100 protein-coding genes and 2 pseudogenes (2 of these 102 only partly in view) are annotated in these 115,343 nt (G+C 41.3%); 83 read left to right on the top strand and 19 right to left on the bottom strand.

Annotated features, from left to right (window positions below; translation table 11 throughout):
* Both ACGLYD_RS14325 and ACGLYD_RS14320 read left to right on the top strand, forming a co-directional pair.
* Positions 1 to 629, top strand: partial view of a fatty acid--CoA ligase family protein gene (locus ACGLYD_RS14325; RefSeq protein WP_354312247.1) — the 3' end only. Its footprint begins 925 nt before the window's first position; 629 of the gene's 1,554 nt are visible here — the last part of the coding sequence; its start codon lies beyond the left edge, outside the window; the stop codon is at positions 627 to 629.
* A 783-nt stretch (positions 630 to 1,412) separates the two neighbouring features.
* On the top strand, positions 1,413 to 1,856 hold the full coding sequence (locus ACGLYD_RS14320; RefSeq protein WP_399633342.1) for a hypothetical protein: 444 nt from the start codon (positions 1,413 to 1,415) through the stop codon (positions 1,854 to 1,856).
* Positions 1,857 to 1,901: 45 nt separating this feature from the next.
* Here the strand turns inward: ACGLYD_RS14320 and ACGLYD_RS14315 are convergent.
* Together ACGLYD_RS14315 and ACGLYD_RS14310 are read right to left on the bottom strand one after the other, a co-directional pair.
* Positions 1,902 to 2,036: pseudogene (locus tag ACGLYD_RS14315) on the bottom strand (hypothetical protein); the annotation flags it as partial.
* Positions 2,037 to 2,261: 225 nt separating this feature from the next.
* A complete protein-coding gene (locus ACGLYD_RS14310; RefSeq protein WP_067212067.1) occupies positions 2,262 to 2,468 on the bottom strand; it encodes a hypothetical protein in 207 nt (68 codons plus the stop codon).
* A gap of 973 nt (positions 2,469 to 3,441) precedes the next feature.
* On the opposite strand from ACGLYD_RS14310, the gene ACGLYD_RS14305 reads away from it, so the two are divergent.
* The gene (locus tag ACGLYD_RS14305) at positions 3,442 to 4,533 is read left to right on the top strand and encodes a CotH kinase family protein (protein WP_399628659.1); all 1,092 of its coding nucleotides are present in this window, start codon (positions 3,442 to 3,444) and stop codon (positions 4,531 to 4,533) included.
* Between the two features lie 575 nt (positions 4,534 to 5,108).
* On the opposite strand, the gene ACGLYD_RS14300 is transcribed toward ACGLYD_RS14305, so the two are convergent.
* Positions 5,109 to 5,990, bottom strand: a complete 882-nt coding sequence (locus tag ACGLYD_RS14300; protein WP_399628657.1) for a LysR family transcriptional regulator — start codon at positions 5,988 to 5,990, stop codon at positions 5,109 to 5,111.
* 106 nt (positions 5,991 to 6,096) lie between these two features.
* On the opposite strand from ACGLYD_RS14300, the gene ACGLYD_RS14295 reads away from it, so the two are divergent.
* The 8 genes from ACGLYD_RS14295 to ACGLYD_RS14260 all read left to right on the top strand — a co-directional run bounded on the left by ACGLYD_RS14295 (position 6,097) and on the right by ACGLYD_RS14260 (position 14,256).
* Entirely contained in the window at positions 6,097 to 7,212 is a 1,116-nt protein-coding gene (locus ACGLYD_RS14295) for a citrate synthase/methylcitrate synthase (RefSeq protein WP_399628654.1), read from the top strand.
* Positions 7,213 to 7,813: 601 nt separating this feature from the next.
* The gene (locus ACGLYD_RS14290; protein ID WP_399628652.1) at positions 7,814 to 9,790 is read left to right on the top strand and encodes a S9 family peptidase; all 1,977 of its coding nucleotides are present in this window, start codon (positions 7,814 to 7,816) and stop codon (positions 9,788 to 9,790) included.
* Between the two features lie 79 nt (positions 9,791 to 9,869).
* Entirely contained in the window at positions 9,870 to 10,352 is a 483-nt protein-coding gene (locus tag ACGLYD_RS14285) for a GNAT family N-acetyltransferase (protein ID WP_399633246.1), read from the top strand.
* Between the two features lie 11 nt (positions 10,353 to 10,363).
* Positions 10,364 to 10,891 (top strand): hypothetical protein, encoded by a 528-nt coding sequence (locus ACGLYD_RS14280; RefSeq protein WP_399628649.1) that lies wholly within the window; start codon positions 10,364 to 10,366, stop codon positions 10,889 to 10,891.
* Between the two features lie 431 nt (positions 10,892 to 11,322).
* Positions 11,323 to 12,054, top strand: coding sequence for an ABC transporter ATP-binding protein (locus tag ACGLYD_RS14275; protein WP_342538896.1), 732 nt, complete (start codon positions 11,323 to 11,325; stop codon positions 12,052 to 12,054).
* Complete coding sequence (locus tag ACGLYD_RS14270) at positions 12,051 to 13,079, top strand: ABC transporter permease (protein ID WP_399628646.1); 1,029 nt, start codon at positions 12,051 to 12,053, stop codon at positions 13,077 to 13,079. Before ACGLYD_RS14275 ends, ACGLYD_RS14270 begins: the two co-directional genes overlap by 4 nt.
* A 30-nt stretch (positions 13,080 to 13,109) precedes the next feature.
* A complete protein-coding gene (locus ACGLYD_RS14265; protein ID WP_399628642.1) occupies positions 13,110 to 13,760 on the top strand; it encodes a TetR/AcrR family transcriptional regulator in 651 nt (216 codons plus the stop codon).
* 193 nt (positions 13,761 to 13,953) lie between these two features.
* On the top strand, positions 13,954 to 14,256 hold the full coding sequence (locus ACGLYD_RS14260) for a late competence development ComFB family protein (RefSeq protein ID WP_399628639.1): 303 nt from the start codon (positions 13,954 to 13,956) through the stop codon (positions 14,254 to 14,256).
* A 100-nt stretch (positions 14,257 to 14,356) separates the two neighbouring features.
* On the opposite strand, the gene ACGLYD_RS14255 is transcribed toward ACGLYD_RS14260, so the two are convergent.
* The gene (locus ACGLYD_RS14255; protein ID WP_342538892.1) at positions 14,357 to 15,133 is read right to left on the bottom strand and encodes an enoyl-CoA hydratase-related protein; all 777 of its coding nucleotides are present in this window, start codon (positions 15,131 to 15,133) and stop codon (positions 14,357 to 14,359) included.
* 241 nt (positions 15,134 to 15,374) lie between these two features.
* Here ACGLYD_RS14255 and ACGLYD_RS14250 point away from each other — a divergent pair, with 241 nt between their 5' ends.
* From ACGLYD_RS14250 to ACGLYD_RS14185, 14 genes are all read left to right on the top strand, one after another.
* Positions 15,375 to 16,628: an EAL and HDOD domain-containing protein gene (locus tag ACGLYD_RS14250; protein WP_399628636.1), complete on the top strand. Its 1,254-nt coding sequence runs from the start codon at positions 15,375 to 15,377 to the stop codon at positions 16,626 to 16,628.
* Between the two features lie 732 nt (positions 16,629 to 17,360).
* Positions 17,361 to 18,209 (top strand): DegV family protein, encoded by an 849-nt coding sequence (locus tag ACGLYD_RS14245; RefSeq protein ID WP_399628633.1) that lies wholly within the window; start codon positions 17,361 to 17,363, stop codon positions 18,207 to 18,209.
* 27 nt (positions 18,210 to 18,236) lie between these two features.
* Positions 18,237 to 19,619: a DEAD/DEAH box helicase gene (locus ACGLYD_RS14240; protein ID WP_399628630.1), complete on the top strand. Its 1,383-nt coding sequence runs from the start codon at positions 18,237 to 18,239 to the stop codon at positions 19,617 to 19,619.
* Entirely contained in the window at positions 19,616 to 20,224 is a 609-nt protein-coding gene (locus ACGLYD_RS14235) for a ComF family protein (RefSeq protein ID WP_399628628.1), read from the top strand. The genes ACGLYD_RS14240 and ACGLYD_RS14235 overlap by 4 nt, the downstream gene beginning before the upstream one ends.
* Before the next feature lie 20 nt (positions 20,225 to 20,244).
* On the top strand, positions 20,245 to 20,661 hold the full coding sequence (locus ACGLYD_RS14230) for a TIGR03826 family flagellar region protein (RefSeq protein ID WP_399628625.1): 417 nt from the start codon (positions 20,245 to 20,247) through the stop codon (positions 20,659 to 20,661).
* A 131-nt stretch (positions 20,662 to 20,792) separates the two neighbouring features.
* Complete coding sequence (flgM, locus tag ACGLYD_RS14225; protein ID WP_399628623.1) at positions 20,793 to 21,056, top strand: flagellar biosynthesis anti-sigma factor FlgM; 264 nt, start codon at positions 20,793 to 20,795, stop codon at positions 21,054 to 21,056.
* Between the two features lie 30 nt (positions 21,057 to 21,086).
* Positions 21,087 to 21,584, top strand: coding sequence for a flagellar protein FlgN (locus tag ACGLYD_RS14220; RefSeq protein WP_399628620.1), 498 nt, complete (start codon positions 21,087 to 21,089; stop codon positions 21,582 to 21,584).
* Positions 21,585 to 21,595: 11 nt separating this feature from the next.
* A complete protein-coding gene (gene flgK / locus ACGLYD_RS14215) occupies positions 21,596 to 23,152 on the top strand; it encodes a flagellar hook-associated protein FlgK (RefSeq protein WP_399628617.1) in 1,557 nt (518 codons plus the stop codon).
* Positions 23,153 to 23,171: 19 nt separating this feature from the next.
* The gene (flgL, locus tag ACGLYD_RS14210; RefSeq protein ID WP_399628615.1) at positions 23,172 to 24,050 is read left to right on the top strand and encodes a flagellar hook-associated protein FlgL; all 879 of its coding nucleotides are present in this window, start codon (positions 23,172 to 23,174) and stop codon (positions 24,048 to 24,050) included.
* A gap of 140 nt (positions 24,051 to 24,190) precedes the next feature.
* Positions 24,191 to 24,745, top strand: a complete 555-nt coding sequence (locus ACGLYD_RS14205) for a DUF6470 family protein (protein ID WP_399628612.1) — start codon at positions 24,191 to 24,193, stop codon at positions 24,743 to 24,745.
* A 124-nt stretch (positions 24,746 to 24,869) separates the two neighbouring features.
* Positions 24,870 to 25,313 carry a flagellar assembly protein FliW gene (fliW, locus tag ACGLYD_RS14200; RefSeq protein ID WP_342538882.1) on the top strand — a complete coding sequence of 148 codons (444 nt, stop codon included), beginning with the start codon at positions 24,870 to 24,872 and terminating at the stop codon, positions 25,311 to 25,313.
* Positions 25,314 to 25,317: 4 nt separating this feature from the next.
* A complete protein-coding gene (gene csrA / locus ACGLYD_RS14195; RefSeq protein WP_399628610.1) occupies positions 25,318 to 25,539 on the top strand; it encodes a carbon storage regulator CsrA in 222 nt (73 codons plus the stop codon).
* Between the two features lie 225 nt (positions 25,540 to 25,764).
* On the top strand, positions 25,765 to 27,612 hold the full coding sequence (locus ACGLYD_RS14190) for a flagellin (protein ID WP_399628607.1): 1,848 nt from the start codon (positions 25,765 to 25,767) through the stop codon (positions 27,610 to 27,612).
* A gap of 630 nt (positions 27,613 to 28,242) precedes the next feature.
* Entirely contained in the window at positions 28,243 to 29,856 is a 1,614-nt protein-coding gene (locus tag ACGLYD_RS14185; protein WP_399628605.1) for a P-loop ATPase, Sll1717 family, read from the top strand.
* Positions 29,857 to 30,222: 366 nt separating this feature from the next.
* On the opposite strand, the gene ACGLYD_RS14180 is transcribed toward ACGLYD_RS14185, so the two are convergent.
* From ACGLYD_RS14180 to ACGLYD_RS14150, 7 genes are all read right to left on the bottom strand, one after another.
* Entirely contained in the window at positions 30,223 to 31,434 is a 1,212-nt protein-coding gene (locus ACGLYD_RS14180; protein ID WP_399628602.1) for an IS4 family transposase, read from the bottom strand.
* Between the two features lie 343 nt (positions 31,435 to 31,777).
* Positions 31,778 to 31,960 carry a conserved phage C-terminal domain-containing protein gene (locus ACGLYD_RS14175; protein WP_399633245.1) on the bottom strand — a complete coding sequence of 61 codons (183 nt, stop codon included), beginning with the start codon at positions 31,958 to 31,960 and terminating at the stop codon, positions 31,778 to 31,780.
* A 148-nt stretch (positions 31,961 to 32,108) separates the two neighbouring features.
* The gene (locus ACGLYD_RS14170; protein WP_399628599.1) at positions 32,109 to 32,897 is read right to left on the bottom strand and encodes a helix-turn-helix domain-containing protein; all 789 of its coding nucleotides are present in this window, start codon (positions 32,895 to 32,897) and stop codon (positions 32,109 to 32,111) included.
* 1,269 nt (positions 32,898 to 34,166) lie between these two features.
* Positions 34,167 to 34,820 carry a hypothetical protein gene (locus tag ACGLYD_RS14165; RefSeq protein WP_399628596.1) on the bottom strand — a complete coding sequence of 218 codons (654 nt, stop codon included), beginning with the start codon at positions 34,818 to 34,820 and terminating at the stop codon, positions 34,167 to 34,169.
* Between the two features lie 221 nt (positions 34,821 to 35,041).
* Positions 35,042 to 35,302 carry a DUF3953 domain-containing protein gene (locus tag ACGLYD_RS14160; RefSeq protein ID WP_399628593.1) on the bottom strand — a complete coding sequence of 87 codons (261 nt, stop codon included), beginning with the start codon at positions 35,300 to 35,302 and terminating at the stop codon, positions 35,042 to 35,044.
* A 578-nt stretch (positions 35,303 to 35,880) separates the two neighbouring features.
* Positions 35,881 to 36,030, bottom strand: coding sequence for a hypothetical protein (locus ACGLYD_RS14155; protein ID WP_399628590.1), 150 nt, complete (start codon positions 36,028 to 36,030; stop codon positions 35,881 to 35,883).
* 420 nt (positions 36,031 to 36,450) lie between these two features.
* Complete coding sequence (locus ACGLYD_RS14150; RefSeq protein ID WP_399628587.1) at positions 36,451 to 37,059, bottom strand: YitT family protein; 609 nt, start codon at positions 37,057 to 37,059, stop codon at positions 36,451 to 36,453.
* Between the two features lie 109 nt (positions 37,060 to 37,168).
* Here ACGLYD_RS14150 and ACGLYD_RS14145 point away from each other — a divergent pair, with 109 nt between their 5' ends.
* From ACGLYD_RS14145 to ACGLYD_RS14105, 9 genes are all read left to right on the top strand, one after another.
* Positions 37,169 to 37,621 carry a MarR family winged helix-turn-helix transcriptional regulator gene (locus ACGLYD_RS14145; RefSeq protein ID WP_187045559.1) on the top strand — a complete coding sequence of 151 codons (453 nt, stop codon included), beginning with the start codon at positions 37,169 to 37,171 and terminating at the stop codon, positions 37,619 to 37,621.
* A gap of 25 nt (positions 37,622 to 37,646) precedes the next feature.
* Positions 37,647 to 38,165: a GNAT family N-acetyltransferase gene (locus tag ACGLYD_RS14140; protein WP_399628584.1), complete on the top strand. Its 519-nt coding sequence runs from the start codon at positions 37,647 to 37,649 to the stop codon at positions 38,163 to 38,165.
* 22 nt (positions 38,166 to 38,187) lie between these two features.
* Positions 38,188 to 38,811, top strand: coding sequence for an FMN-binding negative transcriptional regulator (locus tag ACGLYD_RS14135; RefSeq protein ID WP_399628581.1), 624 nt, complete (start codon positions 38,188 to 38,190; stop codon positions 38,809 to 38,811).
* Between the two features lie 592 nt (positions 38,812 to 39,403).
* A complete protein-coding gene (locus ACGLYD_RS14130; RefSeq protein ID WP_399628578.1) occupies positions 39,404 to 40,213 on the top strand; it encodes an NUDIX domain-containing protein in 810 nt (269 codons plus the stop codon).
* Positions 40,214 to 40,373: 160 nt separating this feature from the next.
* Positions 40,374 to 41,282 carry a hypothetical protein gene (locus tag ACGLYD_RS14125; RefSeq protein ID WP_399628576.1) on the top strand — a complete coding sequence of 303 codons (909 nt, stop codon included), beginning with the start codon at positions 40,374 to 40,376 and terminating at the stop codon, positions 41,280 to 41,282.
* Positions 41,283 to 41,348: 66 nt separating this feature from the next.
* Complete coding sequence (locus ACGLYD_RS14120) at positions 41,349 to 42,815, top strand: nicotinate phosphoribosyltransferase (RefSeq protein WP_399628573.1); 1,467 nt, start codon at positions 41,349 to 41,351, stop codon at positions 42,813 to 42,815.
* Positions 42,816 to 42,922: 107 nt separating this feature from the next.
* The gene (gene nadD / locus ACGLYD_RS14115) at positions 42,923 to 43,558 is read left to right on the top strand and encodes a nicotinate (nicotinamide) nucleotide adenylyltransferase (RefSeq protein ID WP_399633242.1); all 636 of its coding nucleotides are present in this window, start codon (positions 42,923 to 42,925) and stop codon (positions 43,556 to 43,558) included.
* 199 nt (positions 43,559 to 43,757) lie between these two features.
* Positions 43,758 to 43,904, top strand: a complete 147-nt coding sequence (locus tag ACGLYD_RS14110) for a putative holin-like toxin (RefSeq protein ID WP_399628570.1) — start codon at positions 43,758 to 43,760, stop codon at positions 43,902 to 43,904.
* 594 nt (positions 43,905 to 44,498) lie between these two features.
* Entirely contained in the window at positions 44,499 to 44,738 is a 240-nt protein-coding gene (locus tag ACGLYD_RS14105; protein WP_399628568.1) for a hypothetical protein, read from the top strand.
* A gap of 324 nt (positions 44,739 to 45,062) precedes the next feature.
* Here ACGLYD_RS14105 and ACGLYD_RS14100 read toward each other — a convergent pair whose 3' ends face one another.
* Positions 45,063 to 46,028, bottom strand: coding sequence for a S8 family peptidase (locus ACGLYD_RS14100; RefSeq protein ID WP_342538863.1), 966 nt, complete (start codon positions 46,026 to 46,028; stop codon positions 45,063 to 45,065).
* 1,853 nt (positions 46,029 to 47,881) lie between these two features.
* Here ACGLYD_RS14100 and ACGLYD_RS14095 point away from each other — a divergent pair.
* The 18 genes and pseudogenes from ACGLYD_RS14095 to ACGLYD_RS14010 all read left to right on the top strand — a co-directional run bounded on the left by ACGLYD_RS14095 (position 47,882) and on the right by ACGLYD_RS14010 (position 68,140).
* Entirely contained in the window at positions 47,882 to 49,681 is a 1,800-nt protein-coding gene (locus ACGLYD_RS14095) for a DNA/RNA non-specific endonuclease (protein ID WP_399628565.1), read from the top strand.
* A 906-nt stretch (positions 49,682 to 50,587) separates the two neighbouring features.
* Positions 50,588 to 51,379: an IclR family transcriptional regulator gene (locus ACGLYD_RS14090; protein WP_399628564.1), complete on the top strand. Its 792-nt coding sequence runs from the start codon at positions 50,588 to 50,590 to the stop codon at positions 51,377 to 51,379.
* A 40-nt stretch (positions 51,380 to 51,419) separates the two neighbouring features.
* Positions 51,420 to 52,886: an alpha-ketoglutaric semialdehyde dehydrogenase GucD gene (gene gucD, locus ACGLYD_RS14085; RefSeq protein WP_399628561.1), complete on the top strand. Its 1,467-nt coding sequence runs from the start codon at positions 51,420 to 51,422 to the stop codon at positions 52,884 to 52,886.
* Positions 52,887 to 52,931: 45 nt separating this feature from the next.
* The gene (locus ACGLYD_RS14080; RefSeq protein ID WP_399628558.1) at positions 52,932 to 53,843 is read left to right on the top strand and encodes a dihydrodipicolinate synthase family protein; all 912 of its coding nucleotides are present in this window, start codon (positions 52,932 to 52,934) and stop codon (positions 53,841 to 53,843) included.
* Positions 53,840 to 54,790 (top strand): U32 family peptidase, encoded by a 951-nt coding sequence (locus tag ACGLYD_RS14075; RefSeq protein ID WP_399628555.1) that lies wholly within the window; start codon positions 53,840 to 53,842, stop codon positions 54,788 to 54,790. Before ACGLYD_RS14080 ends, ACGLYD_RS14075 begins: the two co-directional genes overlap by 4 nt.
* Positions 54,791 to 54,878: 88 nt before the next feature.
* Positions 54,879 to 55,819 (top strand): annotated as a pseudogene (locus ACGLYD_RS14070) (fumarylacetoacetate hydrolase family protein).
* An 86-nt stretch (positions 55,820 to 55,905) separates the two neighbouring features.
* Complete coding sequence (locus ACGLYD_RS14065) at positions 55,906 to 57,042, top strand: 2-keto-3-deoxygluconate permease (RefSeq protein WP_399628553.1); 1,137 nt, start codon at positions 55,906 to 55,908, stop codon at positions 57,040 to 57,042.
* 51 nt (positions 57,043 to 57,093) lie between these two features.
* A complete protein-coding gene (locus ACGLYD_RS14060; protein ID WP_399628551.1) occupies positions 57,094 to 58,218 on the top strand; it encodes a UxaA family hydrolase in 1,125 nt (374 codons plus the stop codon).
* A 22-nt stretch (positions 58,219 to 58,240) separates the two neighbouring features.
* Entirely contained in the window at positions 58,241 to 58,552 is a 312-nt protein-coding gene (locus ACGLYD_RS14055; protein WP_399628548.1) for a UxaA family hydrolase, read from the top strand.
* Between the two features lie 48 nt (positions 58,553 to 58,600).
* Entirely contained in the window at positions 58,601 to 59,758 is a 1,158-nt protein-coding gene (locus tag ACGLYD_RS14050; protein ID WP_399628545.1) for a UxaA family hydrolase, read from the top strand.
* A 623-nt stretch (positions 59,759 to 60,381) separates the two neighbouring features.
* A complete protein-coding gene (locus ACGLYD_RS14045; protein ID WP_399628543.1) occupies positions 60,382 to 61,065 on the top strand; it encodes a GntR family transcriptional regulator in 684 nt (227 codons plus the stop codon).
* Positions 61,066 to 61,118: 53 nt separating this feature from the next.
* Positions 61,119 to 61,958 carry an acetaldehyde dehydrogenase (acetylating) gene (locus ACGLYD_RS14040; protein WP_399633239.1) on the top strand — a complete coding sequence of 280 codons (840 nt, stop codon included), beginning with the start codon at positions 61,119 to 61,121 and terminating at the stop codon, positions 61,956 to 61,958.
* Positions 61,958 to 62,968 carry a 4-hydroxy-2-oxovalerate aldolase gene (gene dmpG / locus ACGLYD_RS14035; protein WP_399628540.1) on the top strand — a complete coding sequence of 337 codons (1,011 nt, stop codon included), beginning with the start codon at positions 61,958 to 61,960 and terminating at the stop codon, positions 62,966 to 62,968. Before ACGLYD_RS14040 ends, dmpG begins: the two co-directional genes overlap by 1 nt.
* Before the next feature lie 19 nt (positions 62,969 to 62,987).
* Entirely contained in the window at positions 62,988 to 64,022 is a 1,035-nt protein-coding gene (locus ACGLYD_RS14030) for a TRAP transporter substrate-binding protein (RefSeq protein ID WP_399628537.1), read from the top strand.
* A gap of 71 nt (positions 64,023 to 64,093) precedes the next feature.
* Positions 64,094 to 64,579, top strand: coding sequence for a TRAP transporter small permease (locus tag ACGLYD_RS14025; protein WP_399628534.1), 486 nt, complete (start codon positions 64,094 to 64,096; stop codon positions 64,577 to 64,579).
* A complete protein-coding gene (locus tag ACGLYD_RS14020; RefSeq protein ID WP_399628531.1) occupies positions 64,579 to 65,853 on the top strand; it encodes a TRAP transporter large permease in 1,275 nt (424 codons plus the stop codon). The genes ACGLYD_RS14025 and ACGLYD_RS14020 overlap by 1 nt, the downstream gene beginning before the upstream one ends.
* A gap of 22 nt (positions 65,854 to 65,875) precedes the next feature.
* Positions 65,876 to 66,865 carry a C-terminal binding protein gene (locus ACGLYD_RS14015; RefSeq protein WP_399628528.1) on the top strand — a complete coding sequence of 330 codons (990 nt, stop codon included), beginning with the start codon at positions 65,876 to 65,878 and terminating at the stop codon, positions 66,863 to 66,865.
* Positions 66,866 to 66,973: 108 nt separating this feature from the next.
* A complete protein-coding gene (locus ACGLYD_RS14010; RefSeq protein ID WP_399628525.1) occupies positions 66,974 to 68,140 on the top strand; it encodes a pyridoxal phosphate-dependent aminotransferase in 1,167 nt (388 codons plus the stop codon).
* 424 nt (positions 68,141 to 68,564) lie between these two features.
* Here the strand turns inward: ACGLYD_RS14010 and ACGLYD_RS14005 are convergent, their stop codons facing one another.
* Positions 68,565 to 70,556, bottom strand: a complete 1,992-nt coding sequence (locus tag ACGLYD_RS14005) for a methyl-accepting chemotaxis protein (RefSeq protein ID WP_399628523.1) — start codon at positions 70,554 to 70,556, stop codon at positions 68,565 to 68,567.
* Positions 70,557 to 71,033: 477 nt separating this feature from the next.
* On the opposite strand from ACGLYD_RS14005, the gene ACGLYD_RS14000 reads away from it, so the two are divergent.
* Entirely contained in the window at positions 71,034 to 71,456 is a 423-nt protein-coding gene (locus tag ACGLYD_RS14000; protein ID WP_399628520.1) for a MarR family winged helix-turn-helix transcriptional regulator, read from the top strand.
* A 117-nt stretch (positions 71,457 to 71,573) separates the two neighbouring features.
* Positions 71,574 to 72,596, top strand: coding sequence for an NADH:flavin oxidoreductase/NADH oxidase (locus tag ACGLYD_RS13995; protein WP_067211988.1), 1,023 nt, complete (start codon positions 71,574 to 71,576; stop codon positions 72,594 to 72,596).
* 217 nt (positions 72,597 to 72,813) lie between these two features.
* On the opposite strand, the gene ACGLYD_RS13990 is transcribed toward ACGLYD_RS13995, so the two are convergent.
* Positions 72,814 to 74,811 (bottom strand): methyl-accepting chemotaxis protein, encoded by a 1,998-nt coding sequence (locus ACGLYD_RS13990; protein ID WP_399628517.1) that lies wholly within the window; start codon positions 74,809 to 74,811, stop codon positions 72,814 to 72,816.
* A 250-nt stretch (positions 74,812 to 75,061) separates the two neighbouring features.
* On the opposite strand from ACGLYD_RS13990, the gene flaG reads away from it, so the two are divergent.
* From flaG to ACGLYD_RS13895, 19 genes are all read left to right on the top strand, one after another.
* Positions 75,062 to 75,433 carry a flagellar protein FlaG gene (gene flaG, locus ACGLYD_RS13985; RefSeq protein ID WP_354312323.1) on the top strand — a complete coding sequence of 124 codons (372 nt, stop codon included), beginning with the start codon at positions 75,062 to 75,064 and terminating at the stop codon, positions 75,431 to 75,433.
* A gap of 17 nt (positions 75,434 to 75,450) precedes the next feature.
* Positions 75,451 to 76,947 (top strand): flagellar hook-associated protein 2, encoded by a 1,497-nt coding sequence (locus ACGLYD_RS13980; RefSeq protein WP_399628513.1) that lies wholly within the window; start codon positions 75,451 to 75,453, stop codon positions 76,945 to 76,947.
* A 36-nt stretch (positions 76,948 to 76,983) separates the two neighbouring features.
* Positions 76,984 to 77,385 (top strand): flagellar export chaperone FliS, encoded by a 402-nt coding sequence (fliS, locus tag ACGLYD_RS13975; RefSeq protein ID WP_067211979.1) that lies wholly within the window; start codon positions 76,984 to 76,986, stop codon positions 77,383 to 77,385.
* A gap of 29 nt (positions 77,386 to 77,414) precedes the next feature.
* Complete coding sequence (locus ACGLYD_RS13970; RefSeq protein WP_197485335.1) at positions 77,415 to 77,735, top strand: hypothetical protein; 321 nt, start codon at positions 77,415 to 77,417, stop codon at positions 77,733 to 77,735.
* A 157-nt stretch (positions 77,736 to 77,892) separates the two neighbouring features.
* Positions 77,893 to 79,362, top strand: a complete 1,470-nt coding sequence (locus ACGLYD_RS13965) for a methyl-accepting chemotaxis protein (RefSeq protein WP_399628510.1) — start codon at positions 77,893 to 77,895, stop codon at positions 79,360 to 79,362.
* A 425-nt stretch (positions 79,363 to 79,787) separates the two neighbouring features.
* Positions 79,788 to 81,263 (top strand): methyl-accepting chemotaxis protein, encoded by a 1,476-nt coding sequence (locus ACGLYD_RS13960; protein ID WP_399628508.1) that lies wholly within the window; start codon positions 79,788 to 79,790, stop codon positions 81,261 to 81,263.
* A gap of 63 nt (positions 81,264 to 81,326) precedes the next feature.
* Positions 81,327 to 81,722 carry a PilZ domain-containing protein gene (locus ACGLYD_RS13955; protein WP_067211970.1) on the top strand — a complete coding sequence of 132 codons (396 nt, stop codon included), beginning with the start codon at positions 81,327 to 81,329 and terminating at the stop codon, positions 81,720 to 81,722.
* 119 nt (positions 81,723 to 81,841) lie between these two features.
* The gene (gene hpf / locus ACGLYD_RS13950; RefSeq protein WP_067211968.1) at positions 81,842 to 82,408 is read left to right on the top strand and encodes a ribosome hibernation-promoting factor, HPF/YfiA family; all 567 of its coding nucleotides are present in this window, start codon (positions 81,842 to 81,844) and stop codon (positions 82,406 to 82,408) included.
* A 223-nt stretch (positions 82,409 to 82,631) separates the two neighbouring features.
* Entirely contained in the window at positions 82,632 to 85,139 is a 2,508-nt protein-coding gene (gene secA, locus ACGLYD_RS13945) for a preprotein translocase subunit SecA (protein WP_067211966.1), read from the top strand.
* Between the two features lie 38 nt (positions 85,140 to 85,177).
* Positions 85,178 to 86,279 (top strand): peptide chain release factor 2 gene (prfB, locus tag ACGLYD_RS13940; protein ID WP_156476176.1). Its coding sequence is split into 2 segments (ribosomal slippage): positions 85,178 to 85,249 and positions 85,251 to 86,279, totalling 1,101 coding nucleotides; the frame shifts between segments, so codons are not numbered across the junction.
* 326 nt (positions 86,280 to 86,605) lie between these two features.
* Complete coding sequence (gene cccB, locus ACGLYD_RS13935) at positions 86,606 to 86,947, top strand: cytochrome c551 (RefSeq protein WP_067211961.1); 342 nt, start codon at positions 86,606 to 86,608, stop codon at positions 86,945 to 86,947.
* A gap of 944 nt (positions 86,948 to 87,891) precedes the next feature.
* On the top strand, positions 87,892 to 88,575 hold the full coding sequence (gene ftsE / locus ACGLYD_RS13930; protein ID WP_067211958.1) for a cell division ATP-binding protein FtsE: 684 nt from the start codon (positions 87,892 to 87,894) through the stop codon (positions 88,573 to 88,575).
* Positions 88,565 to 89,449 carry a permease-like cell division protein FtsX gene (gene ftsX / locus ACGLYD_RS13925; protein WP_067211956.1) on the top strand — a complete coding sequence of 295 codons (885 nt, stop codon included), beginning with the start codon at positions 88,565 to 88,567 and terminating at the stop codon, positions 89,447 to 89,449. The genes ftsE and ftsX overlap by 11 nt, the downstream gene beginning before the upstream one ends.
* A gap of 34 nt (positions 89,450 to 89,483) precedes the next feature.
* Positions 89,484 to 90,797 (top strand): murein hydrolase activator EnvC family protein, encoded by a 1,314-nt coding sequence (locus ACGLYD_RS13920; protein WP_399628503.1) that lies wholly within the window; start codon positions 89,484 to 89,486, stop codon positions 90,795 to 90,797.
* A 121-nt stretch (positions 90,798 to 90,918) separates the two neighbouring features.
* A complete protein-coding gene (locus tag ACGLYD_RS13915; protein WP_399628501.1) occupies positions 90,919 to 91,566 on the top strand; it encodes a hypothetical protein in 648 nt (215 codons plus the stop codon).
* A complete protein-coding gene (locus ACGLYD_RS13910) occupies positions 91,559 to 92,140 on the top strand; it encodes a redoxin domain-containing protein (protein WP_399628499.1) in 582 nt (193 codons plus the stop codon). Before ACGLYD_RS13915 ends, ACGLYD_RS13910 begins: the two co-directional genes overlap by 8 nt.
* Positions 92,141 to 92,213: 73 nt before the next feature.
* Positions 92,214 to 93,662, top strand: a complete 1,449-nt coding sequence (locus tag ACGLYD_RS13905) for a S41 family peptidase (protein WP_399628496.1) — start codon at positions 92,214 to 92,216, stop codon at positions 93,660 to 93,662.
* A gap of 469 nt (positions 93,663 to 94,131) precedes the next feature.
* The gene (locus ACGLYD_RS13900; protein ID WP_399628494.1) at positions 94,132 to 95,301 is read left to right on the top strand and encodes a PDZ domain-containing protein; all 1,170 of its coding nucleotides are present in this window, start codon (positions 94,132 to 94,134) and stop codon (positions 95,299 to 95,301) included.
* A 38-nt stretch (positions 95,302 to 95,339) separates the two neighbouring features.
* On the top strand, positions 95,340 to 95,591 hold the full coding sequence (locus tag ACGLYD_RS13895; protein WP_067211939.1) for a CsbA family protein: 252 nt from the start codon (positions 95,340 to 95,342) through the stop codon (positions 95,589 to 95,591).
* 91 nt (positions 95,592 to 95,682) lie between these two features.
* On the opposite strand, the gene ACGLYD_RS13890 is transcribed toward ACGLYD_RS13895, so the two are convergent.
* From ACGLYD_RS13890 to ACGLYD_RS13880, 3 genes are read right to left on the bottom strand one after another with little or no spacing between them, the layout of a single operon-like run.
* Entirely contained in the window at positions 95,683 to 95,850 is a 168-nt protein-coding gene (locus ACGLYD_RS13890; RefSeq protein WP_399628491.1) for a hypothetical protein, read from the bottom strand.
* A 34-nt stretch (positions 95,851 to 95,884) separates the two neighbouring features.
* Positions 95,885 to 96,193, bottom strand: a complete 309-nt coding sequence (locus tag ACGLYD_RS13885) for an AzlD domain-containing protein (RefSeq protein WP_067211936.1) — start codon at positions 96,191 to 96,193, stop codon at positions 95,885 to 95,887.
* A complete protein-coding gene (locus ACGLYD_RS13880; protein ID WP_067211933.1) occupies positions 96,193 to 96,918 on the bottom strand; it encodes an AzlC family ABC transporter permease in 726 nt (241 codons plus the stop codon). The genes ACGLYD_RS13885 and ACGLYD_RS13880 overlap by 1 nt, the downstream gene beginning before the upstream one ends.
* Positions 96,919 to 97,075: 157 nt before the next feature.
* Between ACGLYD_RS13880 and ACGLYD_RS13875 the strand changes: the two genes are divergently transcribed.
* The 10 genes from ACGLYD_RS13875 to ACGLYD_RS13830 all read left to right on the top strand — a co-directional run bounded on the left by ACGLYD_RS13875 (position 97,076) and on the right by ACGLYD_RS13830 (position 113,514).
* Positions 97,076 to 97,699, top strand: coding sequence for a TVP38/TMEM64 family protein (locus ACGLYD_RS13875; RefSeq protein WP_342538845.1), 624 nt, complete (start codon positions 97,076 to 97,078; stop codon positions 97,697 to 97,699).
* Between the two features lie 428 nt (positions 97,700 to 98,127).
* Positions 98,128 to 98,937, top strand: a complete 810-nt coding sequence (locus ACGLYD_RS13870) for an alpha/beta hydrolase (protein WP_342538844.1) — start codon at positions 98,128 to 98,130, stop codon at positions 98,935 to 98,937.
* A gap of 20 nt (positions 98,938 to 98,957) precedes the next feature.
* Entirely contained in the window at positions 98,958 to 99,932 is a 975-nt protein-coding gene (locus tag ACGLYD_RS13865; protein WP_342538843.1) for a sensor domain-containing diguanylate cyclase, read from the top strand.
* Positions 99,933 to 100,748: 816 nt separating this feature from the next.
* Entirely contained in the window at positions 100,749 to 104,246 is a 3,498-nt protein-coding gene (addB, locus tag ACGLYD_RS13860; protein ID WP_342538842.1) for a helicase-exonuclease AddAB subunit AddB, read from the top strand.
* A complete protein-coding gene (gene addA, locus ACGLYD_RS13855) occupies positions 104,224 to 107,931 on the top strand; it encodes a helicase-exonuclease AddAB subunit AddA (protein ID WP_342539694.1) in 3,708 nt (1,235 codons plus the stop codon). The genes addB and addA overlap by 23 nt, the downstream gene beginning before the upstream one ends.
* 2 nt (positions 107,932 to 107,933) lie before the next feature.
* Positions 107,934 to 109,130: a DUF418 domain-containing protein gene (locus ACGLYD_RS13850; RefSeq protein WP_342538841.1), complete on the top strand. Its 1,197-nt coding sequence runs from the start codon at positions 107,934 to 107,936 to the stop codon at positions 109,128 to 109,130.
* A 43-nt stretch (positions 109,131 to 109,173) separates the two neighbouring features.
* Positions 109,174 to 110,073 (top strand): fumarylacetoacetate hydrolase family protein, encoded by a 900-nt coding sequence (locus tag ACGLYD_RS13845; protein ID WP_067211921.1) that lies wholly within the window; start codon positions 109,174 to 109,176, stop codon positions 110,071 to 110,073.
* A 73-nt stretch (positions 110,074 to 110,146) separates the two neighbouring features.
* Positions 110,147 to 110,521, top strand: a complete 375-nt coding sequence (locus tag ACGLYD_RS13840; protein ID WP_067211918.1) for a YisL family protein — start codon at positions 110,147 to 110,149, stop codon at positions 110,519 to 110,521.
* Positions 110,522 to 110,575: 54 nt separating this feature from the next.
* Positions 110,576 to 110,707 carry a hypothetical protein gene (locus tag ACGLYD_RS13835; RefSeq protein WP_255428477.1) on the top strand — a complete coding sequence of 44 codons (132 nt, stop codon included), beginning with the start codon at positions 110,576 to 110,578 and terminating at the stop codon, positions 110,705 to 110,707.
* Between the two features lie 1,346 nt (positions 110,708 to 112,053).
* Positions 112,054 to 113,514, top strand: a complete 1,461-nt coding sequence (locus ACGLYD_RS13830; RefSeq protein ID WP_342538840.1) for an alpha-amylase family glycosyl hydrolase — start codon at positions 112,054 to 112,056, stop codon at positions 113,512 to 113,514.
* Positions 113,515 to 113,659: 145 nt separating this feature from the next.
* Here ACGLYD_RS13830 and ACGLYD_RS13825 read toward each other — a convergent pair whose 3' ends face one another.
* Together ACGLYD_RS13825 and ACGLYD_RS13820 are read right to left on the bottom strand one after the other, a co-directional pair.
* Positions 113,660 to 114,985, bottom strand: coding sequence for a CoA-disulfide reductase (locus tag ACGLYD_RS13825; RefSeq protein ID WP_342538839.1), 1,326 nt, complete (start codon positions 114,983 to 114,985; stop codon positions 113,660 to 113,662).
* A gap of 14 nt (positions 114,986 to 114,999) precedes the next feature.
* Positions 115,000 to 115,343, bottom strand: partial view of a DegV family protein gene (locus ACGLYD_RS13820; RefSeq protein ID WP_187045532.1) — the end only. It continues 523 nt past the right edge of the window; the window shows 344 of its 867 coding nt (coding positions 524-867); its start codon lies off the right edge, out of view; it ends in the stop codon at positions 115,000 to 115,002.

Below are 115,343 nucleotides of genomic sequence, written 5' to 3'. Positions count from 1 at the left end.
AATTCAATGTAAGGGTTTCCGAAGGATACGGCTTGTCTGAAGCATCACCTGTTACATGCTTTAATCCGACTGACCGCGAGCGTATTCCAGGTTCAATCGGGACGAATATCATCAATGTCGAAAACAAAGTCGTTGATGAATTGGGCAATGAAGTACCAGATGGGGAAGTCGGCGAATTAATCGTACGCGGACCAAACGTCATGAAAGGCTATTACAAAATGCCTGAAGAAACGGAGTCCGCTATCCGCAATGGCTGGTTGTACACGGGGGACATGGCGAAACGCGACGAAAATGGCTATTTCTACATCGTTGACCGTAAAAAGGATCTTGTTATCGTCGGAGGCTATAACGTTTATCCACGTGAAGTTGAAGAAGTACTATTCGCTCACCGTGACATCATTGAAGCGGCGGTCATTGGCTTACCTGATCCCGATTTTGGTGAAGAGGTCCATGCATTTGTTGTCCTAAAAGAGGGTGTCAAAGAGGACAAAGAAGCATTGATCGCATACTGTGCGGCTCGTTTGGCGAAATATAAGGTACCAAAACAAATCGAGTTTTTAGATGAATTGCCGAAAAACACGACTGGTAAAATATTGAGACGGTCATTGAAAGACCAAGTGAAAATCTAACTAGATAGACCTTTCCGGGTTGTTGACGGGGAGGTCTTTTAGTGGTGAGTAAGGTGTGAAATAAAAAAGGGCTAGTCCCAGCAAGCCGCTCAATTGCGACTTACGGGGTAGCCCATAATCCTTTTAAAATCCGAAGTTACACCCGCAAGAACGGTGCTTGCGGTGGCAATGTTGATGATTAGAATTCCTACACTGGTCACAACCAGTATCAGGTCTCCAAACACGACTTACTCCGGTATGTCTGAATGTGATTGTACACGTATTTTGCGGTCTGTTTTCTGAACAGCATTGCGAATGATTGTGCTGTGGTTTGTGCGAACCACAACCACATCCGCAACCGTTCCCGTGTTTACCGGCATTTTGGTTATTATTCATTGGAAAAGAAGACATACCCTTACCTCCTTTCATCTTGATTAAGAGAAAGAAAGTGGATAACTATTCTTTAATAAGAATCATATCACTGTTATATATATTGAAATAAAGAACTACATTGAATTCGCTACGGCTACCCCTCCCCCTTGTAAGGTAACTTCGCTCAGTTTATATAGATATTCACATATACAGTAACTAATCTTTCCCTCACCTTAAATTATGTGGCTGTCCCACAAATGACAGGGACAAACGTTTATAGTGTAAAAATAAATAACGTTGGAATGTAGACGATAACGAAAATCCCTCTCAATAGAAAGGGGTTTTCGTTACACTTCATTTAGTTGCAAGAATTGCTATGAATGCAAGTGCTAAGGTGATTAATTAGTAGCCACCACAGCAAGGACGCCGCTTTTGGCAAGTCTGCTGTTTTTTACAACAAGGACGTCGCTTTTCGCAAGTCTGCTGTTTTTTGCAGCAAGGACGTTGCTTTTCGCAAGTTTGCCGTTTTTTACAGCAAGTGCGTCGTTTTTCGCAAGTCTGCTGTTTTTTACAGCAAGTGCGTCGTTTTACGCAAGTACGTTTCTTGTCGCAAGTATTGTGTTTCTTCGAGCTAGAACGTTTCTTGTCGCAAGAGCGTCGCTTGTTGCTTGGAAGTATTGGACCAAAGACTGTACGTTTCTTGTCGCAAGTATTATGTTTTTTCCAACAAGAACGGCGCTTACTGCTTGTGCAATGTCTGCTACTTGTGCGGCGCTTACTGCTTGTGCAATGTCTGCTGCTTGTGCGGCGTTTACTACTTGTGCAATGTCTGCTGCTTGTGCGGCGTTTACTGCTTGTGCAATGTCTGCTGCTTGAACAACGTTTACTGCTTGTGCAATGTTTGTTACTTGACGGCTCTTGGAACATAAAGTTGTCTAACCCCAAGCTTACCACCTTATTAATCGCTTTTTGAATGTCATCGTTACTTAAAAATTGAGACACGTTAAACCTCCTTTTTTTTTGTAGATAAAGAATGAAGACTTGCTCATATTCCATTTACGGATTGCCTCAAATCCTTACTCTCCACTTAATGTACGTTTACGTACACTAAGTGTCCGAGACAAACGCACACACTTCGAGAAATAATTAGAAGTGGGCGGGAAGTGAGTCAATTCTTAAAAGATAAGAAAGAAAACCTTTTAAACTTAGATGAGCTTCATAAGTCAAACCAGATAAGTGGAAAAATTCATAGTTTCACTGGAACCATGCCCTGCACTATATTTAGTACTTGTTATTTCTCCTTCTATTTGGTCGCTTGCCGGAATCATGTTGATCCTTGTTAGAAATTGTTTGATTTTGAGAAGTGTTTCTATATCTGTTAGCATTGTTCTGTTTATCACGAGGATCCTGAGACATTAAGTTATCTAACCCTAAGCGATCAGTTCTTTTCTTTACTTTTTGTATTTCATTATCAAAAAATAGCGACATGTCCGCCCTCCTTTTTCGCTTATTGGGAGAAAGTACCACGCAATCCTTCCTCTCTCCTTAAAGTACGCGGTTGTACCAAGAGGGTTAGAGACAAATGCTTGCACTTGAAAAATAATTACTATTATGTTGAACAAATGAATACGGCTTATGTGCTTTACAAGGGCTTTTGGGAAGCCACTGAAAAAGTCCCAATACTTGGAATGAAATAGAAATCCTACGAATATCGCTTCGGCGCTTTGTGGATGCCTCCCGCGATAAGCCGGAAAGAAGACCCCTTGGGAGGGATTGAACTGCATCCCTCCTTAGTCTTATCGCTTCGGCTAACACGAAGTCGCGCCTTCGCTGGATGGTCTATTTGAGAAAGTGCATTTCGTTATCGGGGATGAAATCTGCAACCTGGAGTGCTATAAATCGATCGAATGTGATCAACGAATGTCCCGATGCATGAGGAATAAATTAGAACTCCTACGAATATCGCTTCGACGCTTTGTGGACGCCTCCCGCGATAAGCCAGAAAGAAGACCGCTTTCAGTCTTATCGCTCCGGCTACCACGAAGTCGCGCCTTCGCTAGATGGTCTATTTGAGAAAGCGCATTTCGTTATCGGGGATGAGATCTGCAACCTGGAGTGTGTCTTTCTTGACTATAATTAGCATCAAAAAGTAATCACATTATTATCTCGCCATATACATCTCAAAATCACAGTTCTCTCGATAATGAACACCCTAGCGCAGGCGCGGCAAAGGGGTCGCCGAAGCCGTAAGACTGGATGCGAAGCGCTAATCCAGGCTTGCGGTGAGAGGCATCCCCAAAGCGCCAAGTGTACTACAATCCACATCCCGAATTACAACTCTTTCATTATCGAGAACCACAGCAGATTCAATGGGATTTTTTTAATTCAACATATATGGTTAGAGTAACATCGAGCATTTGAATACATACGTATAGTATAAAAGTGAAGGGATAGAATTCACGTGGATATTGAAATGGAAGTACCTGAGTATCAGCTTTTTATTCACCCTAACTTTGTAAGCGAGCTTCGGAAAGATGTTTGGATGGATGATCCAGTTTCCGCAAAGTTGACGATTAATAAAAAGAAATATGAGATTGATATTGTATATCGTGGTTCCCATATTCGGGAGTTACGAAAGAAATCATATCAGCTCTCATTTTACAAACCGAGCATATATAGAAAGGCAAAAGAATTTCATTTGAATGCGGAATTTAAAGATCCATCATTGTTGAGAAATAAATTGTCTTTTGATTTTTTTAATGAGATTGGCTGCTTATCACCTAAATCTCGTTTCGTTTTTGTGAAACTGAACGGGAAAAATGAGGGGATATATTTAGAAATAGAATCAGTGGATGAATTTTTTCTGGCGAATCGGCAACTACCAGAAGGACCGATCTATTATGCGGTCGATGGGGATGCAAACTTTTCATTAATGAGTAATCTTGATAAAGAAGTAAAGAAATCACTCACGTTAGGCTATGAAAAAAAGTGTGTCACCGAGCAAGGTGATAATCAGTTACAAGAAATGATAGTTAACATCAACACCGTTCCAAGAGAAGAATTTGAGCATGAAATCGTAAAGTATGTGAACGTAGATAAGTATCTACGCTGGCTCGCCGGGGTTATTTTTACCCAAAACTTCGATGGATTTGTTCATAACTATGCACTTTATCGTAATGGGGAGACGGGTTTGTTTGAAGTTATCCCATGGGATTACGATGCGACATGGGGAAGAGATGTCAATGGTGAAAGTATGCGAGAAGACTATTTGAGAATCGAAGGATTTAATACATTAACCGCAAGGATTCTTGATGTGAAAACTTTTCGGATGCAATACAAGAACCTATTAGAAGAGATTTTAAACAGTAAGTTTAATGTGGAGTATATGAAACCTAAAATACAAGCAATGCATAATTTAATAAGGCCATATGTTCTAAAGGATCCTTATGAAAAAGACAATATGGCCGAATTTGATCAAGAACCGGATTTCATATTGACCTATATTGAGGCTAGGGGAAACTATATAAGGAGCCAATTGGACACATTGGATTAGGCGGCAATACGAAAAACCCATTAAATAATGGGAAGCTCTTAGATGGCAATGCTGAACAAGTCGTGAAACGTTTTGGGGGAAGAGGCATCATTGAAGAGCAAGCAAGATTCGTCGATTCAACTGTGGTGGTGAAGAGGAAATTATTATGGTGCGCAGGGAATCAGAGAAGTATTGGAATCAGTGGAGTAAATTTGATAGCAACATAAAAACAGCGGTGTCTTTTCATATGAAAAGCTGTCGCTGTTTTTGTATGCGAATAATGGGTAGCGGTGATAACGGGGTTGATGCCGGTGATAATCGAAGCCATGGCGGTGATAACAGGCCCGATGGCGGTGATAAATGATCCCAAGGCGGTGATAACGATTCGTTAGATATACGATACAATAAAGTAAGTTATGAATTGGCATACTGCGGGGAGGAAATGGGGTGAATTGTTACTCATCAATTTTGCAAGTACACGTGAAAATTTTTAGGAAGATTAAAAAACCTCTATTAAATCTTCACAGAGGACATAACGCCAAATGACCGGCTATATAATTAACCCCTTTCCAACGCGGAGAGGGGTTAATTATTCATTATCTAAAATAATAATTAGAAATCTGATTGATAAATTCCTCTTCAAGCTCTCCTTTCTTTTTCACCAGTATATATGTCGAAACGGTCGGTAATTCGAATAGGTCAAAATGTGGCTGCATAAGTCTACCTTCAATCAGTTCACGCCGGACGATGGAATGAGGAAGGAATGAGATGCCTAATCCTTCCTGGATGAACCGTTTTGCAATGTGCGCCTGTGTGACTTTCATCGTCCGTATGCCAGGAATGCGTTTATTGAGAGTGAAAAGTAAGTCATCCCAATAGACGGGGTGATGATGCGTAAATAAGTAGTTTTTCTGTAGTTCTTCAGAAACGTCAATAGGTGGGCCGCTTTCCTCATCGTATGGATCCGTTGGTATGATGAATAAAATAGGATCTTTGTAAATCAGGATTGATTCAATGTTTTTGAACGTAGCATCGAGTGCTGAAATACCAAGATGCACATCACCATTGTCGACAAGTTGCTCAATCATTTCCGATTCTTCGATGCGAATAGATAGTTCGACTTCGGGATGATGCTCCATGAATGTCCGTAATAAATAAGGTAAGATCGTTTCGGCCATTAACGGTGAAATTGCGATGGTCCAATTGCGGCGATAGCCTTGCGAAAACGCATGCATCCGACTCACACTCGCGTCCGCGTCTTTAGTAAGTCGAACAGCTTCAATATAAAAAAACTTCCCGGCATCGGACAAAGTGACGCGGTTGTTTAGTCTATCAAAAAGTTTGCTACCAAGTTGTTCCTCTAAAAGACGAATATGCACGGTTACGCTTGGTTGGGATAGCATCAATTTCTCGGAAGCTTTACGGAAATTTAAGGTCTCAGCGGCGACAATAAATGTTTTGAGCCATTGATAATCCATTAAGTGACCTCCTTTTGATTAATAATACTAATTGATTTGATGAAAAACATTCAATTTCCATAATTATACCTTCGCCTTATACTAAAGAAAAGAAGGAGGAATAATCATGTTTCAAAAAGGGTTGAAAGATGTTATTGCGGTACACACGAAAATCGCGTCGGTCGATGGAGAAAAAGGGGAATTGCGATATAGGGGTGTTTCTATAGGCGACCTCATAGTGACGCATTCATTTGAAGAAGTGGCTTATTTTATGTGGACTGGCGTATTGCCGGGAGAAAGTGAACTTTGTATATTGAATGAAAAACTGATTGCGGGAAGAGAACTTCCTCTACATGTTGTGAAGATTATTGATGCACTTCCTGCTGATATGCCACTGATGGATGCGATACGGACGGCGGTTTCCGCTTATGGACACCCTGCGTTTAAGGATGAAATAATCGAGGATCAGGCGCTTGTTTTGACAGCGGCACTTCCAGTGATTATTGCGCGCCATTATCGAAATCAACAAGGACAATCAATCGTTGAAGCGGATCCGACTTTATTGCACACAGCGAATTATTTGTGGATGCTAACAGGCGTTATCCCAAATGACGTACAAGTCGAGGCGCTCGAAACGTATTTGAAATTAACGATGGAACACGGATTGAACGCGTCGACTTTTGCAGCACGAGTCACCATTTCGACTGAATCCGATTTGACATCTGCAATCACGTCGGCAATCGGAACGATGAAAGGTCCGTTACATGGAGGCGCGCCATCGGGTGTCATCGATTTGTTGGAGGAGATGGAAACGCTTGGAAATATCCGTCCAGTCATTGAGGCTAAAATGAAACGCGGGGAACGCATCATGGGGTTCGGCCACCGAATTTATAAAACGGAAGATCCTCGGTCAGTTCTTTTGAGAGATAAATGCATCAGTATGTCGGGGGAAGATGACTGGTTGGACTTGGCGACAGCAGCTGAAAAAGAAATCATATCTTTGCTGGAAGAGTATAAGCCGGGCCGGAAATTGTATACGAACGTCGAATATTATGCCGCAGCTATCATGCGTTCAATCGAAATGCCGCCGGAACTGTTCACACCAACGTTTAGTGCAGCGAGAATTGTCGGCTGGACAGCTCATGCCATTGAACAGTTAAGTGACAACACCATCTTCCGACCACAATCGGTGTTTGTAGGCGAAATGGTAGTTTTGGATGAGAGGTTTCATGTGGAGAGATAATTGTGTCGTGACATTTTGGTGTTGCCCTCACAGTTTTGAAGTTAGCCGTGACAGTTTGACGACTTGACCTCACAGTTAGTCGGTTTGCCATGACAGTTCCGCGTTGTCCTTACAGTTTCGAAGTTAGCTGTGACAGTTTGACGATTTGCCCTCTCAGTTAGTCGACTTGCCATGACAGTTCCGCGTTGTCCTCACAGTTTTGAAGTTAGCCGTGACAGTTAGACGATTTGTCCTTACAGTTAGTCGACTTGCCATGACAGTTCCGGATGCCCTCACAGTTTTGAAGTTAGCCGTGACAGTTTGATGACTTGCCCTTACAGTTAGTCGACTTGTCATGACAGTTCCGTGTTGCCCTCACAGTTTCGAAGTTAGCCGTGACAGTTAGACGATTTGTCCTCACAGTTAGTCGACTTGCCATGACGGTTCCGTGTTGCCCTTACAGTTCGTTAGCTTGCCATCACAGTCTCACGACCAGCCCCATAGCTCGACACCAGATCTCCTTCGCCACACAAGGAGATCATTTTTTTATCCCCATGAAAAAAGGGAAACTGTTACGAATGTCGAAATAAGTAGATAGAGAAGAAATAAGGGGGAATTAGCAATGGAAAAACGTAAACTGGAAGTAGCTGACCTATTTAAATTACAGTCTGTGACGGATCCGCAATTAGCGCCGAATGGCAAGGAAGCAGTGTTTGTGAAAACGCATATTGATGAGGAAGACAATAAATATATAGCGAATTTATTTCACGTAGATCTGGAATCGAACGAAGTGACGCAGTGGACGCATGGCAAAGGGGCAATTTCATCACCTGAATGGTCTTCAGATGGGAAAAAAATCGCCTTTTTATCGGACCGGGAAGAGAAGAACCAGTTGTTCATCCTACAGGCAAGAGGTGGGGAAGCACAGAAAGTAACCACATTTGAAAAAGGCGTTTCGGGTTTCCTTTGGTCGCCGTGCGGCAAGAAAATTTGGGTGGACGCAGTCGTGAAAGAAGGCAAGACGTTTACAGATAAAGAAGAAAAGGACGAAAAGAAAAAGCCGCAGCCGTACCGTGCCACGAAAATGAAATACCAGATGGACGGGGCGGGCTTGTTGCCACAAGATACGTACAAACAAATCGGCCTTGTTGACATCGAAACGGGAGAGGTAACGCAGTTCACTGAGGGGAATTTCCAACATGGATTGCAAGCCATATCGCATGATGGAAAGAAATTAATTATCGGCGTCAACCGAAAGGATAATTTGGATTTCGAGTTCCGTCAACCGCTAGTAATTGTCGACGTTGAAACGAAAGAAGAAACGGTTCTTGTCGATGAAGAGGGCTATTTCGGTGGCGCCCAATTTTCATTTGATGACCGTTACATCGCATACGTTGGTTCAGACCGGACATTCGAAAATGCGACGCACAGCACTTTGTACGTCTATGACACGGAAGACGGTATGCGCATGAATTTGACGGAAAGCATCGACGCACCGGTTGGGGATGCAGCAGTTGCGGATCATCAGCAAGGGGCGGGGGCACCGTCAGCAGTTTGGACAAAGGATAACTATCTCTATTTCCAACTGTCGACAATGGGCGATATCCGTCTGTACTTTGCGTCACTCGAAGGCGAGTTATATCCCGCAACACCTGAAAATGAGCATGTATACGGTTATGATATTTCAGCCGACGGCGAGTTTGCTCTCGTTGCAGTCAGCAATGCCATTAATCCGGGAGAGCTATATAAACAGACAATCGCAACCGGGGAACGACAAGCCATCACTTCATTCAACACAACGTATTTGGAGGAAGTTGAACTTGTTGAACCGGAAGCAATCGTCTATAAAGGCGCAACCAATTGGGACGTGCATGGTTGGCTAATGAAACCGGCGGGCTACGTTGAAGGGACTAATTATCCGCTAATCGTCGAAATTCACGGCGGTCCGCACGCAATGTATGCGAATACGTTTTTCCATGAGTTACAGCTATTGGCGGCGCAAGGATACGGGGTCCTCTACGTTAATCCACGCGGAAGCCATGGCTATAGCCAGGAATTCGTAGATGCAGTACGAGGAGATTACGGTGGCGGAGATTATGAAGATATTATGGCTGGCCTTGACTATGTTTGTAAAGAAAATAGCTGGATCGACACGAACCGACTTGGTGTAACAGGTGGGAGCTATGGCGGTTTCATGACGAACTGGATCGTTGGCCATTCTGATCGTTTCAAAGCAGCTGTCACGCAACGTTCGATTTCTAACTGGATCAGTTTCTTTGGCGTATCCGATATTGGTTACTACTTCAGCGATTGGCAAATCGGTGCTGACATGACCGACGTTGACAAGCTGTGGGAACATTCACCGCTGAAATATGCGAAACACGTTGAGACTCCGCTGTTAATTTTACACTCGGAAAAGGATTTCCGTTGCCCGATTGAACAAGCAGAGCAGCTATACATCACATTAAAAAGCATGGGGAAAGAAACGGAATTTGTCCGCTTCCCAGACGCAAATCATAACTTATCGCGCACGGGTACACCGAACCTGCGCATTGCAAGGCTCGATGAGATAACAGGCTGGTTCGCGAAATATCTATAATTGATTCGGAGGAATATGATTGAGTTATACAAATGAGGGCGTAACAATACGTCCAATCCAAGAACAAGATTTACACCGCATGTGGGAACTCAGTTTCAAAGATGAAAACCCTGAATGGAAAAAGTGGGATGCACCCTATTATGAACATCAGACAATGACGTACGAAGCGTTTCTGGAAAGGCGCGATAAAATCGTTGCACAGGACGATTATTGGGGCATCGAAGTGGATGGCGAATTGATCGGCATGGTTAGTTATTACTGGGAACATAAGCCGTCCCTTTGGCTGGAGATGGGGATTGTCATTTATGAACCACAGTATTGGAGCGGCGGCTATGGAACGAAAGCGTTCACGATGTGGATTGATCATTTATTCAATGAAATGCCACTGGTTCGTGTCGGCTATACGACGTGGTCAGGTAATGAGCGTATGATTAAAGTCGGCGAAAAACTGGGCATGACGATGGAAGCGCGGTTGCGGAAAGTGCGTTATTGGAACGGGACTTACTATGATTCGATTCGGATGGGTATTCTCCGCGAAGAATGGGAATCCCGACTTTCATGAGGTGGTCGAAGTTGAAACAGATGGCGGAGGGTTTGCTGTGTGAGTCACTGAAAGGGCGGGTACATTATCAGGCAATCATTCATCGAAAAAGTCATGACCAGACAAGCAGTTTTCGTGTGACATTAGATGGAAAAGAGATTGGCTGGGCATCGGATATTCCATACGCGATGGAACTGAATCGACGCAGTGACGATTTACGGGACGAGCGACAATTAAATCCGTTTCCTTGGCACCTCCATTGGCGGGAATTGGAACAATCTGAAGACTATAAAGCCTATCATCGTGCGTATACGGATACTGAAACGAAAATGATTGCTGACGAAGTTTTCCCGGCATGGGATGTGAAAGAACTATTATTCGATTACGTTCATATGCCGTTTGAAGAAGCGATTGTTCATGAGCATCCGTTTGTCAGAGCGATTAGCTTATTCGATAGGCGGTTTGGAAAGAGAAGACTCGCAGAAATCGATTCTGAAAAGGAAAGCGGATTGGTCAAGGCATTTTACGAAATTCGTATAGAAGCAGATTCAAAAGAATAACTAGATAAGTTGAAATAAAGAATTCCATTGAACCGCTGAGGCTACCCTTGTTAAGGCGCCTTCGCTTAATCTATACACCGGATTCAATACTTCAATTTATACAGGCAGCCATTCCGGAAACTCGGAATGGCTGTTTGTATGTCAGGATTTAGTTAGGGATTTGGGCGTAACGAGAGGGACTTATGATTGTTTATCGAGCTATATGATTGGTTGGGGAGGGGATATGATCGTTAACCGAGCGATATGATTGGTTGGGGAGGGGATATGATCGTTTATCGAGTTATATGATTGGTCGAGGAAGGATATGATCGTTCCACCAAGTCATACAATCATTCAACAAAACAATGTCTGCTTACTCACTTTACAAACTCAAATTCCTCGCATACAATAAAAGTGAGTACTCACTCACTATAGCGAAAGGGGTGTTAAGGATGGAACAACCAAAGACGTGTGTATCGATTCGTCACGTATCAAAAAGCTATAAGAAACACCATGTGTTAGAGGACATTAACTTAGATATTCTCGAAGGGGAAATTTTTGGTCTGCTCGGTCCATCTGGCGCAGGGAAAACGACGTTAGTTAAACAACTAACAGGCTTGGATACACCAACTTCAGGGGAAAGTTATTTATTTCAAACGAAAATGCCTTCATTAAAATTAATTACCAGCATTGGTTACATGGCGCAATCGGATGCGCTGTATGAAGATCTTTCAGCAAAAGAAAACTTGCAATTTTTCTCGTCCTTATATGGCCTGAAAGGTGAAAAACAAACGCGTAGAATAACAGAAGTGATGGAGCTTGTACAACTTTCAGGCGATCTGAAAAAACTAGTTTCCAACTTCTCTGGTGGCATGAAACGCCGGCTTTCATTAGCAATCGCATTACTTCATGAACCAAAAATCTTAATCCTCGATGAGCCGACTGTTGGCATTGATCCCGTTCTACGAAAAAGCATTTGGGAAGCCTTTTACAAATTAAAACAAAATGGAACGACAATCATTGTGACGACGCACGTAATGGATGAGGCTGACAAATGCGATCGACTTGGATTGATTCGCGGTGGCAGTCTAATTGCAGTTGGAACGCCTGATGAATTGAAAGAAATGACGAATTCAACAACGATTGAGGAAGCTTTCCTTTTTTACGGAGGTGCAAAAGAATGAGAGTTTTCGCATTGACACAACGAATTTTACGGCAAATAGTACGTGACAAACGGACAATGGGATTGCTTATTGTTGCGCCAATTCTAGTGTTGACGATGCTCCACCTGGTATTCAACGGAGGAGACTACACACCGAAAATAGGCTTCGTTGATGTCCCTGATGCAGTTATTGAACAGATGGATTTAGACGGAGCAGATGTCACCACATACAGCGATGAAAAAAGCGCAAAAGCTGATTTAGCCGAGCAAACGATTGATGGCTACCTAACACTTAAAAACAACGAGCCCACCGTCGTTCTTGAGGGAAGCGACCCGAGTGTTGCTGGTGCCACGATGAAATGGCTTCACCAAGCAATGCCGACTGGACAGGAAAACGCTAATAATCCGCAGTTGGAAATCGACTACTTACACGGTTCTAGCGACATGGGGACGTTTGATTATTTCGGGCCCGTTCTTCTCGGATTTTTCGTCTTCTTCTTTGTCTTTTTGATTGCAGGAGTATCGTTTTTACGAGAACGGACAACGGGCACGCTTGAACGGTTACTCGCAAGTCCATTACGAAAATGGGAAATCGTAATGGGTTATGTGTTTGGCTTCGGAATATTCACGATGATTCAATCCACCATTATTGCTGCTTACGCGATTTATGTACTCGGAATGATGATGGAAGGCGCATTCGGCTATGTATTACTGATTACCTTGCTGCTCGCTTTAACAGCGCTCACGCTCGGTATTTTACTATCTTCATTCGCCAAAAATGAACTCCAAATGATACAGTTCATCCCAATCATCGTTATCCCACAAATCTTCTTTTCTGGATTATTTAATTTGGATACCATCTCGAAGTGGCTGAGCTGGGTTGGCCCATTCACGCCTTTGTATTACGCGGCGGATGCATTACGCGATATAATGGTCAGAGGATATGGATGGGGCGCTATTTACATGGATATTTTAGCGTTAGCAGGATTCTCTTTACTGTTTATCATAGTAAACATCCTGGCCCTGCGAAAATACCGTAAAATCTAACAGAAATGATTGACGAAAAGGGAGTTCAGCATGACAAAAGAGGATCAAATGATCGAGGAAATGTTCAATCAAAAAGGTGATTTAACAGAGCGGCAAAAGAAAATAGTAGCCGCAGCGATTGAATCATTCGCTGAAAAAGGCTATTCCGCCACGTCAACAAAGGAAATTGCTCAAAAAGCTGGAGTAGCCGAAGGAACGATTTTCAGACATTATAAAACGAAAAAAGAGTTACTGATGTCCATTGTCACACCGATGATGATCAAATTGATGGCGCCGATAATTATAAAGGATATCAATAAAGTACTGAATCATGACCATGAAACATTTGAGGACTTTGTAAGAGCGATGATCGATAATCGTAGAAAGTTCCTAAAAAGTAATCTTAAAATCATCAAAATCTTCATTCAGGAAATCCCTTTTCATCCAGAGTTAAAAGAACAATTCATAGAGCATGTCGGCAGCAAAGTCTTTACGCGGCTTAGGCAAATTATTGAACATTACCAGGATAAAGGGCAAATTATCAAACTGCCCATCGATACCGTCCTTCGCTTAACGGGCTCGACAATCATCGGCTATTTTGTGACTCGATATGCTCTATTACCTAATGCCGATTGGGATGACGAAGCGGAGGTCGACTTGACTATTCAGTTTTTGATGAAAGGATTGGTGCCGGAGGAATGACATGGTGAGTGCATAATTAACTGCACCATTGTCAACTATGTACTTAGGCATAGCCAGACTTAAGTAGAGGTAAATAGATAAGGAATTCATTAGGTCATTTAGCTGAGGATAATCCATTACAGAAATGATATGATAAATGGGAAATGGTGGATGCGTTCGTGAAACATATCTATCAACACTGGAGCGTGAGAAAATGGCACTTTACAATGTCATGGAAGAAATCGTTCGCGATGTATTGTTGCAATATAAAGACCAACTGCAACTGACGTGTCAATGTGAGCGATGCTTTAACGATATAATGGCAATCGCGCTTAATGAATTGCCTCCGCGCTATATTGCGAATGAGGAATATGGACCATACGTCAGGGCGGCACATGTAGCGGATCGGCAAGGTGCTACGAATATTATATTGATCGTTACGAAAGCGGCCACCTTTGTTTCAAATAATCCACGCTGCCCGGTGATGAATCCTGTTACTTCTAAAACAACTGTATAATACCCAAAAGCCTGTCGTACCTCTGAGGGGGACGACAGGCTTTTGATCGTTATACAAAAAATAAGAAAGGCTTCATATCGCACAAACACTCAGTGCTTCCTTATTTCCCCTTAAAAACAGGCTTGCGCTTCTCGGAAAATGCATTTAATGCTTCAATGCGGTCTTCAGTTGGAATCGTAAGTTCATACGCTTTCCGTTCAATCGCAAGTCCGGTCTGCAAGTCCACGTTCATGCCGTGTTTAATCGCAAATTTCGCCTGCTGTAAGGCAATTGGGCCATTTGCAAGGATTGAATCTGCAAAGTCAGCTGTCTCCTGAACAAGATTTTCCGGCGTTGTAATTTTCGTGAGGACACCATAGCTATGTGCTTCGGCCGCTGACATTCTGCGTGCTGTCAAAATAAGTTCAAGCGCTTTCGCTTCGCCAATTAAACGCGGAAGACGCTGCGTTCCACCCGCTCCTGGAATAATTGCAAGTCCCGTTTCCGTCAATCCCATAAGTGCAGTGTCAGCCGCAATCCGGAAATCGCAAGCCAGCGCAAGTTCCATGCCACCCCCGAAAGCAAAGCCGTTCATCATTGCAATCGTAGGTTGTGGCAAGTTCTCAATCGAAGAGAACACTTCTCCAATTTTATAAAGATTCCGCTTCACTTGCAGGTCTGTAAGTGTTTTTCTTTCTTTTAGATCAGCCCCAACGCTGAAGGCACGATCACCAGAACCCGTAAAAATAATGGCGCGGATATCTGGATTAATGCGAATCGACTCTGTGATTTGCCCCAGTTCAACCAACATATCGTAGTTAAATGCATTCATTGCTCCCGGACGATTGAGCGTCACGAAAGCGAGATTCCCCTTTTGTTCATAATGGATTGCTTCCATATAAAACCCCTCCTTGAATAAAACCTATTGATAACTAGAAGATACCATTATTCATGGTCTGTTGCTATTTTTATTGATATATAAGATGAGCAAATGAATATCTATATAAAATGAGCGTTGCCCCCCTAGCGACGGAGCGAATTTAATGGAGTTCTTTATTTCAACATATATCGTGTTTTTTTATCGTTATAGTGGTAAAATAGCGGTTTTTTGCTATACTACAAGAAATGGGGTGCGTAGTATGAACGATATAAATACATTCGTTGGCAGACAGCCAATATTGGACCAACATGGCGACATCTATGGCTACGAATTGCTCTATAGAAATAGTTATAAGAACTTTTTTCCAAATGTGAACCCTGAACAAGCGACAATTGGCTTACTCGTTAATACATTCCTGACAATAGGAATCGAGAAAGTGGCAGGGAACAGATTGTCATTCATCAATTTTACAGGAGAATTACTTGCTCAAGATATTTTTTCAAGCCTTGACCCTGAACAAGTCGTCATTGAAGTTTTGGAAAACGTTGAGATTACCCCCTCGCTCCTAACTAAAATGCGGTTGTTGAAAGAGACAGGCTTTAAAATAGCATTAGATGATTTTATCCTGCAGGAACAATATAGTATACATAGTGAATTGTTCGAAATTGTCGATTTCATAAAAGTAGATTACTTAAATACGACACCAGCCGAGCGATTAGAAATCGAGAAGGTCATTAAACAGTATCCTGCTATCATAATGCTTGCGGAAAAAATCGAAACGGAAGAACAATTCAAGGTGGCGAAAGCATCTGGCTACAAATTGTTTCAAGGGTATTTCTTCTCCAAACCGGAAATTGTCACGGGAATCGAAATTCCATCGAATGTCAGTCTCCATTTTCAAATAATCGAGCGTCTTCATACTGAACCACCAAATATCGATGAAATCACGGAGCTCATCATGCACGATATTTCACTGTCCTATAAATTGCTAAGGCTGATTAACACCCTTGCATTCGGAGTGCCGAAACGGATTAGTTCCATTAAACAAGCCATCGTTCTCATCGGATTGCGTGAAACGAAAAGATGGGTACAAGTCCTTGCTTTGCGCGAACTCGGGGAAGGGTCAGGGAATGGTCGCACACAAGCGCTTGCTGATTATTCGCTGACACGGGCAAAAATGTGTGAACTCCTCGCGAAACATGATGGCAAGAAAAATCCCGAAGAATATTTCTTTGCGGGCATGTTTTCACTAATTGACGTCATCATGAAGCGCGACTGGGATGCAATCTTACAACTCATTCCATTGTCTGACGAAGTAGCGCTTACAGTAAAAGGGGAACGGACAGAAATCACGCCGTATCTTCAAATTGCTGAAGCCGTTGAGCGCTTTGACTGGCTACGTATCGAGCAACTGATCACGGAAATGGGAATCACACAAGCGGAATTGAGCAAATGTACGTTAGAAGCACACCGTTGGACACAGCGTTTGCAGTATTCGAATACAACTCCCTGATTTAAGTGTACGAAAGGTGGGGGGGATTTACTTTACTGCTGTCACAACGTTTTTTTAAAAAAGTTAACGTTGCGGGCACTTAGTACGATAAATTGTATGACTATGCTGCAACACACACCGTAAAAGATATTTATCTAAAAGAGTAACCACCTACAATCCTGGCAGGGAGAAGGCGGTTACTTTTTTTGTTGGTCGCGATTGCTTTGGCTAGGAATCGACCAAATTGAAAACGTATATTCATTTATTAACAAAGCGAAGGCGCCTTTCAAGGGGTAGCCAACCGAACAACGAAGAGTTCGGTTTGTATAATTTCTGCGTTCTTTGCAGAAATTATACAGTTAATGCCAAGAGGCTATTCCATATAGGTTAAAGGATACCTCATCTGGCTTAGGGCGGGCACTGAAAAAGTACGATTTCCTTCAATATCGTTGATTTCCGTTCCGAGCGGACGCTTTCCGCGGGCACGGCTTCAGCCTCCTCGTCACTGCGTTCCTGCGGGGTCTTCAGCTCGCGCTGTTCCCGCCGGAGTCGCCGCTCTTCACTACAATCAACTAGTACGTACTATAAAAAAGAACTTTTTCAGTGGCTTCGGCTTAGGGCGGGAGGCATCCCCGAGCGCCAAAGCGGATTCAATGGGATTACATATATACGCACTTCATTCCCACCACATACACTTTCACATTCCCATTTCACTTCAATTCACGTAGAATAGGGGTAGGAGCTGATTTAACATTGAAAACAGCAATTGTTACGGATAGCACGGCATATTTACCAGCAGCTTTAATGGAAGAATTGGATATTCATATGATTCCACTAACAGTTGCGCTTAACGGCATTATGTATGATGAAGAAATTGATATTCGTTCAACCGATTTTTACGATAAAGTACGCGGGGATGGACCGCTCCCAAAGACCTCACAGCCGCCAATCGGCAAATTCATTGAACTGTTCGAGTCGTTAAAAGACACATATGACGCGGTCATTTCCATCCATCTATCGAGTGGTATTAGCGGCACATATGCAGGTGCTCAACAAGCCGGTAAGATGGTGGAAGGCATCGAAGTAGTCACATTCGACTCCGAAATCTCATGTTATTTACAAGGATTTTACGTACTCCGTGCGGCAGAACTTGCCAAAGAAGGAGCGTCACCAGACGTAATCATGGCTGAGCTAGATGAAATGAAAAAGACCATGCGCGCTTATTTCATGGTGGACGACCTCACACATCTGCAACGGGGCGGTAGACTTTCCGCTGCACAAGCGCTGATTGGCGGACTTCTTCAAGTGAAGCCAATCCTCCACTTTCAGGACAAAGTAATCGTTCCATATGAAAAAATCCGCACACGTAAAAAAGCGATGAGACGGATTGTGGACATGTTGGTGGAGGATGCAGCGGAAATGCCACTCGAGGCGGCAATCATTCATGCCAACCGACCAGAAGATGCCGAAGTATGGCACGCGGCACTTTCAGCACAGTTGCCAGACGTCAAATTCACCATTAGCCACTTTGGACCCGTCATCGGCACACATCTTGGGGAAGCATCAATGGGACTTGGTTGGGTGAAAAGAAGAACACCATAAAAAGAAACACATTTGGAGGTGTTGCAAATGACCATTACATTCGATCCGTCAGTCAGGGACTTCCTGGCTGGCCGTATTTGGCTTCGCTCGCACACCCCTTTTCCAACTGAAACAATCGACGCACACATCGTTTCCGAGTTTATCAAAACCATTCAAGGCATCCAATCAACCAAAGCATTTGCCAATCAAACACAGTACTTCTGCAACCGATGTGAAAACGACACACAAGCGCGCTTCACAACATTCGACTGTGCAAAATGCGAAGGACCTTGCACCTATTGTCGGCATTGCCTAAAAATGGGGCGTGTGTCAACATGCACTGAACTCATCGTCTGGAACGCAGAACCACCGACCTATCCGACAGACCACATCATCGCTTGGCAAGGTACACTGACAACGCGCCAACAGCAAGCATCTGACGAACTAACACGAAGTAATACAAAACGCATCCCGCATCTCATTCACGCAGTCTGCGGTTCTGGAAAAACAGAAATCTTATTCGAACCAATCCACAAACTGCTGCTAGCAGGTAACCGTGTTTGCATCGCAGCACCCCGCGTAGACGTCATTCTTGAACTCGAACCACGCCTGCGCGCAGCATTTCCGCAAACTGCAATCGAAGCATTATACGGAGGTTCAAAATCAACAACAGAATCCTCACCCCAACTCATTCTCGCAACGACCCATCAGTTATACCGATTCCGTCACGCTTTCGATGCCATTTTTGTCGATGAAGCAGATGCCTTCCCCTACACAGCTGAGGAAACATTGAGACGAGCGGTTCAAAAAGCAGCGAAACCTGGAGCACCCGTCCATTTCGTCACGGCCACACCATCAGACAAACTCCTAGCAGACATCAAACGAACAGGACAAGTGTCAACGATCGACCGTCGCTACCACGGACACCCATTACCCGTTCCGCGGAGTGAGACATTATGGAATTACACGAAACAGATCCAAAAAGGCAAACTACCCAAAAAACTCGCCAACTGGACAGCTGATCGACTTAAGCGGCAAGAACCGTTCCTCATCTTTTTCCATCACATAGGACTCATGGAACAAGCGGAACCATTATTCCAACAGCTAGACGCACGTATTCACGCGGTCCATGCCTCGCACCCAGACCGAAAACAGCACGTCCAAGCACTGCGTGATAAAGAAGTACCTGGCCTTCTCACAACAACAATTCTAGAACGCGGCATCACAATCCCGAATGTTCAAGTTGCCGTCGTCGGGGCAGAACAGCTCATATTCAACAAAGGTGCACTCATTCAAATTGGCGGCCGTGTCGGGCGTTCCGCGCAACGTCCATCAGGTGATTTCGTCCTCTTTCATCACGGCATCACATATGCAATGGACGAAGCGAAAAACGAAATCATTCAGTTGAATAAAGGAAGTGTCCGCACATGAACAGTTGCCAGCTCTGTGAAACGCCGATTGCAGAAAAACCGTCCTGGAAAGCACTACTTGCACTCGAACAACAAACAGAAATTTGCCAAGACTGTTCAAAAAAGTTCCAACGTGCCGACATAAAAGAAGAAGAACCATTTTTGGATCAAATCACTTCACTTTACACATATAACGAAGCAATGCGAGAATACCTGCACCAATACAAATTCCTTCAAGACGTTGCATTAGCAAGCGTCTTCGCGAATGAACTGCGTGCCCTCTTAAAAGGAAACGCAACAATCGTTCCAATCCCGATGCATCCAGAAAGAAGAATTCAGCGGACATTTGCTCATGTTGATGAACTATTGAAAATTGCACGTATTCCTTTTACGCATCTACTTGAAAAAACAGGAACTGAAGCAATGGGCGAGAAATCGAAGGCTCAACGTCTTGCGATGGAGCCTTTATTCAAATTGAAACAGGGAACGGCAATTCAACCAAGCACGTACATACTAGTAGATGATATCTATACAACCGGTACTACGCTCCGTCATGCGGCTACTGTCTTAAAAGAGGCAGGTGCCACACGTGTCGATGCGGTTACACTAATTCGAGCTGAGCAATGAATTAATAGGAGATGAACAATATGGCTGAACTACGAGACTGCCCGAAATGTGGCGATTTTTTTAACTATACGGGTTTACGGGACGTTTGCGCGAAGTGCGCTGTGAGCGAAGAAAAAATGTATGAAGAAGTTTATCGTTTCTTAAGACGACGTGAAAACAGGGCGGCAACAATTGAACGGATAGTTGAAGCAACGGGCGTAACGGAAACTTTACTTCACCAATGGGTACGTAAAGGCCGACTTCAGCCTGCATTATTTCCGAATCTTGGTTACCCATGTGACAATTGCGGCAAGCTGACGAACACAGGGAAGTTATGTGTTGGTTGTACAGCTGACATTAAAAATGAGCTTAGAACGTTTGAGGCGGCGAAGGAATTCAGAGAAGCGGTCGACGCAAATGACAAAGCAACTTACCATGCAGATCGTAAACTAAAATAAAAATGAACCGGTAGTTTTCGGACTAACCGGTTTTTTCGTTCGAAAGACCCTAAACGTTTACGAACTTATGCCGAAATAAAGAATAGAGCATAACGTAGTGCATAAGCTACTAACGAAAGGAGCGAGAATAAATGAAAATCCAAAAATTTAATGTACCTGCCGTCAACCCGTACAAAACAAACCAGTTAAAAGCGGAACAGTCAGAGCAGAAAACGAAAATGAAAACCGATAAACTCGAAATTTCATCCGAAGCAAAAAAACTTTCGGAAACGTCCACATTTACAGTGGGGCGCAATGAGCGTGTCCAAGAACTAAAAGCGCAAGTCCAAGCGGGAACATACGAAGTCAATCCTGAACAGCTCGCCTCCAACTTGGTTAAGTACTTCAAACCGTAAAAACTGATTGGATGAAAGTAGGAGGAAAACATGTCTATCACAACCATCCTGACGTCACTTAACAACCTGGAAAAACTTCATAGAAGCTTACTCCGGATCGCGTACGACAAGACGGCAGTTATCAAAAACGGCGACATGGAAGGACTCGATCAATTGTTGAAAGACGAGCAATCCCATTTGGCAGCTATCATCCAAATGGATGGCATCAGACAACGGGATGTGGCGCAGTATTTGGCTGATCAAGGACGATCAGCATCACTCAATCCTACCGTCACCGACTTGCTCGACGTCGTACCGGAAGCGGACAACAAAAGCCTTGAGGAGGCGAGGGACCGTCTCCTGCATGCGATTCACGACTTGAAATGGCAAAATGATCTGAACCAGAAGCTGACCTACCAGTCCCTTCAGTTCGTGAATCTGTCGCTGGACATAGTCCGACCACGTTCGGAATCAGTTAACTACTCAAAAACCGAAATCAGCGGACAAAAAATATCAAAAGAACAACCATCTTTTGATTCAAATGCCTGAGGGGGAAAATAATGTCTACATTTATGGGACTTGAAACAAGCAAACGCGGCTTGTTCACACAGCAATCCGCTCTGTATACAACAGGACACAACATCAGTAACGCCAACACACTCGGCTACTCACGACAGCGTGTCAATATGGAAGCAACAGCAGGATTCCCTGGCACGGGCCTAAGTGCCGGCACAATGCCCGGATTCCTCGGAACAGGTGTCCAAGCGGGCTCTATCCAGCGTATTCGTGATGGTTTTGTCGACCAGCAATACAGACAAGAATCCAATAAACTAGGTTACTGGGATTCTCAAACAAAAGCGATTTCTCAAATGGAAGATGTCTTGAATGAACCTTCTGCATACGGGCTTCAGAAATCACTCAGCGAATTTTGGCAATCGTTGCAGGACCTTGCCGTCAACCCTGAAAACGGGGGTGCACGCGCGGTTGTCGTACAGCGCGGTCAAGCAGTTGCCGATTCATTCAACCACATGCACAAATCATTGACAGAAATCCAGACAAACCTTGGTACAGAAATTGATGTATCTGCAGGTCAAGTCAACTCCATCCTTAAACAGATTTCAGAGCTAAATACACAAATTCAGCAAGTCGAACCAAACGGCTATTTACCGAATGACTTGTACGATGCTCGCGATGCACTTTTGGATGAACTATCCGGCTATTTCCCGATTGAAACGAACTATGAAAAATCGGGTGGACGGGCATCGGCGGTTGCTGAAGGTTCGGTGACAGTGACATTGAAATTGAAAGACGGAACGAAAGTGGAACTAGTCAATGGCAGTGAGCATGCAAAGTTAGAAACGAATCCATCTTCTCTTCACGACGTTTCAACGAATGAGAATAACTCAATTACAGGTTTGAAAATAACTCAACCTAATGGAACGACAGTAGATGCGAAACATTCAAATCTCCTTGATGTAGGAAAAGTGAAGTCACTGATGAATGCATACGGAACTGTAGATACAGATACAAATGGAGTTCCGATTCCAGATACAACTAAAGGTCTTTACCCTAAAATGATTGCTGAGTTAAACAAAATTGCTGCAGCTTTCGGAGATCAGATGAACATCGTTCATACAAGTGGAACAGATATCAATGGAGTCAAAGGTGGTAATTTCTTTGATACAAAAGGTCCTGGTCCATTTACAGCCGGTAATATTTTTGTGTCTGAAGCCCTCATGAAAGATTCTAATTTACTCGCGGCATCGGACTCTACAGGGGCTGAAGAGGGGAACGGTAAGAATGCAAAAAATCTTGCGAATGTTCAGTTTGCCGCTTCCGCAACACTAGGCGGATCAACCCTCCAAACCTACTTCCAAGGTGTAATAGGCCAACTTGGAGTAGACGGCCAACAGGCCGAACGCATGACATTCAACTCGGCAACACTACTTGGTGCAGTCGAACACAGACGTGCTTCCATAAGTTCCGTTTCCTTAGATGAAGAAATGACAGATATGATCAGATTCCAACAAGCATACAACGCATCCGCTCGTATGATTACCGTCGTCGACGAAACCCTCGACAAAATTATCAACGGCATGGGCCGAGTAGGAATGTAAGAAAGGAGCAATCATCTCAATGCGCGTAACTCAATCGATGCTATCCAATAACATGCTTCGGAATCTTACCACGAGCTACAATAAAATGGGCAAGCTGCAAGACCAGCTCAATACAGGTAAAAAAGTAAATCGCCCATCAGACGATCCCGTCGTTGCCATGAAAGGTATGGCCTACCGCACACAAGTGGATAAAGTTGCCCAATACCAACGTAACCTAGGTGAAGTCAATAATTACCTTGATAGCTCAGACGATGCACTTGATAAAGTCGGACAAGCCATGCACCGCGCGAAAGAACTTGTTACAAGTGCAGCGAATGGGACAATGACACCAGAAGATAAAGAAAAGGTGCAAAGTGAGCTCAATCAGTTGCGTGAACAGATTCAAGACATGGCGAATACAAAAGTCGGAGATAAGTATATTTTCAGTGGTACGAAAACCGCTACCCCTCTTTATGATAAACAAGCAGGTGGATACCCGGCTGTAGACCCAAATAATCCATCGGCATTTGAAAAAAGTGTCGATATTGAAGTTTTTGACGGTGTTACATTGAATGTAAATGCAAATGTGTTAAATCTATTTAAAGAAATCGATGACATGTTTGGCGAATTCGCTAATCCCGACACAGATTTCAGTGCTGCAATTGCACAAGTCGACGCCAATATGGACAAGGTCCTAACAACACGTGCAGACATCGGTGCTCGCCAAAACCGAGTTGAAATGATGGGGAATCGCTTGGATTCTCAAGAAGCCTCTGCCAAAAAACAAATGAGCGAAAACGAAGACATTGATTACGAAAAAGTAATCACTGATATGCTGACACAAGAATCAATCCATCGTGCAGCACTTTCTGTAGGTTCACGTATTATCCAACCATCACTTGTAGATTTCTTACGATAAACTCAACCGGGTGCCAGACACTGACATCCATTCGCGTCCTACAGCGAATTGTGGCAGTGCCTGGCACCCTTTGCAATACCTAATAAAATCCCTGAAAGCGTTTGGACAACCTCCAAACGCTTTCTTTAGAAGGTGACATATTGAACATCCCACAACTTCAAGTAACAACAACAAAAGCACAACTAGGTCTTACTACCCGAAGACCAGTCCAAGAAATTGAGCAACCAGGTGCAACACTAGATATCCAACAACCACAAGCCGAAATGACAATCAATACAACGAAGTCCAGACTATCGATTGATACAACGGAAGCCCGAGCAGACATGGACTTAAAAAGTGCTGCCCGCCGTACTGAAGAAGTTGCACAGTATGCCCGATCTGAAGCATCTAATGGAATCGCTCGCCGTGCACAAGACGGCATAGAAATGATGATGATTGAAAACGGGGGGAATCCAATTCAGTCATTTGCCGAAAGAGCACTTAGACAACCATATAGCAGTCTAAGCATCAAGTTCATCCCGTCCTATGGCAGTGTCAAAGTTTCATTTGAACCCGGAAGTGTGGATATTCGAGTAGAGCCTCAAAAAGTGATTAACAACAGTAATGCGAACAAGCCGATGCATACATACACACCAGGAAAAGTAACGGCAGAGTTGCTCCAAAAACCATCGATCGAAATTGACTGGAAAGTCTAACTAACATACTCGGTGCCAACATATCCAGGTGCCAAGAAGACACCGGGTGCCAGACACTGACATCCATGCGTATTCCTTAGCGGACTGTGGCAGTGCCTGGCACCCCATAAAGGAGAAAAAACCTATGAAAATCCAATCCGCAATCCTAGGAGAAGTAGAAGCACTAGAATCCGAAATCCTTACATTTGACAACGGATTACCAGGCTTCGAAAATGAAAAGAACTTTATACTACTCTCTATCGAAGGAAACGAAGTCTATCAGATTCTCCAGTCAATAAATTCAAAAGAAGTAGGTTTTGTAACAGCAAATCCCTACTTATTCATCAGTGACTATACGTTCGACTTAGACGAATCAACCGTAGAAGCCCTCAACATAGAATTCGAAGAAGATATAATTGTCTTAACAATCGTTACAGTCAAAGAACCTTTCAATGCCTCCACTGTAAACTTAAAAGCACCCGTCATCATCAATACAAAATCCAAAATAGCAAAACAATGCATACTGGAAAACGCGGACTATCCAATTAGATATTCCATTGACGTACAGATGCAGAAAGACAAGGGGTGACGGAATGCTCGTATTATCTCGAAAAAAAGGCGAATCCATTTGGCTTGGCGATCAAATCGAAATTACCATCAGTGAAGTAAAAGGCGATCAAGTCCGGATTGCCATCAATGCACCTAAAAACGTCACCATTCTACGCGGAGAACTAATAAAAGAAGTATCAGAATCCAACACCGAAGCCGTTAAAATAGACGGTTTCATGGACTTTCTCAAAAACGAAAAGAAATAAACCACAAGCCCGGGTGCCAGTTACCGACACAATTTACGATTTTTGAATTGTGACGGCAGCTGGCACCCGATTTTTAAAAAAATATCTTTTCTATTAAACATTCTAAAAGTGAATCCGATAATAGTATTGTAGCGAGGAAAACGGGGTCCGGCCGGCCCGGTCTCCTCGGTATAAAAAATGTGCTCACAAGGACGTGAGCAACATACATTCAAGGAGGAAATTATAATGAGAATTAATCACAACATTGCAGCACTTAACACACACCGTCAGTTGAACAGTGCAACTACTGCACAGTCTAAATCTATGGAGAAACTTGCTTCAGGTCTTCGTATCAATAAAGCTGGGGACGATGCAGCTGGTCTTGCAATTTCTGAGAAAATGCGTGGACAGATTCGCGGGTTAGACCAAGCTTCTAAAAACTCACAAGATGGAATCTCTATGATTGCAACTGCTGAAGGTGCGCTAAATGAAACACATGATATTCTTCAACGTATGCGTGAACTATCTAACCAATCAGCAAACGGAACTGCGACAGATGCAGACCGCACAGCTATGCAAGATGAATTAAATAATTTAACTTCTGAAATTAACCGTATTGGTAATACTACAGAGTTCAATACACAAAAGGTGTTAAATGGTGGAATTGGTTCTAATGATGGCGCTAAGATTGAAAAAGCAGATAGTGCTAAAGTAACAGCAGCAGCGGTTGCAACAGCTGGTACTACTGGTGCTTCATTAACTGTTGATAATATTACTTTTGATCTTTCAGGAGTTAAAGTTCGTGATACAGCACAAGAAGCAACGGATGCAGGATTAGCGAAAACTGCTGCGGATCAAGAAAAAACAGATGCAGATGCAGCTTTAGTTCTTGCTCCAACGGATCAAACAGTTATAGACAGAGTAGCTGCAGCAGAAGCAGGAGTTACAGCGGCGGCGGCGGCGGTCGTGGTAGCTGATGCGAATGATCTTGATACTGATTTTGCTGCTAAAGAAGCAGTAAAAGAACTAGGGAACAAAACATCTGGTGGAACAAAGCTATCTGAATTAGTGGATATTTCTACTGATGGAGCGGGTAAATTAGTATTCACAGCAAAATCAACAGGTGCTTCAAGTTCTATTGAATTTAGTGCAGATGATGCAGCGTTAGGAATAACCAAGGCTAGTGATAAGGGCGTAGGACAACCGTCTACTGTAGAACGTACTGGTATCGAAGCTACAACAGCACTAGGAGGAACTACTGCTGGAAATACTGTAGTTAAAGACTCAACTTTCACGGTTGCTGTAGGTAGTGAAAGTGCTGTAACAGTTACATTAAAAGAAGGTAAAACATACGATACTGGTAATGCAGACGCTAACGTAGCAAAAGCAGCATCAGCAGAACTAATTAAGGATTTGAATGCAGCATTACAAGAGGCAGGATTATCGGACAAGGTAACTGCATCTATATCTAAAGATAATAAAGTTCAATTTATTTCTGAAACAGGAAAAGACATTAAGCTAGGTGAAGGAACTAATACACCATTAGCAGATATTGGAGTTACTGTAGCAACTGACGTAGTTAAAAATATTGGTCAAGTAACTGGTCCTGGTGCACAAGGTACTGGTTTCAATACAAAATTCCAAATCGGTGCTAACACTGGACAAAGCATGTCTCTTCAAATTAATGACATGCGTTCTGCTGCACTTGGTATCACTGGTAATTCCGGACAAGCTGGATTTACTACTTCTAATTCAGTAACAAACGGTACAAGTGATATTAAAGCTGAATCTGCTTTAAATATCTCTAATAAAGAGGATGCTTCAAAATCAATTGCAGTTATTGATAAAGCAATTGCTAGTGTATCATCTGAACGTGGGAAACTCGGTGCTGTTCAAAACCGTCTTGAGCACACAATCAATAACTTAAACACATCTTCTGAAAACCTAACTGCTGCGGAATCTCGTATCCGTGACGTTGACATGGCGAAAGAAATGATGGAACAAACTAAGAACTCAATTCTTAGTCAAGCAGCACAAGCAATGTTGGCTCAATCCAATCAAATGCCTCAAGGTGTTTTACAACTTTTGAGATAATGATTCGAAGGGCGTCTTATCTGGTAACGGATAAGAGCACAACTGGGTGAATTGCTGGAACTTCCTAAAGCCTCATCAACCACAACGTAACTGGAAACGGTCAGCGTGATGGTCTGAAAATGATGAGGATGAAACAATGGATAATCAGCAGCCAAGCTCCTGTGAGGAAACTCTGGAGAAGGTTCAACGACTAGGATATACCGCCTAAGGCTTCACGGCTATGACGATGAAATCCGTAGGACAAGCAACACTGTCCGAAGCGCCCAGCCCCAAACAGATAATGCTGTGGGTGAAGATATAGTCTATTCTATGATCGAAAGACATAGCGGCAAAGCAAGCCAACCAACAACCACAAGGCGTACTTCAACTTTTACGTTAATCTGGTTAATAAAACGCGGTCCGGGATTCCGGACCGCGTTTTTACTAGTTAAGATCACATATAAATTGTGAACAATTAATTATAAGAAAAAGTTATTCTTAAGTACTTGTCAATTTTGAAACAATAGATTGCCTTTGTGACTGATAATATATTTGGAAGCGGATATTCAATATATATAGACGCTTTAAGAGTTTATTTAAGGAATTCTTTAAATAAAATAAAAATCTGAAAAACGGGATGTGTTGAGCCAAATGTTAACCACGTTACAACTTAAAGATATAATTGTTGGTCAGACTGATGCTAAGCATGAACTCTTAACCAATAATCCAGTAGAAAAGAAGATTTTTCAAGAGTCATATGTTATACCAAGTAACATTTTATTAGAGGAATTTATTAAAGGGAAGAAATATTTTGTAACTGGCCTTAAAGGAATTGGTAAAACGGCGCTTTTAAGATACATAGATTTAGAAGTAGAGGAATCTATCGGGGCTGCAACTTCATTTATTCTCTTTAAAAGTCATTTCTCAGATCAGGACAAAAAAGATATCACCCGAGCTTCCAATATGACCGTGGTAGAGAATAATGTAGACGATAATGAAAGTAGTTACATTGATATATGGAAATGGTTCTTTTATCGACATATCGTATCTTTAGTCGTAGAATCGGAAAAACCAATATTTGTACGAGATAAAAACTGGGATAAATTCAAAGCTGTGGTTACGGCACCGAACATAGGAAATGAAGAATCGGGAATTAAAAGATTACTTCCCAAACTAAAAAGGGGATCTTTTGAAATAGGTGCAGGATTAGATGGGGTTTCTGGAAAATTAGGTCTTGAATTTGATTGGGAAGATCAACAAAAAACTAAGGTGAAATTTAATAGTTTAGTAAAGCAAGCTGATAACTTATTCAAAGAACTACTTTCAGCAAGCGGAGCATTGTATCTCTTTATTGACGAATTAGAGCTATCAATATCAAGTCAGAAGCAGTTTATGCGAGATACTAAATTGATAAGAGACTTAATTATAGCAATTCATGAAATCAACACTATATGCAGAATGAAATCATATAACATAACATTAATTGGGGCAATTAGGTCTGAAGTATTAACATCTATGGGAACTGCGGGGCATGAAATAAACAAGATAACTGAAGACTTCGGCAAACCAATTAATTGGCATAAATCATCGGGTAGTGTTGTAATGCACCCATTAATTCAAATGATTATAAAAAAGCTTATAGTGTCAGAAAAGCATAATCAAGTAGAGCCTACCGAAGATTCAACTAATCTTTTTAAGAAGTATTTTCCTGACTTTTTACATGAAAGAACTGCGCAAGAGTACTTGCTTAATCAAACTTGGTACCGGCCGAGAGACATAGTTAGATTACTAACTTTTGCAAAGGAATACTATCCCAATGAAGAAAAGTTTACGCAAAAGGTCTTTGATGAAACAAGGAAGGCCTATTCAGAGGCTTCTTGGGTAGAATCATCTGAAGAACTTGCTGCAAAATATACTATTAATGAAATTAAGGGTATAAAGCAATTGTTTTTGGGAATATCAAATCCATTTACATTTGAACAAATCAAACAAAGAAGCCAAGAACTTAGTGATTTGTATAGCGAGTTAAGTGAACTTCTAGAGAAGAATAAATTAGGAAGTATTTTATCAGATTGTTATAGAATTGGAGTCATTGGAAATACAGGACAGAAAGTAAGGTTTGCTTATCGCGGGGATGATGAAATCATGCTTGATAAACAAATCCAACTTCACCGTAGCTTGTGGCCATATCTACAAGTAGAGAAAAATGAAAGTTTCAATTACAAGCCAAAGCCCAGAGCTAAACAATATACTAGAAAAAAATAAATTACGGTTGCTTACTACTAACACAGTTTTGAGGTCAGAGATCTAGCTAGGAGATGTGTGAAATAATTAATGCCGCCCGAAGCGTTCGGTCTCTGCATAGCAACTTGAACAACAATCGGAAGGCGTACTTCAACTTCTTAAGTGAAGTGATGGTTGCGTGTCCATCACACGATTCAGACACAATTCTGAGTTGTTCCTTCCGTGAAACTTTCATGTTTGCTGAAATAAACATGGAAGTTTCGTGCATAGGCACCACACAATAGCCTTGCATGAATTAAATTTCTTTAAAGTCATATTATACCAATGATTGGACACAAAAAAGGGGATGTGGTAGCGTGACAACTATTTCCCTTTTTTTTACATCAATTAATTATTTTTCAAAAAATGGTCTTTGGAAATCGGACTTACTATCGCAAAATTTTCACCAAAATCTAGTTCTTTTATTGGTCTGTCTCGCGCTTTTTGTCTTCCTCTACTTGGCTTTTTTTTACGGTTTACTTCTTTTTGAACCTTTTCCCATGGCTCCAATAAATAGTGTTGGATAAGGCTGTAAAACGCCCACGCTGTCTGTGTTGATTGCTTTTCGACGCGCATGATTTCAACCAACCCTACCGTAATTAGAGCAATGAAAAGCTGGTTCCAGATTCCTTTAGGGGAGTGGCTGAACAGGTGATCTAGCTTGATATGCTGCTTAAGCCACTTGAAGAAAAGCTCGATGTACCAACGACTTTTATACATGTCCAATATTTCTTTCTCAGTCAAATCCAATCGACTGGTTAGCAGGCGATATATGGAACCTTCCTTGTCAGTAAACTCTAACAGTCGCAGTATTTCCGGGCGGGTTAGTATGGAGACAAGGTCAAACCGTGTGACATTTTCTTCGGTTGGAGTCCTTGATTGTAAAACTTCAACTTTGAAATCTTTCCGCACCCTGACTATGAAATCTATACTGCGCTCTAGCCAGCCACCCATTTTTGTTTTATGGCCATAGCCCCTATCCATAATATAAGTCGCATATTCAGCATCAATGAGATAATTAACCGCATCAATATCTGCGACATTGGAAGTGGATGGAATCATCTTTTCAGGGAAAACTTCCGTTGCAGAAGCAACTGCTAATCGGAGATGTAGCTTTACCCCGCTAGAATCCTTACTTACGGCGGTCCAAGTAGATGCATTTTGCGGCAACTTGATATGAGTGGAATCAATTAATTTTAGGATTCCAATATTAGCGCTAATACCAGCGGTTTTACCACGTACCATCCAGTATCGTTTCGTGACCGATCCCAGCAAATCCGCCAATGCCGATGTGTCTAACTTCGCAAGTCGCCGACTCAGCTGAGATCCGCTAATAGAATCCAGCTCCAATTCAATCAAGATAGCCGGTTTAGCGCGGATTCCTTGTTCGATTTCCTCCCAACTTCTCCAACGGAATAGAGTTGCAAGAATCATGGATTTGACTAATGCGTATTCTGATAACTTGTCATAGTCATAATTGACTAATGGACACGCCAATACGCTCCGGGGCAATAGAGATAAGTATTGACGAAAGACGATGTCTTGGTCTACACTTTTCATATGAAATGCTCCTTCATTTGTAGTGTAGGGAACTGATTTGGTTGTCAGTATCTATTCTACAGAAGGAGCATTTTTTTGTATAATCATACAGATCACTATACTTATAAAGGTTATAATTACTTTTATTTACTGTCGCGCAAGGCTATTGGGCACCACACACACCTAATGATTTTGGCATTGTGACAGAAAGAGCCAGCAATGGAAAGTGATTGGTTAGATTCTCACACGAATATCTGATTCTACTTTTATTATGCAATTGGTGCGAATTTGCTGAACAGCTCCTTGTACAGATATACGAAATTTTATTGTTTCATTCACAGGTACGGTTCACTACACACTTTTTTTAATCTGCGCATAACACGTCATCCGTTACGCATCCCCCTTTACTAAAGTCTAATTCGAACGGCTTTGGCGGACTGCTTTCTGGCAAGTCACTGACCCTCGATTCTTCCCAATAGTTTTCAAAATTCGTTGCATTGAATAACGTGGAAGGCCGTAAATACTTCTGCCAATGTGGATCATCCAGCTAATTCTTAGCCTTAGTGTCAATGACTTTTTTACACTTCCTCTTGAGTTGATTTTGCCGCCGTCGATGGCGCATGTTGCACCGCCTGATATTCCATATGTGTATATATTTTTAGTTTTTCTGGAGTGCAGGCACCCACACAATCATTTCAGCGATAGTAAAACCCTTCAACGGCTACATCATAATTCATAAAAGCCTCGCTGAATAAAGCCTTGCCGATGAGTTCGCGCAAAACACCTGAATAATAGCCGGGCAGATTCCGAACTTTTTTCTGTTTGGTTGTTTGAACCGCAATACGAAGGGCATGCATGGCTAATTGCTCGAACAGTTCTCCTTTGTCTTCGTGAATACTAAATTTCAGCATTTGCAGGGACTGTTTCCGGTAGACGCCGTAAAAATTACGTGCTAATTTACTTTCTCCGATTGTTGAAGAAAGAAGAGATTTCATTTTACCGAAAAGTGTAGTAGGCACAATTTCCGTAGGAGACGTTCTTTTAAGGTCTTTAGGTTTTATCGCTTTAGAAAGAAAAGCTTTGGTTTGCGGTTTAGCGGGTTCCACCTTACTGCCAAGAGGTTTTTCAGTACTCTCTGGGGTGTTCAATTTCGACTGGTCATTAGTAGGTTTAATGACGTAAATATTAGCGCCTAGACCGCTCATAACGGGGCGGATATAGTGAATGCGTTCGATGATTTCGAGCTTTACTAATTTGCGGATGGCGCGTCGAACAGTTGCATTTGATTTCTTGATAGCCTTTTCGATGGTTTCGTGTTTCAAGTGGGCAGCGCCGTATTTAACGGAGTAACGACGAATCATATCGAGAACAGCCCGCTCTGTTTGGTTCATATCGTTCCAGTGCGTAAGTACATGTTGTCTTGTTGCCGCGTCTAGATCGTGTTTGTTTGTGAAGTATGCGTATTCAGATAGGTAAGTTGTCATAAAGAATATCCCCTTTATTCTTTATATAGAAGAAAAGTGGGGGAAAGGGGACATTTTCATGGGGAATTTTTTTAATTCAACAATTCGGGAAAACGACGATTGCTTAGGGGGCAGAATCTGGACGTCGAACTACTCAGACGATACGTATAATTGCGTAGTAATAAAAAGGTGAGAAGACGTTTACCTGTTTATCAATTCCGATTTATTATTATACTATTTTGTGAATTATTCATTGAAGTTTCGTACACAGATGCATCATCATTATACTTGGCGATGCCATTGAAATAGAGATAACAAAACCAGCGGATAGCCATGTATAGATATCCGCTGGTTAGTATCCAATTAAATCGATTTTAACTTGTAGGCTGTTTTTTTAGTCAATTTTTTGACGGTGCAGTAGGGTATCCATACCAACATTGGGAAGAGGGCGGATGCGCCGAAGAGAGTTATGTTCGTTGGTGCATCGATACCTTCCTCGCTAACTGAAAGGATAGTCCACGAGAATCCTAAGATAATGACCATAAGCGAAAAGGTAATCATGTAAAAACAGCGCAAATAACTTCGCAGGCAATAGAAGAATAGAAAACCGCCCAAAGTGAAAATAAGTAGGCTGGGAATCATGCTGTCTACCAGAAAGGGGATAGTCTTCCCGAGCTTTGTCAAACAAAATGCAGCTAAAAACATCAGCATGGAAACAAGCCAAATGGTAGGAATCCAAGTCTTAAAAGTATGTTTCTGCCTTGCTTTTTTAAGCTCGGGATCTTTAGCTTCTTCTTCCGCACGTAGTTTTACCTCTTTATCCTTCCACTTTGTCCAAACTTTAGGTACGGCGGTAAGCCAAGTGCCTGAAAACGGGAAGTCAATTGGATCCTCGATATATATTTATTAATTAGATGAAAAGTTCTTTACTGCTATTCAACTAACAGCGCAGTGGCAACCGTTGGTTTATTTCACCAATGAAACGCTTACATAACAATCGCGCCCCCTTGCGGAACAACTTTATCGACGTGATTACATTTCTTATGTAGTTAAAGAATTAGGCTGTTCGATACCTTTAGTTAACAAGTGTCTGAGAGATGAATCACCTGTCCAAGGGGAGTTCGACTAACTCGGACTGATTATGGTATTGCGACGGAACTGCAAAAAGTCGGACCAAATTAGAAAACATTACTTATTCAATACAAAAAAATTCCCGTAACTTCTACTAAAAAAATAGAAGTTACGGGAATTAACAATTTATGGTTTTTTATTCTCTCTTATTAATCGGTCTTATCTAGATTCAGTTGTATATACTAAAGCCCAAGTCATATTTAATATAATACCTCGCCCTTTGTTTGCATTATCCATATCATTAGCAAGGTTAAAAAGATATGCCGATGTAACACCACTCACAGCAGCAAAGCCAACACCAAAGAAAGGAAGGAAAAGCGTTCCAGCCCCAATCAATGCTGTATCAAACCCTGCAGCATTAGTGCTTTTAACAGCAGCTTTAGTTTGTGCGTTAGTATATGTAGCTTTTTCTCCCCACCAGAATTTTTCTGAAGTATATCCCTTACTAGCAAATGTCGTCATCTGATTAGAAGTTATAGATAAATCATCATTAATTGTAAGTTGTCCAGATCTTACTTGCGTATTAATTCTTTCGAACTGTTTTTCCAATTCTTCTACGTTGTTTTCAATATATACATCTCTTGGGATATTATTATCTACATATAATAAGCCTTGATCATTTTTATGTACATAAGGTGCTACTTCTAAAATAGAACTTGAAGCATCATTGGTTAATGTAGCTCCTGTTGAAACTAATGCTTCTCTAACTTCATTTGAAGGATTTTCGCTTGCGTGTGCAGATGGTGCTAGAGTTCCACCTAGAGATCCTAAAGTCAACATTGTTGATAAACCTAAAATAAGTGTCTTTTTCATTTTATTACTCCCTTTTCCATATAATGGACTAATTTTCATTACATGTGTAATATTACCATAGTAAAAAATGGAATGTATTACTTTTTTTGAAAACGAATCCAAAGTATCACTTGTAATCTCTATTTCTCTTTTTAAAAATTAACTTGTGACTTTAGTTGGGGAAAACGACGCATTGCACTAAATGTTCTTCACAAACGGCTCCCGTTAGTTTAATACTGCTTCTACATAATTAATCGTAATGCATCAACCACAACGAATAAAAGTAACAACAAAGAGCCTAAGGAGAAGATCCTCCACAGTAAACTTTGTGTTCTTTTATATTCACGTAATCCTATTGTAAATAACATTATACTAATAAATATTAGCATCAATGGTGATAAGTTGTAGTTTTCCGTAACCTTACTGTAAACACCGGTTATAAGAACAAGAATCGCAATAATTATTTGAAATATCAATAAAATATCAAACTTTTTTTCTTCCATTTTTTAAACCTCCCACTGAGAATGTGTCATCTTCAAAATATAACTTATTTAAACTAAGCTGGGACCCGTTAGCTGAAGAACTATTATAATAGTATCATAGTTATGCTTATTATAATGTTGCACGTTTGACGGATCATCACACCTTTATTTGTTTATAAACGACTTAATTGTAAAATATACAACTTTATTGTCATTTTACTTGATTTTAAAACTCTCATCAATAAAAGAAAAAATCGTCTTCAGGAGAATTGGATCCCTAGAAGACGATTTTTTAGTATACAACTTTATTGTGTTGTGTATCCGACTTTAATGTCACCGGACAGTGATAAGAAAAATAATTGTATATTTAGTAAAGATCCTTTTGTCAAGTAAAGATCTTTTTTGTTATATCATAATTACTTGTTGGATCGGTAATTTACTATAGGGGGCAGTCCATTCCACCGATTCAATTTTACTGTTGAACAACGTAAAGGTAGACAAATGATTATTGTGCCAAGATACCCTTTTTAAATTGCGAAGGCAACCCCTGGTAATCCAAAAACCTAATGGGATTAAGATGAACAGTATTAACAGCCAGATTATTGATTCGTCATATAAAGCACAATGGGTACCGCAACAAGAGCAGCCCCGAATAGAGCGCCGATAGTAATTACAATTAGATAAAAAATCCACCAGAATGGTTCCATTTTCGGTTCCTTATATGTATGAACAATCGTTTTTTCTTCCATAATGCCCCCTTCATACTAATTCATTTCTATCTAATCTACGAAACGAGGATAAAAAAGTTTCATTAATGTTTAAGGGATCTCCAAAAAATAGGTGTCTGCACATGGAAATATACTATAATTTTATGTAGCTAAAGTGTCGCGTACCTATGTAAAAAAACTATACGATAAATTTACTACAATTGAATAATAAGAGTGAAATCAGAAATTCGTATGAAAATCTTTGTACTATGAATACTTATCCAAAGGTGTGAATTGTTCGTCATTGTGTCATGCACAGGTACGGTTCACTATTCTAGAACAACAATATTGCTTTTCTAATTGTGCTAACGGACAGTTTAGTGAAATAAAAGTGTTGAAAAGAAAAAGTTGAAACAAAAAAGCATTCTATATTAAATGCTTTTCATCTTTATCGTAATTGGGTTATGTACTGGAGTGTATTAATATGCGGTCTAATACTTTTCCAACAGACGGCATGAAGTAATTAAGTATTAGTCCCCCTAAACAAACGGTTAATAAAGTCCCGACGCCAATTGGTCCATTAAAAATCAGTGCCATTATCAAAAATACGAGATAAATGAATGTTCTCGAAAAAAATATAGTTTTTCTGGTTAATTCTTGTATGATTAATGTTAATCGGTCAACTGGGATCGGTGCAAAATTTGTGTGTAAATATGTTGCAGTACCTAATCCAATGACAACTAAGCCGATTCCGAAACAAACAACTTTGCTGTACCATAATTCAGGTGTTATCAAATCGTGTAATAAAAAAAGCCAAATATCAATGCCAATACCCGTAATAAATGCTGTTAACAACCCCACAACTTCTGGTCTTTGTCTTTTTAAAAATGAATTACAACATATCAATATTAAAGCCATTATTACTTCCCAACTTCCCACAGTAAGCCCCACGTTTATGGACAGTCCTACCAAAAGTGCATCAAAAGGTGAAGTTCCAAGGTCTGATTGTATAGTCAAGGAAATACCAAGGGTTAATATTAAAATTCCTAATACAAAAAAAACATATTTCACTTTATTCAACCTCTTTTCTTTTTTGTTGCAAATGCAATAAATTCAAGTTAGACTGAACGTATACTACTAATGTTGTATTTGCAACAAAAATATATTTAAGGGAGTAATTATGAAGGAAATTCTACGTGAGATTGGAATGATAGCGAGGGCATTAGATTCTATAAGTAATATAGAATTTAAAGAATATGACCTTACAAAAGGGCAGTATTTATACCTTATTCGAATATGTGAAAACCGGGGAATCATTCAAGAAAAGTTAGCTGAAATGATAAAAGTAGATCGAACAACGGCAGCTCGTGCAATACAAAAACTTGAAATTAATGGCTTTATTGAAAAAAAGGGAGATGCACATAACAAAAAAATTAAAAAACTCTTTCCGACAGAAAAGGGAGAAAATGTTTATCCTTTCATAAAAAAAGAAAATGATTATTCCAATATCATGGCATTAGAGGGGTTTTCCGAGGAAGAAGCAGAAACCACTTTCAATCTACTCCAAAGAATAAGAGAAAATGTAGATAAAGACTGGGGATTTGTAAAAAAGGGAAACAAGAGAATTTATTGATTACATAAAGGAGCGATATATTCAAATGACTATAAATATAAAAAAGTGTACCCTCAAAGATTCCCGCGAACTTCAAGAAATTAGTCATGAAACGTTTAATGAGACATTTAAGCATCAAAATTCACCCGAAAATATGGATGCCTATTCGGAAAAGGCGTTTAACTTAAAACAATTAGAAGAAGAACTATCCAATTCTTCATCGCAATTCTTTTTTGTTTATTTTAATGATGAAGTCGCTGGATATTTGAAGGTCAACACGGATGATGCTCAGTCTGAAGAAATAGGCGACGAATCACTTGAAATTGAAAGGATTTATATTCGAAACAAGTTTCAAAAACATGGGCTTGGGAAGTGCCTCCTAAATAAAGCGATGGAAATTGCGATGGAACGTAAAAAAAATAAAATCTGGCTAGGTGTATGGGAAAAGAACGAAAATGCAATTGCCTTTTATAAGAAAAAGGGTTTTTTTCAGACGGGAGCCCACTCTTTTTATATGGGTGATGAAGAACAAGTCGACTTTATAATGACCAAAACACTCATATAACTTTTTGGAAAGGTGGATCACTATGTATATTCCAAAATATTTTAAAGTCAAAGATGTTGATGAAATTTGGAGTTTTGTTCAAAAAAACTCCTTTGGCACGATTGTTACAACAGAACAAGGGAAACCAATTGCCACTCATTTGCCATTGCAGTTAATTAAAGAAGAAGATTCTTACTATATAACAGGGCATATGGCTTATGGAAACCCTCAGTGGAGAACATTCGAAACCTGTGAAGATGTATTGGTTATGTTCCAAGGACCACATGCTTATATCTCTTCTTCCTGGTATGAAAAGGAAAATGTCCCGACGTGGAACTATCAAGCTGTCCATGTATATGGTATAGCCAGCATTTTGGACGAAGAAGAGCTAAAACAAGACCTGACAATGTTGCTCCAAAAATACGAAAAATACCGTGAAAATCCAGTTTTATGGGAAAATATTTCTCCTGAAGTTTTAGAAACACAATTAAAAGGGATTGTTGGATTTAAGATTAAAGTAAAAGAAATTCAAGCTGCTAATAAACTAAGTCAAAATCGTAATGAAGAGGATTATCATAACATCGTTAATAAACTCTATGAAGAAAAGGATTTAAACTCTCAACAAATAGCACAAGTGATGGAGAGAAAGTTAAAAAAGGACAAGTGATTATAACGTTTCCTTTTTAAAAAGTTTTTCTTTCTTAGATTGGGTGCATCAGGAAAAATGCAAATTTACAATGCTAAGAGTCCTACATCATAAAAAAACAATTTATCTACGGAATGCAAAGATGTTGACAATGATAAAAAAGTGTGTAATTCAAAAAATAGCATAATTCCAATGTTTTCTAGGGTTCCGCAACGATCAATGGTAGTCTGGTCCGAGAGTAAACTCACGGCTTTGCTGTGTCGCAGAAGGATAAAAGCCTGGGAGAAACTGTTTAGCAGTTATCTCTTAGGCTTTTTTGTTTTTTTAGGAGAGGTGATGGATGCCTGAACACCACACACTCTAAGGATAATCTGATTGTAAATTCGGTTCAAGATGCCATTGAACATGGAGCTAATGGGGAACATGGATTTTACAATAGTGGGAACGGACAATTCTCGGGTTTCATATATCCAGCCTAGTTTTGTGTTAATCTTGACGAATTCAAACTAATACATACGAATGTTCTTCTTGCTTTTATCATTTACCTGATATATAATTCAATTAACAGTTTGGTAATTGTTAATTGAGAAAGAAGCAAAGGAGATGAAATCGGATGTCCAAATTTAAAACAGAAGAAGATGCACTACAAAATTATGATTCGAGTCAGTACAGGACGCCAGATGGCTATACAAGTGATATTGCGATATTTACGTTAATCCCAAATGAGGTATCGACTGTTGGAAGTGAATCGACCTCCCATCACTCATTAGCTTTGATGTTGATTAAGCGGGCAGCGTTCGATGCAGAAGGTGAACCTAACATCGAAGGCGGAAAATGGGCTTTACCAGGAGGGTTTATCCATCCAGAAGAGACAGCTTACGAAGCGGCTAAGCGGGAACTAAAAGAAGAAACAGGGGTAGACGGTATTCACATCGAACACTATGGTGTGTATGACAAATTAGGTAGAGATAAACGCGGGTGGATACTATCTAATGCTCATTACGCAATTGTTCCTGAAGAAAATATTAGTAGTAGGGAAGCTGCTGATGATGCAGACGATGTTCAATTATTCACGATTGATGAAGTCTTTACGTTAGATTTGGCTTTTGACCATTACCAAGTGATTAAAGATGCTTTGGAAGCCGTTCGAAAAGACGTGTTTCAAACAACGGTGGTTAAAAACTTTTTAACAGAAGAATTCAAGTTGGAAGATTTGCGCCAGGTGTTGCTTGCGATTATTAATGATCCTGTTGTGAATAGTAAGCCGGGGTTCTTTAGGAAAGCACCAAGACTGCCTTTTATCGTAGAAGCGTTAGACAACAATCAAGTTCCTAAAACAGCAGAACCGACAAGCACTACGAAACGACCATCAAAATTATACCGATTTGTAGATGTAGATATTATCCCTTCGATTTGGCGCTAAATTTGAGAGTCAATGAAACATGGATGCCTTCTGTTGCAGGCAGTAAGGTGTCCCAAATCTTTTGTAAATCAAAGAAAAGACAGTGATTTATATTTTTTTGTATAACAATTAACAAATCTATAATTGTTAATATAATTTAAACTAAAGGGGTGTGTTGAAAATGATGAAAACTAAATTTGAGGAAATCGTTGATGATTCAAGGGTAGGAAGTGAGAATACGAAGGGATTCAATGAATTAATGGTCCTTGCGAATGCGGAGAAAATGACGCCTTCAAGAGAAGATGTTGAAAAAGTGTTGTTTATGGGGATTGATTTTCAAAATGACTTTATGGAAAACGGAGAACTAGGTGTCCCAAATTCCCATAAGGATGTTGAACGTGTCACTAAGTTCCTTTATCAAAACCTAGATAAGGTGACGACGATTGCCTTGTCGTTAGATACACATGAATTGCATCAAATTTTCCATCCAAGTTGGTGGATAGATGCTGAGGGAGATCATCCTGTTCCATTTACAGTCATCACAAGAGAAGATGTTGAACAAGGAAAATGGATGGCTGTAGAACAACAACAAGAAAGCTTGGCGTACATGATTCACTTGGAGCGTTTAGGGAAAAAACAATTGGTGATATGGCCTTATCATTGCATTGAAGGGACATATGGCGCAGCCTTAGAAGGACAGTTTTCGAATATGGTTCACTTTCATTCCATGATACGGCAGTCTACCGTACAAAAGATTGTGAAAGGGCAAGACCCATTAAGCGAAATGTACGGAATCATTAAACCGGAATATGGCAAAACAGATGGAACAAATTATGCGTTTCTTCATTCCCTACTCGCTTACGATAAAATTGTTATCGCTGGGGAAGCAAAATCTCACTGTGTATTGGAATCCGTTCGGCAGATCGTCGAGTACTACGGTGACAAGCATGAATTGCCATCAAAGATTTATTTGTTGGATGACTGCATGAGTCCCATCCCTGGATTTGAAAAATCAACAGAACATGCACTTAAAGAACTTCAAAAGAAGTATGGCATTCATATTTTGAAATCAACTGAATTTATGTTGTGAAAATGAACAAAAAACGGCTGTTAGTACAATAAAAGAAGCGGCACTATTAAAGAGGAGGAAAAGTAAATGACTAAAAAATATCAAGATGATGGGCTAGCACTACACACGGATTTGTACCAAATTAACATGGCGGAAACGTATTGGGAAGATAATATGCATAACAAACGAGCAGTGTTTGAACTCTATTTCCGCAAGTTGCCTTTTGAAACGGGTTACGGTATTTTTGCAGGATTGGAACGAATCATTGAATTTATTCAAGAGTATCGTTTTACGGATAGTGATCTTGCTTATTTACGTGAAGAATTGGGTTATGAAGAAGACTTCCTGGCCTATTTGCAAACGGTGCGCTTTAATGGAACGATTCGAGCAATGAAAGAGGGGGAATTGGTTTTCGCGAATGAACCGATTCTACAAGTCGAAGCAAGTTTGGCAGAGGCTCAGTTGATAGAGACAGCTCTCTTGAATATTGTAAATTACCAAACACTCATTGCGACGAAAGCAGCACGTATCAAACAAGTGGTGGGAGAACAAACGGTAATGGAATTTGGAACGAGACGTGCACATGAGTTTGATGCGGCAGTTTGGGGAACAAGGGCGGCGTATATTGCAGGATTTTCCGCAACGAGTAATGTGAGAGCCGGTAAGATGTTTGGCATCCCTGTGGCTGGAACACACGCACATTCTATGGTTCAAGCGTATAAAGATGAATACAAAGCATTTCATAAATACGCTCGCCGTCATAAAGAATGTACGTTTTTAGTGGATACTTATGATACGTTGCGGTCAGGTGTGCCGATCGCGATTCAAGTAGCGAAAGAATTGGGAGAAAGCATTAATTTTAATGCAATTCGTTTAGACAGTGGCGATTTGGCTTACTTATCAAAAGAAGCTCGAAAAATGTTGGATAAAGCAGGATTTAGAAAAACGAAAATCGTTGCTTCAAACGACTTAGATGAAAAAACCATAATGAACTTGAAGGCACAAGGAGCAAAAATTGATGCGTGGGGTGTCGGAACAAAAGTGATTACCGCATTTGACCAACCAGCTCTTGGTGCTGTTTATAAATTGGTCGCGATTGAGGATGATAACGGGAATATGGTTGACACCATTAAAATATCTGGAAATCCAGAGAAAGTAACAACACCTGGATTGAAAAGAGTATATCGTATTGTGAATAAGGTGAATAATCGTGCTGAAGGTGATTATATTGCTATGATGGATGAGAATCCGCAAGCGGAAGAAAAATTAAAAATGTTTCACCCGACTCATACGTTTATCTCGAAGTTTGTGACGAACTTTGAAGCAATCGAATTACATCAGGACATTTTTGTAGAGGGAGAGCTTGTGTATGTGTCCCCAACTATACAGGAAATTCAAGCGTATGCTAAAAACAATTTAAACCTCCTGTGGGATGAATATAAGCGTACCTTGAATCCGGAGCAGTATCCTGTGGATTTAAGTCAGAAATGTTGGGATAATAAAATGAGAAATATTCGTGAGGAACAAGAAAAAGTACACAAGCTGAATAGCTAATGAAGAAATACAAAACGTACACTTTGGAGGAATAATTTATGATGCAAAAGACAGAAAAACTAAAAGCACATCTTCAAGAGCTAAATCCTGGGAAAGACATAGAGAAAATGTTTGAAAAAGGCATGAAAATAGGTGTTTACGGTTCTTCTTTCGACCCTGTGACCAACGTGCATTTGTGGACAGCTTCAACAGTGGCACATCGTAAAAAGTTGGACTATGTTATTTTTCTACCTTCATCGAACAAACGGTTAGATAAACAAGTGCAAACGCAAAACAAGCATCGAGTGGAAATGCTAAAGTTAGCAATTGACAATAATCCTAAATTCATCTTGGATGATTACGAACTAGAAGTATTACCAGGCGATCACTATACGTATTACACAATGGAGTATTTCAAAGAAACGTTCCCTGATGCAGATTTTTATTTCATCATGGGTGCTGATTTGCTGGTGGATATCGGCAAAGGAGAATGGCGATTGGCGGAAGAGTTAATTAGTCGAAATAAATTTATCGTGATGGCTAGAAATGGGATTGACATTCTGAGCACGATTTCAAAATCACCTATTCTGCGTAATCATGATGATGGTAGATTCCAATTATTAGATAAAGGATTAGCGATGGAAATAAGTTCGACGTATATTCGACAAGAATTTGCAATGGGTGGAGAACCGCAGTATTTATTGCCAGGCTCCTGCTATGCATACATTAAAAATAATGATCTTTATCAAAAAGTCGTCCACTAAAAAGTTGAGGAGGATGGGGGCAGGATCTAATTTTTTGCACTTTTACGCAGTTGGTTGAATTATTCGTCATTTTAGATCGCAGAGGTACGGGTAACTTGAATAGACATCGTATTCATACCGCGACCATGTTAAACTAAGAACAGCAGTTGCATAAAGTAGATGGGTGATTGACACTCCCTTGAGAAAGGGGGTGTTATAGATGATGGTAACTTTTGAAGCTATGAATATGCTGTTTCAATTCGGTATATTTCTTGCTGCAGCATTAACAGCCGTTGTAGCGATAGTAGTGGCTATAGTTATCACAAATCAAAAAAAAGTAACCGCCCATTACCTTTCCAGAGGATAATCGTGGGGGTTACTTCTTTTTAACACACTCTTATTTGTTACCTTTGGTCAACCGCTCTCAAGCGGTGTGTGACTGTGATTAGCTGGACGTTTCTCAGACGTTCAGCTTTTCTTATTATAGGGCGATTATATCATATTCATACGTGAAACATCTACAAAAGTCTATCATTTCATTTATTAAAGAAGGATTAACCCCATTAAATCTAATTCACTTTTTTACGGTTCTTTTAAGCGGTGTGAAATTTCAAAACTTAATTGTTTCTGTCTCCATACGATTTTCGCCTGAATGAGTGTATCAGCTGCTGGTGCAACTGGAGGAAGAGAAGATATTGATATAAACCAGTGTTTTATCGCAAGTAGTAAGAAAAGGTCAAGGTTATCTAGAGAATTAAGGAAACAAATAATTCACCGATTAAATTGCCGAAAGAAGCGGGTAATAATTATTAAAGTGAAAGCACAACTTATGTTTTGGTAGTAGCCTCGAACGCGATACTGATAAATCAGCTGTGCAAATGAAATCTGTAGAACCACCCACTGTCAACATACATCTACCCCTATAAGGATACTAAGAAGTCGTTAACTAGGAGGAAATAACATGGATCAAGACCAACAAGAACAGAAGAACCACCTTGAACAACAGCTTCAATGGACCAAGGAACGGGTTTGTATTTTGGATGAGATGAATGTAAAGCTTCATGAAATGAAAAGGATAGCAGAGTACGCTGTAGAACATACACTTTCAGCTATTGAAATTGAGAGGTTGAATGGTGAACTATATACATTGAAGAATGAATTCAGTTCTCTGGAACGACAGCTCTATCCTATACTTCACTAGGTGATCAACTCATTTCTGTGGAAGTATAAAAATGAGTACGCTGTGCACCGCACAAGTGCGAGTTTCCAAGTTCAAACGTAATTCGGATAACTAAGAGGTGATGATAAAATCGGTCAAACGCGCCAATCCTCAAACGGATCAAGCTGAGGTGAAGATGTAGTTTATTCTTTGAATGAAAGGTATAGCGGCAAAGCCAACCAACAATCACGAGGCCTACTTCATCTTCTACGCTAATCAGGATAACAAAACACGGCCTGAAAATACCAGACCGTGTTCTGATTAAAGAAACCTGAAAAAATGCTAGTACACCACTTATTAATTAAATCACTGTGCACTCAAAACCAACGCTTTACTTTCTTTCTCAAATATACCTGTCAAATGTTCAAGGACCGTTAAATAAACGAGTCCGTTACCTTCAAGCTTTGGCGACAACCCTAGTGGAACGGTCCTTTTAATAAGTTGGGCGTAGAGCTCTGGTTCTGAAAGTTCTCGGCCGAAACTGTTGTTGACGAACCCTTTGATGAGGGCAAGCGCTCCGGAAACATGGGGGGCAGCCATCGATGTTCCGCTTAATGTTGCAAATTTCCCGTTTAAATAAGTAGAGAGGATCTTTTCACCCGGAGCAACTAAATCGATTTCATTGTGAGAGTTGGTGAAATCAGAAGGGCGACGCTCAAGATTTATGGCACCTACACTAATGACTTCGTTATAATAGCCTGGGAAGGCGAATTCGTCTGTTGAATCGTCACCGTCACCTTCGTTTCCAGCTGCACAAACTACGAGTATATTATTAGTTACGGCTTTTTGAATCGCTTCATGAAGTTCAGGCAAATCAGTTGGTCCGCCTAGCGACATAGAGATAATATCCACTTTTTGTTCAATAGCATAATTAATACCGTTGATAATCCAGCCATATTGCCCTGAGCCTTTTCTATTCAATACCTTTACGATCAGCAAACTCGCTTCAGGAGCTACTCCAACTACGCCTATATCGTTCTGTTGTGCAGCAATCGTTCCGGCAACGTGAGTACCATGACCATTGTAATCGAGGTAAATATCAGGATTGCTTCCATCATCGTCCGTAAAGTTCCGACCGCCTATAATCTGTTCTTGTAAATCGGGGTGTGTACGATCGCATCCTGTATCCAGGATCGCTACCGTGATTCCTTTTCCTTTTGTTTCCTTCCAAATTGCGGGTGCTTGAATTAATGCCACACCCGGTGGAACTTCATTGGCCTCATTCACTTGGAAAACCACTTCATATGGGATTACATGTGCAAAATTCTCCACTATATACCTCCTCGTATGATTAGAAATCTAGTTTAAAAGAGATTTCACCAGCATTTAGTCACAGTTGCAGTGAAGATAGTAAACTATTTGTTTCTATTAGTAGTGCTTGCTACATACTATAATTAAATGGAACGTACTTATTGAATTGTAGTAGGTCCTATATGTGTAACCGTAATCTAGGATTATAACTAAGTACGAAGAAATCTAGACTTGGCTATGAGTCTAGCAGAAAAGTATTGCACTTCCGACGGCAATTCATCATAATATAGAAAATGAGACATAGAATAAAAAAGGACTGGGCGTTTTAGCACTCAGTCCTACACTAGTAAACTGTAAGACAAAATCATGGTCGACGTTGCGAATCGTACGATGGTGTAATGGGTTGGGCAGAAAAAATATTTTGCCGAGAAGAAAGAAGTAATTGTCCACACGTCTGCCGATGGGGGGCGATTACTCCTTTCTTGATAAGAAAAAGATAACTGACAACGACACCGACATAAAAGCAATCCATCCACCAGATAGTGTCATGAGTAAACTTAATATTTCGTATGTTGTCATTGGTTTTCACCTCCTTTCAATTGGAAGTGCTCAACAATCGGTTATGCATTCTCCGTAAATGAACTGAAATCTAGATGCAATTTCTGTAGGGATAAAAAGTTATATGATTAGCCCTACTATTATGTATATGTACAGTCAGTATGTATATGCTTAATTTTTACAAGAAATGACGGAAAATTTCTGGGGACTAGCCTTCATACTCTGTGAAGGGAAGATTCACCTCGTTTTTTGATAGCTAACAAAATTTCAGTTATATCATTTGAGCGACATAAAGAAAATCACCGCTTTATATGTAATGCCTTTACAATAAGTAAATGAGTATTTAATATCCATTATAAACCAAGGATAATTTTGGATAACCCCTATTTGCATTATATCACGGACTGATTATTCAGTCTAATTAATAATGAATAGATTAAATAATCGATTCGGAAGCCTTATAAAAGAGGAATTCTCTTTAGCGCATAATCACTAGTGCGGCTGAGATAATAAGAGGGATTTTTCCGTTAGTAGTACATGTTACATATCATGAGTGAATGTTTCTTAACTATTGAGTTGTAGCAAGTCCTAAATACGCATGCTACTGAAAAATAATTGAGTTAAGTTTAATCACAAGTAAATGTCTAGGTATGAAGGTATATAGGTCAACAAATGCATGTAGGAGTGAGTTATTGCGCTCTATTTAGTAATCTTTATATATATATATAAGAAGTGTTTGAACATTCAGTCCTATAATGGTAGAATAGGAGATGTACTAATGGTCGATATTGCATATCGTTCGACTGTGTAAATAGTTGGATAGAAAATGCCATTTGACCGAGAAGGAAGAGTAATTGTCCACACGTCTGCCGATGGGGGGGCAGTTACTTCTTTCTTGTTAAGAACACAAATTATGAAATGAAGATCCAGCTCATATAGGATAGAAAAATGAAAAACGTATTGGACAGAAAAATGTCCAATACGTTTTTTTGAATTACTTAAACCTTAAATCGATTAATCTCCTTTATCACTCTTAAGAACCAGATAAAAGCAATGAAAACAGGTTCCGAATGGCTAAAGTAATATAGTGGATTATTATTGGTTTAAAAATTTCTTGAAAACCACTGATAAAGTAACTTTTAAAAAAATGCACTTAATGTTAGAATAATCACAACTATTAGAATGTGTTCATTTGGACTTGTGAATACATGTATAAATTTAGCGTTGGCGCCTTACTAGGGAGAGTCGAATCAGATTCAAAATAAATCTTCACTTCAATTTGTATAGCTTGATTTACTAATTTAGGGAGGGTAAACATGTCTATTAAACGACTGGATAAGTTTCAAAGTCTCCATGTGGATCTTGTAGATTTGCACCAACAACAAGCATTAAAGCGTTACATCGCTCGTTCTAGTGAACGTGAACGAATTGCTAGTGAACTGCAAACTAAAAATCCTTTTGAAGTAGATACGCCTGAGCGAGTCGCAACTCGTAAAGCGATTATTGATCCACGTGATGGACTTGCTCTAGAACGTATTATTGGGCGAGATGATTTATTTCCTGTTTCTTATCTTGAAGCAGGACAACAGGCAGCCACTCCTGTTTGTAGAATCGAGATTCGTGATCGTTTAGGCAGAGTTCTCGGACATGCTACAGGATTTCTTGTCTCACCTTCCTTATTGCTTACAAATAATCATGTTTTGGAGAATTACAATACGGCTCAGTTCAGTGTCGCACAATTTAACTATGAAGTTGATCTTGACTTAAATGAAAGGCCGATGAAAAGCTTCCGTTTTACACCTGAACGTTTCTTTATAACGGATAAGAAGCTTGATTTTACATTAGTGGCGATAGAGGAAGTGTCAGCTGATGGTACAAAAGTAAGTGATTTTGGGTTCTTGCCACTCATCTCGCAAACGGGAAAAGGGTTGGTTGGCGAATGTGTATCAATTATTCAACATCCTTCGGGCGCCCCCAAAGCTGTAGCAATCAGAGAAAATCAGATTATGGATGTATTTGAGGATTATATTCACTACTCAACTGATACCATGCCCGGATCATCCGGTTCACCAGTCTATAATGACGAATGGATCGTAATCTTTCTCCACCATGCAGGCGTTCCAGATCCAAAGAACCGAACCGAATTTATCGCCAATGAAGGGATTCGTATAAGCAGTATTGTCCAGTTTGTCGCGGAGCAAGGCAGCAGCTTGAGTAATGATCAAAAGTTGTTATTGTATGACATCGTGAAGGGGTGGGATGTTCCCGATTATACCCCTGAAGAGATGGAAGTCGAGAAGTTAAGCGATTCATGGTATGAATCATCGAGGGGGTATGACACTCAATTTCTTGGTGTTGATTATGAAATCCCACATCCGATATTCCCGTCTGATCTTGAACAGGATATTGCCCAGTTAAAAGACGGGAGTAATGTGCTCCATTATACGCATTTTTCAATTGTCATGAGCAAGTCACGCCGTTTAGCCTATTATACGGTGGTGAATATTGATGGCAATCAATTGATGAAGATTGGTCGTAAGGACAAATGGTATCTAGATTCGCGCATCGAAATAGAATACCAGTGCGGCCCTGAATTATATAAAAATAATTCGCTTGATCGGGGGCATCTTGTCCGCCGGCTAGATCCTGTTTGGGGAGATTCAGCAAAAAAGGCAAATGAGGATACGTTCCATTTTACAAATTGTGCTCCTCAGGAGAGTAAGCTGAATCAAAAAAGCTGGCTGGATCTGGAGAATTATATTTTGCACAATGCCGAAAACTTAAATCTTAAAGTGACAGTGTTTACTGGGCCGGTTTTTCGGATGGATGACATTATTTACAGGGGAGTTCAGATACCAGCAGAGTTTTGGAAAATAGCTGTCATTGTAAAGAAAGATGGAAATCTATCTGCAACCGCTTATTTGCAAACTCAAAAGAATCTGATTGAGGATTTGGAATTTGTTTATGGTGAATATAAAACATATCAAGTACCCATTTCAAAAATTGAAGTGATTACAGGTCTTGATTATGAAGAATTACGTAATTTTGATCCGCTCAATCAATTAGAATCGACAATAGGATATGTCATTGATGCAGCCGAGGATATAAAACTCTGAGCTTATTTATAAAAGTCCGCTGGGAAATTAGTGAAAATGAAAACCACTTAGGAAAAAGTATCCTAAGTGGTTTTCCAATACTTATACCTTAAACCGATTAACCGCCAAACTCAATTCCTCACTCAACTCCGTCAGCGTTTCTGCTGCATCAGTTACAGATTGAATCGGTATAAGTTGAGTAAGACTACCAACTGCGAGTTTGCAGGCATTTTACGAAATATGAACTGTATTGACATCAATCCAATCCTAGTTGTAGTCATGAGAAAGTTTTGTTTTGGGACAAAACAATCAATGAATTACTCTGCTATGATTTATTCGTTAATCATTCGGTTCACTTAACTTATCCCTTTCATAAAGGATCTAGTGGTGCCAGGCATCTTGGCATGTGCATCTTGCTCGTAGAGGCTCCATGTCAAAAACAACATGGAGTCTGCAATACACGTTGCAAAACTATGTATGAATCTTTTGCAATTCTCCGTTCTTCATTTCCACAAAATACAAGTACCTCATCAAATGTAGAAAAAAGTAAGTAGAGATTTTCGTGGATCTTATCGAGAAGACTGTGCGGAAGGCAATATAAACAAAAAGCATGACAGACATGGAGCAGATTATCCTGCATTCCGGCTAAAGTTGCGTGTACAGATTTTACCGGCATCATTCATAACCCAAATAATACAAGTGAAAACCCGCTTTGGACACTTTGTCCAAAGCGGGTTTTATGGCTACTAAAACTTTAAACGATTAACTTCCATACTCCACTGGAATGGAATTAATATTATAAATTATCTGATAAACACTTGTGTGCTCGGAAAGGTCGTGGTAAGATATATTTAGTTTAACAAAGAGAACTTGGTTTTGTATATAAAACCAAAGTAATTTATTTTTAATCTAGAGGTGATAAGGTATATGGAAAAAAAGTATTGGGTTCCATCTATAGAAAGAACAGACATGGTTTTAAAAAAGATAGGTCAGTCACCAAATCAATTACGATTGATAGACTTATCAAGAGAGTTGGAAATAAATAAAAGTTCCTTGTTTTCTCTGTTGAATACCTTAGAAAATTTAAAATGGATAACAAAGGAAGGTGATACGTATAATCTTGGTCCTGCTCTCGGAGCACTAAGTGCGGCGTATTTAAACCAGTTCAATATACTTCAATCGTTCCATAAAGAGGCGGGATTTTCAGTTGCGGTTATTAATGAACATATTCAACTAGGAATCTTGGAAGAAGAAGATGTGATTTATCTTGGGAAAATGGAAGGGGACTCAAGAGTTCGACTTGTTACCAATCCTGGAATGCGTTTTCCAGCTTACGCATCTTCAATCGGAAAAATACAATTAATTGGACATACAAAAGAAGAATTGCAGAAAAGATTTGAATCCAGTGATTGGGAACAAAAAACACCAAACACAATATCATCTCTTGATGAACTTTACGAAAATGTACAACTTGCCAAACACAATGGATATGCAATTGAGAATGAAGAAGCATCACTTGGATTCCATTGCGTAGCTGCCCCTATTTATAATTATGAAAATAAAATCATTGCTGGTGTCAGTTTTACAATGATGAAAAGCAGTTGGGAAACGAAAAAAGATGCAGCAAAAGATGAAATACTAAATCTAGCATTGCGATTATCCCAGATTGCAGGGTATTCTGGCCATAAAAAACAGGCTGTCAATATAGAAATGGAATAATCCATATTGAAAATAATAATTCTAAAGGAGCTAACTAATTATGCAAACGCTATCAAAAGAAAAAGTATTCAACAATCTGATTAACAACGAATGGGTGGAGTCATCTTCACGGAAAACAATTAAAAGCATTAGCCCGTTAAATAAAGAAAATGTAGTAGGCTACGTTCAGAACTCAAACAAAGAAGACTTAGAGAAAACAGTCGTTGCAGCACATGAAGCGAAAAAGGCTTGGAGGAAAATTGGTCAAGCAGCAAGGGGACAATATTTGTTTAAAGTTGCAAATATTCTTGAGGAAAACATAGATGATATTGCTCAAACAATGACTAGGGAAATGGGTAAAACACTTCCGGAAGCAAAAGGAGAAACCGCACGAGGTGTTGCAATTCTTCGCTACTATGCTGGAGAAGGAATGAGGAAAGAGGGAGATGTAATTCCATCTTCCGACAAAGACGCTCTTATGTTTACAAAACGAACGCCACTTGGAGTTGTTGGTATCATTACGCCGTGGAACTTCCCAGTAGCAATTCCGATTTGGAAAGTTGCACCTGCACTTGTTTATGGTAATACAGTTGTGTTTAAGCCTGCAACCGAAGCTGCTGTTACGGCTGCGAAAGTAGTAGATTGCTTCGTTAAAGCAGGACTACCGGCTGGAGTACTGAACTTCATCACAGGTTCAGGATCCGTAATTGGCCAGGATTTGATTGAACATCCTCTTCTGGACGCGATTACATTTACTGGTTCTGAAAACGTAGGTGAAGGTGTAGCGAAATCAGCGGCAGCCCGCGGCATTAAATTTCAATTGGAAATGGGTGGTAAAAACCCGGTTATTGTTACAAAAGACGCTGATATTGATGCAGCAGTAGAAGCGGTGATTAGCGGAGCTTTCCGGTCATCCGGCCAAAAATGTACAGCCTCAAGCCGCGTAATTGTAGATGAGCAAGTTTACGATAGTTTCGTAGATAAGTTGGTCACAGAAACAAAAAAAATCACTGTGGGCGATGCGCTAAAAGAAGGAATTTGGATGGGCCCATCTGCTAGCGAAAGTCAGTTTAATACAGTGAAAAATTATATTGAAATCGGAAAAGAAGAAGGAGCTTCCCTATTAGTTGGCGGAGAGGTGTTGACGGGTGAAGAGTTTGACAAAGGATTTTATATTACGCCAGCGATTTTCGGAGATGTGCAATCAGAAATGAGAATTGCTCAAGAAGAAATTTTCGGCCCTGTTATTGCATTGCTACGTGCAACAGACTTAGAAAACGCAATTGACATCGCCAATGATACAAAGTACGGATTGAGCGCTTCAATCTTCACAACTAATATAGGTTCTATCCTTGAGTTCATTGATGAGATTGAGGTAGGACTGGTTCGCATCAATGCAGAAAGCGCAGGAGTGGAACTTCAAGCACCATTTGGCGGGATGAAAGCATCGAGTACTGGATCTCGCGAGCAAGGACAATCAGCAATAGAATTCTATACAGCTATTAAAACAGTTTTCATCAAATCTTAATCACCAAAATACCAGGAATGGTTAAAGGAAAGGAAGCAAAGTGAGATGAAGTTTCGTGGAATTATCCCTCCAGTGGTCACCTTGTTTGATGAAGCTGGAGAACTTGATATAGATTTGAATCGAAGATACGTAGAGGAACTGCTTAAACATAGTATTCATGGTGTTTTGTTGACAGGCAGTTCGGGTGAATTTACTTCTTTAACGATGGCTGAACGAAAATTATATGTAAGTGAAATGATTAATAGTATTAACAAGCGTGTTCCTGTATTGGTGGGAATAGGCCATACCGCGCTTAAAGATGTACTGGAATTATGTTCACATGCTGAAGCGAACGGGGCTGACGGAGTACTTGCGGTCAACCCTTATTATTGGAAACTATCCGAAGAGCAGTTATATAACTATTATTCAACCATCGCTGAAAGTACAAAGTTGCCTATTATTCTATATAACATACCTAGCCTAACAGGTCAGTCGCTGTCTGTTGAATTAGTCAAAAGGCTCGCTTTGAATTACTTGAATATTTGCGGTATTAAAGCGACTGTAAGTGAGCTTGGTCAAATTCGAGAAATGATTTTACAAGTAAAAGCAGTGAGGGAGGAATTTAGGGTCTTTTCTGCATTTGATGAACATTTATTACCCGCATTAATGATTGGGTCAGCAGGCAGTATTAATGGAAGTAGCGTTTTCGCACCCGAGGTTTCGGTCAGTTTGTATGAAGCCTACCAAAAAGGAAATCTCGCCGGAGCTGAAATTGAACATAAAAAACTTTCCGAGTTAATGGAGATTTACACGATTGGCCCAGCCTCTTTCACGCCGATGAAAGAAGCTGTTCATCAAAGATGGTTTACAGAAAAGGCAGGACATCGGGCACCATTTGATGTATTTTCTGCTGAGTTATCAGAACAGGTTTCATCTTTATTAAAAATAATTGAAAAGAAAGAAGGAATGAAATTATGAAAGAATCTCGCGAACTATTAGAAAGACTAGGGTACCCTTCAACAGATTGTAAAGAGCTTCCTACATCAACGAAAACGTTTCCAGACGGCGCTCAATATCGTATTGAAATTCCGAGTGTTGAAGGACCGGTTGCTTTAAAAGCAGCATTGGCTGAAATTGATAAACGTGGTTTAACTGTTCACAGAGTGTCCCAAGGAAGTGGAATTATGCTTCAAACGGATGAAGAAATTAAGGAAATGTGTGAGCTTACTGCGGATAGGGGAATGGAACTTAGCTTATTCGTAGGGCCACGTGGAACATGGGATATCAGTGCACAGCCCTTGACAAGTGGCGGCCAGTCTATTGCCTTGCGCCATGAAGGAGCAGATCAATTAGTTTACGCAATGGAGGACTTAAAAAGAGGCGCTGAACTAGGTTTGCGTGGTGCATTAGTCGCGGATGAAGGTCTGCTTATGCTGACAAAAGAAATGAAAAAAGCAGGACAATTGCCTGAAGACTTTGTAGTGAAGGCGTCTGTTCAAATGGGCTCAGCAAACCCCGTTTCAGTCAAGCTAATGCAAGATCTCGGCGCAGATACATACAACGTTCCAACTGCGCTTACGCTAGCCAAACTTGCATCTATCCGTCAATCCATCGATATTCCAATCGACTTATATGTTGAGGTGCCGGATAACTTAGGTGGCTTCCTTCGCTACTATGAAATTCCGGAAATCATTCGTGTTTTGGCTCCGGTCTATATTAAATTCGGACTTCGTAATCATCCAGATGTGTATCCTTCAGGAAAACAGTGGGAGAAAACAAATGTAGAACTAGCTCAAGAACGTGTACGCCGAACGGCACTAGGTGTGCAAATGATTGAACGTTATTATCCGGAAGCAAAAACATCAAAACTCGGAGCTGAAGGACTGGGTATACCAGTGAAAGTTGACAATCTAGTAACAACATAAGGCCTTTATAATACTTGAGATTTGCAAAAAAATAGCTTAGCTCAAGTATTTTTATTTCGGAGGATGATTACAGACGGGGGGAAGCCGCATGAAGTTTATGACTTTTCGTTATCAATCAACAATACGACTTGGTGTTTTACAAGAGGATAGTGTCTTGGATTTAAAAGCATTACATGAGTTGTATAGCGAGGAAGATTCTACGTTTCTTATTGATATGGAACAGCTGATTAAGATGAATGAAACGGCACTTCCTTATGTTCAAGAACTTCTTGAATTCTATAATAGTAACGAAGAAAATATTACAAGTATTTCGTATAAATTATCAGAAATAGAAATTTCAGCACCAGTTTCAACGCCTGAAAAGATTATTTGTGTCGGGTTAAATTACATGGATCATTGTTTAGAAACAGGACTAGAGCCTCCGGCATCACCAGTGATTTTCTCGAAATATCCGAATGCGATTATTGGTGAAAATGATGCAATCGAAATTCCTGTTAATTCTTCTCAGGTCGATTTTGAAGCAGAACTTGTAGTTGTAATTGGTAAAGAAGCAAAGAGGGTTACTGAAGAAGCTGCTGAAGAATATATTTTTGGTTATACAATTATGAATGATGTCAGCGCTAGGGATCACCAATTTTCCGATGGCCAATGGGTACGGGGGAAAACTGCGGATACATTTGCACCGATAGGTCCGATTATTGTGACAAAGGATGAAGTGGGAGATCCTCATATTTTGGGTATCTCTTTAACGTTGAACGATGAAGTGATGCAACAATCAAATACAAAAATTTGATTTTCAGGATACCGTATATCCTATCCTATTTGTCACAATCGATCACGTTAAAACCAGGGGATTTAATTGCGACAGGGACTCCTCCTGGCGTAGGAATGGGAAGAGAGCCGAAAGTTTGGCTGAAGGACGGAGACCAGTTATCTATTTTCATTGAAAACATTGGAACGCTTACAAATTCCGTTATCAAATCTGTACCGCTTGAAAGTAAGCGAAAAGAAAGTATATCTTCGTCTTGAGGTAACTGAAGACTTGGTTAACTATTTACGGGAGCTGTGAAAGCGGTTACATTTTTCGCTGAAAAAATAAAATTGGGGGATGAAACATGAAAATTAAAAAGGCAATCGATAAAGTTCCTGGGGGTCTAATGGTTGTTCCATTATTGGCAGGTGCGTTTTTAAATACGATAGATCAACTTCATATTCCATTTATCATGAATATGTTAAAAAGTCTTGGCGTCTCGGCCACAGATGCCGGGTATTATGAATTCTTCAAAATCGGAGGCTTTTCACAAGCGTTATTTAAAGATGGCGCTTTAACTTTATGTGCGCTATTCCTATTTTGTGCCGGGAGTCAAATGAACCTTCGTGTAGGAGGGGCAGCACTAAAAAAAGGTGTTATTTTAACATCTTCAAAGTATGCTGCAGGTGTGATCGTCGGGATTACTTGGGGTCTGCTATCTGACCCGGTCAATGGCTTCCTTGGATTATCTACATTGGCAATTATCGCAGCAATGACTAATGGGAATGGCGGTATGTTCGCTGCATTAACAGGACAATATGGAAATCGTTCCGACGTAGGTGCAACAGCCGTTCTTTCACTTAATGATGGGCCATTCTTCACCTTGATGGCACTTGGCATGATGGGGGCCAATTTCCCATTGATTGCTTTCATCGCAGTTCTCTTACCAATATTGCTTGGAATGCTACTTGGGAATTTGGATGAAGATATTCGAGAGTTTTTATCTACCGGTGAATCATTGGTAATTCCGTTCTTTGCCTTTGCTTTAGGTGCAGGAATGAATCTATCCGTCTTCTTTAATCCGGAAGTGTTGGGTGCCGGTGTTGCACTAGCATTAATGACTGTTATCCTTTCTGGTGGCGCAATGGCACTGGCATTTAAAATTTTCCGCGAGAAAAGTGTCATTGCACCTTGGGCTGAAGCATCCACGGCAGGAAATGCGGTTGCTACGCCTGCTGCAATTGCTGCAGCGGCTACCGTAGCTGCAGGATCTGGATTAATGAGTACGGCAGACGCACTTGTTTATCAAAATCTTGCAACCGTTGCCACTGCTCAAATCTCGATTGCCGCAATTTCTACCTCATTACTTGTTCCTGTTGCCGTAATTCTTGCGGATAAATATCAAAGGCGAAAAGGTATTGATGGAAGAGTAGAATCTGCCGTGCTTAAGGAGAAAAGGGTAAAAGATACCGTGCCAGTCGTAGAAGACTTACAAGGATAATCTAAACGAAGTGATTAAGGAATACCTACTAATGAAGGGGGAGATAAACAGATGGGATATACATTTGAAGGTTATTTAAGAAAAGATGGAACTGTCGGTACGAGAAATTATATCGGTGTTGTCAGCTCAGTTGTGTGCTCAAGTGTCATTGCTAAAGAAATTTCGGACCGCTTCCCTAAAGCGATTCCGATTGTCCATGCAAATGGTTGTGCACAGCTCGGTGATGATTTCCAATTGACGAAAAACATGTTGGTCGGAGTCGCTTCGAATCCGAATCTTCACTCTGCACTTCTTGTTGGATTGGGGTGTGAAACGAACCAAGTAAGCGGTTTGCTTCACAGCATTCCCAAATCGAAGCCTGTAAAAGGAATTGGAATTCAGCAAATGGCTGGAGGAGAGAATACCCTAAATAGGGGCGTTGAAATAGTAGGGAAATGGTCGAATGAAGTTGCTGAAGAAAAAAGGGAACAACTACCGCTATCCAATTTGATTGTAGGGATTGTAACCGTAGATACAGATAAAGATACGTTAAGAAAAGTCACACCTGTCGTTGGCGGACTCATCGATCTATTAATACAGAACGATGCAACGGTTGTTATGGGACTTTCAGAAACGTTAGAGCCGGCAGGATTGCTATTAGCTGAACGAACCAATCATGAAGAAGTGGCAAACAGATTAAGAAAGTTAGGCCAAGGCGTAGAACGGAAGCAGTGGAAAGAAATTAAGAAAGAACATAGTATTGTTTTAGGATTTACTGAAGAAGAAAAAAACTTTGCTATTTTAGAGTCAGAATTAACAGGGGCGAACCCGATAAATAGCTTGCTTGATTATAATGAAAAGCCGCAAAGCAAAGGGCTCCATTTATCATCGGCCACAACTAATATAGTTGAGACATTCTCAACTATGGTATCAAGCGGTTGTAATATTGTACTAGTTGTCAGCAGCAGAGGAATCCTGACGGGTTCAATTGCGTTACCATGTATGACGATATCCCCGGAGAGCACAAATGGCGCATTCGATGAACTGATGGATTATATTGTTACGGAAGAAAGTACGAATATACAAGTGGAGAAATTAATGAAAGAACTTATCGCTTTTAGTTCAGGAAAACAAACAAGTCTTGAGAAATTCGAATTAGGAGAGTTCTCTATTCCACATATAGGAACTACCTTTTAATAATAAAAAAGGGGGAATGAAAATGAAATATAATGGACTGAAACTAAATGTAAGTGATAATGTAGCTGTTGCGCTAACGAATATTAAAGCTGGTGAACTGCTTTCTATACAAGGTGTAGATGAAAAGCTGAAAGTGGAAAATGCTATTGCATATGGACATAAAGTAGCAACTGCTTATATAGGACTTGAAGAGAAAATTATTAAATATGGAGAATGTATGGGGATGTCAACAGAAGAAATTCATCCAGGCCACCATGTACATGTTTTTAATGTTCGTGGTCTAAATGAGAAAGAACGGTTATCTTCGTTGAAAGAACATGCTGTTTCCGTTTAAAACGGTTCTTGGTTGATACATTAAAGTTTGAATAGGAAGGTGTAGTCGATGAAAACATTCGAAGGATATCGCAGACCCAATGGAAGTATAGGTGTCAGGAATCATGTTATTGTCATTAACACTGTTGGTGAGCTGGCGGGCTTCACAAAGAAAATGGCGCAGCTAGTCCCCGGTGTCATCCCAGTCGTGCATCAAAGTGGAGAAGCTCAATTTAAGGAAGACTATGAACAGACGATTCGGACATTAAAAGGGACGGCAGGGCATCCAAATGTAAGTGGCGCTTTATTTTTGGGGATGGGTGAAGACAAACTTGCACAAGAGATCGAAGAACTTTTAAAAGATGAGAATCATCATGTCCATGTAGTTTATTTTAATAAAGACAAACCAATTACTATGGTACTTAAAGAAGGCAAAGAATGGTTAGAAAAAGCAATGGATAGAAGTAAAGCTGAGACAAAAGTAACTGCAGATGTTACAGAGTTAATTATCGGACTAGAATGTGGTGGATCAGATGCCTGGTCAGGTGTTACTGCAAATCCGGCAATTGGTGCTTGTTCAGATTCCATAGTAAAAGACGGCGGGACAAGTATTTTAGCAGAAACAACGGAAGCGATTGGAGCAGAGCATATACTTGCCCAACGAGCAGTTAACCCGGAAGTAGGAAAGAAGTTCCTTAAAATAGTGAGAGAATATGAGGAGCGCATAAGAGACACGGGTGAAGATATCAGATCTGCAAATCCGACGCCAGGCAATATGGCAGGTGGGTTAACAACATTAGAAGAAAAATCATTGGGATGTATTAAAAAGGGCGGTAATTCGACTTTAATGGAAGTTATTGATTATGCTGAAGCGCCATCAGAAAAAGGTTTCATCTTCATGGACACGCCTGGTTATGATGTAGAATCGGTAGCTGGTCTCGCGGCTGGTGGGGCACAAATTGTTTTGTTCTCTACAGGTAAAGGTTCTCCGACAGGATCGCCAATCGTACCTGTAATAAAAATTGGAACGAATCAAAGATTGTATGAAATTATGTCCGAACATATTGATGTGAATGCCGGTAAAATAATCGAAGGTTTAAACACAATCGAAGAAGTCGGTGAAGAAATTTATGGGAAAGTGATGTCAACTGCGAATGGCTCCATCACGGCTTCTGAAAAACATAAAAATCAAGAGTTTGCAATTTGGAGATTAGCAGAAACCAAATAATACAAGTGAAAAAACCGCTTAGGATAATCTGTCCTAAGTAGTTTTTTAGTACTTAAAGTTAAACCAATTAACTGCTTGACTCAATTCCTCATTCCACGCTGTCAACGTCTCCGCATAAGATTGGACTATGCGAAGTTACTGCCCTCGTCTTTATATGCTGCAACTTTCTGGAGTTCTTTCTAATCTAAAAGAACTAACATCAAAAATCGGAGCTGAAGGACTAGGTATTCTAGTGAAAGTTGACAACTTAGTAATGACATAAACTCTTTATATGTTTGTAATTATTGAAAAAGTATCACCTCAATACATTTAACTTTAAAGAAAATGTTACAAACGAAATAGCATTTGTTTAAATTTGTTCTTAATAAAATCGGAAAAAAGTAATGTTGATATGAGTAAACCAAGCATGAAATGTCTTGGAATAAGCATGGAAATTGAAAATGAGTGATTTTTTAATAACAGATTTATACCTTTTATCGTCAAGCTTATCATCGGAGAAAGTTTATATCTTATTTCGTGGTAGGAAAAATATACATCAACCTAGGAAAAAGAGGTATTGACAATTCAGTCTATTCTAACTAGAATAAAAATTGTTAACAGTTAACAAAGTGGAGTTGAGAAAAATGAGTAATATTGATTTAGTTAGTATCAATAAGGAAAAAACAGGTGAAAAGGTTTTGGTGATTTTAAGGGAAAAGATTATGTTAGGGCATTTAAAATCTGGATTTCACTTAAAAGAAACGATTTTGTCAAAAGAACTAGGCGTCAGTAGAGGTCCTATCAGGGAGGCGATAACACAACTTGAAAGTGAAGGCCTTGTCTCCACACATTCAAATGGAAGAACGACTGTGGAGGGTTTTTCAATTAAAGATCTTGAAAACTTATACAATACAAGAATTAATCTTGAAACGTATGCAATTTCGCAGCTCACTTCAAAGGATATTGAAAATGGAAAAGCCGACCTATATCGATGTCTTGAATTGATGGAGGAAGGTCATGAAAAAGGGGAGCGTGATGTTGAAGCAGACTTACTATTTCATGAATTACTTATAAAAAGCACTGGGAATAAAACATTAATACAATTATGGAAGTCGTTGCAAGGAATAGTGAAAACGCTAATAAATGTAACTTCAGATTATGCTGGGCATCAAAAAGAAATTATTGAAGAACATATATTGGTAGTGAAATCTCTTGAGATGGGAGAATTTAAGAAAGCACAAGATCTCTTAGAATATCACCTTAAAGGTGCATTGGAGTTTTATAAAAAAGCAGCCATATTGTTACGAGAGGATGAAAATGAAAAGTGAATACTAAAACAAATGTAGGCATCATAGGTTCTGGTAATATAGGGACGGATTTAATGTATAAACTACTTAGAAGTGAAACACTTAAGCCAGTGGTGATGATTGGCGTAGATCCGGAATCAAAGGGACTAGCCTTGGCCCGAGAAAATGGATTAAAAACCTTTGATAATGGAATAAAAGGTTTGGAAGAAAACTCGAGTATGGCTGTTATTCTATTTGACGCAACATCGGCAAAAGCCCATTATAAACACGCTGAAATATTGAAGAGCTTAGAAAAGAAAGTAATCGATTTAACACCGGCAGCAATTGGCCCATTTTATGTCCCTTCTGTTAGCTCAAATGAAGAATCAATCGAACAGTATGACAATGTGAATATGGTTACATGCGGTGGGCAAGCTACTGTGCCAATTATGAAAGCGATTTCAAACGTTGTACCTGTGGAGTATGGAGAAGTTGTTTCCACTGCGGCTAGTAAAGGCGCAGGACCAGGAACTAGACAGAATATCGATGAATTTACGAAAACAACAGCACTCGCTTTGGAAAAAGTCGGGGGAGCGAAGAAAGCAAAAGCTATTATTATATTAAATCCAGCTAATCCACCAATTCTAATGAGAAATTCAATTTTCGCCAAAATTGCGGATGGTTACGAGAATAAAGAAAGTGAAATTATCGATTCTATATTAAAGGTAGTGGAAGTCGTTCAGGGGTATGTACCAGGTTATCGCTTAATCTCAGCTCCAGAAATTAAAGACGGTATAGTAAAGGTTTTTGTAGAGGTTGAGGGACTTGGAGATTACCTACCTAAATACGCTGGCAATCTGGATATAATCACATCTGCGGCTGTGCGAACAGGGGAACTAATGGCTACATCAATGGCTAAAAAGGAGAATGTTTGATGAGTGAAAAAATTATAATCAATGATGTAACACTTCGCGATGGAATGCATGCTATTTCTCATCAGTACAGTATAGAGCAGATTGCTCAACTAACTGAAATAATCGATGATGCTGGTGCTGACATTATTGAAGTGACACATGGTGATGGTCTTGGTGGAAGTTCGATTCAGTATGGATTCTCTAAGGTATCAGAATCGGAAATGATTTCAACAGCTGTTGCAACTGCTAAAAATGCGAAAATTGGGGTTCTACTAGTTCCTGGAATCGGGACAATCGATCAATTGAAAAACGCAAATGATTTAGGTGCTTCGGTTGTTAGGGTTGCTACACACTGCACAGAGGCGGATGTATCGGAACAACATATAAAAGCTGCTAGATCATTGAATATGGATACAGTAGGTTTTCTAATGATGGCTCATAGGACTACGCCGGAAAATCTTCTTGAAGAAGCGAAAAAGATGGAAGCTTACGGAGCACAAACCATTTACGTTGTAGACTCCGCAGGGGCTTTGACTATGGATGGAGTGCGCCAAAGAGTGTCATTATTTAAAGAGAATTTGGGCGTCTCCGTAGGTTTCCATGCACATAATAATCTATCTCTTGGCGTTGCGAATTCAATAGTAGCAATCGAGGAAGGCGCCATGCGAATAGATGCGAGTCTCGCGGGTATGGGGGCGGGGGCAGGAAATGCGGCACTTGAACAATTGATAGCAGTCATGAACAAGTTAGAAATACCACATAATCTAGACTTATATAAGGCAATGGATGCTGCGGAAAATATTATGAAACCTATGATGCCACGACCAATTCAGATTGACAGACTCAGTCTAACACTTGGTTATACTGGCGTGTACTCATCATTCCTGTTATTTGCAGAACGTGCTGGAAAAGAATATGGGGTAGATGCTAGGGATATTTTGACTAGGTTAGCAGAACTCGAAGCAGTTGGTGGTCAAGAAGATTGGATTATAACGGTAGCACAAGAATTAGCCTTAGCCAAGAATAAATAAGAAATGGAAGTGTTGACTTATGAAGAAAAATAAGATGTTATTCTTTATGCTTTTGACATTAACTGTAATTATGGCAGCATGCTCTGAAGTAGATTCGAAAACAGAATCAGAAGGTACTAAAACTTCAGATGACAAAGGGTTTCTTATCAAAGTTGGACACGCGGCATCTCAAGATCACTTCGCACAAGATTCAATAGAGAAATTCAAAGAAATTGTTGAAGAAAATAGTGATGGGAAAATTAAAGTGGAAATTTATCCGAATGGTCAACTTGGCGGGGAACGAGAAATGATTGAGGCTATCCAACTTGGTAATTTAACAATGACTTTTCCATCATCTGCTCCGTTAGTATCTTTTTCAAAGAGTATGGCACTTTGGGACCTACCGTATCTTTTCAAGGATCATGAAACTGCATATAAAGTTTTAGACGGTGAAGTAGGACAGGAAATTCTTGATTCGCTTTCTGATAAAGGAATTAAAGGACTTGTATATTGGGAAAATGGTTTCCGCCATTTAACAAATAATAAAAGACCGATTGAAAGTGTCAGCGATATGAAGGGCATTAAAATACGTACGTTAGAAAGCCCAATGCAAATTGGCGCATGGTCTGCAACTGGTGCTAATGCAACTCCAATTGCATTTACTGAACTGTATGCTGCATTACAGCAAAAAACAGTCGATGCTCAAGAAACACCACTTTCACTTATGTACGCGATGAAGTTTTTTGAAGTTCAGAATAATTTAACACTTACTGGACATCTTTATTCTCCATGGCCTGTAATCATAAGCCAAAAGTTTTACGATGGGCTCCCTGAAGACTTGCAAAATGTTGTTATGGATGCAGCTATTGAAACGCGTGATTACAATAGACAACTTTCTTTAGAAGATGAGGCGAAATCACTGGATCTATTGAAAGCAGAAGGAATGGCAGTAGTAGAGTTAACGGAGGAGCATAAAAAAGAATTTCAAGATGCAATGAGAACAGTTTATGGTGATGTTAAAGCTGAAGTTGGAGAAGAAATTTACGATAAGTTAATGAAAGAAGTAGGCATGTAAAAAAACTTTATTTATTAAAATGGAGCATTGAGATATGCTCCTTTTTAATAAATTTTATTGGGGGGAGTTAAATGTCTATAATAAAAAAAATAGACGACTCATTTGAAAAGATTATTATTTCTCTATTTATGATTACAATGTCTATTTTTATTTTTGTACAAGTAATTTCAAGGTATGTTTTTGGGGATTCTGTCACTTGGACGGAGGAAGCTTCGCGCTATTTGTTTATTTGGTTAATATTTCTAACTATTGGAATAGGATTTAAGGAAAACAAGCATATTAGCATCGATATTATATTAGATTTATGTCCACCTATCGTCCAAAAAGTAATGAAGCAAATTGTATATTTATTGGTGTTTAGTCTATCAGTTTTTTTTGTATATGAAGGATATATTCTTGTACAACAAATGATGATTTTTGGACAGACCTCGGCGAACATGCAAATACCAATGTGGTTTGTGTATTTAGCTCTTCCCGTTGGCTTTCTTTTGACAACAATTCGACTTTTACAAGTCTCCATTAACTTATGGACGAACCAAAGCGAGGTGCAAGACTGATGTCACCAGCAATATTTCTTTTCATCTGTTTAATTGTACTGCTGCTATTATCTGTGCCTGTAGGATTTGCTCTGATTATATCGAGCGTCCTAACGATTCTTTTGACTGAAATAGATTTACCGTTCAATTTGATTACTCAGGTTTTACTTACTGCTAATGATTCATTTCCGTTAATGGCAATTCCATTTTTTATATTGGCGGGAGATATAATGGGGAAAGGCGGTATTTCTACCCGGCTATTTAAAGTGGCAAATGCATTTGTTGGCCATTTCACGGGAGGATTTGCAATCGCAACCATTTTAACTGCTATGTTTTTTGCTGCAATTTCAGGGTCAGGACCTGCTACTGTGGCAGCAATCGGTTCAATTATGATTCCGGAAATGGTGAAAAAAGGTTATGACAAACCATTTGCTACGGCTCTTGTTGCGGCGGCAGGGACGATTGGGATTGTTATCCCACCAAGTATACCGATGGTCATCTATGGAGTGACTGCTAATGTATCTATTGGTGATATGTTTTTAGCAGGGATTGTTCCGGGAATATTAATGGGTGTTGGATTAATCATTTGGGCAGTACTTTATGCGAAAAAACATAAATTCGGAAAATCATCAAAGACAAGTTGGAAAGAACGTCTACAAGCAATTAATGAGGGTAAATGGGCCCTATTAATGCCAGTCGTAATCCTAGGCGGTATTTATGGAAGTATATTTACACCCACTGAAGCAGCTGTAGTCGCTGTAATTTATGGCTTTATATTAAGCATGTTTGTATACCGTGAAATGAATATCAAAGACTTCTTTAAGGTTACTATTTCTTCTTCATTAACGACAGGAACCATTATGATTATTGTTGCCGCGGCAGCAATATTTGGTAGAATACTTACTTTGGAACAAATTCCAAATCAAATTGCACAAGTGGTTACTTCAATATCGGATAACCCATTGGTGTTTTTATTAATTATTAATTTATTGTTTTTATTAATAGGGACATTTATGGAAACAATCGCGGCAATTATTATTATGACACCAATCTTATTCCCACTGGCTATGGGGTTAGGCATTGACCCAATCCATTTTGGAATAATAATGATTGTCAACTTAAGTCTTGGATTTATAACGCCTCCTCTTGGACTAAATCTATACGTGGCATCAGGCATTTCGAATTTAAAAATCGAGCAAATTGTCAAGAAAATCATACCGGCTTTTATAACACTTATAGTCGTTTTGTTGATAATCACGTATGTGCCATGGATTTCTTTAATGTTCTTAAAATAAACACTAGAATGGAGTAGATACAATGGGGAAACCATTTAAGATTACGCTTATTGATCATGAGTGGGATGATTTAGAAATCGAGCAGGAATGGATACAAAAACGAACGAAAAATGATGCTCCGATTGAATTCCAAGTATTGCAATCACGAAATAAAGACCACATCATTGATGCTATTAAAGATTCAGATGCTCTATTAGTGATGTACGCAGATATTGACGAGGAGATTCAAAAAGCCGCTTTAAAAGCAAAGATAATTTCTCGTTATGGGATTGGCGTTAATATGATTGATGTAGATTCTGCATCCCGGCTTGGAATAATGGTGGCTAATGTGAATGATTATTGTGTTGATGAAGTTTCAGATCATGCACTTTCATTTATTTTATCAAGTGCCCGTAGATTATTTACATATCATGAGCAAACAAAGAAAGGGGATTGGGATTTTAAAAAAGCTACTATCCCTCTGCGAGCCTCCAATGCCGTAGTTGGATTGGTTGGATTCGGGAAAATACCTGCCAGACTTGCTGAAAAACTAAATGCAATCGGTTATCAAGTTATCGCATACGATCCATTTATCGACAAAGCAACAATGGAAAAAGCAGACGTTGAGAAAGTTGATTTATCAGAACTGCTTACTAGTAGCGATTTTATTTCAGTACACGTTCCTTTGATTGAGAAAACTCGACATTTAATTTCTACTAACGAGTTTAATTTAATGAAAGAAACTGCTTTTTTAATAAACACTGCCAGGGGACCAATCATTGATGAGGAAGCCCTTATCGTTGCATTAAAGGATGGCCAGATTAGTGGTTGTGCTTTAGATGTTACCGAAACTGAGCCGCTTCCACACGATCACATTCTTAGGCAGCTAGACCAAGTCATATTAACGCCTCATGCAGCATGGTATTCGGATAAAGCCTTTATAGAAATTAGGGAAAAAGCAATTTTGAATATATTAGATGTATATGATGGAAAAGAACCAAAATATCTAGTGAATAAAAAAATATTTTCTTAAAAGATATTCAATTTTGATTAGCTGTGTTCTTATTTCAAATTCATCTGGAACCATTTATATCAAGTACTTGGATAGTGAAAATGACTAAATTAAAAATGAGGTTATTACATGATAATTTCAAATCGATTAAAGAATTTACCACCGCACTTTTTTGCATCACTTGTTCAAAGCGTTGAAGAAGCTCTTTCCGAAGGGCGAGATGTTATTAATTTAGGGCGAGGTAACCCCGATCAACCGACACCTCCCCATATTGTAAAAGCACTTCAAGAAGCAGTTGAAGATCCTTCAACACATGGATATTCACCATTCAGAGGGACTCCAGAGTTAAAACAAGCTATTGCGGATTTTTATAAAAGAGAATTCGACGTTGTTATCGACCCTAACACAGAAGTCGCAGTTCTGTTTGGAACAAAACCCGGATTAGTTGAGTTACCGCTTGCGATTATGAACGAAGGTGAATTACTATTGCTTCCGGATCCGGGATATCCTGATTATTTATCAAGCGTAAGCTTGGCAAATATTAAATACGACTTAATGCCATTACTCGCGGAAAATAATTTTTTACCGAATTACAACGCCCTTTCGGATGAACAAAAAAAGCAAGCAAAACTAATGTATTTAAACTATCCAAATAACCCGACGAGTGCATCTGCCAACATTCCATTTTTTGAAGAGACAATTGCACTGGCAAAGGCTAATGATATTACGGTTTTGCACGACTTTGCCTATGGAGGAATTGGTTTTGACGGTGTAAAGCCTGTCAGTTTCTTACAAGCGAAAGGTGCAAAAGACGTCGGAATTGAAATGTACACATTGTCAAAAACGTATAATATGGCGGGATGGCGGGTCGGTTTTGCTGTCGGAAATGAAGAAATCATTGAAGCCATCAACTTATTGCAAGACCATCTATTCATTGATATTTTTCCGGCAGTTCAGCACGCAGCCTCAGTTGCATTATCGAGTAGTCAGGAATGTGTCGATGAGCTCGTTTCACTATACGAAGGCCGCAGGAATGTCCTAATGGCTGAATGCAAACGAATCGGTTGGGATGTCGTTTCTCCGACAGCTTCTTTCTTCGCTTGGCTTTCTGTTCCGGTGGGGTATACAAGTGAATCGTTCGCCAAACTACTACTGGACAAAGCAGATATAGCCGTAGCACCGGGTCATGCGTTCGGACAGTATGGAGAAGGGTATATACGTGTTGGACTATTAGTAGATGAAAATCGAATCGTCGAAGCTATTTCAAGGATTGAGAAACTCGGCATATTTTCATAATGTATGCTCAAGAAATATGGCTATGGATTTATTAGAAATAGATATTGAAAAATTAAGGGAGCAAAACCTATGTGGTTTTGCTCCCTTAATTTTCTTTCGTTCTGTTATTCTGGTACTATTTCTTTGTGGTTAACGGTTAAGAAGTCTTATGGTTATTATTCCATGATATTGGTAGTGAGACCAGTCAAAATAGGGTGTTAGATCGCCATCCTATTATTTCTGAGGTTTTTTTCTCGTCTGTGAAAGGAAATATTTGAATGTTGAAGACTATAGATTCCCCGACAGGTTTGTCAATCGTACCATCACGGCTTCCGAAAAATATAAAAAACAAGAGTTCGCAATTTGGAGATTAACTGAAACTAAATAATACAAGCAAAAACCGCTTGGGACAAATTGTCCTAAGCGGTTTTCAAAACTGAAAGTCTTACACCTTAAACCGATTAACCGCCAAACTCAATTCCTCACTCAACTCCGTCAGCGTTTCTGCTGCATCTGTTACAGATTGAATCGCGCTGAGTTGTTCGTCCGTCGAAGCACTTACTTCTTCACAGGCGGCAGCTGTTTCTTGTGACGTTGCTGCCATTGTTTGGATTGTTTTAGCAACGTCGTCTTTGTGTATTGCGACTTTCTGAATTTCTTCATAAACTGCATCGATTGAGTCTTGCATATCAGACATCAATGTTGAAATTTCTCCGAAAGTGATTTCCGTGTCGTTTACGACTGTGCCTTGGCGATGGAAGTTCTCACGCGTCTCGTTCATTTGCTCCGAGACGAGTCTGGATTCTGTTTGAAGTTCCTGGACTGTCACTTTTACTTCTTCTGTAGAGCGGGCCGATTGTTCTGCCAGTTTTCGTACTTCATCCGCCACAACTGCGAATCCTTTGCCATGTTCACCTGCACGGGCAGCTTCGATGCTTGCGTTTAATGCAAGAAGATTCGTTTGTGCTGAAATTTGGGTGATTGTTTCCATGACTCCGCCGATCGCATTTACTTTACCTTCAAGTGTACCAATCACTTCGGACATGGACTGTAAATTGGTTTCCCAGTCATTGAAAGACAGTTTCAGCTCTTGCATTTGACCTTGACCACTTGTATTCATTTCACCAGCTTTGGTTGCGATGTCAGACATGACGCCGGCTTTCGTTGTGATTTCATTAATTTGTTGACCAAGAAGATAGGCTTTTTCCGTAACGATTTCAGCATCTTCAGCAGATTTTGAAGCGCCATGTGCAATCTCAGTTACTGCGTTTGCAACTTCTTCGCCCGATGCATTTGTCTCCTCTGCAACTGCACTCAAACTATCGGAGCTTGCTTTGACATTTGATGCGGAACCGTTAACGACAGTAATAATAGCATTCATGTTTTCAATCATAGTATTGAAGTTAGCACCTAGTTCTCCGATTTCGTCTTTTGTCTTGATAGCAGAACGAACGGTTAAGTCGCCTTTTGAGACGGAATCCATCAAAGATTTCAAAATTCCAATGGGCTTGATTGTACGGCTGATCATGAAGTAGAGGACGACGAAGAATAATAGCAGTGTCGCAATTGCTACAACCATCATCGAGTTTCTGAGATTGATTGCGATTTCGTTAATATCTTTTTTGAGATAAATCGCTGAGATTTTCCAATCAAAATCGGGAATAGAAGAGAATACATTCACTCTATCGCTGCCTTCGTGTGTGTAATGGATGGCCCCTTCATCTAAACCTCCTATGAACATTTCTTCAATATAAGGTAGGTTCATCAGATTTTCACCGCTTAACGAGGGGTGCACCATTGCAGTTCCAGTGGCATCAAATAGAACCGGATAGCCATTGTAGCCAATATCACTTTCGGAAATAGATTCGGCCAACGAAGCCAATTGAATATCCAGTCCAAGAACACCGATAAGTTTTCCGTTTTTCAGAACAGCCTTCATGGCACTGATGACATACTCGCCTGTCGCACGATCGATATGTGGTTCCGTCCAGTAGACGGTATCAGGATTTTTTGCCGCTTCTTGATACCACTCAAAGCTGGTTGGGTCATAATCGTTTCCAAGGTCAGCATGCGGAACGAGGGTCATGTGTTTTGATGGAAGTGCTAAGTAGATTTGCGAAGCTTCATCGTATAAATTTTGAAACTCCTTAAATTCTGTCTGTAATGTAGCACTGCTTTTTTCAATGTCATCGCCGACATTGGTATACTCCGTTAAGGCTTTGGAATATGACATTTGGATTAAGCCTTTTTTATATTGCTCTAAAAAGTTCGTAATCGAAGCACCCATCTCGTCGACGAGTACAACACTCTGATCGATGAGGTTTTTCTCTGTTTTATATTGTACTTGCAAACTGGAAATTGCGGTCATTGCCGTCACGCCAATGAGGAAGAGAACCATCACTGTTACTATAATTTTTGTTTTTATTGATTTGAACATAGCGCACCTTCGCTTTCTCTATCTGTCTAGTTGAATTGACTCACTAAGTAATCTTCGGTCTAATTACTTATTTGTTTAGAAATAGATAAATTAAACAATAAGTGATAATAATCATTCTATATTTATCGTTTTTAAATCAATATAAAGAGCGCTTAGGATCATTAATAGATCCTAGGCGCTCTTGAAGTTTTATCAACTATTAATATGGAAACGTTGTCTAAAGTGGTGCTTCAATTCTTAACCTTAATCTGATTAACTACCTGACTCAATTCCTTACTTAACTTTGTCAGCATTTCTGTCGCATCTGTTACAGACTGAATCGCGCGAAGTTGTTCGTCTGTTGAAGCGCTTACTTTATCACAGGCTGCTGTTTCTGGTGTCGTTGTCGCCATTGTTTGGATTGAGTATAACGCTTAGTTACTCTATAATTAAGTTTGAAGTACAGAATTATTTGACTTAGAATAGGTGGAATAGTATATGACAACTAATCATGATTTTATGAATTACTGGTTATCCATAGACTCAATACAAAATAAAGTGAAGAAAGAATTGGAAAACGTTCTGCAAGCTGAGTACAGTCTATCGCTAAAAGAATTCTACGTGCTTTATTATCTTTCCATGGCGCCTGACAAGAAATTGAGATTACAGCAATTGCAAGAGATGATTGGATTGAGTCAGAGTGCACTTTCCAGATTAGTGGGGAAGATGGAAGCGAAGAACTGCGGTGCGTTAGAAAAGCATGATTGTACAGATGACCGTAGAGGTACCTATACGCATCTTACAAACCTAGGTGAGCAGAAGCTACATAAAAGTCTAGTCTCTTTCCGTGAAATACTTAGATTGCACCTCTCTGCTATTGATGTTGAAGGATTGATAAAACAATTAGTAGAAAAGCTATAAACTGCCATGTTCTATCGAAGTGCTCAATAGAAGCACTTTGATTTGACAAGGAGAATAGATAGCACTAATATATATGTATGTGTAATGCATATATATTTTAACAAGGGAGTTTTTGCAATGAAAGATTTGTTTAGTCCATACAAAATAAAGAATTTGGAGTTAAAAAACCGGGTTGTCATGCCACCGATGTGTCAATATTCCGTTGACCAGAAAGATGGCATTGCCAATGACTGGCATTATCTGCACTATGTCAACAGAGCAATCGGTGGAGCGGGTTTTATCGTGATTGAAATGACGGATGTAGAGCCTGATGGAAGAATTTCGGATTATGATTTGGGTTTATGGTCTGACGATCAAATCCCTGCGTTGGCGAAGATAGTGGAAGCTTGTCATCGCTATGGAGCTAAGGTTGGGATTCAGATTGCACATGCTGGTCGTAAAGCAGAAGATGCAGCTGTGCCTGTTGCGCCTTCTGCAATCGCATTCGACGAGAAGTCTAAAACACCAAGAGCGCTTTCAACAGATGAAGTAAAAGAGATGGTGGAGAAGTTCCGTAAAGCAGTAAGACGCGCGGTTGAGGCTGGATTTGATTCAATCGAAATCCACGGCGCTCATGGTTACTTAATCCATCAATTCCATTCTCCACTTACCAACAAAAGGGAAGATGAATACGGACAGGATCTAACCAAGTTTGGCCGCGAAGTCATTCTAGCAGCTAAAGCGGAAATGCCTGCCGATATGCCACTATTGATGCGTATCTCTGCAAAGGAATATGTAGAAGGTGGTTATGGAATAAACGAAAGTATTGCGTTCGCTCGCGTTTATCAGGAAGCTGGAGTGGATATGTTTGACGTCTCTTCTGGTGGAGAGGGTCAAATCGCAGCTTGGGGGAGACCAGGAACACATGTAGCTTACCAAGTACCGTTAGCTAGACAAATCAAAGAAGCGCTTCAGATACCAGTCATGGCTGTCGGTAGATTGGATGATCCAAATCTAGCCAATGCAATCATAGGGAATGAAGAAGCAGACCTTATTGCTGTTGGAAGAGGTATGCTGAGAAATCCTTATTGGACATTGGAAGCTGCTAAGCAATTGAGAAAAGAAACTGCAGTGCCGACACAGTACTTAGCAGGATTCTAATGATTTTCATGTTGTCTTGTTGCCTCGTCTAAATCGTGTTTGTTTGTGAAGTGTGCATATTCGGATAGATAAGTTGTCGTTAAAAGTAACCCCTTTTATTCTTTATATAGAAGGGGAATGGGGTTTAGGATACATTTTTGTGAATTTTTTTTGCGAGCGACGCTATAACATAAATAAAAATTGCTTACGACAAAATGTCGTAAGCAATTTTTTAAATTCACACCTTAAATCGATTAACCGCCAAACTCAATTCCTCACTTAACTCCGTCAACGTCTCCGCTGCATCAGTTACAGATTGAATCGCGCGAAGTTGTTCGTCTGTTGAAGCACTGACTTCTTCGCATGCCGCGGCAGTTTCTTGAGAAGTTGCTGCCATTGTTTGGATCGTTTCAGCAACGTCGTCTTTGTGTGTCGCGACTTTCTGAATTTCCTCGTACACTGCGTCGATGGAGTCTTGCATGTCGGACATCAATGTTGAGATTTCTCCGAAAGTGATTTCAGTGTCATGTACGACGGTACCTTGACGTTGGAAGTTTTCGCGTGTTTCGTTCATTTGTTGTGAGACGAGTCTTGATTCCATTTGGAGTTCCTGTACTGTCACTTTTACTTCTTCCGTTGAACGGGCAGATTGTTCTGCGAGTTTCCTTACTTCATCCGCAACAACTGCGAATCCTTTGCCGTGTTCACCTGCACGGGCTGCCTCGATGCTTGCATTTAATGCAAGCAGATTCGTTTGCGATGAAATCTGGGTGATTGTTTCCATGACTCCGCCAATCGCATTTACTTTACCTTCAAGTGTACCGATCACTTCGGCCATGGACTGTAAATTGGTTTCCCAGTCATTGAAAGACAGTTTCAGCTCTTGCATTTGCCCTTGACCACTTGTATTCATATCGCCGGCTTTCGTTGCAATGTCAGACATGACGACGGCTTTCGTTGTGATTTCATTAATTTGTTGGCCAAGAAGATAGGCTTTTTCTGTAACGATTTCAGCATCTTCAGCAGATTTCGAAGCGCCATGTGCAATTTCAGTCACTGCATGTGCAACTTCTTCCCCTGATGCATTCGTTTCTTCCACAACAGCGCTTAAACTTTCAGAGCTTGTCCGGACGTTCATTGCAGAGCCGTTGACGACAGTAATAATAGCGTTCATGTTGTCGATCATTATATTGAAATTATCGCCAAGTTCGCCAATCTCATCATTCGTTTTAACCTCAGAACGAACTGTCAAATCACCTTGGGATACGGAATCCATGAGTGACTTTAGCTGGCCAAGTGGTTTGATGGTATGACTGATGATGAAATAGAGTGCTGCGAAGATGACAAGCAAGGTGACAAGTGCGACGACAATCATTGATGTACGTAAGTTATTTGCCGCGGCATTGATATTTTTTTCATCATAGACGGCGGCAATTTTCCAACCGAACTTCGGTATTGTGGAATAAACGTTTATATAGGAGTTACTTTCATAATCGTAGTGGATGGCACCCTTTTCATTTCCACCTTTGTACATGTCCGCGATGAAAGGCTGGTCCATATAGTCAGCCCCTTGGCTTTCCGGGTGTGCGAGCACGATGCCTTCTGTATCGAGTAACATTGGGTAGCCTTTATAGCCGACATCACTGGAAGCTATTTTATCAGTCAATGCACCGAGTTGAATATCAAGGCCCATAACACCAATTAATTTGCCATTTGATAGTACTGCTTTTGAGGCAGCGATGACCAATTCTCCAGTAGCGGAGTCGATGAAAGGACTAGACCATTGGACAACGTCTGGATGTTCAACCGCATTTTTATACCAATCCCGAGTGGTCGGGTCAAAATCTGCTCCGAGATCTGCATTCGGCATAATCATTATTTCTTTAGTCGGAAGGGTTAAATAGACGGAAGTTGTATCTTCGTAAAAGCCGAGGAAGCTCTCTAGTTCAGCTTCCAGTACAGAAATCGAATTGGTTGCTGTAGCATCTTCTTCAGGAAGTGTAAATCCCGTCACTGTAGGAGAGGTGGATAATTGTGCTATGCCTTTCTCGTACTGACCAAGAAAATTTTCGATTGCATAACCCATTTCATTGGTGAGTGCACCACTCGATTCGATAATACTTTCTTCGGTATTATTTTTCACTATCGTATTGCTAATGAAAGTCATAGTGGATACGCCGATGAGGAATAGCACCATTACTGTCATAATTATTTTTGTTCGGATGGATTTGAACATTTCTCTTGCACCTTCGCTTTCTCTTACATTAAATGAACTACTTTATATGCTTCGGCAATTATTCTTGTTTATTTAGATAGTAGATGAAATAAATAAGAGAGAATAGTAGTGTTGAACTATTTTGATTCAAACGAGCAAACATGACTTTGGCGGAAACCCAATACTTTTTATTGCCAATTTGCTTAACTTCCTTATGGGTTTGCCGATATAAATCATATTGAATGTTGTTAAGTACAGGGAGGTTTGGCGAATGGTAAGTCGTATGGATGGCGGAGCCGTAGTGAATCAAGTGAATGTATTAGCAGAAAAAATGGCACCGGACAGGGAAGTCTCGGTGGTGCAAGTGCAAGCGATTCAGGAGAAAGTGCAGCAGAAAGCCGGCAATGAACAACAGTTGCCGGCTGACAAGGCAAAGCAAATGACTGACAGCATGAACACGTTTTTAGAAAGTGCGAATACACAATTGCGATTCAAGTTCCATGAGAAGCTCAACGAGTACTATGTAACAATCGTTGATTCAACCACGGACGAAGTCATACGGGAAATCCCGTCCAAAAAACTTTTGGACATCCATGCGGCAATGCGCGAATTTGTCGGCTTGCTTGTCGATCGGAAAATTTAAGGAAGGCGTGAGATAATATGCGAATTAGTGGACTAGCTTCAGGTTTGGATACGGAGAAAATGGTAACAGATTTAATGAACGCACACCGTATACCTCTCGATAAAATCACACAGAAAAAACAATACTTAGAATGGCAGTTGGACGATTACCGCACGACGAACCGTCAGCTGTTTGATTTCAGTAAAAAGACGTTTGACACGATGATTCTTTCGACTTCGTTTTCAGCGAAGACGGTGAATATTTCTTCACCGAATGATGTAGCGATTAGAAATATGGGGTCTACTAGTGATTTTTCTGGGACGATACAGATTCATCAGTTGGCGAAAAATGCTACATTGCAAAGTGGAGAACCAGAAACTTTAGGGAATCAGTTAACTAAAGCAGCATCGGTGAATTCTACTTTAAAGGAGCTGGGCATTACTGGTACAAAGATAACAATCAATGCAGTTGATGCGAATGGTAAGATGACAATAGATGCAAAAGAATTAGAATTCAAAGAAACTGATACATTGAAATCCGTTTTAGATAGACTAAATAAAGAAACCGATGTAACTGCCTTTTACGATTCACATACCGGGAAAATTGCAATGACTGCTAAAAATAGTGGAGAAGGAGATATCAAAGTTATCGGTGATTTAGGTACATCTTTAGGGTTGAACACCGGAACTAAGATTCCCGGTCAAAATGCCGACATCACTATTAATGGACTCAGAACACAACGTTCATCAAACACATTCCAACTCAATGGTTTTGAATTTTCATTAAAACAGGTAACTGCACCAATTATTAATGGTGTAATTGTAGACGATGCAAAAACAGTCTCATTCAGTTCTGCCCCAGACACCGATAAAATCTTCGACTCCGTCACTAAGTTCGTCGACGAATACAACAAGCTTATCGAAGACTTGAACAAACAAATCCGTGAACCTAAATACCGTGATTTCCAGCCGCTTTCAGCTGCGCAGAAGAAAGATATGACGGATAAAGATATCGAAATGTGGGAAGAAAAAGCGAAAAGTGGTACGCTTCGTAACGATTCCACTATTTCCAGTATGCTGACGCAAATGAGGACAGCCCTTATGGGGACTGTAGGCAGCGATACATTAAAAAGTCTAGGTATTACAACGTCTAAGGACTACTTAGCTAATGGTAAGCTCGTCATAAATGAAGAAGAATTGAAAAAAGCGATTAGTGATGATCCGAATAAAGTTCATGAAATGTTCTCGAAAGATGGAGCTACTGTGGCTGAACAAGGATTTGCACGTAAACTCCGAACTATAGTTGATAAAACTCAAACGTCAATCGCTCAGCGTGCGGGAAAAGTGGGCGATGTAAACGATACGTTTTCACTCGGCCGCTCACTGAAAGAAATGAATAACCAGATTGAACGGTTCGAAGACCGATTGAAAATGATGGAAACCCGCTACTGGAAACAGTTCTCCGCAATGGAGACGGCAATCAATCGTGCAAACTCACAGTCGGCTAGTCTTATGAATGCATTTAGTAACAATTAACAACAGCAGTAGTGAACTAAAGGAGACAGATAAAATATGGCTATCAACAACCCTTATGCAACCTATCAAAACAACTCTGTAAATACATCAACGCCAGGCGAGCTGACACTTATGCTCTACAATGGCTGTTTGAAATTCATCCTACAAGCAAAAAGAGCGATGAATGACAATAATATTGAAGAAAAGAACAAGGCCGTCCAAAAAGCACAAGCAATCATTTCTGAGCTCATGTTGACGCTCGATAAGTCGTACCCAGTTTCACAAAATATGCTTGTCCTCTATGAGTTTGCAAACAGCAGACTGATTGACGGCAATATTAAAAACGACAGTGCCCTGTTCGATGAAGCGTCAGCAATTATTACGGAGTTCCGCGATACCTGGAAGCAGGTTATTCAGATTAACCGGCAGAAACAGTACGCGAACGTAGATGAAATATGATTCGGCCTGCGCTGATAGCGTGGCGTGATGTGACGGGAAAATTAGTGAGGTTGTCGCAAGAAACAGCGGTAGATAAGCGGGATGAGACGATTGCGGGCATCGAAGCACTTCTCGATGATCGTGATAAGTTGCAACCGCATATTGCCGCCCCGTTCACGCCCGAAGAAGAAGTGTTTGGCAGAAGTCTTGTCGAAACAGAAGCGGATGTCCAAAAGAAACTTGCTCAATTTACACAACTGATTCGTACAGACATCGTGGAATCACAAGCGAAGAAAGACAATATGAAAAACTACGTCAATCCTTACAGCAATGTAGCGCGAGATGGTACATTTTACGATACGAAGCAATAACTACTACCCGGTTGGAGATTAATTCTCTGACTGGTTTTTTTATTGAATAATTAGTTAATTATGCCCGTATGAATGATGGTTCATTAATGGTACATTTTACATAGAACAATTAATGGGAAATTTAGTGTAGGGAAAATTGAGGTCAAAGGGGAAATAGATGATGAATATTACTCAATTAAAGCGGGAAGATTGGCTTCGGAAAAACTCGATTATGATGATTGGATTTGCACTTGCTGCAGGGCTGGGTTTACTAGCCCAACTCATACAGCGCTCGCCGATAACTATTCAATTGTCTGTTGCCATACCTTTTGCACTCGCGATTCTATTCTATTTTCTAAGTAAAAAAGTTGAGGTATTGTCACTTCTTCTGCCTTATCTATTACTCATCATGAATTTTGCAATTGCGATGGGTGTCATCTTTTTTTCAGAAGCAAATCTTGGGACAATAGGGATCATCATCCTTATATTGGTGATTGGTTCAATTCATGGCAAGATGGCCATTATGGCGTTTAGTTTTGCACTGAGTTTCATTGGCATGATAATAAATAATCAATTTTTCATTGCTCCAGAACTCGTTGGAGGAAGCGGGACAAATCTATTACTACTTCATTTCCTAGCAGGGATTGTCTTATTCTTGCTTGTCCGTCAAAATGGGCGGATGTTCATGCATGTGGAGGAACTTGTCGAACTAACTGAACTTAAGGTGCGCGAAGAAGGAGCACTTGCTGAAAAGCTTGACGAGGCGGTTGGAAAGATTACATCGAACCTTGCGTATCTTCGTTCAAATACGGAGACATCTGCCACATCGCAGCTTGAAATGCTTGCGGCTGTTAATGAAGTAAGTGTCGGCAGTCAACATCAGGCGGATCATATTTCAGATATCGCGGAAAATGCGGAACACACTTACGAATCGGTTCAAGTCATTGCAGAAGGCTTAGGTCAGGTCGTGATTCAGGCGAATGAAGCAGGTCGTAAAGCGGAAAATGGAACTATGAAAATTGCACAATTAAAAGAAAGCATTGACTCTTTCACCACTTTTTTTACTGATTTAAATGAAACGTTTGGTATATTATCACGTAAAATTGACGAAACGAACCTTTTCGCAAGTGCCATTAAAGCCATCACGGAACAGACAAATTTACTTGCGCTAAACGCTTCGATTGAAGCTGCGCGTGCTGGAGAACAAGGAAAAGGGTTTGCGGTAGTTGCGGAAGAAATTCGGAAATTGGCAGGACTTACAAGAGAGACCTTAACTAAAATTGACGCAAACTTGATAGAAGTGAACAATTATAATGAAATAGCCGTTAAAAAACTTGGAGATGGATTGGAGCAAGTGACGATGCAAACTGCAGTAGCAGACGAGTCTAGTGCGTCCTTTATAGATTTGTTTGAAACGATGACGAAGTTGCAGAAGGTATTATCGATTTTCATCCAAGACTTCGGCAAAATTACGGAAGACAGTGCATTAATTCAGGAACGGACGATGGATTTTGCGGCGATTGTCGAGCAAAGTACCGCGGCTGTGGAAGAATTGAATGCTACGTTGACCGAACTGACTGAAGAACAACAACAAATCGCCACGTATATCAATGAAACGCATGAGGAAGCAGTTCGGATAAGAAACTAATGCGATGTTGCCCCATTTTTGGGGGAATTATTTGCCGGTCGTGTATTGTATACGATTGATTAGGGTTATATATACTCGGTGTGTGCTGTTTATGATTGGTTGGCGTGTAATATTATCGATTGTGCGTTGTTTATGCTTGGTTGGGATGATATATGATCGGTTGTGCGTTGTATATGCTTGGTAAGGAAGATATATGCTCGGTCGTGCGGGGTTTATGATTGGTTAGGAAGATATATGTTCGGTTATGCGTTGCTTATGCTTGGTAAGGAAGATATATGCTCGGTCGTGCGTTGTATATGATCGGTAAGCGTGTTATATGCTCGGTCATGCATTGCTTATGATCGGCTTACAATAATATGTTGGATAATTCAATCAACTGCAAGTAAAATAGGTATATAGATAGGAACTTCTAAGGGGGATTATGAATGCACACTGTGGATACCATGCGGCAGAAGGAATTTTCAAATAAGAACTTCATTCTATTTGTGACACTTGGTGGTTCTAGTTTCATCGGTTTGATTTTTTATTTTGTTACGGGGCAAGGTATGCTGAAGACAGTGAGTATGGCGATACCGGTTGTTGTTACGTTATTGTTTTATGCATTGGCGAAAAAGGTCGCTATTTTTGAACGCATGTTTCCATGGATTGTCCTAGGCGTGACGGGATTTGCCGCGATATTGAATGGGGTTATAGGGGAACCGTCTGTTGCGACAGCTGGAATCGCGTTTTTCATAGCAGGTATTGCAAGTGTTCATTTATCCATGCGGATTATGACCTATGGTTTTGCGTTGTCCCTTGCTGTTCTGGTCGTCTTTTTAACGAACTATCCGTATCAGGAGCAAATTGCAGCGAGCAAAGGCAGTTTGGCGCTCGTACTGATTTTGATGTCAGTAGGGCTATTCATCCAAATAAAGCAGACGAAAAAGTTGGAAATGCAAGTCGATTTGTTTACGACTGAGCAGGCAGCACACACGCTTTTAGAAGAGAGTAAGCATCGTTCGTTGAATGAAGGGATTGAACAGGTTGCAGCTGATTTGACGGCGATTGGTGAGACGGCTGGACGACATTTGGAAGCACAGAAGGAACTGCTGACAATTATGGATGGTGTTTCAGCAAGTGTTGAACAGGAAGCATTTCAAATTGCGAACATCGCAAAAAATGCACAACGCACGCAAGATGATGTAGCTGATATGCATAAGGAAACGCACCTTATGAATGAAGACACAGCTAGTCTTCGCGCTGAATCTGCTGACATGGTGGAAGTCATGCAAAACTTGCGTACAGGTATGGAAGAAGTGGAAATTTATCTCACTGATTTGAACGGATCATTTGATGCGCTTACTGAGAATATCGAGAAGACGAATGCGCTTGCCAAGTCGATTGAGACGATTACGGGACAAACGAATCTTCTTGCATTGAACGCGTCGATTGAAGCGGCTCGCGCGGGAGAGCACGGCAAAGGGTTTGCGGTTGTCGCGGATGAAATCAGGAAACTTGCTGGATTAACGGCGGTGACATTGGTTGAAATAAATGGCAATTTGGAAAATGTCAACACGATGAATGATCGCTCGCGTGCCAATTTGACGAACAGTACAGGAAAACTTGTTACACAGGCAGCATTGTCGGTGGACGCTGAAATGAAAATCGGACTCATGCACAACACATTGAGTGACCTTCACCGGAAGTTTGGCATGTTTGACGACAAGATGGCTTCAATTACAAAGGAGACGACGGACATCGGGCGTATGACAAGCTCATTTGCTGACTTACTGACCGAATCGAGTGCATCACTGGAAGAAGTGAACGCTACGATTCATGGAACGGTTGTAGACAATGAGCAGATTGTGACGACGCTGGACGGGACAATGCGACGAACGACAAGCTTGGCTGAAGTTCGTTGAAAGTTATGTAGTCTGCTATAATGAGAGAAACAAATCTTGGTGCGTTAGAACGGAGTGGAGAAGATGCTTTATAAACGGACTGAATATTTTAGGTATACATTTGGGGAACCGCTTGTAGCTGAATTCCGGATTGTCGTTGAAAATGGAACGGATATAGAATCGAGCCCGGGCGAATGTCATTTCTTAGACATCAGTCCAGGTGGTGCAAAGCTTTTTGCGAAGTTCGATATTCCTCTTGAACGTGAATCTGTCCGCTTGCATATCAAATTCACACTTTATGAAAAATTAATCGACCTGCAAGGCGTAATTGTGTGGAAGAAGCCATATAGTGGGGGATACATGTACGGTTATGATTTTGATGAAAACGTAGAAATTGAACATTTAATCGTCGAAGAGCTTAAACTTCGTAGACGCTCTGAAAGTGCATTGGGTAGCGCTATAAAGGACGAAAAAAAGTAATTTTTGAACGTATTCGTCACAAATCGACAATATATTTAATTTTCTAAATGTTTTTAGAAGGACTTTATGGGGAATGTGTAGAAGTGTACTGTATAGGTTAACTTAAAGGAGGAGTTCATATGTTAGATTTTAATATTCGCGGTGAAAATATCGAGGTAACTCCGGCAATTCGTGAACACGTCGAGAAGAAATTGCAAAAAATCGAAAGATACTTCGATGAAAATGCAAACGCAACTGCACATGTGAATTTGAAAGTTTACAATGATAAGCAAACTAAAGTGGAAGTAACAATTCCTATGAAAAACTTAACGCTTCGTGCAGAGGAACGTCATAACGATTTATATGCAGCTATCGACTTGATCGTTGACAAGTTAGAGCGTCAAATTCGAAAATATAAAACAAAAGTAAACCGTAAGTTCCGTGAACGTGAAGGCGTTGCAGCATTCTTCGCATCCGTCAATAAAAGCGAAGAGAAAAACAGTGATGCAAATGGGGAAGAAGATCAGGCATTTGCGATCGTCCGAACTAAGAATTTTGATCTAAAACCGATGGACCAAGAAGAAGCAATTCTTCAAATGAACATGCTTGGCCACGATTTCTTCGTCTTCACAGATTCCGATTCTGACGGCACAAACATCGTTTATAAACGTAGCGATGGTAAATATGGCTTAATTGAAACAAGCTGAATAGATAATGGAGTTTGGAAGACCCCTAAGCGGGAATACTGCTTAGGGGTCTTCTTTTGATTTCCGATAGTGGGGGACGAGCGGAAAAACCTATTATACCCGTGTATTATGGCCCTCCTATCGCGCAATACAAAAATTCCTTAATGTGTTTTGGCTAGACCATTTGCACCGTGCAATTCACAGTGTTAAAATGAAGGGTGAACCTAATGAGGATGTGACCTAAATGCTTAGCGTATTGAATAAAATGTTTGATATGAATAAACGAGATTTGAAGCGTCTTGACAAGATTGCGGACAAGGTCGAAGCGCTTGCAACACAAATGGAACAGCTTACGGATGAACAACTGACAGCAAAAACAACTGAATTCAAAGAACGTTTCTTAAAAGGAGAAACGCTTGATGATCTTCAGGCTGAGGCTTTTGCAGTCGTTCGCGAAGCGTCGAAACGTGTTCTTGGCATGTATCCATTCCGTGTGCAAATTATTGGGGCTGCTGCTTTACACGAGGGCAATATCGCGGAGATGAAAACCGGTGAAGGGAAGACGTTGACGTCAACGCTTTCGGTTTATTTGAACGCACTTGCGGGTCAAGGCGTACACGTTGTAACCGTGAACGAATACCTTGCAAGTCGTGATGCGACGGAAATGGCGTTACTTTATGAGTTTCTCGGATTCTCAGTTGGTCTGAACTTAAATAGTTTATCGAAAGAAGAGAAACGGGAAGCGTACAGTGCGGATATCACGTATAGCACGAACAACGAACTCGGTTTCGATTACTTACGTGATAACATGGTGCTTTATAATGAACATAAAGTGCAGCGTCCGCTGTTCTACGCAGTTATAGATGAGGTTGACTCGATCTTAATTGACGAAGCGCGTACACCACTAATCATTTCAGGGCAAGCTGCGAAAGCGGCAGAATTGTATCGCTTGGCAAATAAATTTACACAATCACTCAAAAAAGAAGAAGATTATTCATATGATGAGTCGACGAAAGGTGTCGTCTTGACAGAAAGTGGTATCGAGAAATCGGAAGCTGCATTCAGTATTGATAACTTATTCGATTTGGAACATACGACACTTAACCATGCGATTAACCAATCGTTGAAAGCACATGCGAGTATGCATATTGATGTCGATTATGTTGTTCAAGAAGGCGAAGTCGTCATTGTCGATTCATTTACAGGACGTCTTATGAAAGGTCGTCGCTACAGTGATGGACTTCACCAAGCGATTGAAGCAAAAGAAGGCCTAGAAGTTCAGAATGAAACGATGACTCTTGCAACAATTACATTCCAAAACTACTTCCGTATGTATGACAAACTGTCTGGTATGACTGGGACAGCGAAAACGGAAGAAGAAGAATTCCGTAATATTTACAACATGAACGTCATTGCTATACCGACGAATCGTCCGCTAATCCGTGATGACCGTGCAGATCTTATTTATTCTTCAATGGAAGGTAAATACCAGGCAGTTGCGGAGGACATCAAAGAACGGAATGACAAAGGGCAACCAGTTCTTGTTGGTACAGTTGCGATTGAAACGTCTGAGATTATTTCTAAGCATTTGACAAAATACGGTGTGAAGCATAATGTTTTAAATGCGAAAAACCACAGTCGTGAAGCGGAAATCATTTTGGAAGCCGGTCACAAAGGTGCTGTTACAATTGCGACGAATATGGCGGGCCGTGGTACGGATATTAAACTTGAAGAAGGCGTGCAGGAACTTGGCGGTCTAGCGGTTCTTGGTACAGAACGACATGAGTCGCGTCGAATTGACAACCAGCTACGTGGACGTTCTGGTCGTCAAGGGGATCCGGGTGTGACGCAGTTCTATTTATCGCTTGAAGATGAATTAATGCGCCGTTTCGGTTCGGACCAAATGAAGTCGATGATGACGAAACTTGGTATGGACGACACGACGCCAATTCAGTCGAAAATGGTATCGCGTTCGGTTGAATCTGCTCAGAAACGGGTAGAGGGAAATAACTTTGATGCACGGAAACGTTTGCTGCAGTATGATGATGTATTACGCCTGCAGCGTGAAATCATCTACAAAGAACGGAATGAAATTCTAGAGTCAGAAAACATTCGTGGCGTACTAGAGAAAATGCTGTCGAATGTAATTGCAAATGCTGTGGCAATTCATACGACGGAAGAAAAAGAAAGCGATTGGAATCTAAAAGGACTCGAAGATTTCTTGGGCGCAAATATACTCCCGGACGGTCGTATAACAACTGTGGCTATGGAAGAGAAATCGGTTGAGGAATTGACGTCGTTGATCCAAGAAGCTGTTACTGAACGGTACGATGAGAAGGAAGAGGAAATGTCGGAAGAGCGCATGCGCGAATTCGAAAAAGTCGTCTTGCTTCGTGCCATTGACTCGAAATGGACAGATCATATTGACGCGATGGATCAATTGCGTCACGGTATCCATTTACGTGCATATGGTCAAACTGATCCGCTTCGTGAGTATCAGGCGGAAGGATTTGCAATGTTTGAGGAAATGGTCGCATCGATTGAAGCCGATTCAGCGAAATATGTGATGAAAGCAGAAATTCGCAACAACCTTGAACGTGAAGAAGTTGTTAAAGCACAGGCCGTTAATCCGAAAGAGGATGGCGAGCAAGTGCGTAAGAAACCAGTGCGTCGCGCAGTAAACATCGGTCGTAACGATCCATGCCCATGCGGCAGCGGGAAGAAATATAAAAACTGCCACGGTAATGCATAAGTTACCGGGCAACCCAAATTCAGGAGGAAACTATTATGATGGAATTATCCGATGTACGCAACGAGCTCGACAAATCAGCTAAGAAATTAGCGGACTTTAGGGGGTCTCTTTGACTTAGAAAACAAAGAGGCACGAATTCAAGAGTTAGATGAAGCAATGCTAGAGCCAGGTTTCTGGGATAGCCAGGAAGGTGCACAAAAAGTAATCTCCGAGTCGAATGCGTTGAAAGACGTTGTCGGCGAGTACACGGAGTTGACTGATGAACAAGAAAACCTTGAAATGACGCTTGAACTATTACGCGAGGAAAACGATGCAGAGATGCAAGAAGATCTTGGCGTAGAGTTGAAGGGATTCAAGAAGAAGCTCGATGAATTCGAACTGCAAATGCTACTCAGTGATGAATTTGATGCGAATAGTGCGGTTCTTGAACTTCATTCGGGTGCAGGCGGTACGGAATCCCAGGACTGGGCTTCTATGTTGCTTCGCATGTACACACGTTGGGCTGAACATCGCGGCTTCAAAGTCGAAACACTCGACTACCAAGCCGGAGACGAAGCTGGCGTGAAATCCGTAACATTGGCAATTAAAGGCCATAACGCATATGGTTATTTAAAAGCAGAAAAAGGCGTTCATCGCCTCGTTCGGATTTCTCCGTTTGACTCATCAGGCCGACGCCATACGTCATTCTCTTCAATAGAAGTAATGCCGGAGTTTGAAGGCGAAGTTGACATTGACCTTAAAATGGAAGATGTTAAAATCGATACGTACCGTTCAAGCGGTGCGGGTGGACAGCACGTCAATACGACAGATTCAGCAGTCCGTATGACGCATCTTCCAACTGGCGCAATTGTTACATGTCAGACAGAACGTTCACAAATTAAAAACCGTGATCGCGCAATCAATTTATTGAAAGCGAAAATTTACCAGATTAGAGTCGAAGAAGAAGAAGCACGTCTTCTTGAAATTCGAGGAGATCAAAAAGAAATCGGTTGGGGAAGCCAGATTCGTTCATACGTTTTCCACCCGTATTCCATGGTAAAAGATCACAGGACGAGTGCAGAAACAGGAAACGTCAGTGCAGTAATGGACGGCGATATCGACCTGTTCATCAATGCTTACTTACGTTCACGTATATCTTAATAAAATGAAATGAAAAGGAGTGCACTTCGGTGCGCTTTTTCATTTGCCCACAACTTTAATGAAAAAAATGGATAGTCCTATAAAGAGGTTTTGGAAGTATGGATTATGTGTATATTAACTAATACAGACGTAATTTTAATGTTATTAGTCGTTTGGCACGTCTAATAATGGAGTTCACAAAGTTGAGACAAACTGTAGTGGAGGTTGAGAAGACGCTATTTGTCGACGGTTTGATGAATTTAGGGTAATCCCTAGGTGATTTTAATGCACGTTGTTTTGGTATACTTAGGTAGGCAGTACAATAATTCATAAATGGAGGTAAGAAAATGAAAACTAAGTTTTTAGCAATTATGTTGGGAGCTGTTCTTGTCCTTGGGGCATGTGGCGGCGACAAAGCAAAAGAAGAAGATAAGGGTACAACAGGTACTGGTAATGAAACAGCATCAGTAGACGTTGAAAAAGTGGTTAGCACGAGCTGTATCGCTTGTCACGGCGGTAACCTTGAACTTAAAGGCGGCGTGGGTCCCGATCTATCAAAAGTTGGTGACCATATGTCTGAAACAGAAATCCATGACGTAATCATCAACGGCCGCGGCAGTATGCCACCTGGTCTTATCAAAGGTGAAGAAGCAGACGCAGTTGCAAAATGGCTTGCTGAGAAAAAATAACTTTTACAATGAAACCGCAACTGGGCGATATGCCTGGTGCGGTTTTTTTGTTTATTGACGGGATGGGTGGGGTTTGTCGGGAGAGTATGTCGACTTGCCGTGACAGTTCTGCGGTTAGCCCTCACAGTTTGCAGAAATACCCTGACAGTTTGGCGTTGCCCTTAGAGTATGTCGACTTGCCGTGACAATTTGGCAGTAAGTCCTCACAGTTAGCGGAAAAGCCATGACAGTTTGGCGTTGCCCTTAGAGTATGCTGGCTTGCCGTGACAGTTCTGCGGTTAGTCCTCACAGTTAGCAGAAAAGCCATGACAGTTTTGTGTTGCCCTTAGAGTATGTCGAAATGCCATGACAGTTCGACAGTAAGCCCTCACAGTTAGCAGAAATACCCTGACAGTTTGGCGTTGCCCTTAGAGTATGTCGACTTGCCGTGACAATTTGGCAGTAAGCCCTCAGAGTTAGCAGGAAAGCCATGACAGTTAGACGTTGCCCTTAGAGTATGTCGACTTGCGGTGACAGTTCGAAAGTAAGCCCTCACAGTTAACAGAAAAGCCATGACAGTTTGGCGTTGCCCTTAGAGTATGTCGAAATGCGGTGACAGTTCGACAGTAAGCCCTCACAGTTAATAGAAATACCATGACAGTTAGACATAGCTCCCGCATTTCCCCCACAGTTCAACGGCACTCTTCATCATTCGATAAAACCATCCGCTAGTTCAAACATTATTGCCAATAAAAAGAGGAGTTACCTCCTAAAGGTCGAATACAAACAAGTGAGTTGGTCTTTTGGTCTACTAGTTCTACTGTATAATAGTACTACGTTCTATGTTTATCGACGTTATATTCAAGTTTTAATTGAAACACAACTGTAATACTTAGAAGGGTGAATCATGTTATAATGGGGCTGTTGGAAAAAAAGAGAGACAAAAATATTCAGGTGGTTTTAGAATGATTGTGATGAAAAATGTCTACAAAAAGTATCCAAACGGTGTCGTAGCAGCAAATGGCATTAACATCGAAATCGACCGGGGAGAATTTGTTTACGTGGTCGGTCCGAGTGGTGCAGGTAAATCGACATTTATTAAAATGATGTATCGTGAAGAAAGACCAACAAGTGGAGAAATTCTTATTAATGGTATAAATCTTGCAACATTGCGTAACAAACGTGTACCCCAATTGCGCAGGCAGATTGGTGTCGTTTTTCAGGACTTTAAATTATTACCTAAATTGAATGTTTACGAGAATGTGGCGTTTGCGCTCGAAGTCATTGAAGCACCGCCAGCAGAAATACGAAAAAAAGTGAACGATGTTCTTGCGCTTGTCGGACTTACGCAAAAAGCGCGGATGTTCCCGAACGAATTATCAGGTGGAGAAGAGCAACGTGTTTCCATCGCGAGGTCAATCGTCAATGTACCGAAAGTTGTCATTGCAGATGAACCGACAGGAAATCTTGACCCTGAAACATCATGGGAGATCATGAGGATCTTCGAACAGATTAATGCTCGTGGAACGACGATTGTCATGGCCACCCATAATAGGGAGATTGTTAACGCTATAAAACACCGTGTTATCGCAATAGAAGGCGGGCTCATTACCCGTGACGAATACGGAGGTGAGTATTATGAAGGCTAGAACACTCGGTCGGCATGTACGAGAAAGCTTCAAAAGTATTCGCCGTAACAGCTGGATGACATTTGCGTCAGTCAGTGCTGTTACTGTCACCCTCCTGCTTGTCGGTGTATTCATCGTGATTATGATGAATTTTAATCATCTCGCGCAAAGTATCGAGAATGACGTGGAAATTAAAGTGGTTGCGGATCCAGCTGCAGATAAGTTGATAATTAAAGAGCTGGTAGAAAAAGTTCGTTCGACAGATGGCGTTCTCGAAGTGGTCTATTCGTCGAGAGATGCTGAGCTAGACAAGATGATTAAATCATTTGGTGACGAACTTAGTTTATATAAACAGAGTAATCCGCTTGGCGATGCACTTTATGTAAAAGCGAAGGATCCACAACAGACTGCTACTATTGCTAAGAAAATTGATACATACGACTATACATATGAGGTCGTGTATGGCGAAGAAAAAGTGGAGAAACTCTTCAATGTACTTAACCTGAGCCGGAATATCGGTATTGTTTTGATATTGGCACTGTTATTCACGGCGATGTTCCTTATTTCGAACACGATCCGAATAACTATCGTTGCTAGAAGAACTGAAATTGAAATTATGAAATTAGTCGGAGCGACGAATAACTTCGTGCGTATTCCGTTTTTGTTGGAAGGAATGTGGCTTGGCATTTTGGGGGCATTAGCTCCAATGCTCATCATTTCTATATCCTATTACAAACTATTCGAGCTTTTGGAACCGAAGCTACAAGGAGAATTGTTCCAATTACTAAACACGACACCATTTATAATCCAACTGAACGGACTGATTCTGTTTATGGGGATCTTTATTGGTATTTGGGGCAGCTTTATGTCTGTGCGTAAATTTCTTAAAGTGTAATTGATAGATAGAGTGTGAGAGGGGAACTGGGAAGTTGAATAGATATAAAAAGCTGTTGTCAGGTACAATTGCAATCGTTTTCCTGTCCACTATTATTAGTGGAGCGGGAGTTTTAGCGAGTCCTTTGGATGACCTGAAAAAAGAACAGAAATTACTTGATAAGAAGAAAAGTGAATTGAATACGGGAATTAGTAAAAAGAATACTGAAATTAAAAGCAAAAAAACGACTATCGAAAAAATTACGGATCAAATTTTAGCACTTAACGCTAAAATAAACGAATCCAATGAACAGATTAACCGTGTTATCGGACAAATAAATAAAACAACCGAAGAAATTGATGCGTTACGCATTTCAATTGCTGATCTTGAAAAGAAAATTGAAGAGCGTGACGTGGTATTGCGTGAACGTGTTCGTGCTATGCAAGTAAAAGGCGGACAAGTTAGCTATCTTGACGTTCTTCTCGGAGCCAATAGTTTTGCAGATTTCATAGACCGTTTTTCGGCTGTCAATTCTTTAATGGATGCAGATCGAAGTATTATGGAGCAACAAGCGAGTGATATTGCGCAGCTTGAAGAAGAAAAAGCACTTGTCGAGTCAAAACTTGCCAAGCAGGAAGCCGCTAAAAAAGAACTTCAAAACTTGAGAGCATCTCTTTTAGCACAGAAAAGTGATAAGAATAAGTTAATCGATAAACTAGAAGCAGAACAACAGAAATTAGCCAACGAAAAAGAAAAGCTAGAAGTTGATTTGCATGAAACTTATGAAGTTAGTAAGGATCTTGAAAAGAAAATTATAACAGAACAAAAACGTATTGCTGAAATTGCGCGTCAAGCTGAAATTGCACGTAAAGCAGCGGCAGCTCAAGCCGCGAAAGACAAACAAAATAGTAGTGGTAGTGGGGGTTCATCTTCTTATCTTCCACCCGTCTCAAATGGGACATGGACGAAACCTGCTTCCGGAACTTACACGTCGTCATTCGGTTGGAGAACGCATCCAATCTACGGCACTCAAAGGCAGCACCGTGGAGCCGACATTGCGAATAGCACTGGAACATCTGTTGTATCGGCGGGTGACGGTGTTGTTTCCCACGCCGGACCAATGGGAACTTACGGCAATGTAATCATGGTGACACATTCAATTGATGGGCAGATTTTCACAACAGTTTATGCACATTTGTCCAGCATTAATACAAGCGCTGGTCAGCAAGTTGCGAAAGGCCAGTTCATCGGGAAGATTGGAACCACAGGCGCATCGACCGGGCCTCACCTCCATTTTGAAATGCATATCGGAAACTGGTCTGCATCTGGACCAAGTGCCGTGAATCCATTACGTTATGTATCATTCTAACTAATTGTGTCCGCCTCAAGACTGAGGCGGATTTTTTTTGTTTCTTTCAACTAGAATGATGGCTTTCGATGCTATTTTTGGATACGATTATGGTATTAGGTGTTGAAGGGGGCAAATGCGAATGCCAGTCACTTCATTTTTCACGATAGGAAGCCTTAGTGTTCCCTCGTCTTGGATTGCCCTCATGGTAGCATTTGTTGTTGCATATAGTGCAGTTCGGTTCAGATTTGGGAAGAAGCAGGCGGAAATCATAGGAGATGCGTTCTTTTACTTGGTGATTGTTTGGAAATTGAGTATAGTACTCACTGATTTCAATTCGGTTCTTCGGTCACCACTTGCGATTGTTTATTTCCACGGTGGGGCAGTCGGTTTTTACTTGGGGCTGCTATTTATTGCCGGGAAGACCTTATGGGACATGAAGAAGGGGCGGCTTGATGCTAATGGATTTCGGGCACTTTTTACGGGTGCAGTTTTAGTTCAAGTTGTGTATCAGGTGATAATGGTTTTATTGAATGAAGGCGAAATGATTGCGCAAGTAGTAACGGTAGTTGTATTTGGGTTATTCGCGGTATTTTTCTGGATGAATAGTGGGAAAGCGGATAATTGGCCGGTTCAACTTGCACTTGTGTTTATGGCGGTTCATGTTTTTGTGGCTGCCGTCCAACCAGATGAATTTATTCAGACACCGCTTATTACGACTGTAGTCATGGGATTGTTTTTTGTGATTGTGTTTATGCGAAAGTTAGATTGGGGGGATATCTATGAATAAGAAAACACTCGGATTCATCATAGCTGTACTGCTTATCGGATCGATGGTGGTCATTATGGTGAAATCGAATTTGGACAAACCGAAACCAATTGATGAATTTCTGATCGGTGCAGATTTTAGTGTATTAGAAGATGAGCCTGGTTTGGAAAAAGGTTCGGTTCCGCCTGACTTTGAACTGTCTACGATGTCTGGTGATGTGGTGAAGTTATCGGATTTGAAGGGCAAAAAAGTAATATTAAATTTCTGGGCTTCGTGGTGTGGTCCATGTAAGGCGGAAATGCCGCATATGCAGAAATACTATAAGAAATATAAGGATACCGATAATGTGGAAATTATTGCGGTCAACTTGACGACGGAGGAAAGGCGGGGCCTTAAGGGCGTTGAGGAATTCATCAAACTCTATGGATTAACGTTCCCGATTCCGCTGGATAAAGAAGGTACCGTTATCGATGATTACCGGATTATCCCAATTCCGACAACGTTTATGATTGGCACGGACGGTAAGATCAGTCAGAAAATTGTTGGGCCGATGGATGAAAAAGCATTGAGGAGCCTTGTTAAGAATTTAGATTGAAGAAAGCCGGTTTTCTGCTGTCGTAATGTTCCTTTATCGTTCATATAGTGGACGGAGGAGGGGACATTGCATTATGCAGAGAAGCCGGTTTATGTTATTCGTCATACTGGCCGCTTTGGCGACGGTCGTCTTTCTTCTGTTGGATGGTTGTGCAGGAGAAGGAAGTGCTAAGAAGGAAGAGGGGACGCTAAGTGCGTCGTTTCCGGTAATCGATGAAGCGTTCAACGTCATCAAGAAACAAGGCGTATACCCAGTGGATAAGGACAGGTTGATTGAAGGGGCGCTGCGCGGAATGGCGGATGTCATCGGCGATCCGTATTCGACGTATCTGTCGCAGGAAGAGGCGGCCGCCCATAAGGAATCGCTGGCAGGAGAGCGAATCGGGATCGGCGCTGAAATTACGCGCTCGAATGGGAAATACATCATTGTTGCTCCGGTGAAAGGGTCTCCAGCTGAAAAAGCGGGTTTGCAGCCGTATGACGAAATCGTTCGTATTGACGACGAGCGAATTGAAGGGGAATCACTGCAAGACGTTGTACAGCGAATCCGCGGTAAGAAAGGGACAACGGTTTCCATGACGATTTTCAGGCCTGATTTGGATAAGCATATCGAAGTGTCGGTCGTGAGGGACAGTATTCCTGTAAAAACTGTATCCACTGAAATGATTGAAGAGCGTGGACAGAAGATCGGTTACATATCGATTACGATGTTCGGCAATGAGAGCCGCCAAGAGTGGCTGGATGGAACAAACAAGCTTATTAAGGACGGGGCACAGTCACTGATAATCGATGTGCGCGGCAACCCCGGCGGTTACCTGCATACTGTTGGCGGTATCGTGGGCAGTTTAGTGAAGAAAGATACGACTTTTGCCTATATGCAAGATGCGGCTGGAACGCTGGAACCGCTCGTTACGGAAAAGACCGACAAGTTTCCATATGATGAAAAGCTGCAAAAAATGCCGATTGTTTTACTGCAGGATAAAGGCAGTGCCTCCGCAAGTGAAGTGATGAGCGCTGCATTGAAAGATTTAAAAAGAGGCTACATCATTGGTGCAACGAGTTTCGGAAAAGGAACGGTTCAAGAAACATTGGACTTGTCAAACGGTGGAGAGATGAAGTTGTCGACTCATAAATGGCTCACACCAAAAGAAAAGTGGATTCACGGAAAAGGTGTGAAAGAAGACCTTGAAGTTGTTCAAAGTGAATTGTTTGGCGAGCATATCCGACTCGTCACAGAAGTCTATACGGAAGGCGATTATCACGACGATATCGCTTATGGCCAGAAGTTGCTGACGGGCCTAGGATATAGTGTCGCTCGAAACGACGGATTTTTTGATGAATCAACTTCTCGTGCAGTTAGCGCTTTTCGTGAAGATGCTGAAGTAGAAGCGGGACCGACCATGGATCGATTATTCTTCTCAACGGTAAAAATTAAAGTGGAAGAATTCCGAAACGACCGTAAAAATGACGATCAGCTGCAAATGGCAATTGGCTATATCCATCATATAGTAGATGGAAAGTGAACGATGACTCCCGACGTTACGATGTCGGGAGTTTTTTGGTTTTATTTGTTTTATTGGATGAGATGGACGGCAGGCGGCCATGACTTCAAGGGGAAGAGCCATGACAAAGTCGATATTTGCCATTACTAACTTTGTCGGCCATGACTTCGCGTGGGATAGCCATGACCTCAAGGAGACTAGCCATGACAAAGTTCGGTTTTGCCCTTACTAACACGTGCAGCCATGACTTCGCGTGGGATGGCCGTGACTTCAAGGGGAAGAGCCATGACGAAGTCGATATTTGCCCTAACTAACTTTGATGGCCATGACTTCAAGGGGAAGAGCCAAGACTATCGCCTACACAACACCAAAACTATAAGCGGTTTTTACCATTTAATGAATAATTCAATACCGTTTCACATAGAGCAGGATTCTTTTGTTACAATGTAGAAACATGATAGTGTAAACGAAGATTGGATGGTGACGGTTCGTGTCCGAGAAAACGATGTTTGACATAGTAGAAGCGGTTGCGCTGTTTTTCCTGAATCCATTATTCATAGCGGTTCTTTTTACAGCAGTTGGAGTTGGGTATTTCCGTGTGAAAAAAGAGCGTCGGAGTTTCAAAGTCCGATTGTTGCCGGGGTTAACAGAATTAAAGCGGCTATTGGCAGAGTCATGGCCCTATGCGCTCGTACTGTCCATTTTGATTTCCGGGGCAGGTTTGCTAGCAGATCCGGGTTGGCTTGTGCTATTTTCTGCGTCAGCACTTATTGCACTGCTGACATTCTATTATAAAGTGACTTCACCGATTTATTTTGCGTCTGCGGCTTTTTTCGCTCTTTATTTCATAGAAAAGTATATGGGGAATTTCTCGTTTCGTGGCTGGACGCCAGGGCAGGCGGATTTACTTGGCGATCTTGCGGTAACGATTCCAGTCATCGCTGGGTTATTCTTAATTGTAGAAGGACTTCTTATTAGACGTCATACGATCCGCTATGCGTCGCCGTCCTTGATGCATACAAACCGTGGACTGCGTGCTGCAGCCTTCAAGACGAAGCGGCTATGGCTGTTGCCAGTAGTATTTCTGGTGCCAGGGGATATGATTTCGGCTTTCGTACCATATTGGCCGCAATTCACATTTGGAGAGAGTGCATTCAGTTTTGTTCCGGTTCCTGTTATAATCGGATTTTCACAAGTGGCTCGCTCGCTGTATCCAGATATTTTATTCCCGAAAATTGGCCGCGCTATCGTTTGGACAGGCGGTATTGTCGTTATCGTAGGGCTTGCTGCATTATGGCTTCCGATTTTAGGATGGGTAGCTTTACTACTAGGGGTAGTGTGTCGCGCCGCCATTTCCATTACGGCTTCGGTACGTGACAGGCAAGGTGGGTTCGCTGTTGCGCCGCGTCCAGCGGGGGTTGTCATCGCGGGCGTTGTACCAGGATCTCCTGGAGAAAAAATGGGGCTTCTGCCGGGTGAATACATTCGTGCTGTAAATGGTCTTCAGGTAAGCAACGAGAAAGAACTATACGACGCGATTCAGCTAAATGCTGCACATTGTCGCTTGCAAGTGATTGATCGTAACGGGGAAGTTCGGCTTATGCAACAGGTTATTTATCGACATGACCACCATCGCCTAGGACTTCTCGTCGTTCGGTAAACATCGAGTGAACGATTACTCTGGAAGGAATGTTGAAAATGGATTCATTCGATACTAAACTGTTACTTGCCTTGCTTTTGCCAGGATTACTTGTTATTTTATTCACCCGTGTGACATTTCACCACGTCGTCGGCCTTATTTTGACGGTTGCGTTGATTGCAGCTTCAGTATATGCCGGTTATACGCATAACTGGCTACTTTACGGGGCGGATGCGCTATCGCTCACGGTCGGGTTTTGGTATGCGACACGTATGATGAAGATTGCAAGGCAGCATGAACAAGAGGATTGACGAATGGAGCCGCTCGCTGTTAAAGGAGCGGTTTTGTTGTGGGATGAAATAGGGATTTTCCTTTTGAGCGAGCGTATCGCGCGCCAACCGATCATATCCCATGCCAATCGAGCATATCGCGTGTCAACCGAGCATATCCCATGCCAATCGAGCATATCGCGCGCCAACCGGGCATACCCCGTGCCAAACCGAGCATACCCCGTGCCCAACCGAGCATATCCCGCGTCAACCGAGCATATCCGCCGCCAAACAACCCCATCCCCCAATAAAAAAAGACCGAAACCCCGCGGCCCTCACATAAACAAACTATAAACAGCCAGCACTGCAATCGTGCCGAGAACAACAGACATCACCCCGCCGCCAAAAATGGCGATTAAAAACGCGGCACCAGCTCCAAGCACCCCAAATAATATATTCCCTTCCTGTACAAACAAAATTGCTGGGAAGATGAGTGCACCTAGGACAGCATAGGGAATATTACGCAAGACACCTGACACAACCGGCGGCAACTCTTTACCGTCTAAAACAGTCAGCGGAATCATACGCGGAATGTATGTCACAAGCGCCATACCAAGAAGCATCCACCAATAACTAGGCCCCATTAAACTTCCTCCTCTCGTTTGAACATCGTTTCAGTCGTTTTCCCGCGCCGTGAATAAACAATCTCTACAAGAATAGAAGATGCAAGTGTTGCAACAAGAATGGACCAGCCTGTCGACAAGGCCTCTGTTACGTACAGGACACAATGGATGGCGGCAGCAAGTGCAGCGAGCATGACAACTTTGCGGTTGCCCTTCATCGAAGGAACAAGTAATCCGATGAACATTGCGTAGAGTGCAATCGACATTGCGGCTTGTAAAAACTGTGGAAGATTTGCGCCGATAATGTGACCGATAACGGTGAAGATGACCCAACTGCCATACGCAATTAACGATACCCCAAATGCGAATGCGGTCGGAATCTTTCCTTTCTTTCCTGTTGCGAGTACTGTAAATGATTCGTCCGTAATGCCGAACGCATAGATCGCTTTTACCCATTTTCGTGCGGGCTGCATCTTTTCATTGAGCGAAGCCGTCATAAGAAAGTGTCGAATATTGACGACGAATGTATTCATGACGATCAACAGCGGGTCGATGCCTAATGTAATTAGGCTGAGCGACATGTATTGTGCGGCACCGGCGTAGACGAATATACTCATTGCCGTAGCTTCTATAATGGACAAGCCGGCAGTTTTTGCGAGCAGTCCAAATGTAAGAGCTACGGGGAAATATCCGATTGCAATGCTCGTCCCTGCTTTTAGACCAGCTGAGAATTGGTTATTCTTCATTGTATTCACATCTTCCCAAAGTATATTTAAGCGATTATACTATACTTCAGGGTTTAAATGTTCATATTTAAAGGAAAACTCTAAATACGGGGTATTTTTATGTAATCAAAAAGTAGAAAGCCTGACGAAAAAAGTTTTTGAATTGAGGTTGTTACTAATGAATGAGTGGATGAATCCTGATAAAATAATCGAATTAGCACAACACTATAAATCACTTGGGCCGTTTCTTGGGCTATTACTGCCATTTATCGAGTCATTTCTACCGTTTCTTCCGCTCTTTGCATTTGTTCTGGCGAATGCAGGCGCTTACGGTCTTTGGTATGGATTCCTTCTGTCATGGGCGGGAACTGTTGTGGGTTCTTATGCTGTATTTTTGATCATCCGAAAATATGGACGCAATCGGTTACTTAATTTCTTGACAAAAAGTGCACGTATCCAAAAGTTGATCAAGTGGGTAGATAGAAACGGTTTCGGACCCTTATTTTTATTTCTGTGTTTCCCGTTTACACCGTCCGCACTCGTAAATCTTGTGGCTGGCCTATCTGATATGAAGAAAAAGAATTATTTAGTCACACTGATGGCCGGAAAGTTTGTCATGATTTTCATGATTAGTTATATCGGCTATGACATTAAAGCATTATTCACGGATCCAAAGCGAACTGCGGCTGTCGTAGTCGGTATCTTTTTACTATGGCTCGTGGGTAAATATTTTGAGCGCAGGCTGAATTCAAAAGTGGAGGCCGATTTCCGTGCATCTGCTGCTTCGCGTAATGACAAGTAATCACTCCCTATTATGTGAAATGGTTCCTGTCATCCCTATCTTAGACATCAAGTAAAGTAGGGATGATAGGTTTTTTTAGAGGTATGAATCACAGACTTTCATCCAAACAGTATTAGCCAATACGTTGTTCGGGGAGATAAAACGTGGTCATCAATTTGAGTTAGACGACAATAATTTAGGTTCCGACCTACCATTGAGGTCGTTCAAGAATTGAAGTTGACACAAAGTAACTGATTACAAATGGACGTCCCCTATTTTTTGTTTTGCTAAAGGGAATTGATTGTAGGTGTTTATAACTTGTTTTATAAAGGGAATGACTTTATTGTGGTTATATAATACTATTTACATGTAATGAATTTGTCGGTCGATAGAAAAACAATATCTATGCTATTTGCTTATATTGATTTTCGGATAAAAGGGGTTATCTTATGGAAGAAAATATTCTCAAGCGTAACAATGTGAATGTTACTGGTGGAGGTACAAAGACAATCATTTTTGTTCCAGGATTCGGATGTGACCAAAATATTTGGAGGTTTGTGGCACCTTTCTTTGAAAAGGAATATCGGGTTGTCCTTTTTGATCACGTAGGATCGGGGAAGTCAGATACGAATGCTTACAGTTCTAGTAAATATAGCGATCTTCATGGTTATTCACGAGATGTTCTTGACATTTGTGCAACATTAAATTTTGAAAATGTAGTTTTAGTAGGACATTCAGTTGGCTGTATGATTGGCATGTTGGCATCTATTCAAAAACCCGAGTATTTTGAGCGTCTAATCATGATTGGCCCCTCGCCTTGTTATTTGAATGATCCTCCTGATTACATGGGGGGATTCGAGAAGGTGGATCTTGAGGGATTACTTGACATGATGGATATGAATTATATTGGATGGGCAAACAATTTTTCGCAAGTTATTATGGGAAACCCTGAACGTCCGGAGCTGTTTAAAGAATTGGAAGAAAGCTTTTGTTCAACGGACCCAATTATCGCTAGCCAGTTTGCAAAGACCACCTTCTTCTCTGATAACCGGGAAGATTTGAAGAAAGTGGTGGTTCCATCCTTAATTATGATGTGTTCAGAAGATACAATTGCTCCAATTGAAGTCGGTGACTATATTCACCGCCATCTGTCAGGAAGTACATTGATACTAATGCAGGCAACGGGGCATTGTCCTCATATGAGCCATCCGGAAGAAACGATTCGCCTGATTTGCGAGTATTTATCAGCTAGCAGATGAGTTAAGGAGTAGATTTTCGTATGGATGAACAATTGAACTATGCACCGTGCGGCTATCTCTCACTTGCCGATGACGGAACAATATTGACGATCAATGAAACCTTACTTCAATTACTAGGGGGTGACCTTGTCGACGTACAGGGAAGGCATGTCAACTTAATCTTGACAGTCCCTAGCCGGCTCTTTTACCAACTTTATTTTTTTCCGATGATCAGATTACATAAAAAGGTGGATGAAATGTATCTCACCCTCAAGTCGAAAAGCGACCAAGAGATTCCTGTGCTCATCAATGCTTTGCGCAAGAATCGAAGCGGGATGCAGGTAAATGACATTATTATTACTCAAATGCATCGTCGCACCGAGTATGAGCTCCAACTACTTGAAGCTAAAAAAGCTTCTGAAGAGGCCGTTAGGATAAAAAGTGAGACCATTGCTGAGCTTAATCAGCTACAAAAGGATTTGAAAAGTAAGCAAACAGAACTTCAAGAACTGAACGCCCAGCTGCAGATTTTAGCCGAGACAGATGAATTAACCGGACTTAAAAATCGGCGTAGTTATCAAGAAGATTTGGCTACGAACATCGCCGCAAGTGCAATAACAGCACAACCACTGTCACTAGTGCTACTTGATATTGATCATTTTAAGAAGGTTAATGATACGTACGGACATTTGATGGGTGACAGGGTCCTGCAGAAGTTGGCACAACGTCTGAAGACTGCATGCGAAGAAGGCAATATCGCTGCCCGTTATGGAGGGGAAGAATTTGCATTGATTCTTCCGCGCATGGACGAACATGGTGCGCTAACTTTTGCAGAAGGGATTCGATCATATATCGAAAGTACTTCTTTGGGAGAAATCCCAATTACAATTAGTATCGGCATAGCAACTATGAAAAAAGGAGACACTGAAACAACTCTCCAATCCAAAGCGGATCAAGCACTTTATTCATCCAAAGAAAGCGGTCGCAATCAGGTCACACATGCACTTCAGTTGTAACATGGACAGCCAATCGAAAAAGAAGCAGCCCAACCGCTCAATAGGTTGGGTTTTTTTGATAAATAGAAGCCGTAGACATCGTTATGCTAAGTCCTACTATTTCTGTACAATAGAAAGAAAGGGTTACAGGGAATTTTAACTAGTTATATTTAATTAAAGAATCCTGTTGAATCTGCTGTGGCGCGAAATAATGAGAGAGTTGTTATTCGGGGTGTGCTTTGTAGATCGCTTAGCGGTTCGGAGTGTGGATTGTAGATCGCTTGGCGCTTTTTGGGGATGCCTCTAGCCATGAGCCTGGATTGGCGCTTCGCATCCAGTCTCATGGCTACGGCTACCCCTTTGCCGCGCCTGCGCTAGAGTGTACATTATCGGGGGAGTTTTTATTTTAAAAAGTATAGACTGAAATTATAATGTGATTAGTATTTGATATTAATTTCAATGAAGAAAGACGCACTTTAGGTCTTATCCCCGACAATGAAATGCGCTTTCTAAGATCGAGACCACCCAGCGAAGGCGCGTCTTCGTGGTAGCCGGAGCGATAAGACTGAAAGTGTTCTTCTTTCTGGCTTATCGCGGGAGGCATCCACAAAGCGCCGAAGCGGTATTAGTAGGATTTCTAATTCTATCCGTTGCAAATGGACTTTTATAAATTTTCTCTGCAAGGATAGATAACGAAATGCGCTTTCTACATAGACCACAAAGCGCCGGAGCGGTATGATGGGAAATCTATATCAACCTAGTTGCCGCGCTTCTACACTAAATGTTCAACCAGGATAGAAATAAATAACCTACATTCATTAAAAAGGAGGACGCAAAATGTCACTACGTTTCATAACCGGTAGATCGGGCGCTGGAAAGACGACGTTCATTGAGCGGGAAATGGCTGCTGAACTGGAACGAGATCCAATGGGAGCGCCTGTTATTGTCATTGTGCCTGACCAGATGTCGTTTTCGATGGAGCATAGCTTGTCCGTTAATTTCGGATTAAAAGGGATTATCCGTGCACAAGTATTGACGTTCAAGCGGTTGGCGTGGCGTGTATTGCAGGAAACTGGCGGCATTACGCGTAAGGAAATAGATGGTTTCGGGTACAGGATGCTTGTACGAAGCGTTTTAGAAGACAATCGGGACCAGTTCAAATTGTTCCGACAAGCGGCTAATAAACGTGGGTTCACGGAACAAATTAGGGACTTATTGAAAGAGTTTAGTCGCTATTGTCTCGATCACCAAACGATGAGCAATCTCCATGATGCGCTAGCTTCAACAGGTGCACCACGCACTTTGCTCGACAAAGCGGAAGACTTGTCATTATTGCTGACAAAAATTGAAGAAAAGCTGGGTACAACTTATGTCGATAGTGAAGGACACTTGGCTCTACTTGCTTCACAAATTGCCCATTCAGACCTGTTAAAAGGGGCAGATATTTATATCGACGGTTTTGAAAATTTCACGACGCGGGAATATGAAATAGTCACGGAACTGATGAAACACGCCAATCGACTGACAGTTGTGTTGCCGATGGAAGGCGCTCTCACAGGGTTTGCGGACCATGAATTATTTTTCAATCCCGTAAGGACCTCCCTCAAATTGCGTGAACTGGCACGTGCTGAATCGGTGGAAGTAGAGGAAGATGTCCATTTGGCGAATTCGCCACGTTATCAAAATGAAGACTTAAAACATTTTGAAGCGGAATTCGACCACTATCCTGCGAAGCAACAACCGTCAGCTGGCAATGTGGTCTTGATTGAAGCAGCGGACCGTCGTGCGGAAATCCACTCAGTGGCGCGTACAATCCGTGAGTTAATGATTGCAGGCAAGCGTTACAAAGACGTTTCAATTTTGTACAGGCAGCCTGAAAAATATGATGAATTGATTGAGACCATTTTTCCACATTATGATATTCCGGTGTTCATCAGCCAGAAGAAACCGATGTTGCATCATCCGCTTATCGAGTTTTCACGTTCGGTGTTAGAAGCGGTGACAACGGGTTGGTCATATGAATCGGTGTTCCGCGCAGTAAAAACAGATCTCTTTTTCCCACACCGAGAAACCAAGTTATTATGGCGTGATCGAGCAGATAGACTCGAAAACTATGTTCTTGCACATGGGATTTACGGACAGCGTTGGTTCGATGACAGCCGTTGGCGCGTGAAAAAATACCGCGGTCTTGAATTGCATTCAAATGTGCAAACCGACGAAGAAATCGCGATGGAGCAAGAACTGCATGTGATTCGTGATGAAATTCGGGATCCGCTTACTGATTTTGAAAAACGTTTGAAACGGTCCAAAACGGGACGTGATGTCGCGGAAGCGCTGTTTTTATTCATGGAAAACTTAAATGTCTATGATAAAATCATCGATCTGCGTGCGGAAGAAGAGCGTGCAGGACGACTACTTGGCGCAACGGAACATGAACAAGCTTGGAACGGCTGGATTAATGTACTAGATCAGTTCGTCCTTATGTTCGGCGATAAAAAAATGGATGCTGTAGAAGCAGCTCGGATTTTGGATGAAGGATTTGATTCACTCGAATTTGCTCGCATTCCGCCGTCGCTCGACCAAGTGACGGTGTCGACTGTCGAAGTTTCAAGCTTAATGGAAATTGACGCTGTATTTGTCCTTGGGGTGAACGATGGCGTCATGCCGAAGCGGGTTGACAATGAAGGGCTTCTGTCGGATGCCGACCGTGAATGGTTCTCGGAAATCGGCTTTGAACTAGCTCCGACGTCGAAGATGAAATTGATGGATGAAACGTATATGGCCTATCGCGCATTTACGGCACCGCGCGAAAAATTATATGTGTCGTATCCAGTTGCAGACGAGGAAGGGAAAGCACTTATTCCGTCGCTGTATATTACGAGAATTGCGCAAATGCTGCCAGGAACTGAAACTAAAATAGCGGTCACGGATCCGTCTGAATTGCCGCTAGAAGCCAATCAATTCGATTACATTAGCCACCCGCGTTCGGCACTTCCTTATGTATCAATGAAGTTGAAAGAGGCGGAACAGTCGGGTGTGTTGGAACTTGAATGGCGTGCAGTGATGGCGTATTACGACGAGGATCCGTATTGGTCGTCTGTCATCAGTCATATCATCCGCCCGATGAACGCGAAAAATGGGGCGGAACGACTGCGTCCAGAAATAACGGAAGGGCTATACGGGGAATCATTTGTTTCCAGTGTGTCACGGATTGAATCCTATTACAGCTGTCCGTTCCAGCATTATGCGTCGTTTGGACTTGGCTTGCGCGAACGGACGGAATTTACGCTGGAAGCACCGGCTATCGGGGATTTATTTCACGCGGCTCTAAAATGGGTGTCAGATGAAACAATGCGTCTCGATAAGTCGTGGGCAGAGCTGACGCGCGAAGAATGTTGGAAGCTTGCGAGAGCAGCGGTGGAAGATATTTCTCCTTACTTCTTTAATCGAATACTATTGTCAACGAATCGTTATGTTTATATTAAACGTAAGCTCATGCATATTATTCAGCGGACAATTTATTCACTGAGTACACAGGCCAAATCGACGGTATTCAAACCGGTTGCCATTGAGGCAGGATTTGGACCTGGTGAAGAACTGCCAGCGCTTGAAATTCCATTGCGCCGTGGTGATTCGATGAAACTGCGTGGCCGAATTGACCGTGTCGATGCGACCGAAATTGGCGGTAAAAACTATGTCCGTGTTGTCGATTACAAATCATCCGCCAAAAGCCTTGATTTAACAGAAGTCTATTACGGCTTGTCCTTGCAAATGATGACCTATCTTGACGTAGCGCTAGAAAATGCAGACGAATGGCTCGGCATACATGCGGATCCAGCGGGCATTTTGTATATGCATATTCATAACCCGATGATCCGCTCCGGTTCCGAATTAACACCTGCACTCCTTGAAGCGGAAATCGCGAAATCCTATAAGATGAGAGGCTATTTGCTCGATAATCAGGAAGTTGTCATCGGCATGGATGCTGATATTGGCAGATCCTCTTCAATCGTGCCAGCCTCTATTAAAACGGATGGAACTTTTGCGAAAACGTCAAAAGTATTGTCATCCGATGATTTGCAGATGTTGCGGTCGTTTGTCAGAACGCGCCATCAAAAAGCCGGAGATGCCATGCTTGCGGGAGATACCCGCGTCTATCCCTATAAATTAAAAAATAAAATGCCATGCGAGTTTTGTTCGTATCGATCCGTTTGTCAGTTCGATCAAACAGATCCGTCAGCAGAGCATCGGTCTTATGCCGAAATGGACCCAGAATTGTCTCTCGATAAAATGCGTAAGGAGGTGGGGGATGATGCACATACCCGTGAAACCTGAGGGACTAACATTTACGGACGCCCAGTGGAAAGCAATTTGGGCGACAGGGAAAGATATTCTCGTTTCCGCTGCCGCTGGTTCGGGGAAAACGAAAGTGTTAATCACACGAATGATTGAAAAAGTACTGGATGAAAATAATCCAATCGATGTCGATGAACTGCTCGTTGTGACATTTACCAATGCCTCTGCTGCAGAGATGCGACACAGGATGGCGGAAGCGTTGGAAGAAGCGATTGCTGCAAGGCCGGAATCTGTCCACTTGCGCAGGCAGTTGAATTTATTGAACAAAGCACAGATTTCTACACTGCACTCATTTTGTATGAATGTCGTTCGACAATATGCTTATTTAATCGATATCGACCCGGGATTCCGGATTGCGGATAGTACGGAAGCGGCGCTTTTAAGTGACGATACAATTGGGGCTGTACTTGAGGATGCCTATAGTGCGGAAAATCCGGAAGCAATGTACCGGCTGGCAGATAGTTTTACGTCTGACCGCAATGATCAGTCCATCGAAACACTGATTGATCGTTTGTATGATTATTCCCGCGTTCACCCGGTACCCGAACAATGGCTGCGTGAAATTCCCATGCAATATGAGATTAGTGACCAAGCTTCTATCGATGATCTTGAATTTATCAAACCGCTCAAAACGGCCATTCTCCATACGCTTGAAGAAGCGGCGGCGTTAACTGTCGATATGCGAAATATTGCGCTGATGGTGGACGGACCGGAACCACTTGCTGCTACGGCTGAAGCAGATTTGATGTGGATTAATGAAGCAATTCGACGCATCACGGATGGTACATGGGAAGAAATGTACGCATTTTTTGGCTCTCTCAAATGGGCAAAGGCGGGGACAATCCGCAAAGATTCATGTGATGAAGAACTTGCAAAGCGAGCGAAAGCGCTGCGTGATGCGGTGAAGAAAATTATTAATACGTTGAAAGAATCTTATTTCACGAGAACACCAGCCCGTTTATTAGATGAAATTCGCTTGATGGCGCCGACCATGCATACGCTCATTGACTTAGTGATCGACTTCGGAAGGCGTTTCGAACAAGTGAAAATTGACCGAGGGATTGTCGATTTCTCGGATTTAGAGCATTATGCGCTACGGATTTTATCGAATGTTCAAGATGGAGAACTGGTGCCTTCTGATATCGCAGTTGACTACAAAAATCGCTTTTCAGAAGTTCTTGTCGATGAGTACCAGGATGTCAATATGTTGCAGGAGACGATTATCCAGCTCGTTAAGCGCGGCGAGGAAGAGGATGGCAATCTGTTCATGGTTGGCGATGTAAAACAGTCAATTTACCGCTTCCGTCTTGCTGAACCGATGCTGTTTCTTGGAAAATACAATCGATTTACGGCAACGGATGGCCATCAAGGCTTGAAAATCGATTTGAATGCCAACTTCAGAAGTCGTAAAGAAGTGCTCGATGCGACAAATTTCGTCTTTTCACAAGTGATGGGCGCGCGTGTCGGAGAAATCGAATACGATGATGCGGCGGCGTTGAAATATGGCGCTAACTATCCTGAAAAAGCCGTAACAGCTGGTTTGACGTTGCTCTATGAAGAAGAGGAAGATGAGCAGGAGTTAGACGATGCAACGGAATTAGCAGGCCAAAGCTTGAAGAGTTCGCAGGCGGAAGCACGATTTATGATTAAGAAAATTCGTGAACTGATCGCATCTGGCGCTGAAGTAACTGATGCATTTAGCGATAAAAAGCGTCCACTTGAATATAGAGATATTGTTATTTTGATGCGTTCAATGACTTGGTCAGGTGAAATCGCAGAGGAATTTAAACTAGCGGAAATTCCAATCTATGCTGAACTAAAACGCGGTTATTTCGATGCGTTAGAAGTGATGATTATGTTGAATACATTGCGTGTCATAGATAATCCCTATCAGGATATTCCACTTGCATCCGTCCTCCGTGCTCCGTTTATCGGCATGACGGAAAATGAATTGGCACAAATTCGTCTTGCCGGAAAAAGCGAGCCGTTCTTTGAAGCGTTGAAGCGTTTCGTTACAACAGGCGGAGCAGGTGTTGCAGCAGCAACGCAGGAAAAATTGCAACGGTTTTTCAATCAGTTCGAGGATTGGCGTAACTTGGCACGACGCGGTTCGTTGTCCGAATTGATATGGCAAGTCTATTCCGATACACATTACTACGAAATGGTCGGTGCAATGGCAAATGGTAAACAGCGCCAGGCCAATCTACGTGCGCTGCATGATCGGGCAATCGATTATGAAAAAACGTCGTTCCGTGGGCTGTTCCGTTTTCTACGTTTCGTTGACCGTATGCGAAAACGGGGCGATGATCTCGGTGCCGCACGTTCGCTTACTGAAAAGGAAAACGTTGTCCGTATCATGACCGTCCATTCATCAAAAGGACTGGAGTTTCCTTTCGTTTTCATCGCAGGGGCAGGTCGGAAATTCAATAAGATGGATTTCAATGAACCGTATTTGTTCGATCAGCATTTTGGTCTGGCAGTGAAAGCGATTGATCCGGACAACCGGATTACCTATACATCATTGCCGTTTCTTGCAATGAAGGAAAAGAAAGAACTTGAAATGCGTGCGGAAGAAATGCGTGTGTTATACGTTGCTATGACACGGGCGAAAGAACATCTTGAGATTATTGCTTCTGTAAAAGATATTGAAAAGTCGATTGTCAAATGGCAAGATGCCCAGCTGATCGACCCTGACCTGATGTTGCCTGAGTATACGAGGTCACGTGCAAACGGTTATTTAGACTGGATTGGTCCAGCAGTCGCGAGACATCCGGCATTTGCGAAATTCGGAAGTATCCCGGGAGGTCAGTCTGTAATCGATGCCTCAGTTTGGCAGATAGATGCGCTGCCTGTTTCGGCATTATTTAGTAAGCTTGGAGATAGCGATGAGGAACCAGTGAAATCATTGGATGTCGTTCCAATTGAAGAAGTCGACGCAGGGATGTTGTTGGAAGTGAAACGCAGGTTTGACGCGACATATCCGCATCTTTCATCGGTGACAAAACGGTCTAAGCAGACGGTCAGTGAGTTGAAACGGCTGTCGATTCTAGAACAACAGGCGGACGATGATTTGTTTGTGTCTACGAATGCGGATGTCAGTACGGCATATCTCCATAATCGACCAGCCTTTATGCAATCACGGGCACTATCTGCAGCGGAAGTCGGGACGGCGATGCATACGATTATGCAGCATATCGATATCCAGAAAGAAAGTAGTGTTACTGACGTTGAGAAGTTGCTAACAGATTTGACGGTTCGCCAGTTGCTGACTACAGAAGAAGCGATTGCAGTCGATGCCAATACGGTTGCACATTTTTTCAAAACGTCGATTGCGAAACGGCTTATGAAAGCTGAGAAAGTAGAGCGCGAATTGCCGTTTACGTACGCTTATGATGATAACGACGGGGATTACCAAATATTGCAAGGGATCGCGGATTGTTTATTCGAAGAGCAAGATGGTTGGGTCCTGCTAGATTATAAAACTGACCGAGTCAGCGGACGCTTTGGTTCGGATGAAGAAGTCGACGCAGAAATGCAGGTCCGGTATGGCATCCAGTTGAACTTGTACAAGAAAGCGATTGAAGAAATTGTGGGAATCGACATTAAAGAGATGGTCCTTTATTTATTTGACGGACAGAGGACTATAAATATTCAGGGGGAATAAAATTGAAATTAACACCAACAACGCTTGGAAATCGTATTGAGGCGCTCGATATGCTGCGCGGGTTTGCATTACTCGGGATATTCATCGCGAATATGCTCGTATTCCATTCACCGTATTTGTATATGGATCCGTATTCATGGTTTAGTGCATCGAGTGATATGGCGGTCTTTAAATGGGTTGATATCTTCGTGGAAGCGAGTTTTTACCCGATTTTCGCCATGCTGTTCGGTTATGGTTTAAATATGCAATATGAAAAATCAATGGCAAATAAGATGTCATTTGCGCCAGTCATGGCACGTCGTATGGGCGTTTTGCTCGTCTTCGGTTTACTTCATGTATTGTTCATCTGGATGGGTGACATTTTGTTTACGTACGCGTTAATGGGCTTTATGATGATTGCGTGTGTTAGGATTCCGAAGAAGTGGATGTTACCGATTGCTGCTTTCGTCTATATTGTGCCTTCGGGAATCATTTATGGAATCACTTATTTTCTCAATAAATTGGATTCGAATGCAATAATGGAAGGCTACGCAGATATTCATCAAATTGAACGCTCGCTTGAAGCGTATGCCTACGGTAGTTATGGCGAAATCTTTAGCTTCCGTTTTACTGAATGGCTAACTTTGGGATTGACGAGTTCGTTACTGGGTATCTTCGTCGTATTGCCACTCATTATGATTGGGGCAGGGTTGTCTAAATGGAAAGTAATTGAGCGCGCCGCGGAATTGAAAGTGGGCATCGCAGTCGTGACTGTTGTTTCACTTGCTGCGGGCATATGGATGAAAGCTATACCACATACTAGTGGTCCTTCAATGGATGCACTTGTATTGCAAGAGCAATTCGGCGGTCCTGTTTTAGCAATTGGTTATATAGGTTTGTTGCTCTTACTCTATCAACTACCGTTTTTCCGCGCGATATTCCGTCCTATTTCAAAAGTAGGTAGGATGTCGTTGACGACGTATATTACGCAATCGATTGTGGCGACACTTATTTTTTACGCCTACGGTTTTGGCATGTATGGCAAAGTAGACTTGGCAACGGGAGTGGGTATTGCAGTTGGTGTGTTCATCATTCAAGTTCTAATTGCTGAACTTTGGCTGTCGAAATTCCGCATGGGTCCATTAGAGTGGTTGTGGCGCAAAGGAACATACGGAAAGAATTTGCCGAATAAAGAGGAAAAGGATCGGCCTTTGTCGTAGTAATCAGAATAAGGGTTTTACTAATGAAGGGATGGGCTGACAGATGAAATTATTATCGTTCCGTTACGAAGGCAGGACGTTATTTGGACCTAAAGTGAAGAAGGAAGATGCAGTATGGGATATGTTAGCGATTGCAGAAGCATTTGAGGATACTGATTTTCCACAAACAATCACGGAAGGTATTGCATCTGGTCTGGATTTCGTTGAAAAAGTACGGAAACTTGCTGAACAGGCGCGGTCGGATGAGAATTCGGACCGATTCAAATATGCATTCACTGCTATAGAATGGCTTTCGCCAATTCCGAGAACGCCTAAAAATATCCTATGTGTAGGCAAAAACTACGCTGACCATGCGGCGGAAATGGGCGCAGATGCACCACCTGAAAAGTTGATGATTTTCACGAAATCACCAACCGCTATTGCAGCGGATGAACAAGACGTTTCAGTCCATGCCGATGTGACGGATAGCCTTGATTATGAAGGGGAACTTGCGGTTGTCATTAGCAAGGGAGGACGTAATATCCCGAAACAATTGGCCTATGATTATATTTTCGGTTACACCATTGCAAACGATGTGACGGCGCGTGACGTGCAAGCGGCACATGGCCAGTTCTTCTTAGGAAAAAGTCTCGATGGATCGTGTCCAATGGGACCTTATATTGTGACGAAAAATGAAATACCGAATCCACATAATTTATCAGTTGTGACAAAAGTGAACGATGAAGTGAGACAAAATGGCAATACAGCGTCGATGATTTTCAAAATCGACGAACTGATTGCTGAAATATCACGTTATGTGACACTTGAACCAGGCGATGTCATTTTGACTGGTACACCTGCTGGCGTCGGTAAAGGCATGACACCTCCGACATTTTTAAAACAAGGCGATACTGTAAAAGTGTCCATTGAAAGCATCGGAACTCTCGTAAATAAGTTTGTTTGAGCAGTTTCCCTTTTGCGAATTAGTCAATTGTGATACGATTATTTAGTATTACTAATTAAATGAGGTGACTAATTTGGACGTATTAACAAACGCTACACATCTTCATATTTTCACATGGGTTGTTGGAATTATCTTATTCCTCGTTGCTGCAAGTATGGACACAGAGTCAAAAGGCAGAAAAATTCTTCATATGATTGCACGTCTATTCTACGTGCTGATTGTAATTACAGGCGCGGCGCTATTCTTTGAATATTCATCGCTTGATGGCGCGTTGTATGGCGTCAAATTCTTATTGGGTCTTCTAACAATTGGTATGATGGAAATGGTGCTCGTCCGTTCTGCGAAGAATAAGAGTGTCAAAGTAGTATGGATCCTATTTTTCGTCTTCGTATTGGCGACGATGTTCCTAGGATTTAAATTGCCATTTGGCATTACTTGGTTCGCTTAATCTTTACGGGAATGATTACTGAAAATGCGTTGTTTACGCAAACGGGGGATGAAGATGGAATCTAGTATCGGACCGATATTACTTATCGTTGTTTTGATGTTAATGGCATTTTTTGCTGTTTCCGTCATCCTGTTTTCCCGCAAAAAGCGGTCATCTACTGATGACGATGAACTGTTTGATGAATGAGACACCTGCTGGCGATTGTGCTGGCGGGTGTTTTTTATCGTTTTGATAACAGGTCTATTGATTAACCAAACAACTAGTAAATAACTTAATCAAACACTAGGCGCTTCGTGTACAGTATATTTGGATTACTTTGGATTGAACGACCTCTATACGATTACCGAGATGTCTTGATGTGTAGGGATGCGACTTCGTCGCATCCCTACACATTTTTTCGGTAATCGTATGGTGCTTATTCATCCGTCGCGCTCCAAATGCATTAGTACACAAAGGAGGCCACTGAAAAAGTCCAATTTCCTTCAATCCCGTTGATTTCCGTTCCGAGCGGACGCTTTCCGCGGGCACGGCTTCAGCCTCCTCGTCACTGCGTTCCTGCGGGGTCTTCAGCTCGCGCTGTTCCCGCTGGAGTCGCCGCTCTCCACTACAATCAACTATTTCTTACTATAAAAAGAACTTTTTCAGTGGCCTCACACAAAGTGCAAAAGCTTTTTTGTACGAAAGAATAGAGGGGCATCTACCTAGTTGAAACTTTCTTTAGGGTTTTCTCTTTTTTTACTAGTAAAGAAGTGTTACTTTCTACAAACTATCACATGATTACATACATAATATTTTCTAGAAGTAAGCAAGGAACGCATTGTACAAAGTGCAAGAGTGCCCGAAATTGCATCTACGGGCACTTACAATCTCTATAAAAAGTCATCTATTTTTTTCATTCAAACATAACTGCATTTTTCACTTGAACATTGAAGGTACGCGATAGGCAACTATTCACAACAGAATGACCGAAAAAAGTGTGGCTAGAAGTGACGGAGTCACTTCTAGCCACACATGCCTCTCGGAAAATGTGTCGTGATTATTTCGCCGAAAGCGAACCGCAAATGACCCAGTAAAAATGGATATTAACCATTTACCTGCTTTATACGCAAGTAAATGGTTAATAAAACAGACGTGAAAAGTTAATAATGTATAAGCTTATTCAATTTAGGTTGCTGTCTAGACTTCAGGTGCCAGCCCCTGGTCCCACACGAAGTGGGGCATGCAGTCGGTGCGACAGGACGTCGCGACTTTAGACTGCCTTCCTTTAAATTCAGTCTTGTTGAAAAGGCAAAGGGCGCCTTTATCATCAAGCCTTTCGACGTACAGGACGTACTAGTGCCGACGTTGCCACAGGACGTGGCGAATTTAGTCGGCCAGCGCTTTTCGGGGCTAAACGGCACCTTGCGCTTTTCCTTATTCACAATATCGACCTATTTCATTGGGAAGGATGAGGTTTTTGGCGTAAACAATGGCGACATGTGGCGGCGTTTGGTAAAATGACGAGTGACAGCTCGTATTGAGGAGGCAATTTTGTGAAAGCGAATAAATGGTTTGGACTTATTGCAACTTTTCTATTACTGGTATCTACCCTATCTCCAGCAGGGGTGTTTGCAGAAACGGAAAGAACAATAGAGGATGAAAGTATATATGATTTGCTTGTGGACCGGTTTAATAACGCCGATGGCAAGAACGACTTTGACGTAAATACGAAAGATTTGACGGCATTCAGTGGAGGAGACTTCACAGGTGTCGCTACGAGACTTGAGCATATTGTCCGAATGGGCTTCACGCTTATTTCACTTGGACCCGTCTTTGAAACGGAAACGTATGATGGGAGTAAAGTGCTTGATTATGCGAAACTTGACCCGCATTTTGGGACTTCAGAAGAATTTAGCAAGATGATTAAAGCAATTCATAAGCAGGATATGTCCGTGATTGCTGACTTCCCACTTGCGGGAGTGAGTTCGAATCATGTTTGGGCAAAAGAGGGAACTGTCAAAGTACTTCCTATTGCTGACGGAACAATCGATTGGGATACTTCGGATGCAGCAACACAAAAAGCATTGAAGGAAGCCATCGTTGATTTCATGGAAACGTATAAGTTGGATGGAATCCGTTTAACGAAGATTGATAAAATCGATACGGCGTTTTTGAATGAAATCATTCAAGCTGTAAAAACGGTTAAACCAAAAGCATATGTACTGACGAATGAAGAAAGTGACGCTGACTTCGATTCTGCTCCGAATAACGAAAAAATGAACGCAATGAGAAATTCATTCGTTAAATATGACGTAGATTCTTCACCGCTATCGATAGTGTCAAATGCAACCGAAAAGGAATTAATCCAGTTCGATGAATTAACAGGACCACGTTTTACATACGATATCGTGGAAGCAAGAATGTTCCCGCCGACACGGTGGAAGCTAGCCATTACGGCACTATTTTCAATGCCAGGCGTACCGATTATGCCTTATGGTACCGAAATTGCGGTAAATGGAGAATCTGCTCCTGAAAGTCATCAAATCATGAATTTCAAGATCGATGAGGAGTTAATTGACCATATCGGTGACCTTAACCAGTTGCGCAACCAATCAGAAGCTTTCCGTAACGGTGACTTTGAGATGTTACACAATGAGAATGGATTTACAGTGTATAAGCTTTCAAATGATAAAGAGACATGGATTGTTGCACTTAATAATACGACTGAGACAGCCAATGTAGAAATTCCGAAAGAAGTAATCGGGGACAATAAAAAATTACGTGGTCTACTTGATGGTGATTCGGTACGGGAAGGTAAGGATGGAATTTACCGCGTCGTACTAGAACGTGAAGTTGCAGAGATTTATATCGCTGATGAAGACAAAGGATTCAATACGCCTTATCTAATCGCATCGATTTTAATCTATGTCCTGTTCTTTGGATTCCTATTCATGGCTTGGAGAAAAGGACGTCAAGGCAGAAAAGATAGAAAAGCTGAAACGAAGGCGAAGTAAGACAGAAAACACCAGCATCGGCAAAGTTGCCGATGCTGGTGTTTTTTGATGTCTAGCTTCAGTCTTGCCGAAAAGGCAAAGAGCGCCTTTGTCGTCAAGCCTTCCAGCGCTTTTCGGGGCTAAACGGCGCCTTACGCTTTTCTTGTTATCGCGCTTTATAACCAATCATATTTACGGGATCTTTCGGCGATGAATAGGGTGGGGAGTAGCCGAGTTCAAGGGCTGCAAGGTCATCGACAGTCATTTTGCCCATGATTGCAGTTGCAATGACGTCAATTCGTTTGTCGACTCCTTTGTCACCGACCGCTTGTGCACCCAAGATGAGCCGGGATTGTTCATCATAATGAACACGCAGTAAAATACGCCCATGGTCAGGGTAATAGCCTGCATTCGTTCGGCCTTCATAGACTGCCGTGCCAAACTTGATACCTTCATCTGTTAAACTTTTCGCCGAATGGCCAGTCATAGCTGCAGTCAGCGCAAACAATTTTGTAATCGTCGTGCCGAGAAGCCCATTCATTTCGATTGGATTGCCGGCAAGATGGCGTGCGACGATGAATGATTGCCTATGCGCTGGCCAAGCGAGTTTCACGTTTTTCGGTTTACCGGTGAACCAGTCTTTGCATTCTGCCGCGTCACCAATTGCATAAATGTCAGGATCATTTGTCTGCATATAGCTGTTGACGACGATCCCTTTCGTCGGCCCGATATGTAAATCAGCTTCAATCGCGAGTTGCGTATCAAGATCGATTCCTATACTGGACGCGATAAAGTCAACGTCAAAGTTCACACCATTTTTCATAATCAAGCGCTTGCCTTCAATGCGTTCGATGGCATCTTCAAAGTAAAAGTCTACCTTATTATCTTTCATTTCCTTGCCAAGTACTTGTGAAATTTCAGGATCCATTAATGTCATGACGCGTTCATTGCGATCAATAAGCGCCGTTTGTAATCCTCTATGGATGAAGTTCTCAATAAGTTCAATCCCGATGAATCCGCCTCCAATAACAGCGCACGACTTCGGTTTTTCACGCTCTATATAGTCGATGATTTCTTCCATATCCCCAAAGCTCTTCAGCGTAAATAATGGCAAATCACCGAGACCTTTTAAGTCAGGTATACGGGCGATTCCGCCGGGCGATAAAATAAGTTTGTCGTAGGATTCTGTAAAGACATGATCTGTTTCCATATTACGTACTTCAACCGTTTTCTGTTCCCGATTAATGGCCAGTACATCATGCCCTAACTTGACGGTTATATCTCGTTGCTCGCTGAACTTTTCGGGAGACGAGCCGACTAGCTGCCATTTATCTTCGATTAATCCTCCGATGACATATGGCATACCGCATGTCCCATAGCCAAGTACCGGATCACGTCCAAATAATATGATTTCAGAATCTGGAACTGCGCGTCTAATTTGTGCGGCGACAGTGGAACCACCCGCGATTGCACCGACAATGAGTACTTTCATCAACAAATCCTCCTTTAAATCAATTCCTGATTAAATTTATTCAGGAAAAAGACGCCTACTGTACCAGGACCAACATGTGCACCGATAACAGATCCAATCATATGGATTTCGATATTTTTTGGATGAAATAACTCTTCTATTATGGCTTTTAATTCGAGTGCTATTCCTTCGTCGTCGCTATGGCAAATTGCAATTGTCTGTTCAGCTAAATTATCGCCGCGCTCCGCCATAAGATCAGCCATACGGCGCAATACTTTTTTGCGGCCACGGTGCTTTTCGATAGGAACGAGTTTGCCGTTTTCGACATGGAGTAATGGCTTAATGTTGAGCAGCCCGCCGATGAATGCACTCGTTTTAG

The organism is Sporosarcina sp. SG10008, from assembly GCF_044569405.1.
Taxonomy (GTDB): domain Bacteria; phylum Bacillota; class Bacilli; order Bacillales_A; family Planococcaceae; genus Sporosarcina; species Sporosarcina psychrophila.
Note: the sequence above shows the minus strand (reverse complement) of the source record. Positions and strands in the feature narration are given on the sequence as shown.

Coding starts and splice junctions, on each gene's coding strand:
- ACGLYD_RS14055 (WP_399628548.1), top strand. CDS start 58,241: ATGAAATATAATGGACTGAAACTAAATGTAAGTGATAATGTAGCTGTT.
- ACGLYD_RS13890 (WP_399628491.1), bottom strand. CDS start 95,850: ATGGGGTTGTTTGGCGGCGGATATGCTCGGTTGACGCGGGATATGCTC.
- ACGLYD_RS14265 (WP_399628642.1), top strand. CDS start 13,110: ATGACAAAAGAGGATCAAATGATCGAGGAAATGTTCAATCAAAAAGGT.
- ACGLYD_RS14145 (WP_187045559.1), top strand. CDS start 37,169: ATGAAGGAAATTCTACGTGAGATTGGAATGATAGCGAGGGCATTAGAT.
- ACGLYD_RS13875 (WP_342538845.1), top strand. CDS start 97,076: ATGAATGAGTGGATGAATCCTGATAAAATAATCGAATTAGCACAACAC.
- ACGLYD_RS14010 (WP_399628525.1), top strand. CDS start 66,974: ATGATAATTTCAAATCGATTAAAGAATTTACCACCGCACTTTTTTGCA.
- ACGLYD_RS14120 (WP_399628573.1), top strand. CDS start 41,349: ATGACTAAAAAATATCAAGATGATGGGCTAGCACTACACACGGATTTG.
- ACGLYD_RS13865 (WP_342538843.1), top strand. CDS start 98,958: ATGGATGAACAATTGAACTATGCACCGTGCGGCTATCTCTCACTTGCC.
- dmpG (WP_399628540.1), top strand. CDS start 61,958: ATGAGTGAAAAAATTATAATCAATGATGTAACACTTCGCGATGGAATG.
- ACGLYD_RS14015 (WP_399628528.1), top strand. CDS start 65,876: ATGGGGAAACCATTTAAGATTACGCTTATTGATCATGAGTGGGATGAT.
- flgK (WP_399628617.1), top strand. CDS start 21,596: ATGTCTACATTTATGGGACTTGAAACAAGCAAACGCGGCTTGTTCACA.
- ACGLYD_RS14075 (WP_399628555.1), top strand. CDS start 53,840: ATGAAAGAATCTCGCGAACTATTAGAAAGACTAGGGTACCCTTCAACA.
- ACGLYD_RS14255 (WP_342538892.1), bottom strand. CDS start 15,133: ATGGAAGCAATCCATTATGAACAAAAGGGGAATCTCGCTTTCGTGACG.
- flgM (WP_399628623.1), top strand. CDS start 20,793: ATGAAAATCCAAAAATTTAATGTACCTGCCGTCAACCCGTACAAAACA.
- ACGLYD_RS14230 (WP_399628625.1), top strand. CDS start 20,245: ATGGCTGAACTACGAGACTGCCCGAAATGTGGCGATTTTTTTAACTAT.
- ACGLYD_RS13965 (WP_399628510.1), top strand. CDS start 77,893: ATGATGAATATTACTCAATTAAAGCGGGAAGATTGGCTTCGGAAAAAC.
- ACGLYD_RS14270 (WP_399628646.1), top strand. CDS start 12,051: ATGAGAGTTTTCGCATTGACACAACGAATTTTACGGCAAATAGTACGT.
- ACGLYD_RS14000 (WP_399628520.1), top strand. CDS start 71,034: ATGACAACTAATCATGATTTTATGAATTACTGGTTATCCATAGACTCA.
- flgL (WP_399628615.1), top strand. CDS start 23,172: ATGCGCGTAACTCAATCGATGCTATCCAATAACATGCTTCGGAATCTT.
- ACGLYD_RS14050 (WP_399628545.1), top strand. CDS start 58,601: ATGAAAACATTCGAAGGATATCGCAGACCCAATGGAAGTATAGGTGTC.
- ACGLYD_RS13880 (WP_067211933.1), bottom strand. CDS start 96,918: ATGAAGAATAACCAATTCTCAGCTGGTCTAAAAGCAGGGACGAGCATT.
- nadD (WP_399633242.1), top strand. CDS start 42,923: ATGTTTGAAAAAGGCATGAAAATAGGTGTTTACGGTTCTTCTTTCGAC.
- addB (WP_342538842.1), top strand. CDS start 100,749: ATGTCACTACGTTTCATAACCGGTAGATCGGGCGCTGGAAAGACGACG.
- ACGLYD_RS14125 (WP_399628576.1), top strand. CDS start 40,374: ATGATGAAAACTAAATTTGAGGAAATCGTTGATGATTCAAGGGTAGGA.
- ACGLYD_RS14185 (WP_399628605.1), top strand. CDS start 28,243: ATGTTAACCACGTTACAACTTAAAGATATAATTGTTGGTCAGACTGAT.
- ACGLYD_RS13835 (WP_255428477.1), top strand. CDS start 110,576: ATGGAATCTAGTATCGGACCGATATTACTTATCGTTGTTTTGATGTTA.
- ACGLYD_RS13905 (WP_399628496.1), top strand. CDS start 92,214: ATGCAGAGAAGCCGGTTTATGTTATTCGTCATACTGGCCGCTTTGGCG.
- ACGLYD_RS14090 (WP_399628564.1), top strand. CDS start 50,588: ATGGAAAAAAAGTATTGGGTTCCATCTATAGAAAGAACAGACATGGTT.
- ACGLYD_RS14310 (WP_067212067.1), bottom strand. CDS start 2,468: ATGTCGCTATTTTTTGATAATGAAATACAAAAAGTAAAGAAAAGAACT.
- ACGLYD_RS14095 (WP_399628565.1), top strand. CDS start 47,882: ATGTCTATTAAACGACTGGATAAGTTTCAAAGTCTCCATGTGGATCTT.
- ACGLYD_RS14290 (WP_399628652.1), top strand. CDS start 7,814: ATGGAAAAACGTAAACTGGAAGTAGCTGACCTATTTAAATTACAGTCT.
- ACGLYD_RS14250 (WP_399628636.1), top strand. CDS start 15,375: ATGAACGATATAAATACATTCGTTGGCAGACAGCCAATATTGGACCAA.
- ACGLYD_RS14105 (WP_399628568.1), top strand. CDS start 44,499: ATGGATCAAGACCAACAAGAACAGAAGAACCACCTTGAACAACAGCTT.
- ACGLYD_RS14170 (WP_399628599.1), bottom strand. CDS start 32,897: ATGACAACTTACCTATCTGAATACGCATACTTCACAAACAAACACGAT.
- ACGLYD_RS14040 (WP_399633239.1), top strand. CDS start 61,119: ATGTATAAACTACTTAGAAGTGAAACACTTAAGCCAGTGGTGATGATT.
- addA (WP_342539694.1), top strand. CDS start 104,224: ATGCACATACCCGTGAAACCTGAGGGACTAACATTTACGGACGCCCAG.
- ACGLYD_RS14160 (WP_399628593.1), bottom strand. CDS start 35,302: ATGGAAGAAAAAAAGTTTGATATTTTATTGATATTTCAAATAATTATT.
- ACGLYD_RS13910 (WP_399628499.1), top strand. CDS start 91,559: ATGAATAAGAAAACACTCGGATTCATCATAGCTGTACTGCTTATCGGA.
- ACGLYD_RS14005 (WP_399628523.1), bottom strand. CDS start 70,556: ATGTTCAAATCAATAAAAACAAAAATTATAGTAACAGTGATGGTTCTC.
- ACGLYD_RS14130 (WP_399628578.1), top strand. CDS start 39,404: ATGTCCAAATTTAAAACAGAAGAAGATGCACTACAAAATTATGATTCG.
- secA (WP_067211966.1), top strand. CDS start 82,632: ATGCTTAGCGTATTGAATAAAATGTTTGATATGAATAAACGAGATTTG.
- ACGLYD_RS14240 (WP_399628630.1), top strand. CDS start 18,237: ATGACCATTACATTCGATCCGTCAGTCAGGGACTTCCTGGCTGGCCGT.
- ACGLYD_RS13990 (WP_399628517.1), bottom strand. CDS start 74,811: ATGTTCAAATCCATCCGAACAAAAATAATTATGACAGTAATGGTGCTA.
- ACGLYD_RS13895 (WP_067211939.1), top strand. CDS start 95,340: ATGGATTCATTCGATACTAAACTGTTACTTGCCTTGCTTTTGCCAGGA.
- ACGLYD_RS13915 (WP_399628501.1), top strand. CDS start 90,919: ATGCCAGTCACTTCATTTTTCACGATAGGAAGCCTTAGTGTTCCCTCG.
- ACGLYD_RS14300 (WP_399628657.1), bottom strand. CDS start 5,990: ATGGATTATCAATGGCTCAAAACATTTATTGTCGCCGCTGAGACCTTA.
- ACGLYD_RS14020 (WP_399628531.1), top strand. CDS start 64,579: ATGTCACCAGCAATATTTCTTTTCATCTGTTTAATTGTACTGCTGCTA.
- ACGLYD_RS13955 (WP_067211970.1), top strand. CDS start 81,327: ATGCTTTATAAACGGACTGAATATTTTAGGTATACATTTGGGGAACCG.
- ACGLYD_RS13885 (WP_067211936.1), bottom strand. CDS start 96,193: ATGGGGCCTAGTTATTGGTGGATGCTTCTTGGTATGGCGCTTGTGACA.
- ACGLYD_RS14275 (WP_342538896.1), top strand. CDS start 11,323: ATGGAACAACCAAAGACGTGTGTATCGATTCGTCACGTATCAAAAAGC.
- ACGLYD_RS13870 (WP_342538844.1), top strand. CDS start 98,128: ATGGAAGAAAATATTCTCAAGCGTAACAATGTGAATGTTACTGGTGGA.
- ACGLYD_RS14220 (WP_399628620.1), top strand. CDS start 21,087: ATGTCTATCACAACCATCCTGACGTCACTTAACAACCTGGAAAAACTT.
- fliS (WP_067211979.1), top strand. CDS start 76,984: ATGGCTATCAACAACCCTTATGCAACCTATCAAAACAACTCTGTAAAT.
- gucD (WP_399628561.1), top strand. CDS start 51,420: ATGCAAACGCTATCAAAAGAAAAAGTATTCAACAATCTGATTAACAAC.
- csrA (WP_399628610.1), top strand. CDS start 25,318: ATGCTCGTATTATCTCGAAAAAAAGGCGAATCCATTTGGCTTGGCGAT.
- ACGLYD_RS14140 (WP_399628584.1), top strand. CDS start 37,647: ATGACTATAAATATAAAAAAGTGTACCCTCAAAGATTCCCGCGAACTT.
- ACGLYD_RS14110 (WP_399628570.1), top strand. CDS start 43,758: ATGATGGTAACTTTTGAAGCTATGAATATGCTGTTTCAATTCGGTATA.
- ACGLYD_RS14045 (WP_399628543.1), top strand. CDS start 60,382: ATGAGTAATATTGATTTAGTTAGTATCAATAAGGAAAAAACAGGTGAA.
- fliW (WP_342538882.1), top strand. CDS start 24,870: ATGAAAATCCAATCCGCAATCCTAGGAGAAGTAGAAGCACTAGAATCC.
- ACGLYD_RS13845 (WP_067211921.1), top strand. CDS start 109,174: ATGAAATTATTATCGTTCCGTTACGAAGGCAGGACGTTATTTGGACCT.
- ACGLYD_RS13825 (WP_342538839.1), bottom strand. CDS start 114,985: ATGAAAGTACTCATTGTCGGTGCAATCGCGGGTGGTTCCACTGTCGCC.
- ACGLYD_RS14165 (WP_399628596.1), bottom strand. CDS start 34,820: ATGAAAAAGACACTTATTTTAGGTTTATCAACAATGTTGACTTTAGGA.
- cccB (WP_067211961.1), top strand. CDS start 86,606: ATGAAAACTAAGTTTTTAGCAATTATGTTGGGAGCTGTTCTTGTCCTT.
- ACGLYD_RS14285 (WP_399633246.1), top strand. CDS start 9,870: ATGTGGGAACTCAGTTTCAAAGATGAAAACCCTGAATGGAAAAAGTGG.
- ACGLYD_RS14295 (WP_399628654.1), top strand. CDS start 6,097: ATGTTTCAAAAAGGGTTGAAAGATGTTATTGCGGTACACACGAAAATC.
- ACGLYD_RS14135 (WP_399628581.1), top strand. CDS start 38,188: ATGTATATTCCAAAATATTTTAAAGTCAAAGATGTTGATGAAATTTGG.
- flaG (WP_354312323.1), top strand. CDS start 75,062: ATGGTAAGTCGTATGGATGGCGGAGCCGTAGTGAATCAAGTGAATGTA.
- ACGLYD_RS13995 (WP_067211988.1), top strand. CDS start 71,574: ATGAAAGATTTGTTTAGTCCATACAAAATAAAGAATTTGGAGTTAAAA.
- ftsX (WP_067211956.1), top strand. CDS start 88,565: ATGAAGGCTAGAACACTCGGTCGGCATGTACGAGAAAGCTTCAAAAGT.
- ACGLYD_RS14235 (WP_399628628.1), top strand. CDS start 19,616: ATGAACAGTTGCCAGCTCTGTGAAACGCCGATTGCAGAAAAACCGTCC.
- ACGLYD_RS14180 (WP_399628602.1), bottom strand. CDS start 31,434: ATGAAAAGTGTAGACCAAGACATCGTCTTTCGTCAATACTTATCTCTA.
- ACGLYD_RS13960 (WP_399628508.1), top strand. CDS start 79,788: ATGCACACTGTGGATACCATGCGGCAGAAGGAATTTTCAAATAAGAAC.
- ACGLYD_RS14080 (WP_399628558.1), top strand. CDS start 52,932: ATGAAGTTTCGTGGAATTATCCCTCCAGTGGTCACCTTGTTTGATGAA.
- ACGLYD_RS14060 (WP_399628551.1), top strand. CDS start 57,094: ATGGGATATACATTTGAAGGTTATTTAAGAAAAGATGGAACTGTCGGT.
- hpf (WP_067211968.1), top strand. CDS start 81,842: ATGTTAGATTTTAATATTCGCGGTGAAAATATCGAGGTAACTCCGGCA.
- ACGLYD_RS14155 (WP_399628590.1), bottom strand. CDS start 36,030: ATGGAAGAAAAAACGATTGTTCATACATATAAGGAACCGAAAATGGAA.
- ACGLYD_RS14065 (WP_399628553.1), top strand. CDS start 55,906: ATGAAAATTAAAAAGGCAATCGATAAAGTTCCTGGGGGTCTAATGGTT.
- ACGLYD_RS14190 (WP_399628607.1), top strand. CDS start 25,765: ATGAGAATTAATCACAACATTGCAGCACTTAACACACACCGTCAGTTG.
- ACGLYD_RS14025 (WP_399628534.1), top strand. CDS start 64,094: ATGTCTATAATAAAAAAAATAGACGACTCATTTGAAAAGATTATTATT.
- ACGLYD_RS13980 (WP_399628513.1), top strand. CDS start 75,451: ATGCGAATTAGTGGACTAGCTTCAGGTTTGGATACGGAGAAAATGGTA.
- ftsE (WP_067211958.1), top strand. CDS start 87,892: ATGATTGTGATGAAAAATGTCTACAAAAAGTATCCAAACGGTGTCGTA.
- ACGLYD_RS14030 (WP_399628537.1), top strand. CDS start 62,988: ATGAAGAAAAATAAGATGTTATTCTTTATGCTTTTGACATTAACTGTA.
- ACGLYD_RS14260 (WP_399628639.1), top strand. CDS start 13,954: ATGGCACTTTACAATGTCATGGAAGAAATCGTTCGCGATGTATTGTTG.